This window comes from Croceibacterium mercuriale, from assembly GCF_000802385.1.
Lineage (GTDB): Bacteria > Pseudomonadota > Alphaproteobacteria > Sphingomonadales > Sphingomonadaceae > Croceibacterium > Croceibacterium mercuriale.
Genome location: NZ_JTDN01000003.1, coordinates 1 through 114,589 on the forward strand (window position 1 = coordinate 1; position 114,589 = coordinate 114,589).

Consider the following 114,589-nt stretch of genomic DNA (forward strand, 5'->3'; position numbering starts at 1 on the left):
CAGCCAGGTGCGGCGATCGCTCGACAGCGCCAGGACGTCGAAGGCCGGTGCTTTGCTGTTGTTGGAGCGGACCTCCTGCAGCGCGATCACGGCGCTGAAGTTCATGGTGGCGATGCGGCCGACGGGGGCGCTGGTCTGCGGGTCGAGCTTGAGGTTGCCGATGTTCATGGTGGAAGGCTCCTGATGCGTCCGAACCCATTGTCCGGATCATCCTCCTCCATCCCCCTCTCCTCCCGGGCCCTTCGGCCCGGCGCGCGCGAACTGCGCGCATCCGCGCCGCCCCTTCGGGCGAGCGCGTAAGCTTCAACGTGTTTTCTCTATGCTCGTCCGGCAGGCAGGCCGTGTATACGGCTATACCGGTCTACTCGGAGCGTCGTCGCTTCAGCTGCTCGAGGAAGGCCTTGGCTTGTGCCTGAGCAGGTCCGTCGCGGTTCGCGAGTGTCTTCATACGATCGATCTGCAGCGTGGCGCTCAGCCCTTCGGGGATGTCGCACCAGGGCGCCAGGAGGCGCAGTGCCTCGTCGGGCGTCTTGAGCTGGCCTGGGTCGGCGCCTTCCCAGAGGATCTCCTCCTCTTCGCCATCGTCTTCGGTGCTGCTGCGGAAGACTTGGACAAAGTAGGTCTGCAATGGCCGATCCCAGCCTACGAACGCTTCGCAGGCATCGATCCCGGCCTTGATCGGTACAGTGTGGCGGCTCATGGCGGCATCTTCCTCGAGACTGGGGCGGTGTGCAATTCGCTCAGTAATCGCTCACCAGCATGACGGTGACGACGCGCACGGTGACCGAGGCGTTGGCCGGATCGGGCGAAGCGAAGTCCATGCTCTCGTCGTAGCAATCGATCTTGAGCATCAGCTTGTGACCGTCGATCTCGAACCAGGCCATGTCCCGCTCGGGTGAGCTGGGGGTGAAGGTGCATTCGCGCAGCGCGCGCATGATGCGCGCCTGCGCCATGACGTTCTGTCGCGGATCGTTGGCCGGAGACAGCGTGGACAGAAGGCTTCTCGTCATGACGATCTTGGCCTGGCGATCGAAGCCTATGCGGGCACGATCGTTCAGTCGGGCGATCCGCTCGGTGACGGTATCGGCGGGGAGCGTGGGCAGCTGGCGGGTCATGCGGCCTCCGTCATGTGCTGGGCGTGGAACCGATCGAGCCAGCTTTCCAGCGTCGGCCGGGTCTCGATGGGGAGCGCAGCGGCGCGCTCCTGGAAGCGGATCAGGTCCGTCGGCGCCGCGGCGATGATCCGGTCGACCTCGGCTGCGGGCAGCAGCCCCTCTTCGCGGATGAAGTCGGTCATGCGGCCCGGCCTGGTCTTCGTGCCACGGCGCCACAGGCCTTCGACGGTGCGCAGCCGCGGCGCGGCGCGCGCCTCGATCAGGACGATGATGCGCAGCCAGTGCGCCGGCACCTGCCGCAATTCGTCCGGCTTCATCGCCAGGCAGAACACGCAGCTCGACTTCGCCGGCACCGGCAGGCCTTCGGCGACGATCCGCGCTTCGCAAGCTGCGCGGTCCCAGCCCCACACCCGCAGCGGGTACTGGTTATCGAACAGCGGATCGTCGATGCCCGCGGCGTGCGCGTAGCGCTGCCCGTCGCGGGTGCTGGCGTCGTAGCCGATGAACCGCACCACCTTTTGCCCTGCGGCCCATGCCGCCTGCGCCGGCGCCCACGCCTTGACGAACGCCTCCTGCGGCGCCGCCTTGTATTTCGCGCTGCAGCTGTGGCGGCCGAAGCTGATGCTGGGCAGGCAGCCATTGGTGAGGAGCGAGCCGGCGAGATCCTCGTAAGGTGGCCAATGCTTGAACCGCTTGGTGACGTAGCGGACCACCTCATGCCGGATGCCGCGTGCGGCCATCCACTCGCGCATCATGGCGAGATAGGCGTAGGTCTCTGGCTTCTCGGCGCCGGTGTCGGCGGTCAGGACCAGATCGGGCGGCTGACCGATGGCGACCAGCTCGACCAGCATTGCGGTGGAATCGACGCCGGCGCCGTAGCACAGGACAGAGGGCGCACGCATGTCACGCGGCCTCCGGGAGGTCGCCGAGTTCGACCGCCACGGCCTCCTGGCCGATGGCGATGGTCACCGTCCGGCCCTGTGGCAGGCGCCAGCGATTGGCGAAGATCAGGTCGCGGATGTTGGCCACGATCGCCTCGTCGGCGCTCAGCAGCAAGGTGTTGGCCCGGCTTCGCGCATCGCGCAGGAACGCCTCGTGCTGGGTGTCCCAGGAATCCGCGGCGCTGTCGTCGCTGGGAGAGAAGCAGACGCACTCCAGGAGGTTCACCAGCTCCTCCGGCTTCAGCGCACGCGTATCCGTCCACGCGATCCGCAGCGCCTCCAGGTTTTCCCACCAATAATCGTCGTCGACGAACAGGGCGATGTCGGTTGGGGTGGTTTCCTGCCGGAGCACGTCTCCCGCAGCCGTGGCAATGTTCCAACGGCAGGCGATCGCCTGTGCGCGCAGGTCGGCCTTGAACTGGTCCGCCGCCATTTCGGTCGCCGACAGGATCTGGCCATCAACGGTCGTCACGACGAACTCGACGTCCTGCAGCCGGGCAACCGCGTCGTACCAGGCGAAGCCGGCATAGCTGCTGTGCTCGGCTGCGAGGTACGGTCCCATCGGATGCGTCACCAGCGCGCGGTCGAACGGCTGTTCGACAAAGGCGTCGTCGCCGAGCACGATCACCGTGCCGGCATCAACCGGGATTTCCTCGCCGGAAGCGCCCTGGCGCGATAGCGACGGATTGCCGTACTCGCTGTGCGAGGTGGCAGGCGCCCAGCGCTTGAGCACCGGATCGGCCTCAGGCAGCGTCACACCCAGTTCCGCAGCGCGCTGCCAATCTTCGAACGACAGGCGGTGGCTCGGCTGCAGCGCTATGTGTTCGTAGATGGCGCGTTCGCAGGCGATCAGCAGCTCGGCATAGGCTTCGTTGACCACGAACTCCTTGCGCGCGGGCAACAACAGCTGCAGCCCGGCGGTGTCACCGATATCGACGCGCGCGTGGTAGTGCCGTGCAGTCAGGCTCTCCGAGACGGTCACCAGCTTGTGGTTGATGGTGAGGCCATGGAAGTTGACGCTCGGCTCCTTCCAGCTGTTGCTACCGGCATGGACACCGATCGTGGTGCCGCGCCAGCTTGTCCGGTGCAGCGCGCTGTCGAGAAAGCCCTCGCGCTTCGCCTCGATGCCGTTCACGATGACAGGCAACGGGAAGAACCTGGCGACAGCGGCGATGGCCTGCTCGGCCTTCGGCTGACTTGGGCTCTGCTCGATCGAGAAGCGGAGGCTGGTTCCGATCGGGTGCTCTGCGGGGTGCAGCACGAGGTCCGTTTCGCCCGTCCACCCATCGGCAGGGATCGTAACCCGCCATGCGCTGTCATGCGCTGCATGGCACGACGTGATCGTCACCTCGCGGCCTGCCAGACTGAACACGCCCATGCCGGCGGGATCCTCGCGCGCGATCGTGCTGCCGTCCCACCCCGACGATCCCAGCGTCAGCAGATTGGCCGGTTGTTCTACCCCGCTGCCGTCATCGGTGACGCAGATCGTCGCGATGTCGTCATCCGTGTGATGCGAGATCGCCACGCAACTGGCACCTGCGCGCCGGGCGTTCTGCAGCAGTTCGTTGAGGACGTCAGTGAGGGTGCCGTTGAACAGCCTGGTCACCTTGATGATGGTGTTCTCGGCAACGCTTGGGCGGATGGAGGAAGGCAGCATCGACAGATCTCCGTGAACAGGATCGTTCGACTCCACCCTCCCCCTCCCCTTTTCGGCCGTTCCAGCGCTGCAGAGCGCCGCGTCGACGGTGACCGGCTTGGCCTCAGCGCTGAGCGGCGGTATCGCGAGTGTGCCGGTACTCGGCGAGCCGGACATCTGCCGCTGCGATGATCCCCTCCAGGTGCGGCTGCAGGTCGGGGCACGGTCGCGATGCGCGCCGGTCCTGCGCCAGCAGCCATTGCGCATCGGCCTTGGTGAGATCCCCGCGGCGTTGCCGGGCATAGACCTCTTCGGTGTAGTCAGGCTCCTGTGCCAGGATCCGGATCGCCCGATCGCGGATGCTGTCGTCAGCGCCGTTCACCACTGTTTCGTCGGGCTTGCCGTTGCGGATTGTGGCGATGGCCGCGTCGGTCGGTTCAGCTTTGTACTGATATGCCTTGTCGTCGCTGCCGAGCGTGACGACGTGCTTGCGCAAGAGGCGCTTCAGCGCCTTGCCCGCCTCGTCCAGCGCCATCATCCGGCTGACCAGCAATTCCAGGTCGCACAGCGAGCCAGTGTCCCAAGGCTGCCGCTGAGCAGGGTCGGCCTGAAAAGGGCCGGACGGCGCCACGTTGTCGGCGAGCCAGCTATTGATCTCGGCCACGGTCGGACCGTCAGAGCCGCTGACCCGGTGAATGCGGTCGCATCCTCCTCGGCCCTCGTTACTGGTGTGGAACGCGGCCTTGCCGTCGACATAGATCGTGGCGCTGTAAGCGGTTGTCTCTTCCGACAGGTGGTTGGCGATCTTCAGGTTCTTGAGCTCGATCTTCATGGCACGTCTCCTCAGCTAGAGGCGTCCACCGCCCTCCCCCTTTTCTTTCAGCCGCACGTTCCCCCAGCGTGCAGCGGCACCAGGCTGCTCGATCACTGTGTTGGCGCCAGCTGGGTAGCGCCGCCGAATGAGCGCAGCGCGGCCGCCATTTCCTGCCGCATCCGGGTTTTGCTTCCAAAGCTGACGCGCGGATCAAGCGGGCGGCCATCGGCCGTCACATACCCGGTTGCCGGTGTTCCGGTGGTTGTCTCGACGACGATGATGTGACGCCGGTCCTCCACGGCCTTGCCGCCATACCGGACGGTGAACTCGCCGAGCTTGCCGCTGAGCCCCTGGGCAAGTTTGCTCCAGCGGATATGCCCGGCGCCGACATTGCCCGTCCCGGTGGCAGCGCGGTCGAGCCAGGTTTTGAGATGCTGGCGTTGCTGCAGGACGGTGTTGCGAGTGCGCTCCATGCTCCGGCAGAGCGGCAAGGCAGACGCATGGGCGTCGATCACGGCCAGGGCATCGCCCTGTGCCGCCACCAGTATGTCGTCGATCGTCAGACCGGCGGTCAGATGGCGGAGTGTCGCTGTCTGCTCGGGATCGGTCGCAAGTTCGTCGCACCGTTCGGTCGTAAGCGGTTCGCGACGTGGGATGCTCGACGGCGTGGTGAAGCCGCCGGCGGTCAGCAGTACAATGTTGAGCTGCTCGGCTTCTGGACGAGCAAGCACCTGATCTAGGATCGTGCTGGTAGAGCCCTCTTCGAAGGCGGGATCGTCAGCAAGGATCAGCAACCGCCGGTGCCATCGCGCTGGTCGCGCGTCGTCCGTCGGCCGTGGCCAGCTGCTTGGCAGGGGACGACCTGCCGGTGCGGCCGCACCGGTCTTCGTCTGTTCGCCTGTGCGATCGGCGGCGATCATGCTGCGGCGTGCGGCATCGAACAGATCCGCTGGATCTCCGCCGCCATCGGCAAAGCCGCGATCGTACGCGGCGCGGTGCGCGTCTAATTGACGTGTACAGCCCGGCTTCCCATAGGACCAACCTGCGTGGGCAGCGTACCAGCCCTGGCTGTAGCAGGTCGCCGTTTCCCAATCGTAGCCGTAGTCAGCACGGCCACGGAGGATGGCGCGGTCACTGTCGGTGATCGAACCGCTGACGTCCTTGCCTTCGACATGCGCGAAGTTGGTGCGCTGACGTTCGCCCTCGGCCGCCGCTGCGATGGCGTCGTTGACCGGGCGCATGGCGACCACGCGTGCCCGTGTTCGCGCCATCCTGTCCTCCAGAGGTGCTGTCGGCGCGAGATCGGGAAAGTCGCGCCACGCTTTTGCGAGAGCCTCGGCGTGAGGGGGTGATCGGCCTCGTGCAATCCACGTAGCTGCGTCTGCCGGGTCGAACCTTTCAGCGAGCTGCGATGTGACCAGGCGGTCGAGCACGATTGCGCCCGACGTCATGGTGCCGTGCATGTTGGGCTCCTTTCAGGTGATGTCAGGCGGCAGCGCGGTAGAGCTCGGCCGCCCACGCCTGGACCCATGGCTCGACCACCTCGTCATGACTGAGCGCGCCTTCTTCGATCAGCGTGTTCAGCTGATCTCGCGCCGTGGCGATCGCCTGTTCCCATGGGTCCAGCATCGGCCGCCTGAGGGGATGGCCGGCCTCCGCCTTCAGCTGCCGTGGTCGCAGACAGGCGGCGCGGCGCTGCTTGCGATACCAGCTGACCATATGGGTTGCGGCCAGAACGTCGGTCTTGCTGATCTGCTGCCGATGCGCCTCCCTGCGGGCCTGGATTCCCCAGGCTTGGCTATCGATACTTGCCACTCGGTCACCGAAATCGCTTAGAAACGGCAGGGCCGGGCCTTTCACCCCGAAGCAATGTAGAACCACATCTTTGGGCAAGATGCGGTCGAGCCGCTCCACGACCGAGATCACGCCTTCAGGCCCGCGGATCTCGCGCCGGCACATGCTGCCCACACCGATGGTCCGCCCGGGCTCGATGGACCAGCTCAGTGCGTCGGCACAGCGCTCGTAATCGTCAGGGGTGCGGCCCTGCAGCACCGGCATGAAGCGATGTTCGATGCCGGCAGCGCGTGCACGGCGCCGGGTCTCGCGGTTGGCGGCAATGGTGCGCGAGAGCCGCTCGTCGATCGCGGTGCGGTCGGCGGCGATCTCCTGTTCGACCGGATAGTCGAAGCTGGCGAAGTGGCGGAACTGGAAGCTCGCCGCCAGCTCCACATAGGCGTCGATGGTCCAAGGGAATCCGCCATAAACCATGTGGCTGGTAAAGCCGCCGCTATCGAGCGTCAGGTCGGTGCCGGCAGGCAGGCGCTGCAGGTCCGCCAGGTTCCATCCCGCCCATCGCCGGCGTTCGCCCTGCCCGCGCCAGCGGGACAGGGCATTGGCTGACACCAGCAACGGTGCACCGAGCGCGAGAGCGCGCGCGAGGATCGGGCCTTGCCGCAGATGCGGCAGACCGAGAATGATCTCGATCATGCCGCATTCCTGACCTTTTGGGCCGACGGGCTTGCCGGCTTGTCGACGATCGTCGCGCCGAGCGCCTCCACCAAGCGCGGCGTTTCCATGGCGTTCCACCGGCCTTTGTCGGCCAGCATCCACTGTTCGGCCTCCGCGTAGGAAGCGTGGCCCAGGTGATCGACCCCGGTGACTTCGCGCGCGACGAACCCGATCATGCCATCGGGCACCCACTGCGCCCAATCGCCCCACGCCGAGCAGGCAATGACCTGACCGATCACCTGCTGGTACTTGGCGCGCTCCTTCAGCACATAGGACTGGTTCTCGGGCACAGCCTCGCCGGTGAACGCCGTGTAGCGATCGGGATGCCAGCAGCGCACCGTATCGCGCGCGAGCTGCAGCTGATCCGGCGTGCCCATCGTGGTCCCGGCGAACTCGGGCTCGAAGGCGAGCACCGGCAGGGCCCAGTTGCAATCCTCCTCGTAGCTGCGGCTGTCGAGCCGAAGCTTTTCAGGCATTGCGGCCTGCCGCTCATCCGAGAGGATCATGCCGCCATGACTGGCGGTAGTGACGAACCACGCTCCGGGGATCACCTCGGTGGCGGTCTGGACGCGGCCCCAGATGGATTCAGCGGGGCGCGGTGTGTTGGCGAAATGCTGCATGACGGATCTCCTGTTCCGTCACGTTCCCTCCCCCTCCTCTTTGCCGCCCTGTCGCGGCTTTGCGGAACGAGCGGCTTCTGGCACGGCTTGTACCAGCAAGAGCAATCACAGGTCATTCAAGTGGACGAGACACCTCCGCCCCTCGCTGAGCGAATGCAGCGCGCGCTCATCGAGCATCTGGTCCGATCGGGATTGCTGGACGGCGATGATATCGCGGACATCTGCGAGCGACTGAAGCGCAGCGGCGATGATGCGGCCGCACGCGAGTTCGCCGCGTTGATGCTGCGCGGAATGAAGCCCGATCAATCGGAGCGGGCTGCTGATCGCGCTCGCGAGCGGTTTCATGCGATCGAGGGTGGCAAAACCTCCGATTGATCTACAGGGGGACATCGCAGATTTTGTGCGTAAACGTACGCTAAGCCGTGTGCGTCCGCGCATCGCCGTCCAGCGGCGCGGCCCGCGTTCAACGGCCGCTTTCGAGATGCACCGGAGACCGCTCCAATGGCGAGGTAGGGTGGAGAGCGGACAGGCGGCTTTGCGGCGCCAGGTAGTAGAAAGCGGCCGTTTGTTGGCCTAGCTGGGTCATGCACATTCCGGATAGAACCACCGCGCTCCGATTTATCGGGCACGGAGCGCAGCTGTATCGTAGCGCCGTCTCTCAAGATTTGAGCAGCTTGCACGCCTTGTTCGGCTCCCTGCCGAGGGAGCACGCAGGCATCCGCATCAGCGGCATGGAGGCATTGCGGCATTTCCTCAGAGCGGACGGATCGATCGGCTTGATCGCAGCGGGCGTGCTCGGCTCTGCAAGTCGTCCTGTCCGAGCAATCCTGTTCGACAAGACGGCCGAGACAAACTGGTCGCTGGCGTGGCATCAGGATCGCACGATCTGCGTTCAGAAGAAGGTCGATGTCCACGGCTTCGGGCCATGGACGATGAAGGCCGGCATGCAGCACGTCGCTCCGCCCTTCCATCTGTTGACCCGTATGGTCACGTTGCGGGTTCATCTGGACGACGTCCCGGCCACAAACGCTCCGCTCTTGATCGCACCCGGTTCTCACACATGCGGGCGTATCCCTGTCGATAAGATCGAGGAGGTGGTTAAACGATGCGGAACTGAGGTTTGCATCGCTGAAGCAGGCGACGTGTGGCTCTATGCGACCCCAATCCTGCATGCGTCGGAGGCGGCTGAGGCACCTACACACCGGCGCGTTCTACAACTCGACTTCGCGGCTGAAGACCTTCCAAATGGCTTGGAGTGGCTCGGGGTCTGACGGCTGCTTTCAGGCACGATGCGGGATCGCCTAAATGACTGAGTTGGGGCGAAAGCGGAACGGCTGCTTTTAGGTCGACGGAGCGGAAAGCGGACGCCAAGCCGGCGTCTAACGTAGTGTCCGCTTTACCAGGGCTTGGGCCAATAGCTGCCAGACAGCTAGCGCCCCATTGCCGACATTTCGATCACCCGGGGGTGACCGCGGCCTATGGGCCGGTTAGGTGAGAAGGCCAGTGGCGATCGGAAGTCGATCAGCCTCAAGGAGAGCTCGCATGCTTTTTCACACCATGGTCGGATCGAACGACATTGAACGGTCGAAGCGCTTCTACGACACGGTGCTCGCCACTTTGGGGGCAGGCGAGGGGGCGCGGAACATCGCCGACAGCGGTCATACGCGGCTGATCTATAATAATGGCAACGGAACCAACTTCATCGTCAGCCAGCCGATCAACGACGAGCCGGCAAGCGTCGCCAACGGCAGCACCGTCGCCTTTTCGTGCAACTCGCCTGAACAGGTGAAGCAGCTTCATGATACCGCGGTTGCCAACGGTGGCACCTCGATCGAAGCCCCGCCCGGCCCGCGCAATACGGCATCGCTGGGGACGGTTGAACTTGCCTATTTTCGCGACCCTGACGGCAACAAACTATGCGGAATCCATTTTCCGGCCTGATCTGTCCGACATGAGTCCGCTTCTGAGTCTAGCGGACCCGTATCATGCGATCGCGCGAATGTCCGCCTCCCACCCACTTCCAGCCATCCCAATCCTAGCGAAACCCGCTCAATAGCAGAAGAGCGGCTTTGCCCTCGGGCTGGACAGAACCTGCCAGGCGGCTAGCGCCCCATTGCGGACAATTAGAGTGCCCCTTTTGGCTCCTCACTCCCGCCATACGTTCATCACAGCCTTACTGCCGCTTTCTGACGCTCTGATTGAGGCGGTGGACGACGAGGCCATTGCGGCCCGGTAGCGTTCTACTAAGGGGGCGCAGAGAGCTGCATTGGTCAAGCTCAGGTTTACGCAGGGTTCCCAGCTGTTTAAGGTAAACGAAGCTGACAAGAACCCCCGCTACTTGAAGAGTAAGGAAGTGCGATGCAGCGCCGATTGCTATCAATGCTTGCTTTCGCCGCGGCCAGCGCCGTTGCGCTGCCAGTACAGGCACAGATGTGGTTCGACACGGCCGCCATCATGCAACCGGTCGTGCTGAATCCGTGTCCTGGCGCACGATGTCCGGGAGCAGGCAGCAACGGCGACACAGGCGACGCCGCGACCCTCGCCTCCGATCCAGCGGGCTCGGCGACGGCGGCTGTCGACCTGACCTACGCTCCGTCTATCGAGCGGCGCCGTGCCAATCTTGCGGAGTTTGTTGCCAGAACACGAGCCGACAATCCCGAGAGCGCGACGCAGATGGAAGAGCTTTTCGCCTCTACCGACGTGATCGGACAGGTCGGTTCCGCACTTGCACCCTATGGCTATTCGGTGGCTGACCTGGGCGACGCCTATGCCTTCTGGTGGATGACCGCATGGGAAGGAACACGAGGTTTCAACCGTGCTTTCAGCCAAAGTGAAATGCAGGCTGTTCAGGAGCAAGCTCATCACGCGCTCGCCAGCACCTCGCAGATTGCTCAATCTACGGATGCGCAGAAGCAGCAAATGGCTGAGGCCCTGTGGATCCAGGCATCCATGATCGATGGCCTAGTCGACATGGCCGAGCAACAGCCCGGGCTCATGTCGCAGCTGCAAGCGGCCATCAGGCAGGGCGCCTTGGCATCAGGCGTCAATCTGGATGCCATGCAGCTGACCCCTCGCGGGTTCACCAGCCGATAGACAGCGTAGCCTTCCTCCGGAGGAAAAAACGCGCGCAGCCTCGCAATGGGCTGCGAGGTGCAAGCCAAGGACGACTTCCGGCCGCGACAGGAATGGCCGCTCTCCGGCAGCAGCGACCCGGAAGCAGCCCTTCCGCTCCCCACCCACCTCCAGTCACGCTGGGGCAAGTGAAACTCGCCCGAAAGCTGAATTGCCACTTTGCTCCCTTCCAGGCAGGCACTGTCGATCGGGGAGCCTCCGAGTACGTCGAGACATCGCTGTTGCGGCTACCCTGAAAGCGAACGTAGGTTGACGCCAGCTCTGCTAAAGAGGTCGGTATGAATGATCGGGATGTTTGTGTCGGCAAGTGCCATTGCGGAGCGGTGCGCTTCGAAGCGACATTGACCGACGGCTTCAACACCATCCGCCGGTGCACCTGCTCATATTGCAGAATGCGAGGAGCCGTGGCCGTCTCCGCGGAAATGGGTGGGGTGAGGATTGTACAAGGTGAAGAGGTTCTGACCCGCTATCAGTTTAACACCGGCGCAGCGAACCACTTCTTTTGCTCACGCTGTGGTATCTACACGCATCATCAACGTCGCTCTAATCAAAACCAGTTTGGGGTGAACGTCGCATGCTTGGAGGGGATCAGCCCATTCGACTTCTTGGTTGTACCTGTCGAAGACGGTGTAGAGCATCCGAATGATAACGGCGGGCTGACCCGGCTAGCAGGTACGCTCCGGTTTATACCTGCTGAGTAGCACTTTGCTGACAAACTACAGCTTTTGGACGTACCAGGCCGAAAGCGGACCGGCAGCTTGCCACCCAAACTTCGCCATAAAGTCGGCTTCTGACGCGACCTGAAAGCGGTCGTTCCATACGCGGGGTGCTGCTTGAGGTCGTGGCGAAAGGCTTACCGTGAATCTGTGTCCGGGGCCGCTACGGTGCGTGAACTGCCGTTGCTTCGGTCGCTCCGCAAACGATGTGGCTTAGCGTACGTTTACGCACAGATTCTGCGATGTCCCCTACAGGGACCGGCGGGTTCAGCCGATCGTCGCCTTTTGCGAGAGAGACCAGGACCGGAGCCTTTCGCCCGGCCTCTCGTTAGTGGCGGGAAAGGTAAACACATGCTTATCAAGCTCGCCGCGCTCGCGGCCGCCGGTTACGCTGGCTATAAATACTTCTATGAGGACAAAGGGAGCAGTGCGCCTCGCGTGTCCTCTCGTCCCTCACCCAACCCGCGTGCTGTGGCTGGTGGCCCGATCAGTGGCGATGCGCAGCTGATCCATCCCGGTGAGGAACTGCCCAGCGGCTGACCGGGCGGGCTCGGCTATTCGGCGACGCGCTCCCGTATAGTCAGTCGATCATGGCCTCGAGCTTGTCGAGGATCGCGTCAGTGGCGATGTCATCTAGCGTTATGGTCAGAGCGGGGCGGATCTCGATGATGCGCTCCCGCTCGATCAGCTTGCGTTCGAGGTAATGACTGGTCGTTTCGCGCAATACCTGCACTGCAAAATCGGCCTCCTCGCCGGTGCGCCAATCCATATAGGCCACCACCAGGTCGGGCCTCACATTCCCTGACGGATGGAAGATGTCGAACAGCGGCTTCTTGATCGCGACCTGCACGCCCTTGGCGCGCATCCGGTACTGGAACCGGGTCAGGCGTTCGAGCAGCTGTCGATCGTCGGCGCGGTCCGACGGGATGAACTGATTGCCCTTGAACACGGGCTGCGCATAGGCGCGTAGCGGCAAGTAGCCCTCGCGCTTGCTGTGCTCACCGACGACGACCAGCGCAAGGAACGGCGGCTCGACCTGAGCGCGGACGATGCCGGTATGCTGGATGCGGTTGCGCACCGTAACCGTGCCGAGGCCGGTCTCGATATCGGTGCCGGTGATGGCGTTGGCCTCAAGCAGCATGAAGGCCTGCGGCGCAAACCCGACCGGCCACTTCTTCGCGGCCTCGCGCAGGCGGGCATGGACCCGCAGGCTCTCGTAGTCGGTCGCCTTGGTGTAGAGGTGATCGGCAAGGCAGATGCCAGGCGCGATCTCGAACCGCTGCGCGGCCTTCCAGACCTTGCGCATCTCGTCGCGGATCGAGAACTCGGGCCGGCCTTCCGATGGCAGCCCCTGGATGACGTTGGTGCGCGCGGCCTCCAGCAGCATCCACAGCAGACGGGCGAGGCGAGGGATGTCGACGCCGCGGCTACGATCGTCGGGCTCGCTATCGAGGGGGGCCTGCGCCAGCTTCTCCGGCGCTTCCTTGTGGGCGTTGAACAGACCCTTCGGGAACTCGATCTCGAACAGCGTGTCGTCAGCGCGCTCGCGGATGCGGTCGGGCGCCGGCGGTAAATAGAACGGGCAGCTGCGCTTGTGTGGCGGCCTGCTGGTGAGCCGGCGCAGGTAGTACGTTTCCTGGAAGCTCAGGTAAGCCGGGCTCATGATCGGTGGCCGTGCCTCGTCGCCCAGGCAGTCGCAGGCGATCCACTTGTGGTTCTCGCGCGCGGTCACGACCATCGACACCGACGCTGCATGATCGTCCTGCGAGCCGCTGCCGGTATACCAGCGGACGAGCGCTGCGCGCAGCGCTGGCGGCAGGGCGAAGCGCTTGCCCAAACCATTCGTGTCCCGTGTCACCAGCCACATGATGAATGCCTTGACGCCTCCGCGATGTTCACGTTACGTTCACGCCATCAAAGGAGCATACCATGGTTCAGTCAGTTGCCATTGGCCAGTTCGATCTCGACGTAACGCTACGTGATGCAGCCCTCGACCCTGCCATAAGCCCGACCCGTCGGATGATCGCCAACGCCTCGATCGGGGTGGAAACCTGCGACGCGTTCTACTCGACGTGCGAGCTGCTCGAAGCGTTGGAGGCGGTGCTCGAGGTCGGTGGCCCCAAGAACAAGGCGAAGCTCGCCACCGTGTTGTCGAACAACTGCGACGATTTCCAGCGCTGCCTGTATTACTGCCTCGCCGGTCGCGGCATCGTGCAGATGCTGGAGGATCTTGAGTGGCTCGCCGGGATCCTGAAGGCGCGCGGCCAGATCGAAGGCGAGGAGATCCGCAAGCACGGCCGTCAGCCGCTGCCGCTGGTAAACCCCTATGTCGCAGCGGCGCCGGATGCCCTGCTGGTGTCGGCCTCGGCCGACTTCCAGGAGGGCCCGTCCTGGTGGTTCGATCCCAAGCTGCCCGGGATCATCACCGAGGACTGAGGCTAGAGCATCACCACTTCAAGTTCGACGTCCTCGTCGGTGGTCTCGTCGCTGGGCATGACGCGGTAGGGCTGCAGCTCACACCGCGTCCTGACCACGGCCTGCGGGCCGAAGCCGTCTTCGCACATCCGCTCGGCAACTCGGTCGGCATTATCGCGGCCACACAGGCGCCGGCGGAGGGGTGACAGGGGCTCGGTGTCCATGGCTTCGGTCCTTCCCATCATCTCAGCCGAAGAACGTCTTCGGCGGTTTGCGCTCGGGCACGATCTCGAAGGCGAGCTTCATCAGATTGCCCACGCGGTAGCGACCATAGCCGTTCAGCGATGTCAGCACCATCCTGCGCCCTTCCTTCCGCACCCGGAACTCGCTAATTTTTGAGCCGTCGGTGAACTCGATCGGATCGGCAAAGCGGATCATCGCGCCATCATCCAGCTTGCGTCCGGCGAGCCGCAGATTGCGGTAGCAGCGGTTGCGCCAGTTGAGCTTGTATGGATTGTCGCTCGATGACAGCAAGGCCAGCACGCTGGCCGGACACTCGGCCTCGCATGGTCCCATGCTTTCCGACATATCCTTATACCCGAAAATGAAGCCGTCGGCCGCGTTGGGATTCCACCGCACCAGGCAGACAATCGCGGTCACTTCGAGCACCTCGCCGGCCCCGGTGTAGCTTTCCACAGCGGCGTAATAGGTCTTGCCCGACCAGACACTCTTGAGAACCCGCAGGCCATTGATCTCCTGATCGTCGGCCTGGCGCGGCTCATAGGTGAGCTGGGTATCCAGGTAGGCCTTCGGTGTCTTGTGTCCGCCCATCGAACTGGAAGGCATGGAGAGCCATCCCATTGTGTTGGTCCTTTCTAGAGGAGGTTGCCTTGCCCGGGAGCGGGCAGTTGCAGGTCGCGCATCAAGCGCTCGGCGAAGGCGGGGATGTCGCGCAGCGCGGTGATGTGCGCCTTCTTCAGCGTGTTGCCCGGCTGCGCCCAATCAGGGCGGCGCCAGGCTAGGCCAGGCTCACCAAGCCGCTGCGGCGACAGGCGCAGGTAGATGCCCTCGCTTTGCAGCGTGTGTTCGCCGGCGAACCTGGTGGAGGAGGTGAGGTAGTTCACCTGATAGTCGTTGCGGCTTAGCCCGACGGCGGTGGCGATCTGCCGCAGCGCCCGCTGGCCTTCACGCTGGTAGTGGCGCAGTTCGTCCGGCCGGTTGTCGCAGCCACGCAGCACCAGGCTGACGATCGCCGGTTTGTGCTTCAGCTCGGCGAGGCGCTCCAGGCACCGCTCGCGCAAGGGTGCATCTTCGGGGTGGTCGGCCGCTACCGTCCCGCAGGTCAGGCGCGACAGTCGGCGGCTGAGCAGCTGCACCGCCGGATCCTCGCCTGGGTCCAGACCGGCAAGCCGGCTATCAGCCACAGCGTCGGTCACCGCCTGCAGGCAGGTGTCGAACGTCACCAAGGCATCAGGGGCGAGTGCCCGGCGGTAGCGGTAGTCGATATCGGGGTTGCTCATCGATCGGCTCCATCATCAGGTCCGATCGTTCCCCTCCCCCTCCTCTTTGCTGGCGCCGCGGTCTCAGTTCAACGTGACCGGCTCCACCGCCACATAGGCCATGTCGCCAGCGAATGCCTCGGGCGCGGCGATCGCGATCGCGCGCAGCAGGATCAGCGGATCGGCGCCGCCCGGCACTGTCTCAATGGTGGCTTCCGTCCCTCCCGCAGGCTCGAAGTGCCATCGCGGCGGCTCGGCCCCGAACAGGTCGGCATAGGCTCTGGCCGCATCGACGCCGGGGGCAACGCTGTGCAGCGCCGCGGCGAGCTCGTCCGGAACGCGCAAACTGTCTGGTTTGGCCTGCGTCAGCTGCCAGCCATATTCACTGATCTGCAACAGCCGCAGGAGGCTGCGCGCCGGCGCGCTAAGCGTGAGCCGGAAGTGCGCTAGTAACATGACCCGCCTCCTCCTGATCCAGGCCGTAACCGGAAAATTGTGCCAGGAAGTTAAAGGCCTGCTCGGCCTTGGCGGCAGCGGTGATGATCGCCGTCTTGTCGGCCTTCATCAGCGAAACGAAGTGCTCGACATAGCTGGCGTGACTGTCGTGTAGTTCCGCCGGCAGGCCGAGTTCGTAGCAGACGCGCGCGGCCGTCAGTTCGGCGACGAGCTCTTCTGCCGAATAGGCCTTGTCGCCGAACCGCTTCCCGAACTCGCGATGCAGGCGGTCGGCTGCTCCGGTGGCGTGCCCAAGTTCATGGGCCAATGTGGCGGCGTGATGATCGCTCGACACGAATGAACGCAGCAGCGGCATCTGCACGTAGTCCCCGGCAGGTGAGTAGAACGCGCGGTTGCCGCCGTGTCGCACCTCGATCGGGATCGGTGCGAAGAAGGCGTCGATCTGTGCCTGCCGCTCCGATGGGCTCGGCGATGCCTCCGGGAGCGGATTCGGATAGAAATGTACCGGCAGGTTGTCGATCTGGGTTGCGTTGAAGACCCAGTATGAGCGCATGAAGCGGATGTGCCGGGTCGATTCCTCGCCGGTGCGGGCGTCCGTCTCGGTCTTGCTGGTGGTGTTAAAATAGATGCTCGGGTGCGCGGCCTCGCCGCGTCGGACCTGACCACCCAGCTCCTGCGCCTGCCGATAGGTCATCCAGTAGCGCGAGCCATAGCCCATGCCGTCGGCAACCGCCCACAGGTACAGCGCGTTGATGCCGGTGTAGCGCTGGCCGCCGGCGCGCAGCGGTGCACCGCCTGCGCCAGTGGTCATCCAAGGGCGGCGCCAGGGCAACACGCCCTGCTCGATCTTGGACAGGATCAGGTCGGTGATTTCCTGCGCGACGTCGCGCTTCGGGCCATTGCGCATGGCGCGTCTCCTTGGGTGGCGGGATGCACGAAAGAAGGCCCGGAGCGTCACCGCCCCGGGCCAAGGTTCATCAGGAGGAGCTTGGGGCCTTTCAGCCCATCATCGCCGCTTCCTCGTCGGCGATCTGGTCATTGGCGACGCCGGCACCGTCATCGTCGTCGTTGTCGGCACCACCGTTACCGTCATGGCCATCGATGGCGTCATCATCGTGCGGTCCGTCGAGCGCGTCGGCACCGAGATCATCGGTCGCCCCGCCCTCCTCGCCGTCGGCATCATCGGCATCGTCCACGTCCGCCGGCACCTCCGGAGCGGCGAGATCGAACCGCATCGCCGGCGGCACCCATTCGACCGCGCGGTCGCGCACCTCCGGCTCGACGATGCTCTCGCCGGCGAACAGCTTGCTGCAGGCCGCGGACAGGTCGGGCTTCTTGGAGGCGGCATAGCGGGCGGCCAGTTCGGCGCCGCCCACGTCGGTCAGCGCCGCGAGGCACTGCGTCTTGCTGATCCGGTCGAAGAAGTTCTCCGACGTCGGCCGCCACAACGCCGGCACATCGATCTCGAGCAGCGTGCCCAGCAGTGCGTGAACCGGATGGTAGGCGCTGCCGTAGCCCTTCTTGGCTTCGAGCGAAGTCGCCACGGTATAGGCGAGCCATGCGGCTTTGGCGTCATCGTCGAGCGCGCGGAAGGCGATGAACCGGTCGACCACCGACTTGGGTTCGCGCCAGCTGGCATCGAGCGCATCGCGGGCCTCGGCTAGCATGGTCTCGGCCGTCCCTTGCGGAATGTCGCCGCGCGCCGGATCCTGCGGCCGCCCGGCGCTGATCGACGTGCCCTTGTCGGACGCATACTCGCTGGCCGCGAGGCTGAAGATCGCGAAGTCGAGCGCCAAGCCCGGATCGCCCAGCAGCGAGGCCGCCAGGATGTTGCGCCGCTGAACCGCCAGCTGATCGAACAGCGACTGGCTGATCTTCTTGCCGTCGGGCGCCGCCGCCTCGGCCGATTCCGGCGTCTTGTCGCCGCCGCGCGGAGCCGGTTCGGAGAATGAGCCGCCGGTGATCGCCCCGCTGTCGTCGGTCTCGAGCCGCAGCACCTTCTCGCTGTAGTAGTCCGGCTCCAGCACCATCTCGCCCTGCTTGGACAAGATCAGGAAGCGGCCGACCTCTCCCTTCCACTCCTCCGGCAGCACGCGCACCGGGTTGCTCAGCTCGCTGAGTTCGGTCTCGAGCCCTTCGTACTCCTTCTCGGCGGCGAGCACCTCGGCGTCGCGCGCCTCGCTGTCCTCAGCCGTCTCGTCATCGATCAGTTCGACCAGGACCTCCATGCGCTCATGGATCTGATCGATCCGCAACGCCGCTTCCTCGCTGATCGGCGCGGGCGGCAACCGCACGGCGTTGAGCTTCAGCTCGGTCTTGACGTTGTAGCTGTAGGTGCTTGCCACCGGCCAGACACAGCCGATGCCGAGGTCCGCCATCAGCCGGGCGGCTTCAGCTTCCATCTTCTCGCCCACGAGCCGCTGGACGATCTCGACATCGAGCCAGGAATCGGCGGCCACGTCGCTGAACAGGTCGCGCTCGATCCGGCCACCGGCGGCGGTGTAGGCACCCTCGCCGATCAGCAGCGCTAGCGGATCGGTGCCGGCGACAGCCTGGCCGGCGATGGTCCGGCGGATGTTGTCGGGGGTCTGCGAGTAGCTGTGGCGCAGCTGCTCGAACACGCGCAGCTGCACGTCGTGCTGATCGGTGCTGGCATAGGCCTTGGCGAGCTCGAGCGTGATCTTGCCGCTCGCCAGCGCATCGAAGATCGGCTCGGCCAGCGCGGCAAGCCGCAGGCGCCCATCCACGAACCGCTGGGTCTGCCCGAACCGCTTGGCGACGGCGGCGGTATCGTCACCTTCCTTGATGAAGTGCTGGAACGCGCGGCACTCTTCCGCCGGCGTCATTGCGAGACGCTGGAAGTTCTCGGCCAGCGAAACCTCGGAAGCGCTCTCTTCGCTGCCTTCCAGCAGCTTGCATTCGATCTCGACCGTCGGCTCCCATGCACCGCGATCGACGATCATGCCGATCCCGCGCAGGCGCCGCCCACCGGCGATCACCGCGTAGAACCCGCGCTTCTTGGCCTTGGTGACCACAAGGTTCTGCAGCAGGCCATGGGCCTCGATGTCGAGCGACAGCTGCTCGTCGGCGTCGCTGTTATGGGTCTTGCGGACATTGCTGTCGCTGAGCACGAGCTTGTTGAAGGGAATGAGCATCATTTCGTCTCCTGATCTGCCCGCCCCATTCGACGGACACCCATTCCCCTCCCCCTCCTCTTTCCCGGGCCTCAGACCGCCGCCAGCACTGCGCCGATGATCTCGCGCGCGCGGTCGCCCCTGGGCACAAAGACGCGCGTCTTGTAAGCGATGATCTCGGTGAAGCAGCCGAGGCTCTTCAGCCATGGCAGACGTGCCCCCAACTCGCCGGCGAGCTCGACGCGGTATTCACCGGCAACCAGCGAGCGCTTGATGGTGACCGCGAAGGGCCGCGTCAGCGTGGTCGGGCGATGGCCTTCAAGGGCATCCATGATGCCATCGGCAGTGGGCGTGTAGCTGTCCTCGGCGCCGAACTTCGTCAGCACGCCGGCGACGTCGCTCTCGTGGACCAGGCGCCCGAGCCAGCTATTGCCGGTTTCGTCGACGATCCGGTTCACCGCCATCGTGTCGCGTGGCAACGCCGACCAGATCGGCAGCAGCAGGCCAGTGGCGAGATAGCGCGTCTCGCGACTGATCTTCGTCGCGGCCTCGTCCACTTCCGCCTGCCACAGTTCAGCAAAGCGGGCCTCGTCGCACGTCTCCCATGCGGTTTCGGCAAGATCGGCCAGGAACTTGTAGTCGCGGGTCAGGGGGCGGTGCAGGACGACACGCGGGAGCAGCTCGCCATTGTCCTCCATGAAGCTGCGGGCGCGCTCGCACAGCGCGACGCGCCGGCTCTTGCCATTGACCATCAGCCGGGCGTCGGTCGCCCATTCGCGCATCCCGAGGACCCGGTCGAGCGACATGGAGGTGTAGCGCTGCTGCAGCTCGATCGTCAGCAGGTGCGAGGTCGCGCCGGTCCGCTCGTCGGTGCGCAGCACCACGTCCTGGATCACGCTGGCCTGGTCGACCTGGATCGTCTCCACGCCGATATCGAGCTTGCCCGCTTCGCGCGCGGCCGCGACCCGCTTCTCGACCAGCGATAGGAACTCGTCGAAGATCGCGTTCTGGATCCCGATCGGCAGCGCCAGGATCCGGTTGAGCCAGCGCTGTATCGGCGGCAGGTCCTCGACCAGCACCCCGCCCTCACCCAGCAGCTTCAGCCCTGAGCGTTCCTGGAACTCGACCATGGTCGTGCTCTTGAGCTTGCCGCTGGCGAGAAGGTCGAACCAGGTCACCAGCGCCGCCTTGGCGTACTCGCTTTCGAGGTTGTCGGCCGGGTCGAACAGGTTCTGACCTCCGGTCTGCCGCTGCCCGCGGGTGAGCGCGCCCAGGCTGTCGAGACGGCGGGCGATCGTGCTGGTGAAGCGCAGCTCACCCTTGCAGTCGGTGGTCACCGGGCGGAACAGCGGGGTTGCGGCCTGATGCGTGCGATGGGTGCGGCCCAGACCCTGTATGGCGCGATCAGCGCGCCAACCCGGCTCGAGCAGGAAGTGAACCCGCTGCTGCTGGTTCTTCGCATCGAGGCTCGCGTGGTAGGAACGGCCGGTGCCGCCGGCATCCGAGAACACCAGCACGCGCTTGCCGCCGCCCATGAAGGCATCGGTCTCGGCCTGGTTGGTCCGGCCCGAGCGGGTCTCCAGCTTCTGCGAGCCGTCGGACTGCACCAGCAGCCGCTTGGTGCGTCCGGTCACCTCGGCCACGATGTCAGTGCCATAGTGCTCGATCAGCCCGTCGAGCGCCGGCTTGATCGGCGGCATCGCGCAGATCTGCTCGATCATCTCCGCCTTCCTGGCCTCGGCCTGCTGGTTGATGACCGGACGGCCGAAATCGTCGAACATCGGACGCGAGCGGATCTCGTTCGTGTCGTCCCGGTAGGTTTCCATCTGCTGGGTCGGGAAGGCGCGGTCGAGATAGTCGATCACGTTCTCTCGCGGTGACAGGTCCACTTCCAGCGCGGCACGCTCCTCCGGTGAGAGCGCGTTCAGCCGGCGATCGAGGATGCTTTCGGCCGTGGAGACCAGCTGCACCACCACGGATTGATCCGCATCCAGATGCGCGTCAACCGCAGCGATCAGGCTTGGGAGCTTCATGCTCAGCAGCACCTGGTTGAAGAACCGCTGCTTGGAGGACTCAAACCGCGATCGGGCGGCCGCCAGCGCGCCGCTGTTCTGCGTCCCGCCTTCGATGGGATCGACCACTTCGGTCAGCGCCAGCGCCGCTTCCAGGTTGGCATGGATCACGGCCCATGCGTCAGCATAGGCATCGTAGATGGCGATCTGATCGGGCGTGAGTTCGTGCTTCAGGATCTCGTACTCGACCCCGGCGAAGCTGAGTGCCCGGGCCTGGTAGAGCCCCATCGCCTTCAGGTCGCGGCTGACCAGTTCCATCGCCGCAATGCCGCCGGCGCGGATCTGGCTGATGAAGCTCTCCCGGTTCTCGAACGCGGTGCCGGGTCCCCACAGCGGCAGGCGCACCGCATAGGCCAGATTGTTCACGTCAGAGGCTCCGGTGGCGGAGGCGTAGAGCACCCGCGCGCGTGGCAGGTAGTTCTGTAGCAGTACGCCGGCGATGCCTTGCTGCGACCCCTTCTTGGCGCCGAGCATCCCCTCCCCGCCGGCGACGCCGCCCATCTCGTGGCTCTCGTCGAACGCGATCACGCCATCGAAGTCCGGTCCCGCCCATTCGAGCAGCTGCTGCAGCCGGGTCGCATCCTGGCGCCCACTGCGCAGCGTGGGATAGGTGGCGAAGATGATTCCTTCATTGTGCGGGATCGGCTGATCGATCTTCCACGCGGACAGGGGCTGGATGTCGGCCGCCATGCCGCCGAGCGCGCTCCAGTCGCGTCGGGCGTCCTCCAGCAGCGGCTCGTTCTTGCTGATCCAGATCGCCTTGCGCCGCCCGGCAAGCCAGTTGTCGAGAATGCAGCCGGCGACCTGCCGGCCCTTCCCCGCTCCGGTGCCGTCGCCCAGGAAGTAGCCCTTGCGATAGCTGGCGCCATTGGCGTCCGGGTCGAGCCCGACGCCCTCCTTCTGCGGCTTGAAGGTGCCCGGCAGAAACTGGTCCCACGCATTGCCGGCATAGATCACCGTCTCGAGCTGGGCTTCGGACAGGCCGGCGCCGGTGAGGATCCGTTCCGGGAGCGTCGGGGTATAGGCCGGGATCGGTGCTGGGATCGAGCCCATGGCGACGGACTCCACCAGCGGCGTGGGGTGCCCCGCGGCGCCGGCGATCTCGATCCGGCTCGGCCGATACGGCAGATAGACCCCCTTCTGCTCGCCAAGGGCGCGGGGCTGCTGCAAGGCTTCATAGCTGACTGCCGTGAGCGCATGGGTCCGCGCAACCCTCTTCGGCGCCGTCGCCGGGCGCGGAGCGGTACGCATGGCGCGGAACAGCGACGGTTTTGCCGGGGGCTTCGCGGCCGCTGCCGGCACAGGGCGGACAGGCGTCGCACGCAACGGTCGCCGCGCAGGGATGGTGACCACATAAGCGAGCTCCGCCACGCTGTCGCGCGCAATCACCGTCGGGCTGATGTTCCCCGGTGCCTTGTCGATCACATACAGCCGCACGGCCACGCTGGTGCCTTGCTTTTGGTAGCACTTCGACAGCCGGCAGGAGGTTGCCACCGTGCAGTCGGCCAGCGTCTCCTTGTACGCCACTTCCATGCGCGCGCTTGTGGTGAACCAGTCTGGCATGATCGCGACGATGCGGCCTCCAGGCGCGGTCTTGGCGATCGCCGAGCGCAGGTGCCGCACCGCGGCGAAGCTGTCGCTGCCCCGCCCTTCCGAGCGCGAGAATGGCGGGTTCATGATGGTGAGAGTGGGGCGCAGCTCCGCCGGCAGCAGCGAGGTCAGCATTGCGCCATCGACGCCGGTGATCGTGGCGCCGGCGAACAGGAGCTGCACCTTCTCGCGGCGCCGGGCATCGAGTTCGTTGAGGTGGAGCGCGGCTACCTGCGGCAGCATGACGGCCAGCATCCCGTGCCCGGCGCTGGGCTCGAGCACGATGTCGTCAGCCCGGGGCTGCGCCAGCACGGCCGCCAGCGCGGCGAGGTCCGCCGGCGTCGAGAACTGCTGGTAGCGGATCTGGTCTTCGCTGCGAACGGTCTGCGTCGGCAGGCTCTGCACCAGGTCGCTGTATCTGGCGACGGTGGCCAGGTCGGTCGGAGAGGATTGCGCCGCCAGGTGCTGCACGACACCCGCTTCCATCATCTCGAAAGCGTCGCGCTGGCTCCACCGGCCGTCGGCGGAGCCGCCACCGTGGAGATCGGTCATGGCCGCGAACAGCACCCGCTTGTTGAAGCTGGTACTGGCGATCGCGGACGCGATGGCGGTGATGGTGGCGCCCATCCGGGTCGCCTGGTGGTCGAAGAGGTCGGTCATTGCACGCTCCTGATGCTGATGCCCCCACCAGCATCCCCCTCCCCTTTCGCTTGTCCTGGGTCGGGGTTCAGGGCGTCAGGTGACGGGCGGAGCTGTCGCCTCGTTGACGGCTGACCAATCCTTGTGCGGTGCCGGAGGGGTGCGTCGCTCGATGGCCAGGCCGGCGCGCCGGTAGGCGGCGATTGCCTTCTCGGCCCCGCGCTCGCCCTCCGCGTCCCGGTCTTCGGCGATCAGCAGCTTCGTCAGTGTGTTCGGCAACTGGACCAGCGGCAGACGCCGGGCGCCGAGCGGCGACCAGCACACAATGCCGTGCAGCCGCGTGAATGCCGCGGCGTCCTCGAAAGATTCCGCCAGCGCCAACACCGTCCCGTGCAAGGCAGGTTGCCACGCACCCGTGCCTGGCCGTCCAAGCATGAACTTGCCCCGATGCCACGATGTTTCGGGATCGAGCAGGATCCGCTGGATGGCGGTCAGCTCCCGACCGTGCCGCACCGCCACAAGCAGTGCTGGCAGAAACACCGTCAGCGGCTTTGGTCGGAACGGGCAGCGTGGGTGGAACCGGATGTCGGGCAGGTCGTGAGGGAGGTGACGCTGTGCGAGATAGCGCTCGGCTAGGGTGCCGCCGACCTCGCGCGCCTGATCCCACAGCCTCTGGACATTCGCAGTCCCCTGCCCCGCCCTGATGTCCGGCATCGGGGCGCCGCGTTTAGGATCCAGGCGCCCGATTTCGCGCAGCACGGTCTCGCGATCGCAACCTGCAAAGCAGGTGACAAGCATGCCGCTGTCGCCCTGGCGGATCGATAAAGAAGGGGTGTTGTCGATGTGAGCCGGGCATCGGCACATGGCTTGGTTACCGCGCCACGTGCCGCCGAGCGCGGCCACGATGTCGACGGTTTTTTGAGTTGGTGGCTGGGCGATCAGCATCGAAATCCTCTCCTTTTCGTGCCGCCCTTCCCTCTCCCCTTCGACAAGCCCAGACCCTCACTTTTTCGGTTTGAATACGACCTTTGCAAGGGTGCTCACGACTTGATCGATCCATGCGCTTCGCCGAATCATCGTGGTTTGAACGCAACTGGTCAGCGACGTGCGACAAGCTCAGGATCGTCGTTTGTACTGCGGACGCTACCTACGATGACGATCTTGCACTGATTTCTCCGAACAGCGACGGTCCATGCCGTTGGTGCTTGCGTCTTACGAAGGCAGCAGCGCTGGTCGCTAATTTGATGTAGCGGATACGCTGTGATGCTGGCGTGAATCTGTCTCTATAAAAACGCCGCTGCTTGCAGCGGGAGATTCTTGATTCAGATGATTCAGATTCAGCTTCGAAAAACCCTCGAGTTTCAACAACGTAGACCGGTCTTCCTGACCGCGCGGGGGATTAAGCCTGACTTCCTGGGGGAAGTGAGCCTTACCTCTTGGGGGGGATGTCCTTACCTCCTGGGGGCATTCCTGACCTCTTGGGGGCTCGTGTTTGATCACTCGTTTGCGCCTTGCTGAAGGTGCGAGTTGAGCACCTCTTTCCGGTCACCGCTACACTCTCCTGGGTTCACTCTCTTATCCTGACCTGACTTGACGGAGAAGGACAGGTCAGCCAATCTTCTACCTTCAGCGATCACTCACCTACGGTAGAACATGGACGCGCAATCGGACTCGTTGGAGACAGAGGCCAACATCGACCTGCAGGCTTCGGCGCCACTTGGCCGAGCAATGCGGGTCGCCACGGCGTTGAAGGCAAAGGGGACCGATGAGTTCGCCAAGCCTGGCAGCATCATCGAGGTCAAGTTCGTAAAGGGAGAGTCCCTCAGTCTTACTGCCTCACGTTTGTTGGCTTTGATGATCCTTGCAGCCGGAGGGGATGCTTGGGCTGACCGGCCCCATCGGATGCGCAAGGCCGACATTCGGCGGGGCCACAAGGGCAACGAACGCATCAGCGATATGCTGGAAGAGCTTCATCGAACCCTCTTTGCCGTGGACGACCGGTCTTGGCGAGGAAAGAAGGCCACCCTTCGCTTTTCTCTGATCTCTCGATCAAGGGAAGAGACAGAGGAGGAGGGCGGGGAAGCTGGCTGGATCGAGTGGGAGTTCACGCCCGATGCGAGACGCCTGATCCAAGCATCAGAAACCTACGCTGTGCTGAATAGGCAGGCTGTCCTTGGGTTCAGATCGAGCTACGCGTTGAAGCTGTACGAACTTGGCGCCTTGCGGCTGCATCGACGTCAAGCCACCTGGCGGGGTGACATGCAGGCTTTGCGCGCGGCGCTTGGCATACCCCCTGATGTTTACGCCGACTTCGCTCAACTTCGTCGGAAGGTCTTAGAGAAGGCGAGGGCAGAGATCGATCAGCTAGCGCATTTCCGCGTTGACTGGCGTGAGATCCGGCAGGGCAGGAAAGTAACTGAGCTTGAATTTAGCTTTGAACCCAAGGGCGCGCCGGAGGTCATCGAAACGGTCGACGAGCTTGATCGGCACTCCGCTGGCCGCGCTCCGCGGCGCGAGAAGCAAGTGGAGGAGGTAGTCGCGCCGTTGTCGGCAATAGTGGCCCCTGGTCAAATTCGAGAGAGGGCGAAGGCGGAGGATGGCGAGTTCCCCGCTGGTACGTTGCGCTTTGGCGCGAACGACCTGCTTACGATCGCACAGGATCATGGGGGCGGTTGGGATATCGATCTTATTGCAGATGGCTTCCGCCAGCACATGGGCGATCGTCTCCAGAAGGTTCGCGGAGCCAAGTTGATTGCGGCCTGGAAAGGCTTCTGTGAAGGCTGGGTCAACCGCCGCGGTCGGCCTTAATGCCCCGAATTGCACGCGTGCAATTTTCGTGACACCCCCATTCGGTCAGGATACCTCACTCGATCACTCTCGCGCTTAAAACGATGGCGGTCAATTTTCGAAAGTCAGGCCGTTCTTGACGTAAAATCGCAAATCGGGTTAGCATAGCCTGAGTTGCGAAAGGACGTCTGTGGCAAACAGTCTTGATATTGAGGAAGCTGACAGGGTTCTCTCTGTCAGCACCTTGGCGAGCCGAACTTCCTCCGTCTTAGAGAGGCTGCGTGATTCTGCCCGGAGTGCCCGAGCCGACGAACGCCGCGAGCCGACGTTCACCATCGGGAAGGCTGCGGAACTTGTCGGACGAACTCCCGCCGCGATTAGGGAAGCGGAAAAGGACGGCCGGCTCCCGGAACCTGCTCGGACGGATAACAATCGACGGGAACGCTACACTCTCGCTCAATTGAACGATATGCGTGGGGTGTTTGGCACTCGGCCTTACAGGTCCAGTGATGATCCTTGTTGCGTTCTTGCGGTGCAGAACTTCAAGGGAGGCGTTGGAAAGTCGACGATCGCGGTTCATCTCGCTCAGTATCTCGCAATCAAAGGCTACCGGGTCGCGATCGTCGATTGCGATAGTCAGGCTTCAGCTACAACGCTGTTTGGATACGTGCCCGACCTTGATCTCGGCGAAGACGAGACCCTCTATCCGTTCTTGCGGGAAGGGGAGCGTTCTTCGCTCGATTACGCTTTGCGGAAGACGCACTTCGACGGTTTGGAGCTGATCCCGGCGAACTTGCGTCTTTTCAATTCCGAATATGAACTTGCGGCGCGTATGGCGCGGGGAAGCGAAAGCCTTCTGAACCGGCTTAAGGACGGCATCGACAGCATTGCCGACCGCTTTGATGTCATCGTGATGGACCCGCCGCCGGCACTCGGCGCTATCTCCCTTTCGGTGCTTCGCGCAGCCAATGCCTTGATCGTGCCTGTTCCGCCAACCGTGATGGATTTTTCTTCGACGGCGGCATTTCTGTCGATGCTTGATGAGACGATCGAGCAGCTGGCCGAGCGCGGCCTTGCGCCTGAGCTTCAGTTCCTCAGATTCGTCGCCTCAAAGGTCGACGAGAACAAGTCTATGCAGAAAGAGCTGCTGCATCTCATGCGAACATTGTTCGGCCATGGGATGATCCGAACGCCGCTCAAGGACTCTGCGGAAATCGACAATGCCACCGCGCGACTGATGACCGTCTATGAACTAGATGGTCCGGCGACCAGTTCGGCAGTGCGCAACAGGTGCCTGGGATATCTGGATGGCGTGAATTCAGAAATCGAGCTCGACGTTCGGTCGATGTGGCCTAGCCACCAAGCCGCTTTACGGAAGGCCGCTCTCGCGTGATCTGTGAAATTGCACGCGTGCAATTTGCTGAATGGAGGCTCAGATGAGCAGGAAGAATTCCGGTTTTGCAGCTGATCTGGCGGCAGGGATTGACCTGTCCGATGAAGCTCCCGCGCGACGTACAGGTCTGGCTGCGAACGTGCTGACCGGGCGAGCCAACAGGCTCGCCGATCTTGCGTCCGGAGCTCTGATCAGCCGGACGCATGAGCTTGTTGACCCTGCTCGGTGCCGCATGTGGGCTGGCCATAATCGCGATTATGGCTTGCTTACGGAGGAGCGTTGCGCAGACTTGATCGAGAGTATTAAGGCCCAAGGGCGGCAGGAGATGCCGGCCATTGTGCGGCGGGTGACTGGCGAGCCTGATTACGACTTTGAAGTTATCTGCGGTGCCCGGCGGCACTGGTCGATTACATGGCTTCGTTCTCACAACTATACCGAGTTCAAGTTCCTTGTCGATATTCGGGAGCTCGGAGATGAGGAGGCATTCCGGCTCGCCGACATCGAGAACCGCGCTCGTGACGATCTAACCGATCTTGAACGAGCAAGAGATTACCTGCGCGCTCTCGAGGCCTATTATGGCGGGCGACAGAAGACTATGGCGGAGCGCCTCAACGTCTCGGAGAGTTGGCTGACCCGCTACCTTGATCTTGCGCGCTTGCCGGCTGAACTGACCTGCGCGTTTGCAAACCCACAAGAGCTAGGCATTCGCAACGCCATTGCGCTCAAGGCATTGCTCAAGTCCGAGGAGCGGAAGGCGAGGGTGCTCAAGGAGGCCCGGCACTTGGCTGATCTTCAAGCCGACACGGGCATCTTTCTGCCCATTCTCGAGGTCATCAAGAGGCTGACAAACGTCATTGACGTCCCCCCCAAGAGGTCAGGAACGACATCCCCCAAGAAGTCAGGAAAGCTTAAGACGCACGCTACCGCTGAGGGAACATTGGTCCTGCGAGTTGAAGGCGCCGACCGAAAGGGCATACGCCTGACCCTCTTGCATCGAGGCGGCGCGACACGTGAGGATGCCGAGGCAGCAATCCGTGCTGTGTTAGACGAGCACTGGAGCTGAGGCGTCAATTGGGTGAACCGTCGGCAAACGGGGGGAGTCCGATGGCCGGGCGACGCGATCGGCACTGACACAAGGATCGCTTCATTCTTCCTCGTCGGATCCTCCGTTTGGCAATGGGCCGAAACGAGCCAGCATAGCGTCGATCGCCGCCAACTCGTCATCAAACGCCTGCAGCGTTGGCGTGAGTGGCAGGGGCCTCGGGGCAAGGGCGGGCGGTCTTCCCCGAGGCGCTTCGACATACCCGAACTCGATCGCCAGATGCGGGCTGAGGTAGGTACGCCACGACGCGCGCCCACTGACCTCGACCACGAGGCCGAGCCTGGCAGCGCGCGCCAACAGCTTGCCGGCGCCAGAGATCGACAGGCCATACTCGCGCGCGATGCCGCGCGGAGTAACGATGCCATGGCGCCCGACCAGGTCGATTAACGGTCTCAGCGCCCCGGCGCGCGGCTCTCCGTCGAGTACGCGGGCTGCATGGGTTGCGCCGGCCTCGATCCTGGCGAGCCGCTTGCGCGCGCGCAATGCGGCGCGAGTGAGCCGACGCAGGCTCCGGCGGACCGAGGCGGCGACCTTGCGCGGCCGATGGCGCCAGGCCGGGTCGATGATGACCAGCGACGGCAGCACCGCCTCGCTTAGGCCGAGCGCCTGCAACAGCCGCGGCATAATCGGTGGCGCCGTCGATGGCTGCTGCTGCGTGTGGTGTGCGGCGAGCGCGAGCAGCCGCAGCAGGGCAGGGGCGGCGTCCCATGCCTCGGGCAGATCGACAGCCACATGGACCAGCTCACGCCAGGGCGGCGCCGCACGCACCTGCAACGCCGATCGCCATTCCTCGAACACGGCGCAGTCTTCCTGCTTGAGTGTTGCCGGGAGCCGATGGGGCAGGGGAGTGCCGCGGAGATGGCTAAAAAGGTCGCTTTCCGCCGCACTACTATCGTGCGCCCGAAGGCTGGTCGCGAACCCGGCCATGGTCGCTTCCTCATGCCACCGCTCTTTGCAGAAACTGGCGGAAATCCGCGCATCCAGGCGCCCGATCGCCAGTGCGGCACCCTCCAGGTCCCGGACGAGCGGGGGTGTCAATGAAACCTGAGCCACGGCCAACCACGTTTTGTTCATGTGCAAGTACTAGCGTGAATGACATGCCTGCATCTACCACGGCTGACTTTTGGTATTGATAATGGCTGCTTATCACCACCATTGATCCCGTTTGCGGCCCGTGGCACACCGTCGACCATGCCCGAAAACGCCCTTGTTATGCCGGACCTACCTGACGACAGCTCGGTGCGCGACCTTGTCGCTGAAGTCCGGCTGCTGGCGGTCGGGACTGCAGCGATCGATCCGGCGTTGGTCGCCGCGGCCGCCCGAGGTTGGTCGGCCAACACCCAGCGGGCATTCCGCTCGGACTTGGCTTTGTGGGGCCGTTGGTGTCGGGCGCTCGGACTACGACCGGCCGACGCGGACGGCGCAACCGCGGCCGCCTGGGTCCGGGCGCTGGGCGGGGAAGGGGCGCCCAACAAGGCCGCCCGGGCGGCTGCGGGAAAGCCGCGCAAGCCCGCGACCATCGCCCGCTATCTGGTGCATGTGGCAACCGCTTACCGCTTGGGGGGCCTGAGCGACCCCACGGCCGCTCCGCTGGTCCGGCTCGAGCTCAAAGCCATACGCAAGCGCCTGGGTGTCCGCCAACGTCAGGCGCTGGCCTTGCGCTACAAGGGCGAGGTCGCCGATCTCGCCGAGCCGCCCAAGGGTCCGTGCGTCGCCACGCTGCTCAAGGCTACCCGCCGGGACTGGTTGGGCCTGCGCGACCGGGCGTTGTTGGGCATAGCCTATGACACCGGCTGCCGCCGCTCCGAACTGGTGGCGATCCGGGTCGAACATGTCTCGATTGAAGCCGACGGGTCCGGGCTGCTCGAAATCCCGAACAGCAAGACCGATCGGGAAGGGGAGGGTGACCTTGCCTACCTGTCCTCTCGCACGATGGAGGCGATCCGCGCCTGGCGCAAAGGAGCCGAGATCCGCTCAGGGGCGTTGTTGCGGCGAGTTGAGTGTCATGCCGACGGTTCGGTGCGGCAGGTGGGGGAGGGGGCGCTGCATGCCAATTCCATCTCGTTGATCTACCGCCGACTGATCCGCGCCGCTCACGAGAAGAAGCTGCTGGGACCGATCAGCGAGGCGGAGCTTGCACGCTACCTGCGGGAGGTGACCAGCCACTCGGTGCGGGTCGGGGTCGCCCAGGACAATTTTGCCGCTGGCGAAAGCCTACCGGCGATCATGCAGGCTTACCGGTGGCGCGACGCCCGGACGGTGATGCGCTATGGTGCGCGCCTCGCCGCCAGGAGCGGCGCCAGTGCGAGATTGGCGGAGCGGTTCAGTGACACCTGACGGTTCGGGGTTAGCACGCGGTTGAACCAAGCGAGAGCTAGCTAAAGACTAATTCCGCGCCTCGCCATTTCGCGCGCAGCAATCTCCTTCAAAATCGACGGCGGCGCAGCTTCGAAGATGTCTGCAAGATCGAGAAGGTCGTCGTCACTCAGGGCGACGACCGTCCCCTCAAGCTCCGTTAGGTGCTTCTTTGCACGCGTGTCCTGATTAGCACGCCAAGCGCCGCGGGGTTTCAACATCTTCGTAGCGTAGCACAGCGCGCTTAGATTAGGACCCGCAAAGGCGGGTATGAATGCCACGATCTTTAGGGCAGGTGATAGCCTTGAGTTGGGCCCTCTCGCAACGCCAGTCGCGGACCATTCGCTGGCACGGGTATGGTGGGACGAGCGGCTGTACGCCTGACCAACGGCTTCGGGTCGCTGGTGGGGCAGCGGGTCTTCTCCTTGGGGAATTTGGGTGTGACCCCGATCCGGTTGGAACACGGCCTGCCCTGCGTCACTTAACAGGGGCGGCCCTCCTGTCCGCGGGAGTTGGAATTGGCCAAGGACAATAAAGCGGCGACGGGCATCATCCAACGGTGGGTGGCGGCGTGGGATGGCCGGGTGTTGTTGCTGACCTGACGGATAAAGCGCGACAAGCCCGGCAGCATGGAATGGTGATGTTCGTCGTTCAGAGCAGCAATTGAAAGATACGTTGCCTTCGAGGCGCTTCTTCTCATCGCCGCGCCAACTAAATCTAATTATCGACATGTGGCGGCCGTAGCAGACTGCAATGGCAGTTGCGGGCACGACACCAAGGTACCGGCACCACGCTCAGGATTGATGCGCCAGGAACCGTGCTTGAATGCATAAGCGAGAAGTAGGGGGGCATCGCAGAATCTGTGCGTAAACGTACGCTCTCATGCCCGCCATCGGGGACGTTGGCCAAGTTCACTCCCTCGCCGGTTGCGAGACCAGCAGTTGTATGGAGCGTGGCGGGTGTGCTGCGGCCGCCTGATCGACGACGATTGATCACGCCTTCACCCGCGGGTTGGTTACCGCACTAGCCGTCGCTGGCCTGCCCTCCGTCTAAGTTTGGGCGTCGGACGAACCTGTCCGATCGTACGTCGTGGATTGCCCATCACAGTTGGGTGCCCGCGGCACGCCGGCCAAGGCTCTGCAGTTGATGCGCCCGCGCCTCCCTTGGTAACAACAGCCCATCAAATAGCAGACGAGTAGAGAGCTTCTCGGCAAGCGCATTGACGCTTCGAACCCTACAGGCCATTATCTCGCGATGACTTCTCTGACATCCGTCGAAACATCGGATCGGTTAATGACACGAGATACCTACACGAAAGTGCTTTGGTGGCTGCTGCCATTTGCCGTTTTGGTGGTGTCCACACTGATCCAAACTACTGGCGGCGTATATTTTCACATGTTCACTCATGACATGTTTATTCCGCTGGAAGGTGTCTTGCACCTGCACAACGGTCATCTTCCACATCGGGATTTCGTAACACCCATTGGAGCGCTTTATTATTTCGTCCACTACCTTCCCAGCCTGATAGTGCCAATTTCTGCTAAGACGCTGATCTACGCCAATCTGCTGGTCGCAACAGTGGTGGCGCTTGCGACCTTAGTATTCGGGCGTCAGCGGCTGCCGTTGTGGCTTGCATCCCTGGTCGCCTTGTATCTCGGCATCATAGCATCTTCGCCAAGGCAAATCGGCGAGCCGTTCACACTTATCAGTAACAACGCTTCCTATAATCGATTTGGTTGGGCGTTGATCGGTCTGCTGGCATTGGTTGCGGCGTGCCCGCGTCTGGTTCCGACCCGAAGATCATCATTGATTGACGGAGCGGTGGTCGGCAGCCTGCTGACTGGACTTTTCCTGATCAAATTGACCTATGCAGGGGCAGCCTTAGGAATTGTGCTGCTGACGATGGTCACCACCCGGAAGTTTTCTGATTGGCGCTATCCGTTGATGCTGTTCGGCCTATTTGCATCAGTCGCGTTGGCAATTGAACTGAGCACAGGATTAATCCACCTCTACCTCTCCGATGTGCAGATGACCGCCTCGGTTACGACGAACTTGTTGCGACCTGATTTCGCCGTCCGCTTGTTGTTCTACTGCGCTACAGGAGCAGTGGCAGTACTGATGGTCGGGCTAATCAATGAATGGGATCAGCGGCGCTTCCATGTTTGGGTTCCGCGCACGCTTCTCAGCTTGGCGATTGTCATGGCAGGCGTCGTGATCGGCATCCAAAATCATCCTGAACTCGAGAACCCGCTCTTAGCTGTCGCGGTACTTATCGCCGGCTATCCGAGCCTCCGGTTCTTGAACTCAAGAGCAGCGCAAGATGCGCCCGCGACGAAGACGACCTTCGATAACGGTGCAGCGAACGGTATAGCCAAACTCCTGGCTGGTCGCGCCTGTATAATTGGCTTTGTCGCGATGGCGGCCGGGCCGGTCGCACAGGACGTTGCGGCCATCGCATGGGTTGCTGTGGCTCCGCGTGCTAGCGGCAGCGAGGTAGCGTGGTTAGCCGAAACGCCGCTTTCGGATCTGACATTGTTTGCCACTGAACCGACGAAGCGAGGAACGGCTGTCCCTGGTACCTCCGTTAGAGACGATGTCGACCTGATTGGCGTCATCGGAGATGGGGTTGCCCTTATTCGTCCTCATGTGCGTGGCCGCGATGATGCCGTGGTTTTGCCGCTTACCTTCAGCAACCCATATCCGGTGCTCCTCGGATTGCTCCCCGTTCGACATGAACTTGCTTGGTGGCACGCGGACAGGACATTTTCCCGCTCAATCAAACCAAATGCTGACCTACTTCTGAGCGGCGTTGACTTCGTTATGTTGCCGAAGCGCTACACCAACTATTCCAATGTTGCTGCGTTTCGCGATGCCTATGCTCCGGAGATTGCGCGTGATTTTCGCGTCGCCGACGAGAACGCCACTTGGTTGTTATTCGCTCGGAACAGGTGCCAAATGAGATTGCGGTGCTAACCCGTTAGGCCACACTGTTGGAAAAGTTGACAGCGTTTGCGCTTCTAGGTTAATTATGGGGATGGGGATGGGGATGGGGATGGGGAGCCGTTCTCTCGACGACTTGCGTGAACCTGCAATTTGCTGTTCCGGTTAACTTAAAGGGAGCGGCAGCCACGGTTCTCTGGTTTTCGTGGCCCGGCGCTGTCTTATCCTCCGGACCATCTTCACACCTCTGCTCCGTGCAGTTGTCACTAGTTAGACTATATCATGGGCCGAAGTGCGATAGCGGAGGCGGAGATGGTCGGGCAGCCCGGTTTCTTCGATCTTTAGGGTCGATATGAGCAGATGAGCGCGGCGGGTGATCCGCTGGAGCGAATGGCGACGGTAGGCAATTGCGAGGTGTTCCGCGGTCCGCTGGTGGCAGCGCTACAGCGTAGTACCGGCGGCAAGGGCGGACTGGTGCCGCTCGACCCGGTGCTGATGTTCAACATCCTGGTGCTGCAGGCGCTTTACCGCTGGCGGACGAGGCAACCGAGCTCCAGATGAAGGATCGCCTGTCGTTCCAGCGCTTCCTAGGCCTTGGTCTGGACGGCACGGTGCCGGACGCGACGACTTTGTGGCTGTTCCGCGAGCGCTTGGTGAAGGCAAAGCCGATCGACAGGCTCTTCGCTCGCTTCGATGCGGCGCTGACCGATCGCGGCCATCTTGTGATGGGCGGTCAGATCATCGACGCCATTGTGGTGCCTGCGCCTAAACAGCGCAACACCGAGAATGAGAAGGCAGCGATAAAGGAAGGGCAGATCCACGAGCGCTGTCAGGACAAGCCAGCCAAGATCCGGCAGACGGACCGCGATGCGCGCTGGAAGATCCAGTACAGCAGGGCCAAGGTGAAGGATGACGTTGATCCCACAGCGTTCAAGCCGGTCGACCTCGCCATTCCAATATTCGGCCAAAAAAATCACATCGGCATCGACGGGGCTCATGGCCTGATCCGGACCAGGGAAGCCAACGCTCACTATTGCCGGTTCCGATCAGCCGAGACCACACCGCCTCGGGTGCCTGGGTTGACACGGGCTGACGTTCAAAGCAGAACTACGCCTTCCTGGCCGAGGGCATGTTCACCAGCAACATCCCCCGGCGACAGCCGCACGGCAAGGCGATGCCCGAGCGCATCGCTCGCGCGAACGACAAGCGGCCGGCGGTGCGCTCGGCCGTCGAGCAAATCTATGTCAGGCAGAAGCACCGCACGGGTCTGATGGTCCGCACTGTCCGCATCGCTCGTGGCCAGCTCAAGATCGGAATGGCCCACTTGGCCTATAAATCCCTGCGGCTCGCCTTGCTTCAGGGGCGAACTGCGCCTGCGTGATGGTGATGCGGCCCTGAACGGCCGCGCCAGCTAGCAGTGCCTTAGAAACCTAACAACTCACGTAGCCAACGCGAGCTGCTGCGCTCCTCACGTCGCTCTTGGGGCAGAAACCGCTGTTTTCGAGGTGTTCAACTGTTGGATGATCATTGCAATTCCGAAGTTTGCTATGAGAACAGCAACGCGAACTGCCATTGCCCGGGTTCATCCGCCACAGCAAAGTTATCGATTGAGCGCACTTAAATGGACGCATGTTCACCGGTGTAGTGACTAATGACAACAATAAGTAAGGGCTCTGCCTTGTCCGCCTACCGGAGCCAGTTCAAGGGGGCTCGCTAAGGGCGGGCGGCCGACTCAATCTAATTCGAAGCAATACGCAAGGGGCACGCCGATGCCGCATGTACTGCGTGCCGGCGCAGCCAACTCTACTCCGCTCGCCCGGGTGAAGGGCATGTACGCCCGCTATCAAGGAACAGACGGGAATATTGATCCGAGCCATCGGCATCGCACATGCCGAGGCGAAGACCGACCTTCCCAATCTCGCCTACAACGTTGACTGCCTGATCTTTCACGATCGTCGTGCCATCACCAGTCACCTTCGCCGGCCGAAGAGCCGTTCGGCCAGAAGAAGCCCTCGGCTTCCTCATGCCGGCGACGAGCCGGCCAGCGCTCTTGGCACGGTCCTGCCACTGTTAAGCACCACGTGATGTGGGTCCTCAACTAGCCACGGACAGCTTGCAGGACCTTCAGCTGAATCCAAACACTCTGCTAACGTGAGTTTAACAGCACATACCGGGGAAACAACTATAGAGGAAGCAATGAATTCTCAGCCAGATAATGAGAATTTGAATCTCGTAAAAATTACGAGGTTTGTTTATGAGCGTTCTAAGCTTGCGTACATCAAAACCTGATTACACGCTCTCGCCAATCACTGACAATCCAGGTCGGGAGTCGGACCTTGTTAATAGACGAAACTTCCTAATGGGCGGCACAGCTTTCTTTGTCGCGGCATGTGGCGGCGGAGACAGCGGCACGACGCCCAAGGTGCCCGCCGGGGCGTTGCCGCCCGCCCCCAGCCCAGTCCCGACGCCAAATCAGGTGTTTGGTCCAGAGATTGTGCCCGTCCAGCAATTTTACCGTGCCGAGCACGGCGATAACGTTCAACCAGCGTTCCAGGCAGCCATCAATGAGGCGCAAGGGACCGGCCGGAAAGTCGTTAACGACATGAGCGCCCTGGCCGCTCAGATGTGGGCTCCCGTGCGCTCAAGGGGTTTCGACGAGAAGACACCTGATGGTGTGCCCCTTGTGATTAGAGAACCTGTACATGTCGATTTTCGGGGCCTCTCGATAGACCTTCGTGGCCCGGGCGGTGGCACTCGAAAGCAAGCTCTAGCGGGATCGGCTGAGCCTTGGCTTGGTGGATGGCTTTATGCTTTTGGTCACAAAACGTTCGATCGGCTTACAATCGAGAACGTTACGGTTAATGGCGGCTTCGATGGTGATTACGCCAACAACGAACACAGGAACTTAAGCGATAAAGGTTTCCGGCTTCAGGATACCGATATAAAAGAAATCTATATGCGCAACATCGAGCTGAAGAACTTCGCGGCGGAGATCTATTATATCGGTGGATTGGGCCCTCTCTATCAAGAGATTGAGAACTGCCATTTTCACGGTAGTCCACAGGCGGCATGGAACCCGGGCGGCACTGGTAAGCTCGTTGCCAAAAATCTTCAGGCGGGTCGGGCTTGGCAAAGTGCCGAGGTTGTTTGCGGCCAAGGCCATACCTATGTGGACTGTCGCTTCTACCAATCAGGTCATGGAGGCGCGGCATTCTTGAGTGGTCCAAGTCCAGTCTTTACACCTGGACTACCCTATTGGTACACCACTTGGGATGGTATTGGTGATCCGCCTTATAACTACTTCAGAGATACTCGGTTTGAGAATCATCAACACGTACGGCTTGGATCATGGACGAAGGGGGATCTTGCCTTACTCGATACTGGTATTTCATTAGATCACGGGAACGGCCGATTGGAGGATATTGAACTGCGCATTAAAAGTATCTCGGCCAAGAGACGGTTTGATGCTGTCTCGATATCTGGGCCGGAGACAGCAGAGACCCAGGTCCGTGGCTGCCCAGAGGGAATATACTACCGGATTCCGTCTGATATCAATCTCGAGGTTGTTTGTGAACAAACAGAAGATGCGGTTAAAACAGGTGTGAGGCATACTTCGGCAGTCATTTTCGAAGGAGGACTGGTGGACGCCGGGTCAATTCGCATCAAAGCTTCTGGTAGTATGGAGAAGGCTCAGAACATTAGGGCGCCCGTTGTGGGCTTTGTGGCGCCATTAGTTCAGGCATCCTAAGGGTTAGAACTCATTGGTCACAGCCACGAGATGACGGCGGCGGCGGGGCAGATGGCCGCGAAGAAGGTGTGGACGCATCTGTCGTAACGAGTGTGGATGCGGCGCCGGTCCTTGAAGCGGCCGAATATGATGTCGGCTTGGTGGCGCTGGCGGTAAAGGGCGGGGTCAGGCGGGTTGGGCACCCGCTGGTTTGCTCTGGACGGAATGCGGGCAGCGATCTTGCGATTGGCCAAGACGACCCGGAACCGGTCAGCGTTATAAGCTCTGTCAACTAGCGGAGTTTTGGCCTTGGAGAGCGCATCGAGCGAAAGGGCAGCCCTTTGTAGTGGCTCATCTGTCCTCCGCTGAGCGTCATGATCGATGAGCGCTCCTTGCCATTGCAGACGGCATGAAGCTTTGAGTTTAGGTCGCCCTTGGTGCATCGGATACGGCGGGGAACAGCCCCTTTTTGAGCAGCCTGGCGGCCGTCCGAGGCGCCTTGAGGAGGGTCGCGTCGATCATCAGCTGGTCGGACGTGCCGCCCTTGACAGCGTTCGCGGCGAAGACGTTGTGAACCCGCCAAGCCGCCTCCAGCGGACGGACCGGTGTAGATTGTCTTTTTGACCCGTAGCCGGGCGATATTCCGGCAGTGCAGCCCATTGCGGATCTTGAAGATGATGCCGCTGACGATCCGTCGATCATCGACCCGGCAGGTGGCGTGAGCCAACAAATACGGCCGGATCCGGCGCATCTGCGGCTTAGAGTTGGTTCTAGAAATCGTAAGCGGTGTTCTCAGGCCACGCGAGCGGCATGCCTGCCACGGCATGAGGCCATCTAGGGCCGTTGCAGGATGGCCTGCTGCAAGGCGGGCAAGCGTGCTGGCGAGCCAGGCTTGAGGATCAACGCCGTTCAGCTTGGCGGTTTCGATGAGCGGGGCGATCACCGCCCAGTGCTGGCCACCTTCGTCCGAGCCGGCGAAGAGCGCATTCTTGCGGTTGAGTGCGAGCGGACGGATCGCTCGTTCGACTGTGTTGCTGTCGAGCTCGACCCGGCCGTCAGCAAGGAAGCGGGTCAGCCCGTCCCAGCGGGTGAGCGCATAGCGGATCGCCTCGGCAAGGGCGCTTTTGCGGCTCGCCTGGGTCAGCCTGGCTTCGAGCAGCGCATGCAGGCTGTCGACGATCGGGCGGCTCTGCTCCTGGCGCACGGCTTTGCGCTCCGCCGGAGACTGGCCCCGCAGCCCGGCCTCGATCGCGTAAAGCTGTGCGATGCGCGCCAGGACGTCATCAGCCACAGGTGACGCGCCACCCTTGGCCAGCTCGAAGAAGCGCCGACGCACATGTGCCCAGCAGAAGGCCAGCATGACGTCACCGCGTCTCGCCAGCGCAGCATAGCCGCCATAGCCGTCCACCTGCAGTACGCCGGTATAGCCGGTCAGGTGCTCGATCGGCCGCTCCGCCTTGCGATCGGGCGTATAGACGTAGGCCACCGCCGGCGGATCAGCGCCGCCCCATGGGCGATCGTCGCGAGCATAGGCCCATAGCTGCCCCGTCTTGGTGCGACCGCGCCCGGGGTCCAGCACCGGCGCGGTGGTCTCGTCCGCGAAGAGCTTCGGGCTATGCTTCAGCCTGCCGAGCAGATGATCGCGCAACGGGGTCAGCCACCATGCCGCCCGGCCGACCCAGTCGGCGAGGGTCGACCGATCAAGCGTGACGCCCTGGCGAGCATAGATCTGTGCCTGGCGGTAGAGCGGCAGGTGATTGGCATATTTGCTGACCAGCACATGCGCTATCAGCGCCTCGGTCGGCAGTCCGCCCTCAACGATGCGTGCCGGTGCCGGAGCCTGTACTGGCGCCGCCTCGCACGAGCGGCAGCCATAGCGCGGCCGGCGGGTCACCGGCACGCGGAACGTCGCCGGCACCACGTCGAGGCGCTCGGCCACGTCCTCGCCGATCACGTGCAGCGCACCGCCGCAGCAGGCGCAGCTCTTGTGCTCGATGTCGACGAGCTGCTCGACGCGCTCGAGGTGAGCCGGCAGCGCTCCGCGATTGCGCCTGACCGGACGTGGCTCACCCGGAACCGCCGCGGCCGCATCCAGCCCGGCCTTCACCCGGCTTACCGCTGTGTCGAGCTCCTCGAGCGCAAGCAGAAGCTGGTCGGGGTGCAGCTGCTCCGAACGCGCACCGAAGCGGTGCCGCTGCAGCGCCGCGATGATCGCCGCCAGCCTTGCCAGTTCGGCATCGGCCTGTGTCCTGGCATCGACCAGCGCCTCGATCTGGCGATCGCGCGTCGCCACCTGTGCCTGCAACGCCACCAGCATCGCGCGGAGCGCCTGGGGATCATCGGGCAAGGCAGCTTCGGCAAGCACAGCTGCATTGAGTCAGGCCTGGAGCATCACGTCAACCGGCGATCTGCGGCACCTGCGCTCGCCGGCCGCCATGCACCCGCCGCCAGTCCAGTCCCTCCAGCAGCGCGCCAAGCTGCGCAGCCGTCAGCCGCATCACGCCATCCTGGATCCCGGGCCAGCGGAAGGCACCCTGTTCCAGCTTCTTGGCCATCAGGCACAGCCCCGTGCCATCCCACCAGATCAGCTTGATGCGGTCAGCACGCTTGGCCCGGAACACATAGATGACCCCCGAGAACGGGTCGCCGCCGTACTCCTTGCCGACCAGCGCGGCGAGCGCATCGGGTCCCTTGCGGAAGTCCACCGGGCGGGTCGCCACCATCACCCGCGTGCCCGGTCCGATCCCGATCATCGCTGGCCCTGCAACGCCTGGAGCACCGCTGTCGCCAGATCAGCCCGCGCAGCCCGTCCGATCCGGACCACCGCGCCGCCAAGCTCGATCTCTATCGCACCATCGTCGGGCACCGCCTTGGGGGGCTCCGCCACCACAGGCACGAACATCGGCTCGGCGTGGTTCGTCGGCTGCCCCGCCTGCAGCGCGTAGCGCAGCTCGCGGCGCCAGGTGTAAAGCAGCGATGTGCGGATATCGTGCTCGCGCGCGAACGCGGTAATGTTGTCACACCGCGCCATCTCGCCGACGAACGCTAGCTTCTGCTCCAGCGTCCAGTTCCGCCGCCGCCCCGCCATGCTGCCCAGCACCTCAGGGCGGTGGATCTGCTTACGACCTACTCCAGTGTGGGTGTCCAGTGCGCTCGTACGGCTCTCGGCTTCCATGCAGCCCAGCATCTGCCGCAATCATGGCTCCGCGCAATGTGGGTCCGAAACACCGCTTACGTTTAACCACCCAGCGCCTTGGATAGGCGATGAAGCCGATCTGGCTGGCGATTTCCCGGACGATCTCGACGTCGATCACCGTGGCTTGGGCGTATCTGGCGAGGAGGCGTAACTTCAAGTTCGCGGACAGGCGCTCGCAGATACCAGCGCCCTAAACCTGCCCAGAACGGTGCCCGCGCGGCTGTTTCCGAGTACTCGTTGGCCGAGGATAGCGGACGCAATCCGCGCTCAAATCTCTGGTTCGTCGATGACGCAATACGACGTCTCGCGTCGGCAGCTGGTCCAAAACGAAGTGCACAATCTCATCATGACTGCAACCTCTCCGTGGTGCCACGAGGGTATCAATCGGTAAACCATAATCGGGTTAGCGCGTCGCGGGTAACTTGCCCGAATGCGGTAGCCCTCTGCCCTATGCAAGTGATGCTGCACCTGCTAAGCGTTACGGCGACACCTATGATGCACTTTCATGTTGTCATCGACCCGAGGCAGCGGCAAACGATTGGTAGGCTCGTGATGAGAATTTGGGCAGATCTGCAAGAGCGGTTGCGAGCTCGGTTGGACGAGTTGGCGGATGCGGAAGACTCTCTGAAGTCACTGTCTGCCGGTTCATCACAGGACAGGGCAACTATTGACACGTCCGAGTCGCGCGAGGAACTTTGACGGTTGCCATCAGCAATATGCATTAAGGCTTGGGGGTTCACCGCTGTTGTAATGGGCAGATTGCTGAACGGCTGGCGTAGCGGCAAGCGCGTCTTAAGCGGTTTGACCATGCTGCTCGTGCTTGGCTGAATTGCTAGCGACGCTGGCGCGGGACGTTGTTCGTGTGGTCGAGTGGAACGCGAGAGCGTCTGCGTTTCGAGTAGGTGAGCCCTCTATGTCGAAAGTAAGTAGCGAAGTACCTTCTAACTGAGATGCGATCGAAGCGCTGGCCTGTGGAGGACGATGACGTCAGCGGTTCGGGATCGTCGCGCAGAATCCCTGATGGGCGCTGATGCCGACTTGGTCGATCGTACTCCTATGGCGTTCCCGGCGAGCGAGCATACTCGCTGATGGACGGGTACGCAGCGCCTTCGATCTTCCAGGCGAGTACCGCTTTGGCATGATTCGCGATAGCTTTGCGGAAGTCAGCTTGACGCCAGCGGCGACCTTCCGCGGCGATCGCATCTCGATCGAACCCTCCTGACGCCACCTTTGCTATAGCAGTATCAATTGCAGTGCTGATCTCAGCAAGGTTTCCGGGACTTACGAGTGTCGCAGCTCCTTTACTGAGGTGAAGGTCAGGGAGGCCTGTATTCGGAGTTGCAATCACGTGGCATCCTGCAGCTAGCGCCTCGAGATAAACAAGACCGAATCCCTCGAGGAGTGACGGCATGATGAAAACGTCGCTGCGGGCAAAAAGAGTTTCGAGTTCATCCTTGGTCTGGTAGCCGGTGATGGTTACCGAAGGATCATCTGCTGCGATCGCTGCTACTGTTGGATCAAGGTCATAGCTGACGACCGTCAGCTTTGCGCCCTCACGAGCCTTCAAGCGCCAAGCTTTCAGGAGGTGGTGGATCCCCTTACGCTGCAAGCCATTTCCAACGAACAGGAACCTAGCATCTCGTCCAGTGGTGAAGGAGGATGCACAAGGGGATAACCCGGTAGGTAGGCCATATGGAATCACGGTGATGCGGTCAGGTGGTGCTCCGGCATAGATGAGAGACCGTGCTGTCACCCGGGATGCGCAGACGATTGCGTCAGCTCTACTCCAAGGAACAGGCATCTTGGGATCGCTTACGCTAGACTGTTGCTGAGAGAAGGCGGCGCGAACCTCTGGGTGGTCGTCCAAATCCGCCGCGAACAGCGCTTCAAACTGGCTTTCCAACGGATGAAAGACAAACACGATTAGGCAACAATCGTCTGCGACGTCGCTTGGAACGTAGTTATGGTAGCAGTAAAGATGCGCTCCTGCTTTTTGGGCCCGCTTTCCCGCGACGTGAGCTAATCGTCGATCAACCCATGAAAATACCCCGGTCATGGGCAGTTTTATTAGTTGTGCCGCATATTGGACTAGAAATGCCAGTCTGTCCGACTTCGTCAGCTCCGACGGAAGATCGATGTGATGCTTACTTGCAAGTGCTCGGGGTAAAAAGCTTCGAGCCGCGATAGAAGCGTAGAAATCTGTAACAAGAACGTCAAGAAGACCGCCTTCGAACAAGCCAAGTGGGACCTGATAGCTGTCGCGGGCTCTATTGAAGACGCACGTGAAAGCTTGAACATGCTTCTTCGATGCGAGAGCTTTATCTTGGTCCATAGATACTAACCATCCAAATCTCTAGGGAGGCGACAAGCCTTCCTAGAAGGTCGCATAGTTCTTAGCAAGTGTATGCTGCGCCGCGGCGAAAGACACAAGGTCTCGCTCACTCGTTGAAACGATCCTAAACCGAATTAGACTCACTAGCGTTCTAGTTGATGATTTGGGCAGTGCAGGTCAACGGTTCGGCAAAGGTAAGCCGCAGGGAGCAAAGTGGTCTGTCGCAAGCTGCCATCCAGGTGCCCTCGACCTGTGGATGCCTCTTGAACGATGCTATGAACAACGGGTGTCGTCACTGTCTCGTGTTGCCGGTATTCGCGGATCTGTTTGGTTTACTTGCGCGCCACCTTTAGACAGGTCTTTGTCAGACTGAATCATCAAGGAAGCAAATCGTGAGGCAGCTGCGCAATCGCCAAGCATGTATGAGGTTTAAGAATCGTTCGGGCATACCATTAGCTGACAGGTGTCCATCCCGTGGCGGCCGCCTTATCCGGCGGGTGAACGAGCGTTCTTAAACGTGCTCTTACGAGCATGCTTAGGAGCAATCCGTGGGTAAGGTGACGGCGTATCCAGGGCCAGAACGGCGGCGGCGGTGGGCTGACGCGGAGCTGCTTTTGATCCTGGAGGAGGCGTTTGCGCCAGGAGCCCGCGTGCCCGATGATGCACGGCGCCGAGGTGTTGCCACTATGCTGATCTATACCTGACGTCGCAAGGCCCTTGAGGCGAGTGCCATAGCGGCGCCGCAGGGGGTGCCTTGAGCCCGGGTTTTCGAGTCGGTATGCTCGATGGCGCAGCAAGGGTCGGTTCCGGCGGCGCTCCACGATGGTCATTGTTCTTGCGCGTGGACGGCGGGTCACCGTCTTCGCTGCTGCCTCATCGTTGCAGGTGGCGGCCGCGCTGAAGGCGCTGCAATGATCCCTTTCGGCACGCGGGTGTGGATCGGGCTGGGGCACACGGATAGGCGCAAGGGCATGCAGGGTCTGGCGCTGTCGGTGCAGCAGGGCTTGCAGCGCGATCCCCGCGGCGGCGATATGTTCGTGTTCCGGGTCCGGTCCGGGTCGTTGGTCAAGATCATCTGGCACGACGGCAACGGCATGGCGCCCTACGCCAAACGGTTGAGCGAGGACAGTTTGTCTGGCCGTCAGCGAAGGACGGCACAGTGTCGCTGACTGGCTTGCAGCTTGCTTGCCTGTTGGAGGGGGGCGACTGGCGTATCTCACAGTATAGCTGGCCACCGCAGAGCGCCGGATAAGCTGTTAGCGACTGCATTCTGGCCTTTGCAGGAAGGGGTACAGGTGATCCATTCATCTGCGGGTCACCGCCATTTCCGGCCTAACGATATATGGGCGCTGCTGGCGTTCACCGCCGCGGCCGTTCTGCGCACCGGCAAGGCGGAAGCGAAACGACCAATGCCAACGCCCGAAAAAGCGCCATTGGGGCGCTGATAGCCCGTCTCAAGCTGTAAATTGCCAAGCTGAAGGGCGAGCAGTATGGTGGCAGCGCCGAACGCACCCGCCGCCTGCTCGACCAGATGGAGCTGCAGCTTGAAGAGTTGGAGGCCAGCGCCAGCGAGGACGCTCTGGCCGCCGAGGGTCTCTGTGTGAAGACAGCGAGCGTCTGCGGCTTTGAACGCAAGGTTCCGGCAAGAAGGCCGTTCCACGAGCAATCGCCGCGTGAGCGCGTGGTGGTGCCAATGCCGTGCTCGTGCCCGGCTTGCGACCGCGGGCGCCTGGCGAAGCTCGGCGCGGACGTCCCCGAGACGCTCGAGGTGATGCCGCGCAACCGGAGGGTAGTCCAGACTGTTAGGGAGAAGTTCTCCTGCCGAGAGTGCGAGACGATCACGCAGCCGCCGGCGTCGTTCCATGTGGTGCCGTGAGGTTTGGCGGGTCCCAGCTTCCTCGCCATGCTGTTGTTCGGGACGTAAGGCCAGCATGCGCCGTAAAACCGCCGGGCCGAGCGCTTCGCCCGCGAGGGCGTGCCACTCAGCACCTCCACCCTGGCCACCAGGTCGGCGCCGCGTCGGCAGCGCTGCTGCCGCTCTACCGGCGTATCGAGGCGCAGGTGCTGGCGGCCGAACACCTGCACGGAGACGACACCACGACGCCTCCTACCTCAACCAGGCCGGAACGGTGAATGGCTCGGCAGATATGACGCCACCGAGCCCGACCATCGCCCTCAGATGCATCGCCCCCTGCCGAAGCGCCGCAGCGACGCGCATCATCAAACCGGCACCCGACTGACCAAGCATCAGCGCGGCTCTCACCGGATGGATACGCCGTAAACGCCGCTTGGCCGAAAACGTCAAACCAAGCCAGCTTCTCCACCAGGTCCTCCTTCTTGCAGCCGCCAGGACCCTAGTCAGGGCACCAGGCTAACAGGACGAGTTCTGAGATGCCTTTTGACCGAAGATTTCTGTCCACGGTACGGCTCTGCCCCGGGAGCTCATCTATGCGCATGCCGCGCATCAGATCGAATTTCGGCTTTGTACACCACCATAGAAAAGGGAGCCCGAAAAGGCAGCAGCAAGGACAAGGGCGCTGTGTTTATCGTCGCCAGATCCTCTTGCGAGGGCGGTCTGCCCGCAACAAGGGACTGCGATGGTCAGGATTGCACGGCGGCGACATAAGGCCGTTTCGGCCAAGTTGGAACAAAACACAGCCACACGAAACCCATCGTACATAGCTGTGCTTCTCGCAGCACGATGTACGCTGGGCTCTGAAGCGGCGCTCATGTTGAACTGATGCAGGAGGACTCTGTCCTTCATTGCCTTCAGAAATCTGGTGCAGCGAATGACCCTATTTGCTATCGAGAGTTTTGCCATGGGAGAGTGCTGGGTCTACTCTCAAGCTTAAACGACCAGATGGCCAGTCACAAGTTAGGAAACCCAATGTACGAGTTCATGCTGGTCACATCGGTTGTGATATTCTTCTGGATATCAGGCACCTATGCTATGCATCCAGCAGCATCTGTTCTTCACCCACAGACGTTCTATCTGCTATTCCACGGTGTAGTATTTGTGGTTAGGCCTATTTTTGCATGGTACTACAACTTCAATGGGTTGTATGCTGCAATCCAGTTTGATCCAACCCCATGGCAAAAAACTACGGTACTTATTTGCACGAACATAGCTTTAGTAGTTTTCTCGGGCGTCTGCATGGCCATTGCTCGAGATCCCATTCGATACGGTCAGTCATCCGCGGAGCTTGCTAAGCGGGGTCCCTTGCTTCGTAACTTCTGGATTTTTGCACTTATTATCGGTGCGCTTGGCATGTGGGCGGTTTTTTCGGGTTTGCAGTTTAAATCGACAGGCAATATCGATGATATCCGAAAAGTAGATGCGCGAACAGGCGCAACATACCTAACAGGAGCGAGCGGCTATTTCATTAGCTTGCCGTTCATGCTTTCCTCTCTTACTGCTATCATTGTTTACCTCGGACGGCACAGATGGTGGTCTTATTTGCCATTTGCTATCTTTGCGCTCCTAAAGTTAGGAACTGGCGGCCGAGGCGGGGTCGTTGCCGCTGCGGTCATGATTATAATGCTCTACCTCTTCGATAAGCGACGTCGGTGGCCCGGCGTGGGCTTGCTATTGGCTGTTGCTGCCGGCTGGATGATCTTCGATCAAGTAGGCACCGATCGCGGAGCGGGGATCCGTGAAGCTCTTGGTTATCAGTCAGGTGATCGCGCGTACATTCGCGAGCGTAGCCAAGAGTTACCGCTAGAAAGCATGGATCTCGCGAACATGGAGTTTTTCGAGTACCTTGTGTGGGCTATACCGCAACGCACCGGATCATATGACTACTTCGTCAGCAACTTACAGCTTTTTACAGAACCAATCCCACGAGCTTTGTGGCCAGAGAAACCGGTAGGCGCCCCTATTAAAATGTACGAGCTTTATCGCTATGCTATTCCGCTAGGAGCTACTGCGTCGGTACCAGGGGTCGGGTGGGCCTCCGCAGGTTACGTTGGAGTGGTGATCTGGTCAGCTTTTTTCGCATTTATATACGGTGGAGTATACCGGTGGTTCGTCCGCAGCGAGGGAAGCAATGTTGCGGTACTTGCCTATATTGTCTTCGTGTCGACCTCAGTCGTTGGGTTCCGTGACGGTGGCTTGATGACGATACTCAAGCAGCTACAATTCTTTTTCGTTCCAATTGGTGCCCTCTGGATCGTGTCTCACTTACTTAATAAAAGGCACCTTGATTTTCGTTCGTTTAAAGATGTGTCGGGACTACGCAGCAAAGTGCGTCCACTAAGAACGGGCAAAGAACGCAGGTTAGCAGCAATGTCCCAAGCACAGGTGGGTAGCTCAGATCGGCCGCCCACAAGTGCGGCATTTGCCGCTAGCCGGGATACTCCAAAGGACCGACGTATTGCGCGCATGCAACTAAGCAGCTCTACTTCGAAGTTGACGGAATAGAGCGGTTTCCGATCAGTCCGGGTCATAGCCGCAGGGTCGGACTTAGTTAGGGCATTCCTGCGGCTGGCACAGGTCTATCAGCTTGCCGATGAAGGACCATAAGCCGGATACAGTCCGCTCGCTGCCTTGGCGGAGCATGGCCTTGAGGCGGGCGAATGCCTCCTCAATTGGTTGGGGGCAGGGCTGTAGGGCGGGAGGGAACATGAGGCGGGCACCGGCTGCCTCGATCAGGTCGCGGATACTGGCGCGCTTGTGGCTGGACAGGTTGTCCATAATCACAACATCGCCGCGCCTGAGGTCGGGCACGAGCACCTGGTCGACATAAGGCTCGAACCAGCCGCCATTGATCGGTCCATCGAGCACCATGGGCGCGACCATGCCGCTCATGGCGGCGACGTTGCGCTGCTGCGGGATGGCAAAGTAGCACTGGCACTCGCGGCTACGACCGCCGCTTCGCGATCCGTGGCGAAAGGCTTTGTTGAAATGACCGTCGCAGCTGTCCGCTGGGCTCACCGGGGAAGCTGTAAGCGCCCTGGTAAGGTGAGCCGCCGCTGACCGTGGGCACGGTATCGCGCTCGTCGCCGCACTTCTCAATAATTGCCGTGGGCTACAGGCGGCATGCGATCGTGCCGGCGGCTTCAATCGACGTTGCTCGCAGTTGTTGGCACTGACCGCGATGCGGTGGACGGCCTGCGCTAGAGCGAGGTCGAGGCCCTAGGCGGCCCGGTGCCGCTGTGGCGAGTGCTACATGGGCGGCGGAGCTGAAACGGTTGAAGAAAGGAGGCGCGACTTGAGCATCTGCGTCGAACTCGGTGGCGGCCGTGCAGGTCGTGTGGGCAGGAGCGCGGGAATGGGTCAGACGCCCATTCTGATTAGAGTGCTCTAGCTCTTCCAGACCGTAGAGGCTCGAGTTTCATGGGCGGATGCGCGCGCGCCGAACTCTACCTCGGCGCTGGCTTCATCATTCTGCATGTATCGTATGGCTGGTGCGCCAGCTTCAACACGAACATTAACGAGCGCTTTAGGGAAAGGGTCACACATTGCAACAGACGCAATGCTGTGTCATGCGTAGATTGAGAACATCGAGTTTGGCTTACAATCAACCGCAGCTGCTCGGGCGTGGGGGCGACTGTTTGATTAAAGGGGCGCAGTGCTGGTGAAGAAAGAGACTGACCACTCCCGGCGTAGCTGCGCGTATCAGGTAATGCGTGATTTGCTACTTGCTGCCGCGAGCATCTTTGCGCTGCTTCTAATTATCGCAGGCGGTTACAACCTAGAAGTTTAGCGAGAGCTGCTCGGAGGGCGGCGCGTTCGATTACCGGCCGGCTCGTGAGGAAAGCAACAAGGCTATGGCGCCTTACACTCCGTCGCTGCAGCTTGGCCGCGGGCGGAAGTTGTTGAACGGTGAGGTAGGATGCTGTTAAGCCAGTCGTGCCTGGTAAATGCTGCTGTCGGTGTCATCCGGCATTTTAGTTCTGATCCTCGACGAGACATTAGGATATAGGATATCGGCGTCTTGTCTTCAGCGGTGCCTTGGCTCTCATCAAGTCAAAGGTCAGCTAGTTGCTTCAAATCAGCAGGCCCAGCAATGCCTAAATGCGAGGCCATAAGCTCACTCCGTTTCACTCCTGTCTTGTTTCTCGGGGCCGGGCTTAGCGGCAAATCGCACACAGCGGAGAAATGGCGACCGGTGCCGAAAGGGCCAATCGAGCGACGCACCGCGGGGCGCATCCTATCTCGCTGTATGCGTCCGGGCACCGCCGTCCAGCGGCGCGCCCCACGTTCAATGACCGCTTTCCGGTTGTGCCCAGACCAGGGAAATCCGACAGCGCTACGGGAGTGCTTGCAGCACTGCTCCAGCTTTGCGCCGCGACTCATCGGCGCTGCGTACCATATAGCGGCCTAACGTCCTTCGATCCGCTTCTGAGAGACGGAACGCTATGTCGATCAGCTGCTCTTGCTCAAGCCTCTCAAGCCGCTCCGCTTCAGCAACCTGCTCCGCAGCCAATTCCACCAGTATTCCACGGTCCGGGTTCTCGAGAGCGAGTTGTTCGCCGATTGCCCGATCGATCTCGGTCGAGCGCGTGTAACGGTCGTAGGAGCTGTTCTCGACAGAGTGTCCGGCCCAGAGGTCCAGACCTTCAGGCGAAAGTCCAATCATCGACCCAATGGTCCGGGCGGCTTGCAGCAGCCGATCTGAGGAGTCCTGACCAGCTGACACGGTGCTCGCAGAAGCGATCATTGCAAGCCCAATGAGAATATAGTTCCGGCGGCGCATGCCAAGATAGTACGACGCCGATGAACGCTGGCAAGAGGCGAGCGGGCATCGATCTTCAATGATCATTTAGGTGCATCACAAAGTGAACGCATGGCCACTTTCGGAAAAGGCAAAGCGGTCATCAAACGACCGCAATGGGGGCGTGAGCCGTCTTCAATCATCCCTCAACGACCTCAAACATGATGTCCTTAGCGGCATGTTCGCTGACGAACTCCAAGGCGATCCTCTCGGCAACTCCCGGCTCCTGCATCGGCGAAGAGAGGTCAAGAATGAGGTCCAATCGCCCTATGTAGCCTTCAGAAACTATCTGGAAGCCATCCACCCCGAGCAGCCTTTTTCCAGTGCTCTTGCAGGATGTAATCCGTTCAACGGCTTCGGCTGCGCTCAACATCTCAATCGCCATCTCAATTGCTCCTGGGCTCGGCCGCTCACCAGTATTTGCTCAGGTCCGTGTGGCTGCAAGTGGGTCCATGAAGCTGAGGCCTAATGACCGGAATGGGGCGCAAGCTGCCTGGCGGCTTTTGGGTCGAAGCCGCAGGATAGCGGACAATGCAGCCGGCGCCGGCTCAGTGTCTGCTTTCCCCCTCCGGCGATCTGGAAGCTGCCGTTCGGCTTCCGCCCCTTAGTCGCCGTTCGAACCGGCCCTCGCGCATCCTGGAAGCCGCCGTTCGTTCATAGACCAGCCTCCGGCGGGCGGCATGCACCCTTGGACACAATCGCGTCCGTGCATTCATCGCTCAGCGAAAAACAGTATGCGAGCGGGTTGCCCAAACGGGCGGCGGCGCCTAGATCGCGACTTCGCTCTTGGGGAGTAGCTACCCGCTTCAGGTGGGGCCATCGTCAACACGCTTGATCCTTCAGGATCGTGGCGGTGGCAGCAAACGGACGTTTGCCCAGCAAGACCAATGACGCTGCATTCCGCTTTGAGGCCGGGGGTGCGTGCGTTATTTGGTTATCGGCCCCCGAGATTACGACATGGCTGGAATATTGACGCTTGGCGCGTTGGGCGCGAGCTTGTCCGTCGACGCATTTGCCGCCTCACTGGGCAAAGGTGCTGCGGAGCGAGGAAGCCGCTGGCGCGACGCTGTGCGGGTCGGAGTGGTGTTTGGCTTCTTCGAGGCGATCACCCCGGCGATCGGGTACTTCCTGGGCTACATGCTCAACGACAGGATCGCTGCCTACGATCACTGGGTTGCCTTCGGCCTGTTGTTTGCAGTTGGCGCTTACATGGTCCGCGAAGCCATTGTGGGCACCGACGGGTCCGCAACAGAGCCGAGCGCCGACGCGAGTTACTGGCGCTTGGCGGCGACCGCGATCGCCACCAGTATTGACGCCGCGGCAGTGGGTATTTCGCTCGCGCTCATGGATGTGAACGTGTGGGTGGCGTGCCTGATTATCGGCGGCATCACCACGATTGTCGCTACCAGCGGTGTTATGCTCGGCAAGCACATCGGACCATATCTCGGGCGGTACGCTGGCATCCTCGGCGGCTTCGTGCTTGTGGCAATTGGTGGATCGATCCTGTTCCAGCATCTGACGGCGTAGACGGGCACAGAACACCCGGCCAACTTGGTCCAGGTAGCGCCCTTCCGATTGCAGCAAGAACAGAGTTACAACCCAAACCTGCATGATCGTCGGCGCCAAACCAGATACAGAAGCTTCCGGTCGGCAATTGCCATCTTTGTCATCTAGGGCTGATCCCGCACTCCTCGGGACCAGCCCTTGGTCCAGGTCGCCTCGCTACTCGGAACCGCCGAAACGGAAGCGCACGCCGCCGTTCAGCACAAAGCCTTCGAGTGGCGCCCAGGCGTCGACCGTCCAGCGTCCGTCGGCTGCTCGGGTAGGCCTTAGAAGCGGATCGTACTGCGTCTGCCGGGTGCCGAAGATGTTCTCGGCATTGAGGAAGAGGCGAGCGTTTCCGACGGCGATTTCGCCCATCAGTCCGACCTCGAAGTAGGGCCGCGAACGCGTCCTGTACGGATTGTCGTCCAAGGACTGGCGACCCGTATAGTAGATCTCCAGGCCGAGACGCCCCTTGTCGTGCTGCTCCCACATGGCGACCAGTCCGGCCGTATGCTTGGGCGTAAGTGGCACCCGCCTGCGGCCCGATCCATCCGGGCTCTCCTCGTCGGCATCGACGTAGACGTAGCTGCCGGTCAGAGCGAGGTCTTCCCAACGGTAGCGCAGCAGCAGCTCCGTGCCCCGTGTTCTAGTGGTGCCCGGAAGGTTGATCAGGCGCACCCGGCTTACTCCGCCGGGGACGTCGAGCGGCAGCAGTTCGGTTGTATTGCGCATGTTGGCACCAAAGAGGGTGACGTTCGCCTCCAGCGGCCCCCTCTTGTAGCCGAGGTCGACGGACGCGTTGGTGGCCGTCTCCACCTCCAGACCCTCTATCGGTGCGAGGCGCGACAGACCCGCCGCCTCGATCTCCTCCACGAACGGCGTGGGGGCGTAGAACCCACGCCCGCCAGAAAGTCGGACGGTCCAGAAGCCCGGCCTGTAGAGCAGCGATAATCCGGGACTGAACTGGGTGCCGAACTTGTTGTGGAAGTCGAGCCGGGCACTGCCGGCCATCGTGAGGTCCGGCGACAGATCCTGTTCCAACTGGCCGAAGACACTTGGCACCTCGTACGTGTAGTCAAAGATGGAAAAGGTCTGCGACCGGAAAGTGTCGCGCTGATACGCCACCCCGCCGATCCAGGAAGTGCTGCCCGCCGCACCCGACAAAGACGCTTCCGCAAAGGCTGTACCGTGACGGTCGTTCTCCACGACCTCTCCGAACTGGTGCCGGTGCCCCTGCGTCATGCCCGACCCGCGCAGATGCACGCTCAACGTGTCGCTGAGCGGAGCTTCGGCAACCAAGCCGATATCGAAGCGGTCTGTATCCTGCCCCTGGCGAAAGGCGGTGCCATCGGGCGTCGTCCGCCCCTCAAGCGTTCCGCCGACGCGGTTCTCGGTCATGGCGCCGGCGGTTAGGAAGACTTCGGCTCCGCTGTCGCTTTCCCAGAACAGACGCGGTCGCACTGTCCAGCGCTCAAAGCCCGGCATGTCCACCCAGCCATCGTCATCCAGATCCTGCCGGCTCTGGCGATGGTAACCGCCTGTGATCGAGCCGGCCAAGCCGCCGCCGAGGGGCGACGCTGCATAGGCGGTGGCGTCCTGACCATTGCGCGAGGTGGCATTGAGCAGGGTCTCCGCCTCGAACGTGTCGCCCGGCCGGCGCGATACAAGGTTGATCACCCCGGCGAGTGCCGACGGACCGTAGAGCGCGGAAGCGGCTCCCTTGATCACCTCGACCTGGCCGAGATCGGTCGGCGGGATTTGCAGGAGGCCGAGGGACGAGGCCTGACCGCCATAGAGGGGCAGTCCATCCGCCAGCAGCTGCGTGTAGCGGCCTTCCATGCCCTGTATGCGAATGTTGGCGGAGCCGAGCGCGGGCGAAGTAATCTGCACGCGCAGACCGCCGGTCTCGCTGAGGATTAGCGCGATGTTGCCGGGGCGCATGAGGATCTTCTCCTCGATCTCCTCGCGGCCGAGCACTTCGACCCGGACGGGTTCATCCTGAACCTGGCGACCAGAGCGGGTTGCCTGGACGATGATCTCGTCCTCGCCTTCTTCAATCTCGTGGCCGTCTGGCTGAACTTCCTGCGCGAAAGTGGAAGCGGGCATGAGCAATGCGACGCCCACAAGCAGGGCGTGACGTAACCTAATAGTCAATTTTCAGAACTCCTGAGCACAATGGTCAGCGAGCAGGCACAGGCCTGCAGCTTGCAGTGCTCAGGCGGCAGGCGGCTCGATCGGCGGCGCCTGCGCGGAAGGTGTCAGCGGCCAGCTCGGCAGCGCGAAAAGCACCGTCCGAACGGATGTTCGCGCGCCGAGGAGTGGCGACGGGTCGATGTCAGGCGCAACCGGGCAGTGATTGTGGCATCCATGCATGACATCGGCATTCGGGTGACCGTCGCGGCCATGCTCAGCAGAGCGGGCATGCGCGACGGCATCCGCGCCCGTCCACACACCGCCGTCAGCCTCCGCCGGTGACAGGTGAAGCCCGCACCAGAGCACCGCTATCGCAAGCAGGAGACGGAACATGCGCTGCATACGGCAGGCCTTAGCTTAGGCCATCGCAGAAGCCCAGCACCTCCCCGAGCTCAGGATTATACGCGACAAGTCAGTTGTCGGGGATTAACTTACATCCACCGACGAACCCGTTTCCTATAAGCGTCGAAACTGGCGCCGAAGCGGCGGCCTAGATATGCTTCCTCCCGTGCGATGACCAACCGATCGAGGACTGCGACCAGCGGAAGCAGAAGCAAGCCTGCCGTTGGGCTTTTCAACGCCAGCGCGATGCCGGAATAGACAATGGTCATCCCAAGATACATCGGGTTGCGCGTGAAGCGGTAGACGCCGGACTGAGCCAACTCTGACGAGGGCTGCCAAGGCTCCGGCCTTGTGCCGACTTTGCGAAACAACCTGAGGGCGAGTCCAATAAAAGTCAGGCCTCCAGCGATCAGCACCGCGCCAACAATCAGCAGGAGCGTGGGCGTCGTGGGCCAAACGTAGAGCAGCCCGTCGAGCCACAGCCCGGCAACCAAGGTTCCTGCCACGATCAGGGGTGGCGGGACGAAGATCCGGGGCGAGTCCATAGACGACACCATGCTCCTTTGCCGCGGTGATGGTGGCTACATGTCGAACAACCGGACCCTGGACACCATCGTTTTCGGGGGACCGCTATAAGCGTCTGCCCTCCCGAAAGCAGCCTGTCCGCTCACCACCCACTACCAGCCATGTGGAGCTGAGCGGAGCTCACCCGGAAGCGGAACAGCGGCTTTGCCCGGATCCTGACCAGGACCGGCCGTTCGGCTCCCGCCCCCATTGCGGACATGGAAGCTACCTGCCAAAATCTCGAGATGCGGTGGCGATACGATTATTCATGGGCGGCATTCTTCCTCGCTAACGCGTTCGTATCAGCCTTGATCGGTCAATCGTGGTCACAGCGGCTGCTGATATTCTTTCTCACCGCAGTGCCGGTGAGCATCTGGGCATGGGCGCAAGCGCGCAAGGCGAACGGCAGCTAACCACATGTAGCAATGTCGGGTCGAGCGAAGCGCGCCTGCAAGCCGAAGTGCGGCTTTGCCCCATCTTTGACCAGGACCTGCCGTTCTGCAACCCACCCAATCATCGCCGCAGAACCACCCTTTGGCACAGCCAAATAGCGGACCTGCGTTCATCCAACGCATAGCCATGACTGGATTGGTGGACGCGTTGATCCGCTACATCGTCGGCCCTTGTGTTTTCGGAAATAACCAGCCCAACTCGGCGCTCGCCGCTTTCAGCCCCAGTGCGACAACAAGGGGTGCAGCCATATCAAGGCTGAGAGACGCGAACTTAAACGCATCCCATGCCAGCGGGCGGCAGTATCGCCAGACAAGCTCAAATCCGACGAAAGCGCCTGCGACAACAGCTATGTCCAGCCATGGAAATGCTGCTGCCCTTAGCGAACGCCTAATTACGAGTGCCACGACGATGAGGAACCCAGCGAAGAGAGCGAGACTGAGAACATCCTGCACAACGGGAGCGAGTTGGCCCGCATAGAAACCTGACCCGCCGTAACCCGTTGCCGTCAACCACAATGCGAAGGCGACGTAGAAGGCGACGGTCGAGGGTTCCGGGCGAGAGCTCACAAGCGCAGCATCATCCAATCTGGGAATATTCGCAACGGCTAGAGCAGCATTCTTGGCTGTTTCCGAACGTCCGCTTCGGCGCCACTTCCGGAAAGCGGCCGTTCCGCTTTCCACCCAGACATCGCCACCGAACTGGCCTCTGGCGCATCCCGAAAGCGGTCGCTCGATCGGTGGGCGTGCCGCTGGACGGCCGTAGGCGGACGCTTACGGGCAGGCTGCTACTGCAGAACAGCTCACTTGGTCGAAGGGTTTGCTCTCGTCCGGTGAGGCTAAGGGCGGGATCGCAACGTTATTCGAGTCAGTTCGGAAGGCCGTCCAAAGGCGTAAGGCAAAGCCCGGCCATAGGGCGGTGCCGTTGCTGACGTAGAGTGTCATTCCACCAACCTCGTACCGGCCGGACACGAACCCGTTATTGGCCGGCGCGACGAGCCGGTCCAGTCCGACGACCATGCCGCCATGCGTATGCCGGACAATTGGAGCGCCACCCCGCTGGCGGCGGCTCTCCGTGCCGCCCTGGGCTGGTGATCGAGGAGGAGGGCCGGCACGCCCCGCGGGGCGCCGGCCAGGGCACCGGCAAGATCCGGACCCGGGCGCCCGTGCTGCGGCGCCGAGAGATCGGTCACGCCGGCAAGGACCAGCCGGCCCTCGCCCCGCGCCAGCACCACATGCGCATTGGGCAGCATGCGAATGCCCATGCCCGACAGGTGTCGCATCCAGTCGTCATGGCTGAAGAAGTATTCGTGGTTTCCCGGGATCGCGAAGACCCCGTCCGGAGCGCGCAGGTCGCGCAATGGCTCCACATCGTCGCGCCGCATGGTCACGGAGCCATCGATGAAATCGCCGGTGATCACGATCAGGTCGACCCCGGTCGCGTTTGCGCGCGCGACCGTCGCCCTTGCCCAGCTTGCAGGAAACAGGCGACTGATATGCAGATCGGTTAGTTGCAGCAGGCGTTAGCCGTCGAATTGCGGCGGCAGCCCGCGGACAGCGATCTCACATCCTTCAGCGGTGGCACGCGCGTGGCATTGGCCACGCCGATCGAGGCGATGATCGTGGCCAGCCCGGCCGCCGCGTAGCGCAAGCCGTCCGGAATGGTGACGCTGTGCCACCGCACCGCCGCCGCTACCAAGGCACCCGGATCGAGCAGGATCTGCACGACGGCGAGCAGCAGGATCGCGCCCAGCGCCCAGTTGAATAAGATGATTACTGCGCGCGGGAACTCGGGCGCGAACACCGAACCGGAGGAAAGCCGGCTCCACAGATGGTACTGCGAAGCGACCAGCAGCAGCACGGCAACGGCACCCTTGACGGGCAGAGGCAAACTCAGCGGCCAGAGTGTGCGGACCAGCAGATAGAGGACCGGCGTCGCAAAGATGAGGTGCAAGATCGTCTGAATCTTTGTGGAAAGGTGCGGAGGCGCCGGCACCCACCTGCATGCTGTAGCGTGCGGGCCCGGCACGCGCATCCTGCTGATCCCAACCTTTTTTCCGCATTGCACAAGGGCGGTAGTTGGGCAGCGCGGAAGCAGCGATGACGTCCGCAAGCGGGCGCTCACCAGCACCTACAGCCCAGAAGGCCAGGTCTCGTCCGCGCCGGGTTTCCGGCTCATGCCGGTGGCAATCACTGCGCTGGTCCTGTCGAACCAGACAAAGGCATCGTACTCGTCCACCAGTGTCGCTGCCGAATAGTGGCTCCAACGTTCGGTTTCCGGCCGGTAGATCACCCCGATATAGCGCTCCAGTCGTTCGTCGCCGAGGACAAGCCTCAGCTCCTCCGCTGCCACGCCGTCGCGAAGATCGAGCAGGAAGCGGTCTATCCCGCTATCGTGCATGATCCGTTCGTAGCTGTCCGCGCGTGACGGATTGATCGTCTTGACCTGCATCGGCTCGTCCCAGTCATCGGCGGCGGCAACAGTGCCGCCGTGCGTTCCGAAACCGATCAGGCACGCAGCGCTGCCATACCGTTCCCGGAGAAGCTGCCCCAGGTTGAGTTCGTCGCGGCTGCGGCCCATGTCGGTACGGCGGGCATCGCCAACATGGCTGTTATGCGCCCAGACCACCGCCTTCGCGTCCGGTCCCCTGCGCTGCAGCAGCACCTCCAGCGTGTCGGCCATGTGCTCGTCCCGCAAGTTCCAGCTGGCGGCCGATCCGTGATACATGGCGCGGTAATAAGCCTCCGCGTTGGCGACCAGCCGCGCATTCTGGGCGGCATCCAGGAACGAGTCAGGATCATCCGGCGCATAGTCGCCTTCCCGCGCGAACAGGTCGCGCAGCAACTTCACGACGCCCGCCTCGCACCGGCCGTGCCCCTCGCTCAACGCCATGCGACCATAGATGGCGGGCTGCTCCTTCCACGGCTTCAGGCAACCGTACAGCTTGCGTGCCTCTGCTGCCGCTTCGAGATCGGTCCGCTCGAGATAGCCGATCACCGCCGCGATGGATGCGCTCATATTGTACAGGTCGAGGCCATGAAAGCTGACCTGCCCGGCAGGCGCCTGCGCCGCATTGTGGGTGCTGAGCCAGTCGACGAAGCCCTGGAACTCGGCATTGCGCCACATCCAGGTGGGAAAGCGTGTAAATGGCGCCTCCGCTTCCGGCAACGCCGGCTTGCCCCGAACCATCCGGTCGACCGTCGCGGCATCGGGCCAATCAGCTTCCATCGCGACCATGGTGAAGCCATGTTTCTCGATTAGGCGGCGCGTGATCGCTGCCCGGGCGCGGTAGAACTCGGAGGTGCCGTGGCTTGCCTCGCCCAGGCAAACCACGCGGGCACCGGCGAACCGGTCGAATGCAGCGCCGAAGGACGGGTCGTCGAAGTCAGGCAGCGGCTCGGCCGCCGTCGCGACCAAGTCAGCCGCCAGGCGAGTGTCGCTTTCTGTCACCATGCGCTTGCTCCTCTCAAGGTCAGAATGCCTGGAGGAGCATCATGGGTCTCGCTAAGTTGCCGGCTTTCGCGTCGATCAAGCGGCGGCAGCGGATTGGGCCTGCCGATCGCCCATTCGCTCCTCGCGGCAAGTTCGAGTGACCGCATCTGGCAGAAGCATCGAATGGCACGACCTTCCGGATCACCCTGCCCTTGCGGCCTTAAACGTCTTGCCGGTGGCTCCTAGTTGTAGCTTGGCGCTCGGCTGTATAGGCAGCTTTCGCCTCACGATGGCGGTCTTATCGGCTCGGAACGCAGGTGAGCGAGCGGCCTGTTTCGAAAACAAGTGGCGGTTGCCTGAATCCGTTTCGAAGGACACTCGTCCGGCAGTCCTCAGTGCCCTTGCAGCCAAGGCGGAATGACCATATCGGCCCGCAGCCGTTAAGTCGCGCATTCCCTGGCAACCTCCGCCCGCCCTCCTAGTTGGCTTGCCTCGTAGCGCTATCCTCGGGCGTGACCCCAGAAGCCGCTTGGCAGCTCACGCCCCATTGCGGACATGCCAGCGACCGGCATAATGTGGCTGCCGTGCTTTCGTTCACCCAACTGGAAACGAGCGTCCTTGACGCAATCTCTGCTGAGAACCGCGAGGCTCTGCCACCTCTGTCGGCGTTCCTCGCGTCCGCTGTCGTCGTGCGCCGAGAGAACACAGGGCATGGCTTCTATACCTATTTCGAGTCGGACCCCGCCAACGGCAGTCTCGTGTGGCCAAGGCCCATATACGGGCCTCATGCTTACATGGTTGGCATGGGTGAGGAGGCCCTCATGGGCTTCCTACTGTGGTGCTCTGGCGACGAGCCGAGCGCCCTAGAGGGTTACCAGTATGGAGACTCGACGGGCGAAACGGTTGACCTCAAGACCATCGACCTCGCGGACCTGCGCTTTTGCCGCTTGGAGTGGGATCGAGAAGTGAAGTGTACGAAGCCCGCGCTCTAGCGAACGTCCTCTTTCCGCCGTTGAGCCCACCCCCCATTGTGGACGCCTAGCTCCGAAGGCATCTTCGCCGCATGCGTACCATTCGCTTCACCTTCCTATCGTTGCTTTCGTCTTTGCTGGCCGGATGTGCAGCTGCCGGTGACGATAGAGGGAGATTGATCGAGACGATCGAGGACGCTCTTGTGCTGCCTTCGGAAGCGGCGCCGCTAGCTAGCTATGAGCGATATTACGCTGATCGTGACGGCGTTATCTTGGCTGTGCTAATCAACCACTCCGATGAACATCGCCAAGCGGTAGCGCAGCATTGCCGAACACTGAGCGAGGCACCATTCCCCTGTCCGCTAAATAGCGGCGAGCTGCGTCTGGTGGATGCCGGCGAAAGCACGTGGGTCGAGGACTGGAAGGAGCTCCCTGGCATGAGCGGTGGCGGATGTGCTCAGGTTGAGATCGAGTACCTACCTAACGAGCGGACGTTCTTTCGGGCGGAATGCAACGGCCCTTACTAAGAGCTGACAGACAACTATCCACCCACACCTCGCCATAGAACTAGCCTCCGGCGCCACCCAGGAGCGGACATTCATGCGCTTCCGGATCAACTAGGCCGCGGTACTCCAGCACCACGGCGCAAGATCGCCGATGCGATTGGCAGGGTGGCCATCGGCGATGCGGGTGAGCACGTCGCGCAGCCAGGCTTCAGGGTCGATATGATTGAGCTTGGCAGTTTGGAGAAGCGTGTAGATCGCGGCTGCCCGCTCGCCGCCCTTGTCGGAGCCGGCAAAAAGGTAATTCTTGCGGCCAAGGGCGATCGGCCGAAGGCAGTTCTCGGCGCGGTTGTTGTCCGCTTCGAGCCGTGCGTCTTCGCAGAACCGGGTCAGCGCTTCGCGCCGCTTCACGGCATAGCGGATCGCGTCCGCCAGTGCGCCCTTGTTGGAGATCCGGCGTAGTGTGTCCTCCGCCCAGTTGAAGAAGCCGTCCGCCCCGACCCTGACCACTGTCCGCCGTTCAAGCCTGTCTTCCAGCGGCAGTCCGCGGCCGAGCTCCTCCGCCTCGTACATCAGGTCGATCAAGCTGACACCGGTGCGCGCCGTGGTTGAGCCGGTCGCCTTCCATACATCGTAGATCTTGCGTCGAACGTGCGCCCAGCACGCTACCTCATAGATGGGACCGGGTTGCCGGCGTCCATCGTACAGCTGGTCGTAGCCCGCATAGCCGTCCGCCTGCAGAAAGCCGGTAAAGCTCGCGAGATGCGATCGGGGTCGCTCGCCTTTGCGGTCGGGCGTGTAGAAGTAGGCCGCTGCCGGTGGACCGATGCCCTGCCATCCCCGGTCATCCCGGGCATAGACCCAAAGCCTGCCGGTCTTGGTCTTGCCGCTGCCGGGCGCCAGCACCGGCACAGGCGTGTCGTCGGTGTGGATCTTGTCGGCCGTGAAGACGTGCTGGCGGATGTGCTCCACCAGTGGCTGCAACAGCCAGCTGACCTGGCCCACCCAGTCCGCCATGGTCGAGCGGTCGAGATCGACACCTTCGCGGGCATAGATCTCCGCCTGCCGATAGAGCGGCAGATGGTCGGCATACTTGGACACCAGCACATGCGCGAGCAGGCCGGGTCCCGCCTTGCCGCGCGGGATCGGCAGCGCCGGTGCCGGCGCCTGGTTGATGACGTCGCAGCGCTGGCAGGCAAGCTTGGGACGGACATGACGCATGACCTGGAAGCGGCCGGGCACATACTCGAGCACCTCGGTTACGTCCTCGCCCAGCGCAGACATCGTACCACCGCACGCGCCGCAGCCATCAGCGTGCGGAGCGGCATGCACGATCTCCTGACGGGGCAGGTGGTCTGGCAGCGGCAGGCGCTTGGGCTGACGCTTCTCGCGGGCAGGTGGAGCGACACCCGTGTCAGCGGATGCGCTGATCGCCTCGGCCTCAACCGTCTCGAGATCTTCAAGCCTGAGCTCCAGCTGCTCGATCTCGCGGGAGAGCCGCTCGGAGGACTGACCGAACTGCATACGCCGGAGCCTAGCCAGCTGGACCTTGAGCTTCTCGATCTCCAGCGCGGTCAGCTGAATGGCGGCCTTGGCCGCGCGGAGCTCGGCAGCGGTGCTGGCCAGTTCGTCAGCGGTGCTTGCCAGCGCTGCTGCTGTGCTGACACGGGCTTGCTCAACGGTCGCCAACTGCTGCTGCAACGCCTGTGCGAAGGCGCGCAGCTCGTCCGATCAGAGGGGAGATCGGTCGGGACCAGCGACATGGCCCATCCTACCACCGGCGCGACTCAGGCCAAGCAAAAAGGACGGAAAAGCGCCATTTAGATGAGGGTTGGCGCGGTCGTCGGAGCCGGCGCTACAGTGCGCCGCCAGTCAATGCCTTCGATCAGTAGTGCAAGCTGCGCAGGGCTGAGCACGATGCCGCCGTCGACCAGCGGTGGCCACACAAACCGGCCCTGCTCCAGGCGCTTAGCAAACAGGCACATGCCCGAGCCATCCCAGTAGAGCGCCTTTAGATAGTCGCCGCGCTTGCCCCGGAAAAGGAACAGGTGACCCGAATATGGATCAGCCTCAAGGACCTGTTGGGCCAGTGCGGTGAGCCCGTCGAAGCCCTTCTGCATGCTTACCGGCTTGCAGGCGAGATAGACCTTGGTGCCTGGCGCCAGCGCAATCATGCGACATCCCTCAGCGCCCGCAGCACTCGGGCAAGTGCCTTCTCATTGACGTAGCTGTCGACCGACAGGCGAACGCCGCTTGCCAGGTCGATATCGATGCCGCCGGGTCGCGCACCCGGGTGCGGGCGGATCAAGTCCTCCGCCAGTGCGGCAGGTGACGACGGCTTGGCTGGTGTCGCCTGCGCTGATGTCATGTCCGGCTCGGTCGATGTGGCGTGCGTCACCACGCCATATGGGATGAACTGCAAGGGCTCGCTGGCGATGCGCTGCGCCTCGCGCCTCGTCTTGCGCCAGCCATGAATGAGGCTGGCCGAGACGCCGACAATCGTGGCACCCGGCTCATCACACTGCGCCAGCACCGCCTCGCGCTCCTCGTCCGAGTACCGCCGGCGACGTTCGACCCGTGTGATGACTTCCATGTGGCTCATCCGCACTCTCCTTACGGAGTGCGAAAGGACACTCCCGAGAGCTCACCGCCTCGCGCAGCTGGGCCGCGCCAGCAACACGCGTCAGGCCGGACGCTTACATCTCGCTCGCACATACGAACCGTTTGTCGGGATATGCGTAACCGCTCCTCTAAGTTCGCGCAAACTACCTCGCGCCTCGCCGGACTATCGGCCGAGCCAAGCCGTTTTGCTCGTTGATCCAATCCTCGCGTTGGGGTCGGTTTCGTATGTCATTTGAGCCGAGGCGAACTACAAAGCGACATTAGGAACCTCTCAGGAATCCCTTCTCTTATCAGGATCAGGATACCCTTGGTATCGTCGCCGCTCAAGAATTTGCCCTGCTTCGCTTCGTGTGCGTCAATGCTCTTGTTCTCCCTCAGCGTGGGCCCGGACAACCCCTCGCGGATGAAAGGCTGTCGCTGGCACTCGCTTGCCGTAACGCACGCGACCCGCAGCAAATACCGGGAAGTATCAAATTGCCTTTACAACCCTTGCGTGCTCTCGCGACTGACCCGACCAGCCATTCAGCAACTGTCGAGTTCCACGATCGCCTCCTAAGGCCAGCTTGCCGGCTCCCGCACGCAACCGGCCACATAGCCCGTCGTGAAAAGCGCATCTATATGATGGTACCGGAACATTCATGCTATCAGGCTAATAGCGACATAGCCGCTAACGCATCCCAGACGGCCCTTCGGCCGCGTTCTGCAACGGGGTAAGGTCAAGGCCAGCGTAAGGCTCGAGGTTGCCCGCGTGCGTCGATTTCCGGCGTTTGCAGCATGATCCGGCGGTGGTAAGATTTCGAAGAGGATGGTACTAGTGACTACTGACACGAGTGGCGGCAATCCTACCGCCGTGCGCGACCTGTTCGCAGCTGGGCCGTTGCCGACCACCGCTAAGGGGCGGATGCTGTGGTACGTGCGGCAACCATTTATTTTGCCGTCCCGTTCGCTCTTAGGATCTCGCAGAATCCGTAGTCATGTGGATCGCAACACTACTCCAGCATCATGGCGTGAAGATTTTTCCTGTCGATCCACACTGGTAGTAGGCACCGGACCGAGCCTCGATAGGGTAGACCAAAGTTTTTTTGCTCGGTTTCAAACCATCATCTACATCAACTTTGCACTGCAACGAGCAACCTATCAAAGGCCAGAGTATTACTTTACTACCGATATTATGCCCACCCGTGATATCGTGGTTAAAATGGGCCCCGCTTGTCTGACACAACTTGGGCGCGATCGATGTATTTTTGCGCCGTTCTTCCTTGACCAGTGGTATTTATTGACACCTGAGGGACGGGAATTGTTTACATGGCTGAGTAGTGACTCTTCGTGTTGGACCGGCCAGACCTTCAAAACTTTGCCGCTTCCGCTTATATGGCGATACTCCCCTCGACAGCCAGTCTGGACCAGCTTGAAGCTACCTACTGCAGAGCGCACTATTCCGATATTGCGTCATACTTCTGCATTGACTGCGGTATTGTTTGCGGCGCTTCAAGGTTCACGCGAGATTGGCTTGATCGGCTGCGATTTCTCTGCCGGACGAGCTCACTCGATTGCCGCTGCGCAGCCTGGAGCGACAACGAACATTTTCTCTGAAGCAATTGGTGAGTTAAGTGCCATGACTGAGGCGCTCAGCTGGCGGGGAGTGACAGTTACCAACCATTCTTGGCTTGTCTGACAATGTGCGCTGGCTGGCAGGTATGCTTCGGTCACGTGATATACCGGATTAAGCACGCGGTACTGCATTCTAGCCATGTGTCAAATGGCTAGCTCAAGGTAGTACTGCGAGTTCGTCAGGTCAGTACCTGAGACGGTTGCTTGGACCCGGGTCGGCAGTGAGCCGAGATCCGCGTCGGGTTCTCAACTCGTCCGCGCGATGAAGTTTCTATTCTATTCTGGGTTGATCAAACGGCTTCGACTGAAAGGTGCAGGTGGCTGCTGTCATAGTGACTTAAGTTCGCTAGCTTGCGCAGCGAGCGTGTGAATGGCGAAGCGGATCACCACGGATTGTTTTATCTTCTTCGAGGTCACACTGTAAGGTATGATACCATAGCTGGGTACGAGTACTATTTTTCCAAGCAGGTGCGCTCGGGTGTGAATAAGTAACCTGCTGATCTTGTAATAAAACCTCCATCTCTCTTGGTAACTCAACTTTAAGAAGCGATCTGATCGCAAGTACTAAATCTGCGCAGCCAACGTGTCATAGACCGCTCTCGACGAGCGGAGTTGCAAAGTGACTGAAGCACATGAGTAGAACGTCTTCCTAGCTTGTGTTGTTCTTATGATGAAAGCAGAGGGCTGCAGCGCAGATGGCGCCTGTTGCCGGTCGCTTATTACCCACTGTCACAGCTCCGACCTGTTTTATGCACGGCTTGCGAATGTCCTGCCGGACATTGGAAGATAAGCTCTCGTTTCGCACACATGGTGATCTCGGTTTTTACGTCGCGGCAGGCGCTGGCGATGACCGGCGCAAAGGAGGAGGCATCGGCCTCAGTCTATAGCGCAATGGCAATATACCCGCAGGCGATAATTTGCCTCTCGCCACTAATTAGATCAAACCCTCGCCCGCCTGCCGTTTTAAAAGCGCCAGTTTTTCGAGGGTTACGAATTGCGGTTCCCAGTCTATGTCCGCAGCATCGTGTTCGTCGATGTCGTAAAAGTAAGGCTGGCGTCCAATTCGATCGCCTACCTCTCGCATCGATTTGAAAGGCATTACATATAGGGCGTGATTGATCTCCAGCAGCGGCGTCAAGTCTTGGCTGCGTGGCCACTTCTCAACAGTGTTATCGTAGTTAACAGGCCCCTGCTCGGTCCAAAAAAAACGCTGCGTTCTTGTCACGGACACAAGGCAGTCATGACCATCTGATAGAGCCTGCTCGTAAGTGGCTAGACCATCACGGTAGATCGAACTGGTGATAAATGGCGATGTCACATGCGACCAGAAAATCGTGCCGGTTGCGCGCAGCTGTGCGATATAGAGGATGAAATCGTCCATTGAAGTAGATGAACGGCCATACTCGTCGGGTCGCTCTAGCGGAACAATGCGATCATCCACTTCGTGTGCATAGCGCTCGGTCGCGTCAAGCACTATCGGGTCGTTTGACGAGACAAGGATACTTTCAAGCTCAGGTATCTCAGCCATCTGTCGCAGCTTTAACTCTAACAGACCTCCAGTGAACCCGGCGAAGGGTCTCGTGTTTTTATTAGGAACTCGCTCGCTGCCGCTACGGCAAGGTATGAAACCGATGTACTGCATGGTGTAACTCTCGCTAATGTTAAATCTTCGGGTTATGGTTGTATTTGGAGGCGCATCGTGTGCTAACGTGCGACAGTCAACTCAGGAACACCAATGCGATAAGCTGATGCTCAAAGTGTATCTGCAATGCAAGAAGATTGGCCTTAGAGTTGGTTCTAGAAATCATGCTGACCGCGATGCGTCTGACGACCATGGTAGCGGTTGCGTAAAGCCTGGGCGGCGAGGCCGATAGTGGCCGAGAAGTCCTTGGCCAAGAGGCGATTGCGATCCATCCATCCAAAGGTTCGTTCAACCACCCAGCGCCTTGGATGGACGGTGAAGCCGATCTGGCTGGCGACTTTCCGGACGATCTCGATGTCGATCACTGTGGCTTCGGCGCCGCGATCCGAGTTGTAGGCGCTATCGGCAAAGGCGCGTTCAAAAAGGGGTGACGGTTGCGAGATTGCTTGAGGAGCAGGAGCGCTCCGTCGCGCTCCTGCATATCGCCAGGATGGACCAGAAGCTCCAGGGCACGACCATCAATATCGACGATTGCGTGCCGCTTACGCGCCATGACTTTCTTGCCGGCGTCGTAGCCACGTGGCCCGGCGGCTTTGGTGGTCTTGACCGACTGGCTTTCAATGATCGCTGGCTAAGGCGTCGCTTCCCCGGCTTTGCCGGTCGGTCGGTGAGCACCAGCGCGTGGTTCAGGCTTTGAAAGAAGCCTTGATCTCGCGACCCGCGAACCAGCGGCAGGCCATCTGCCACGGCGGAAAGCAAGGCGGCAGGCACCGCCAGGGCGCCTCCGTGCGCAATACGAAAGGGATTGCGTTGAACAGGTCTCATCAAGGCAAGCGCCATGGCCAGCCTTTCGCCCGCTCCGCCGGCAGGTACGGCGCTACCGCCCGCCATTCGGCGTCCGTGAGGCTGCTTGGGCATTGGCGATGATAGCGTCTATGCTGTCGTGGAGTGTCGCGGGTCCACATGGCGTTCTTCGAGCTGGCGTCAGATACCTCCTGGAACTACGCCGTGCCGCGATGCTCAACTTTCTGCAGGGACCTACAAAGCGGGCTCTAACTCAACAAACATCGATCATCCACCAGCAGCGCCTCCTCGCGCGACCATTGAGCCGACCCATTGCTGCTCCCGCAACCACTATTGAGCGTGTCCGATCAGTCTGGGTCATAGCCACAGGAGCTGAAGTAGGTGGCGCATTCGTTGGGCTGGAACAGGTCGTCCAGCTTGCCGATTAGGCTCCTCCAGCCGGAGACAATCCGTTCGGCAGCCTTGCGCAGCATGGCATTGAGGCGGAAATACGCTTTCTCGATTGGGTTGAAGTCGGGGCTGAAGGGCGGGAGAAACGTAAGGCTTGTGCCAGCCGCCTCGATCCGCTCGCGGACAACGCTCCGCGTGTGGCTCGACAGATTGTCCATATTGACGATGTCGCCGTGCCGAAGCTCGGGCACAAGAAATCTGAGCGACGTAAGCTTCGAACCGGTCGCCATTTATCGGTCGGTCGAGCACCATGGGGCTAGCATGCCGCTCAACCTGAGGCCCGGGACCGGCGTAGTCGTCGTGCGATGGCCAGGCGGGCATCCCATTCGAAGCCGCTCGCCCGTGACGAAGCGGCAATGACTGCGTGTCATGTTGGTCCTGTCCACGTCTCATCGATCAAGACCAGGCGCTCCGGACCGACCTCCGGTTGCCCATCGAACCAGGCCTGCCGCTGCTTCAGGGACCTCGGGACGGTCCTGCTCGATTGCGTGGCCGGTCATTCTTTGCGCGTAATCTCGGGACGCACGAAGAACCGCTGCAGCGTGGCGCTCGAGAGCGTCAGCCCCGGCTGGGCGAGTTCCACCCACGATTCATCAAAAGTGATGTCCTTCGGATGTCTGCCGGATAGCCAGCACCGCATTGCAATCCGCCTCGAGCCGCCGCGCGCGTGTTTCACCGCCTTGCGGCCTTGGTGCATAACTGCCACTTGCACGACGTTGCGTGTGCCTTCGGATTGGCTTTACCGGTGCCATACCGAACCGCACGGCCGCGGCGCGGCAGCTGGCTTCCTCATCCACCGCATCGTTGCTGCGAAATCGAGGTTCGGTGGACCGGCCTTGCTCATAAACTTGGGCCTGAGCTGGGATTGCGGTATCAGCGGCTGCGGCGCAGATGCGGCTAATTGTGAGTCGGTGGGGACGGGAACAGACTTTATGTTTAACTGGAGCGAAGGGAGAGTTAGCGCATTCGCCTTGGCCGTCTTGTTGCTAGCGGCCTGCGGTGGTGAGGACGATGCACGGCCCGCGCCCACTCCACCTGGTGTGCCGACGACCCCCGATCCCACTCCGCCATCTTCGGTTGGACCATTGCCCGCGGGTGCCACAAACGACAGCCTCGTCGCTGAACCCCCGGTGCTCAGCTTTGACACGGCAACTTACGGCGTTCAGCGACGCACCTTCCAAGCGATCCCAACGATCACTTTCACAGGTAACCGCCTTTGGCTGGCATATTTCGGTTTCAATGGACTACCCACGGGCGAGGTGACCGGTACATATCAGATTCTGGTCTACAGCGATGATGGTGGACGGACTTGGTCGCGGGAGCATTATTTTGTCCCTGCCGATCCACGCGTAGATCGGGTGGGTGATGCGCGTTTGTGGACGGCACCCGACGGCAAGCTGTGGATGTTCTATTTTCAGTCGGGAGATGGACAAACCATAGATCAGCAAAATGGAGCATGGGTGACCATCATTGATAGCCCGGAAGCTTCTGAGCCGCAGTTCGGCCGCGGCTTTTGGTTTGGGGATGGCATCGTCAATCGGCCATTCCGCTACCAGGGCGATTGGTTGGTCCCCCTTGATTATGTGTTCTACAACAAGCCACGACAGCCACAGCGTGCCGGGCAGCATCTATACCGCATTGACTGGATGAACCGGCGATTCACTTACGTGACAACTCTACCCAGAAACCTTCGGGCCGACTTCAACGAACCAGCATTGGTGGAACTGCGCGACGGGTCGTTGCTGCTGTCTAACCGATCTCACGCTGGTAATCTGATAAGCCGGACAATCCCAGGAACCTGGCGCTGGAGCACGGCGGAACCGTTCAACGGCTTTCCGACCGATCAGACCCGCACCGCGTTGCAGCGCAGTCCTAGCGGACGGCTGGTGTTGGTGACTAACAAGAGCAACGTTACGCGCGAGAACATGACGATCGCGCTTAGCAACGATGAGGGTCAGACTTGGCCCCACCAATACACATTTGATATACGACCGGGAACGTCATATCCTGATATCGCATTTGCTCCTAACGGCGACATCTTGGTTGCATACGACTTCGGGCGATACTGGGGGGCCATTCTTCTAGCGCGGTTTAATGAAGAGTCTTTGGTGCGCGGTGAGCCGCAGCCAGCGCCTGTTTTGGTCAGCTTCGGCCAGGGGAAACGTAGCTAAGCATCTAGTCCATTCCTGTTCCGAGTCGCTCGGCCATGCGCTGACGCCGACGTCGTGCAGAGAAGGCTTTTTACATGGACCGGTGTCTCGCCCTAGATGAAGCTTGCTAAATAGCGGTCAGGTCAGCACCGATGTCCTTAGCTGATCTGAACCGACTGAGATCAATCAATATGAGAAAGTGAGTATGCCGCCGCCAGATGCTGTTTGTACGCGCAGCACAACATGACTGTATGTGGCAGCGACCTTAAAAGGATGCCATCTCTCGTCTTCCGCGCAGCAAGCGGGCAGAATCGGGTTTACCCGACCAAGTTCTTTCGAGACAGGCCACAAAGGTTACGGCGAGACGCAGCGCTTCTTCTAGTATGGCTCTAGTGGGATGGCAGGCCTGCCAAGGCCACTCTGACAACTATCGGTATCTTAGGTCGACTATCGGCTGCGATAGCTTGCGCTGCCACGTTGATAGTAGCGGCAGGCTGCTGGAGCGTGTCGGGGAGCGGTTGGCAGGTGCAATCATTTGCCCAGCTACGACACATTTCCGGCATGGGAGTTGCTGCAGGAGATTGGAGGGCTAATACCGATTTAATGTGTGATGCGCTGATGGCCAAACATGACTACAGGCGCGGCAGCGCGGCAGCGCGGGAGTGGCAGGCAAGGCATGACTAATCTAGTGAGTTTCTGTGTTCTGGCGCATAGCGACGCCGCGATGCTGAAGCGGTTGTGCGGTCGCCTTGCGCCGCATCCAATCCATGTTCATATCGACAAAAAGTCCACTACCCTGTCGCTGGCCGAGGTTGAGGCTATTCCTAACGTTGTTACCGCTCTCCAAGAAGTCGAGGTTCACTGGGCCGATTTCAGCATGGTGCGGGCTGCCTTCTTGCTGCTGGAGAGGGCGCAGCAAGAGACGCCAGACGGGCACACACTGTTGCTGTCGGGCAGCTGCTACCCGCTAGTGCCGGTCGAGTGGCTGGTGCGCTACCTAGCGCAGCACCGAGACCGGGATATTATCCAATTGATTCGCGTAGGACCCCGCAGCGAGCTGCACCGGCTGGTCGCTCGCCGCTGGCGGATGAGGCCGTTTTTAACTACCGCGACGCGTGTCAGGGTCCCGCTGGTAGCAAAAGCCGACGATTTCGCCCGCCGGTTGTACAATGCTCTGACCCGCCGGTTGGGTCGAGACTTCTTGCGAGAGATCGGAGGTCGTACACCGCATCACGGTAGCTCTTGGTGGGCGATATCTCCTGCCTCGCGCGACTACCTGCTTGAGCTATGGCGTCAACATCCGCAATGGTTCACAGCATTCGAAAGCGTCTATGCGGTGGACGAGATTTTTATCCACACTCTACTGGCGAATGGGGAGCGGCGCGGGCACCAGATCGGGCCGACTACGGACCTAGGTACCGAGACAATCTATGACGCACCATTACACTTCGTATTCCAAGGCAATGCTAGGTCGGTCGAGGACACGCCGGAAACGCGGGTGGCTGTCGAACGAACAGAGAAGTTCTTCTTGCGGAAGCTCTCCTCATGTAACACGGATCTGCTTGATTGGATAGACACGCGTGCAGACAACCTACATAGGACCGGTGCCTGATTTGCCTTACGACTTGGTCGGCAAGCGCGGCTGTACGGCAGCGCAGACGAGCATGGCAGGATCGGCCATCGCCTGCGAACCGGGACAGGTAGCTCTCGGTCGCTTGTCGCGGAATGCAGTGATGAACCAACTGGTGGCTCGCATCAGCGAAGTCGTGGCGGAAACACGACCGTGAGTTTACGACGATTGTCGTTGGGGATCGGATCCGGCCTGTTCGACAAAGTTGTAGTCGCTTTGGTTCAGCTGATCATGGTGCCGCTTCTTTCTAATGCTTGGGGGTTGCACCTCTATGGCACCTGGGCGATGATGATCACGATACCTTCGATGTTGGTGCTGAGCGATTTCGGCATAGTCAGTTCCGCTTGGGCGCGCATGACGATGTTTATTTCGCGTGGTGAGATGGGCGAGGCTCGGAGTGTTCTCCATACCGCCTGGCTATCTGCTTCACTTAGTTGTTGCGTAGTAATCGTCGTCACCGTGGCGACTAGCATGCTGCTGTCAGACGAAATGATTACGGGGGGTGAGCAGATGAATGCTTTTCAAACCCGCATAATCATAGTTCTTTTAGCTTTGTATGGCTTGGGCGTGATCATGTTTCGCCTCAACACCGCGATATTTCGGGCTGCTGGTAATTTCACATTAGCGACATGGTGCAGCACTGCCTCGTTCACACTTGAGAATATGGCGCTCCTGGCTTGCGTCCTTTCAGGCGGGCGACCGCTTGCCGCAGCTATTACTCTGCTTATAGCGCGCTTGGTTGCGATAGGCTTCGTGTTTTGGCTCTCCCATCGTAGATTTCGCGAGGTGAGCCCCGGCTTCTCTCATGCTAGCCGCTTGCAATGGCGAGAGATGTGGCGTCCGGCGCTATCCTCCTCCCTGCTTGGCTTCGGTTCATTGGCTTTCCTGCAGACGAGCGTGCTTGCACTCGGATTTGTGGCTGGAAGCGCAGCGGTGCCCGCGTTCATGGCAGTACGGACTCTGTCACGTGTGGGCCTGCAAGTGGCAATGATGATCGCCAATCCAGCTGCACAGGAATTCGCGCAGGAGATGTCCTTGGGGCACTCATTCCGCGCTGGGCGCTATTTCGGGCTAGTAGGTGCGACCTCCATCATAATGGGACTTGGCATGGCCATCGGCTTGACGGTTCTAGGCTTGCCATTCATCGATCTGTGGACAGGCGGTGCAATCGACGTGTCATTCTTGCTGATCGTGTTCATGGCGACGTCGTCGGCAGCGGCCGTCTTGTGGAATGCTCTGGCAGCACTGATAAGTGCGCTGAACCGGCAAGGCTCCATCGCACCCATCAATTTCGTGGTATGTGTCGTTGGGGTGGCGGTGATCCTGCTGCTTGGAGACAGAATAGGGGCGGACGCAGCGGGGCTGGCCTATGCAGTTACGGACGCGGTAACCGTATTTTCTCTAGCGCTGTTCGTGCGGCGAAGCTGGTGGCGGGATGCCGAGTTTCGGCGCGGCACTTACGCGGCGCTATCTCAATTGCGGGCGCCTCGATCTGCTTTGAACGCGCTGCGGCGCGGCATCTAGTGAAGCTTCACGCCGAAAAGTTAACTGACTCCTTGCACCGTCAATACTTGAGTGTCCTGTGCTGCTTGCTCGTGTAGTAGCGCCAAGCAGCGGATGCTAGCGGTTGATGGCTTGATGGCTTGATGGCGGACGCGGGCGACCTGTTCGGCCAGGCGTTGCGCCAGCCGGTCGTCGATCTCCGGCGCGTCGATCCGCTGCATGCCGGGCTGCGCGGCCTCCTCCACCCGCACATCGCCGGGGCGGTTGACCATGTTGTTGCCCCCTAATTGCCTGACGGGGCCTCGCGGGTTTGGGTGATGTACTCACGGGGTGATCGGTAGCCCAGAGCCTTGTGCGGGTGGACCTCGTTGTAATGGGTGAGCCAGCGGGGCAGCTGCTCGAGGACCGTACGTGCATCGGGCGTGGGGTTCACGCGGACGTAGTCGCGCTTCAGGGTGCGGACGAAGGCTTCTGCTATCCCGTTCGATTGTGGCGAGCTGACCGGCGTCGTTCGCGGTACCAGGCCGATGTCGCGGGCGAACCGGCGGGTGTCCCCAGCAACGTAGGGGCTGCCATTGTCGGTGAGCCACTCGATGGGCACGGCCAGGCGGTTCACCGGGCCGAAGCGGTGCTCGACGGTGGCGACTATCAAATCGCGGATGTCCTCGGCAGTGATGCCGCCTGTACTAGCGACGTGCCCCATGGCCTCCCGGTCACAGCAGTCGAGCGCGAAGGCCACGCGCACCTTCTCGCCGTTGTCGCAGGCGATCTCCAGCGCATCAGAGCACCAGCGGGTGTTACGCTGGTCCACTGCTACGCGGCCCTCATGGCGCCGCTCCTCCCGGCCTGAGTTGTGGCGCTGGAGCAGCAGGCCATGGATCTTCATGACCCGGTAGACCCGTTTAGGATTGGGCGCGGTGCGCCCGGTCCTGGCGGCATGGCGGCGCAGCAAGGCATGGACCCGGCGATAGCCGTAGGTGGGCAGGTCGGCGATCAACGCCCGGATGTCGCCGACCAGCTCGGCATCGGGCAGTGGCGGTCGCCCGCGCCGACGTGGCGGTGGCCGATAGTGCATGGCAGACAGGTGCTGCCGGCTGATGCCCAGGGCCTCGGCCACGGCACTCACCGGTAGTCCCTCGGCAACGAGATCGATCGCAAGAGCAGTTTTTTTGGGCCTGTGGCCCGGGACACGGCCTCCCGCAGGATCTCGGCTTCCATGGTCTTCCTGCCCAGCAGCCGCTGCAGCTCGGCGATCTGGCCCTACAGCGCGCGGTACTCGGAAGCGGGTACCACCTCCTCCCCCGCACCGGCGGAGGTCAGCGCACCTTGGGCCATCAGCCTGCGCCAGGTGAAGATCTGGCTGCCGCTGATGCCATGCTGGCGGGCCACGAGCGACACGCTCATGCCCGGCAAGTACGTCTCCTCGACGATCCGAACCTTCTCTTCCGGGGTCCAGCGCCTCCGGCGCTGAACCCCGGAGAGGACCTCGCCATCGTGGTACCGCCTGGTCGTATGCTCGGTCATATGCCTCACTCTTATCTAAGAGCGAGACCCTGTCAGGTCATTTTAGGGGCCAGCTCAGACCATGACCTCAGTCACCATGTCCCATTCCAGCCACTGCCTTACGGGGCGAGATAGGCGTCAAGATAGACGCTGCGGCTGAGGATGCGCAGCGTATCTGATTTGGCCTTGCTCGGCAGCCTTAGTCGATTTTCTGATCGACACGGACCAGCGCTGCGGCGGCAGGTGGCGGCGCGTCGCAGAAACCCTCCACCTGGTCCGGCGTGCCCAGCATGCCGACATCCTCCAGCGCCAGCGTGCCCATGGTAACCAGCGCGCCCTCGGCGATCAGCTGGTTGTACATCGGCGCGATATACCGCTCGCCCTTTTCCGCGCCTCGCCCGTCGGAGAAGAAGCGCCGGTAAAGCGCGATATATTCGCCGGCCGAGGCGAACCAGTATAGTCCCACCGTGGCATGCGGCGAGATGCGGACCTTCTCGCGCAGTTCCACCACACGGCCATCGGCATCCGTGCGGCAGAACGACCACCCGTCGCCAGGTCCGGGGAAGCACGGCACCCAGCCGGCGGAACCCGCGGGGATCTGCGCCGGGGCCATGGCGCGGGGGGCAACGAATGTGTCGATGTTGAACACGGCAAAGGGCGCGTCAGCGGCACTGCGTTCCGCCAGCAGCAGGGCGGTGGTCGCCTGCCCGTCCGTCACGCCATCCAGTTCGATGATCTCGCCCATGGTGATGCCCAGCGCTTGGCAGCGGGCGGTCAGGAACGGACGCGCATCCTCCTCCCGCCGGGTGGCGAAGGTGAAGCGCCAGCCGGCCTCCCGGAACGCCTCCAGCGCCAGCATGGACCAGTCGAACAATGGCCGACCCAGCACCTCGATCTCGTATTTCGGGCGGGTGTAACCGGCCTTGGAGAAGCGGCTGCCCAGCCCGGCCATGGTGACGGCGATCGTGCCGGGCACGGTCACAGCAAGCGGTCCCGGTCACAGATCGCGGCAAGTTCCTCCAGCGAGTTGTTGAGGAATTCGCGCGGGCGGACCGTGCGGTCATCGACATAGAACCCATCGCGGCCCGGCCAAGGTTTACCCATCCAGATCTCGTCATAAGGCACGCCATGCTCGTCCAGCCAGGCGGTTACGACCGGCAGCACATGGCGCAGGATCTCGCCCAGATTGCCGTCATAAGTCCGCATTCCGCGGGACGAGGACAGGATGATGCGCCACCCCTGATCGTGGAGATCTATCAGCCGGGCCTTCATCTGCTGATCGCAGGCGAGGGTGGCGTAGTCCTCTTCCGGCCCCTTGATCTTGCACAAGGTGCCGTCGATATCGACGACGAGCACGCGTTCCTTGGCTATCAAGCGCTCTTTCCTTCCAGTTCGTCCATGATGGCGCAGGCGATCAGGCAGAAGCCCGGCAGCTTGCGCGGCGTATCCAGATGCAGCGGCAGCATCGACAGGAACAGCGACAGTTCGTAGGCGCGGATGATCGCCTGGTCATGGCCTGCCGCCGCCAGCCGATCGGCCAGAGCTTTCTTCATCCAGCCCGGCGGGCCTTGTCCGTCAAGCTCCAGCACCAGCCGCAGATCGTCGCCCACGCGGCATTCGAACAGGCCGTTATTGACGAAGTCGTAGCCGCCCATGATCGAATGGCTGAACTTGGCCAGATCATACAGCGGGTGCATCCATGCCTCGTCCAGGCTGATCGCGCCCCGGGGGTCGATCAGGCGGAACAGGCCGATATTGCGGCTGAACAGGATGTTGGACAGGCACGGGTCGCCATGTCCGACGGCGAGCGTGGTGCTGCGATCGGTTGCGATCGCCCGCTCTATCAAGGCACTCGCCTGCCGTCGCATGTCCGCGATGCCGCCCCGCGGGCCGCTGCTGGCCAGCAGCGCGTCCAGCCGGCGGCCGGCATCGGTGGTCAGCAGTTGGTCCAGCCGACCGTGCATCTTGGCGAGGATCGTGTCGCGCGCCACGGCCCGGACCTGATCGGCACCGCTTTCCTGCCTGCCGCGCGCGTCCAGGAATTCGAAGAACCGGTCGAGCAGCCGGCCGAAGCTGGCCTCGTCGAAGCTGTGATGGACGATCTGCAAGGCCGCATCGGGCACCGACAGGTTCTCCATGGCGTAGCTCGCCCGGCCGCCGTCCTCGCGATAGTCGAAAGTCGGCAGCATGAACCGCTTCATGGCGTCAGGCACGACGTGGAAGAAGGCATGTTCGCCCCGCATCTTGGCGATGTCGGTCGAAGATTTGCGGAACACGTCGCCCGAGACGTGGCCGGCATTGAAGAAGCGTACTTCCGTCGCGCCGATCATGTACCCCAGGAAACTGCTGACGCTGCGCAGGTCGAGCAGCTTCATGGCATTGTCCACCGCCAGGCTGGTCTCGGCGACGCCATCTAGGAAGCTGTGCCGCTGCCGCGGCTCACGGATGTTCAGCAGCGTGATGGTGTCGACACGGGTCAGCAGTGTGACCGCCTCGTCATCGAAGCGCCCGCCGAACATGGCCGGACCTGGGGCATAGGGCAGCTTGCGCAGAGTGCGGGCGAACATGTCGAGGTCGGCGGGGATCAAGCTGCTCGGCAGGCGGATCACCCGGTCATCGTCCCGTCGCCGGGCCAGCCGATCCGCCAACGCCTCGCGCGATGCCGCATCGCTGATGCGCACGAAGTCGAACTGCCGTTCCTTCGTAACGGCACGCTCGACCATGTCGGCCAGTCGCTGCTTGCGCTTCAGCACCGCACCGAACCGTTCCACGCCGATGATCTCGCGGATCGCAGCCGGAGCCGGGTCACTGTCGTCATACACGAACAGCATGGGTCAGACCTTTCCGGGGCCGGTCAGGACGATACCGGCGGCAGCCGGCAGTCGCACGCGTTGCGGCTCACCCGCCTGCCGCTTGCCATAGGGCAGCGGCACCCACAACCAGACCAGCAGCAGGGCATCGAAGAACACGAAGGTCGCCAGCGTGATCGCGGGGGAGGGTTGCTCCCCCAGCAGCATGATGCGCCAGCTGGCATCCGCCCGGCCGAGTGTCACCTCCACCACGCCGTGCAGCGACAGCATGCCGGGATCGATCGCCATGAGGATGGCCGCAATCGCGACCAGTTCCATGCTCCAGATGCCCAGGGTCGCCAGGATCAGGAACGCAGGCGCGGCACTGATGGTCCGCCGGCTGATGTCCAGCATCCCCCGCGCCTTGCTCACCAGCGCCAGCACATGCAGCGCACGATCCTGGTAGTGATTGACGAAGATGTGCCGCTGCACCTGTTCCAGCAGCACCGGCAGCAGGAAGAATGCCAGCACCAGCAGCGACAGGCAGGTGCCCAGCACAGCCACCGGCGCGGCGACGTTCCAGCCCCCCTCGGCCAGCAGCAGCAACGCCATGCCGATCAGCACCACGCCATCCATCGAGCGGTCGATCAGCAGGACGATGATCGGCCGCGACCACGATTTTGCCGTGCGGGCCAGCTCCCCCAGGCGGATCAGCTCGTCCGTTTTCAGCGGCAGGATCAGAGACCAGGGCGCGACGAACAGGTGCAGCAGCACCACCGTGCGGAAGCTGGCGCCCAGCAGTGGCATGGCGATGACCGCCAGCCGGAAGGCCCGCATCAGGTGCGCGATGATGTACAGGACAGCCGCAGCGATGCAGGCGACCAGCAGCCGGCCGGTCGCTTCCCAGCCACCCGCCGCCAGAGTGCGGTTGGCATGAACCAGCAGGACGGCGAAGATCACGGCCGAAACAGCCGTCACCAACCACCGTCCGCCGCGCGCAGATGGCTGCCTCTGGCGGGTCACGCCAGATCTTGCTGTGCGGACGCGGGCCAGCTGCGGACCAGCGTGGCCGGGTAGCTGGCGCGGGGCACATCGCGATGCTCCGCTTCATGGAACCTGCGGGCCGAGAGCAGGCGCTGACGCAGCAGTTTCAGCATCCGGAGGCCTTGGCTGAACAGTTTGGCGTTGGAAACCTGGTCATCTTCCCGCCAGTTGATCGGGAAGAAGCGTAGGCGGTGGCCGTGATCGGCCAGGCCGAACACAAGGTAATAGTTGAAGGTCAGGTTGTCGGCGTATTTCAGGTGGAAGCCGTCGGCGAAGATGCTTGTGCGGAACAGGTTCAGGCCCGACCCCAGATCGCTGAACCAGTGTCTGCCGATGATCGAGAAGATCGCATTGAACACGTGGTTCGCCGCGGTGCGCAGCGTCGAATACCCCTGCAGCGTGGCGCCGCGCATGAAGCGTGCGCCCAGCAGGGCATCCACCGTGCGATGCGTGCCAGCGGCGAGATGCGGCTGCAAATCGGCGATGGAGCCTTGATCGTCGCCATGCAGCACCACCAGATAGTCGAAGCCCTGCGCCTGCGCGAATGCGATGGCGACCTTGTGCGATCCGCCGAGACCGTAATTGTCGTCATTGCGCAGCAGGTATTTCTCCTGCACCGGGCTGGCGGCGAGTGCCGCCTCGGCAGCCGCCAGGGTCCCATCGGGTGACTGGTTGTCAATGCATAGCACCGCCAGGTCGGCGGACAGGCCGGGCACGCGCGCGAACTGCTCGATCACCCGCGGTATCTGCGGCGCGCAGCGGTACATCGGCACGAAGACGAGGATCCGCTCGCTGCCGGGCCTTGCGGTGTTCACCTCACCGGAAGCGGATGCGTTGTTCAATGATGATCCCCATGGCTAGATAGTTCAGGTACATGGTGACGGGCGTCACCGCGACCTTGGCGAGTGGCGGCACGAGGTACAAAGGATCGAGCGGCAGGCCAAGGCTGCTGAACGCATTGCCGGCGGGTATCATGATTGCCGGATCGGCCAGCAGCAGACCCAGCATCGCCACGGCCTGAGACGCGAGCAGGATCGCCGCGGCGTTCCACGCGATGTAGGCCGCGATGGCGAGGGGCAGCGCGGTGCGGCTGTCGCGGAAGATGAAGCGCCTTCCGGCCACAAAGACCAGCGACACCGCCACCCCGGCGCCGACCAGATTGGCGAGGAACAGCGACACGCCCGCGGCGGCGAGCAGGTTGAACAGGGTGAAGTCGATCAGCCAGCCGATGCCCGATATCAGGGCAAAGGCATGAACCCTGACCGGCGCGCGCGCGGCTGTCAGCACAACGCTCTTGCCCGGCAGTCGCGCCGGCCAGCAGCTGCCATGATCCATTCTCGTCCACCAGGTGGAAATCGCGGGCGATCTGGGGTGCATAGGTCACCGTTGCCATCAACTTGATTGCCTGACGGCAGTTCAGGATCGAGCTCGATCCTCGGAGGGAATGTCCGGTTCGCATGCCTCGCTACGAGGAAGCCAGTTAAATTAGCCACAATGACACGCTCCGACGCCCGAGTGCCAGCGCGGCAGTCGCAACCAAGACTATGATCAACAGCTTGAGGTAAGTCAGTATCTCGGCAGAAACTAGCGACGCTAGCTCCAGAATGGAGTAATGGACGAGGTGGAGGAGACCAATAAGAGAGAGCAAGGATGCTGGCATGCAGACTCCAAGGTGTCGATGCAGTTAACTGTGCGTTGCATCATAGCAAGGAGAAGATCGGGATGTCGAAAAGCTAGCGCCCATAAGGAGTGTCAGACATGCCGTTCATGAGAAATGCGTTGCTGAAGCGGCATGTTAGGTGATCCGAACCAAAGAAAGTTTATTTTAGAGTGAACTCCATGAAAGACCTTCCCACGGCAGGTGCATGGACCCACGCGCTTTACATGCCATAACCTGATTGCAGCAGATTGTATGTTTCCCAACGTCGGGCAAAACCTTACGCCGATGCTGGCCACGCTCAAGCCATCAGGCCGCGTCGGCTCTGGAATATTTGTGGTGCTCGCTTTCGTTCACTCGTTTTTGGTCTGTGCCGACGATTAGCTCCGCCTCCCGCACATGATCCACGAACTCACGGAAGGCGCCGGTTTCTAAGTCCACTGCAACCGCATCGAAATGCGCCCACTCCGTGTTGCCCAGCTTTACATGTTTTTCGATCATCCGGGCGCCTGCCGCAACCGCCAACTGGCTAGCTAACCAGCCAAAATCGTGGCTGGAATAGCCGGGTACAATGCGCGGATCGTGCTGCGACAGATCGTGATAATGGCGCACCACGCCGACGTCACAATCATGCAACGGAGTAGGATAAGCGCTATTGCACTGCAGCATGTAGAAGGTCGACATGCCTGCAAAGTTTTCCAGCACCCAACGCTCGTAGCGTTCATCTGTCATTCCGGTCGAGAGAATCAATCCTTTAGAATAGTTGCGCCCGACGAACTCAAGATAGTTCCGGTGCTCGGAGATTGTTGAAGGTAGTTTGATCATACAAGGATCGAACTGAAGCATGAACTGAAAGCTTTGCTGATCCAGCAATGAGGCAAACCAACCGATCTCCAACTCTTGACACAGGCCGTCCAGAAAGTTGAAGTCATCAGCGCTCAATTCCAGCGCGTGACGATAGTCGCGGAAGGTTGGACCAAACGGTGAGCGGTAGGGACTGGCGAGCTGCTCGGGCGTGTAGAATGTCTCTACGTCGCGCTTCTGCACCTTTACGAAATCGGCGCCGCCAGCCTTGGCCGAACGGACCATGCGCTCCAGACGGCCGCGATCGCCGAAATGATTGGTGGTAAGTTCCGCAATTATGTCGACGTGCAAGCCTTCGCGCTTGCGATTGCCTTCAGCCTTGGCAACGCGGCGGCTCAATCGTTCATTCAACTGGTCAGGGCTTAGTGCACTGAAGGGACGATGGCCGACATGCTCAATCTCGATCTCGCTGCCGCGTGCAAAGTAGAGTGCATTTAGCAGGAAGAACTCTTGAATGGAGATCTTGGCGCTCTTCTCGGCCTCGCTGCTGGAGGAGAAGTCATGTGTGATCGCACTGGAATAGCCGGTTTCGGTCGAGAAATCGAACCCGACCATGTAAACCTTCTGCGTCCTACCGCGCTGGCGGGCCATCAACCGTGCGATCTTCAACGCGGTAAGGAACATCACATCCTCAACCACCAGATCATCCGAGAGGAAGCGCTGCATCACCAAGTCGCTGCTCTCTTGCGTCTGCGGGACGTAGGGCACGCGTACCTGTGGCGTTGCCACCGGCACTAGGTCGCTGGACGTGATATACAGGCGCGAGCGCCATCCATTGACCTTCAGCGCATCTGCCACCCAATCGGCATGGAACACTGTTATGTCGGCTGGCGCAATAGCTTCCGCATCGTTGATTGCGATCACCGTGCCGCGATCGAACACGTCGCCTTCAATCTGATCGGCTGAGGCGCCCTTACCCAGGATGAAGATCGTATCGGTGCCGTATGTCGACGCGATGTCGCCGAGCCGGGTCGAGATATCCGCCATTAAAAGCTTCTCCATTGATCTCGATGTCGCAGCCATGTTCCGCCGCGAGCATAATACCAGGCAGCAGGTCCCATACGTAAGCCCCACGAGGGTTCAGGAACCTGGTGTAGGCGCCGCGCACCACGTTGTAGAGGTTGTACACGGCACAGCCGATTATCCGGAACTCGCCATCAGCTTCAAGCGCCTCACGGACGTTGTCATCGATAGTGGAGGAAAGACCGGTGATGCGGCTGTGCAGCTTGGGAATGCCATCCCCCGTTACTAGCCGCTCACTTAGTTCAGGCATCAGGAGCATCGAGCCCAAATGGGTGCCATGGTCCCACACGCTAATGCCGGTGCCCCATTCCTTGAGGCCAGCGGCGAAGTTCTCCGTCCCATCAATCGGATCAACAATGACGAACAGTCCATCGTCCAGACGCTGAGCGGGCAGGATGCGCTCTTCAGACAGCAGGATGGCATCAGGTAGATGCTCGGCCATCGCCTCTTCCACCAGAGACTCGACATAGAGGTCACCCGCGGTCACCAACGAGCCGTCGGGCTTCTCGACGACGTCAGTACGCCCGGCAAGGATTTTAGGGAGCGCACCTTCGATAATGTCACCAAGCTGGTGAAGCCATTGCGGAATCAAATGACACTCCTGTCAGCTCTGCTACGTAACCTCCTGTAGCTGGCTACGCTGCATCGCACAATGGCATGCCACATTTTAGTGAGCAACTTTTGTGAGGCGCGCGTTGCGTGCCCGCTTGTCCTTCTGGGTTTCAGCAGCCGGCCATGCTGTGTACAAACCCGCCTGCGGGGCTCGAAGGTGCAGAAACAGCGCGTAGTATCTTCCGCAATCTTCCGGAAGACGATGTATCTCACGGGCGGCTTTACGCTCCCATCGGCAAACATTCGGGTCAGAGAAAGTTCCTTGCATATCGGTTGATCGCCATCGGTTGCCTTCAAGGTTTGGCTTTGGAGCTCATAATAGTGCCTGCTCATAAGTTATGCTTGGAGAAAGACATTGTTGCCAGCTATCACGTCGGTCAGTGACCGACTAAGTCTGGTCCAAAGAAGGGTGCGGGTAGGGCGATCGACCTTATAAGGACCACCGAGTTCGTCTGCCGCCTGACCTACCAGCCGGCTAATCGTTCGGCGCCCCCGCCCAAGGCATCGAAGCAGCTGATTAGAGGCTCCTGAGCTCAGCACACCAACATGCACACGCACAACGCTCGTTGGCACGTGCGCGGTACCTCGACGTAGCTACGTTCGAGACTGGAACCATTGCGCTCAGCGTAGGGCGTATCCATCCACAACCTCATGGCGTCAGCGGTGGTCAGCAGCAAGCTTAGTCATCATGATAAGCTTCGTATCTTTCAAAGCGCGAAAAGATGTCGAGGGCGCGGGCAATAAGCTTATTTGCCTCGCCTGCGGCGAGCCTCTCAAGCCCCTCGCGTCCGCCGGAAGAGCCAGTCAATCGTCTTAAAGAAGAATGACTGTCGGTGCCGAGCCGCTATATAACGCACAAAGAGATTTGCACGTTAAGCGATAATCCGCAAATAAGATCACCCGCACTGGCAGCCTGATCATCCTTGACCTGCCGAGGATTGGTGACCCTTCCCCCCTTGGTGCATCATCCTAATCAGTAGCGGTGAATGGCAGACGGCGTATGCGCCGCAGCCTTTCGGGCGGCGAGCACAGCAAGGTGCTTCGATCTTCTTTCGGCCGGGCCGCTGGGGCGACATCACAAAGTGGCTTGTCACCCCACCTCCGGATTGCCGGCAAGTGGACAATCTGACCGCGCCAGCTATGGAGCGAACTCCTGCCGCGATCGTGCATTGCCGACCGCCGCATGTCGCGGCCGGATAGTACGCAAAAGAATTTGATGCGAAGACTATGCCGACCTACCCTGTCCCGTTCACATAACGGGAGCCCGCTGATTGGTAGATCGTGCCACCATGGAGATAGTAGACTTTGAGGCGCTGGATCATTGCAGTTGCGGTGGCGACTTGTGCATTTCTCGGAACGGAAGGCTTAGCGCGCCTTGCCTTCGATTTCCCGCTTTACGCGGCGGATCAACGGCTCGGCTATTGGCCGCGCCCGAATCAACGGGGTACCTTTCTGTTCGTCAATGATTGGGCCTTCAACGAACATAGCCTCGGCGTGGCACAGCCGTTTGCGCCGTCCAATCGTATGGATATCCTGCTCGTCGGCGATAGTCTGGTCTATGGTGGCAACGAACTTAAGCAGGCCGAAAAGTTGGGGCCGCTGATCGCCGAGCAGAGCGGCTGGTCTGTCTGGCCGGCGGCAGCCGGCAGCTGGGGACTGCAGAACGAGCTTGAGTTCCTGCGTCGCCATCCGGACTTGGTCAAGGGCAGCGATGCCATCGTGGTCGTAGTCAATTCAGGTGACCTCACGGCACCTTCGGCGTGGAAGTCGCCGCATTCTCATCCGCTAGAGCGCCCGCGCTTGTACCTACCCTATCTCTTTAATCGTTACGTTCGGAAGGTACGAGCGCCGTCGACATCGCCCTTGCCCGTTCCGGAGCTAGACGTATTTGACGAGTGGGCCCGGTTCGTGGCCCACACGGACGTTCCAATCCTACTGGTGGCCTACTCTTCCTCCTCGGAAAGGCACCAGGAATGTCGCTGGTTGCCGCTCAAGTATCGCAAGACCACGCCGACGTTCTGTTACGACGCGGGTAAGCGCGGCGGCGATGGGCTGTTCCGGGACGCTATTCACCCCAGCGTGTTAGGCAATCGCTTGTTTGCCCGCTGGATCGTTCGGCGGCTGAGCGGTGCCGTCTAGTCAGAATTGTCTGCCGTCGCGCAGTGCCGCAAGAACCACGCCGGTAGAGCGAGTGCATCCTCCAAGTTGCAGGCGCGGAGGCATCGGACGTACGGTTCTGCTGCGGGGTTGATCGTTGGCTACCCATTTTCACGCATAAAGTGCCGCCCGCTCGCAGAGGAAGCCCTTTTCAGCGGGCGTCAGCGGTCTGAATTGCAGGGAAGGGGACGACAACGAGGCCTATAATAAGCCGGTCGTTTCCCTCAGTTAATCGTGCGGTGGATTCATCAGCACAAAGGAAGCAGGTTTGAGGCCGGCGGCTGAATGCCTCATTGGGGGCAAAGCAGAATCGGTTCGTGAACGTACGTTCTCGTGACTGCCATCTGGGACGCTGGCCGAGTTTACTCCTTCGCCGGTCGCGAGGCCAGCGGTTGTATTGCCTTGGCGGGTGTGCCGCGGACGCCTGATCGACGACGATTGATCACGCTCTCATCCGCGGGTTGGTTACCGCACTACCCGTATCCGTCGCTGGGCCTATCCCCCCGTCTAAGCTCGGGCGCCGGACGAACCTGCCCCACCGTACGCCGTGGATTGCCCATCACAGTCGGGTGCCCGCGGCACGCCGGCCAAGGCTATGCAGTTGGTGCGCTGGCGCCTCCTTTCGTAGCCGCTGCCGAGGGGATTAACCCGCCACCGCAGGCGACACCCGCCTGGCGATATCCCATGCATAGCCCATCAGTTCGCGAGCGATCGCTGTCGTCACCTTCGGCTGAGGTTTGCCGGCAGCCGACAGGCGGCGAAAGCGCTGGCATAATCGCACCTGGGCCTTCCAGCCTATCGCCTGAATCTCGTCCGGCAAGTCTGCGATCCGTTCACGCTATCGCCGCTTCTCGCGTGCTGGCAATCGATACGACCATCCCGCCTCGATCAGCGTGGTGCGCGCCTGAGCATTTCCCGCACACGTGATGCGGCCGCGCTGGGGCCGGGCACCGCTGGAGTGCTCCGACGGCACCAAACCGACATACGCCATCAACTGCTTGGGATTGTCGAAACGGGTAAGATCGCCAACCTCGGCGATCAGCGTCGCCGCACAGCGGTAACGACGTCAGATTGAGGGCACCAGCCGAATGGTAGCTGCAGATCGTCGGATGAGGGAAGGGACGTCGAGCCGCTGATGAGCGCAACGTCTGCTATCCTGCAGGTGCAACTCACGCCGTTCCAGCAATTCATGATCGCTGCTAGCCGTGCCCAAAAGCTGCAACCCAGTTTCGCCCGTTAAACGGCGTTTTAGCGCAACCTCTCGCTGCCGATGGTAGAACAATGGCAAGCTCAATCAGTCGACGTGTTCAACCACGGGTCTACGCACTTCAAGTCAACGTCTGCATAGGAGCGACGCACGTAGGTGACAGTCTCACAGCGATATAAAGCAGAATACAAAAAGCGAAAAGAATCGATGGTATGTTATGCTTAAACAAAGGTCATAGCTACAGTGCACGACTTCGAAGTTTTGCGCTGCCAGAAAGTCTCAATCTTCACGGGGTGAAGTAATTCCTGCGAAGTCAGAAGACTCCCGGCCTAAAACCGCGACTCGTGCGAACACTTCCTGCACTTTCTCCTGTAGCTCATGTTAGAAACTCGTTCGAATAGATGGTGCTTGGAATGAAATAAGTAACAAAACGTTCCCCTAATGATCTTAGTCATGCTTCACCTTCTTTCTTATCATCTACGGCGTTTGATAGCCTTGCTATACCAACGCAAGGTTGTTCCGATTGCTAGCGTTCTGCGATCTTAGTCGATCGCAGAACTCAACCGGAAACGCGATTAGCTTTTTCTACTATGGCGCACTGCGAACGTCCAAAAAGAAAAAAATCGGTTAGAATAGAGAGATTGGACCAGATCTCCATGCTTGCAGCAAGGAGGCATCAGCGCCGGTGCAAAGGATTGATAAGGGACCGGGATACCTGCTCGGCTAGCTAGAGATCGTCATGATCGCGGGCCGGCATTTCGCAATGTTCAAATCACCCCTCAGGTCATGACGGCTAGGTTAACCGCACTAGCCCGAGGGCTTTGCAAGAAGCAAGATTGATCTACCCAGCGGTCACTACAACAGCACCTCGGGAATTAGCGGCTCCTCTGAATGGCCGCGGGCGCCCGCGCAGGCGAGGAGGCGATCCCTGCATGCGAGTGCGGTGGGCTGCAGAGCCGGATTGCCGAGCGTCAGCGCCTAGTCGGCAACAAGACGATAGAAGCCAAGATCCTGCGGGAGGCTGTGTCCCGAGTCGAAGGCCAAAAACTCCTCTTTCGCTGAAATTTATTGCTAGGGGACTACCGGTGAGTGCCGTGGCCGAGGCCCCGGGCATCTGTCGGCAGCACCTGTCCGCCTTGCACGACCTGCCACCTCCACGCGGGCGACCGTCACTGCCTGATGGCGAGCTGGTCTGCGACATCCGCATCCTGATCGCCGATCGGCCCATCTATGGCTATCGCAGCGCCCATGCCCTGCTGTGCGGCAGGCGCCCACGACCAAATGCACAGCGCCCGATCCCAGCGGGTCTACCGGGTTATGAAGGTGCATTGCCTCTGGTGCATTGCCTCAGCGCAAACAGGGCAGCGGCGCAATGAAGGTCGTGTCGCCGTGGATCGCCATAACACTCGCTGGTGCTCTGACGCTCTGGAGATCGCCTGCGACAATGGCGAGAAGGTGCGCACCGCCTCCACGCTCGAATCTTGTGATCTCAAAGCGATGGCACACGTTGCGATCACTGACGGCATCACTGCCAAAGAAATTCGCGGTCTGATAGTCGCCACCATCGAGCAACGCTCCGCCGCTGGGGAGCGGCTAGCTGGGCCTATCAAATGGCTCACCAACGATGGCAGGCCTTACGTCACCGATGACACCCGCCGCTTCGCTCGCGGCATCGGCCTGGTACCGGAGATGACGCCGGTCAGCTCACCCCCATCGAGCGGCATGGCGGACGCCTTCTCGGCATCGTCAAGCGCGACTATGTCCGCGTGAACTTCGGGCGCAGTGCGTGCACCGTCCGCAAACAGCTGCCTCTCTGGCTCACCCATCACACCGAGGTCCCCCCGCAAAAGGCTCCGGGCCCCCGGGGCACACCGCGAGTACATCATTCGGCCCCACGAGACCTCGTCAGGCGATTAGGGCGCAACAACACCTTCTGCCTACCAGATGCACGATCTCAGGAGTTCATCACATTAGAGAAAAGGCTTGCCTCATCTGATGCCGTCCGGCCTTTCCTGTCGAACTTCCAGCATCTAAGAGCCGCTTGAAAGGCAGCATGGTCAGTGCACTCATGCGCCATTGCAGCTCTGACAGCAGCGTGGAGAGAACGATGTCGCAACTCTTGAATGCACGGCAAAGGGCCAAGGCGATGCTCCAACAAGTTAAAGGGTCTGCTCCGGTTACGGCGATCAAGCGAGCGCCGCAATATTGTGCCTGGAAGCTGGCGCCCCTGCAGGCAGGAGACTCATTTACGGTGGATTTATCTTTGCGCGTCGGCATGGGCGCGCTAATGGCCTATGCATTGCGAGTGGCACACTGGGCAGCGGAAAACCGGATGGCTCTTAAAGTTCGTGCTAGCTCCCCGCTTTACGGAGAGAGGCAGGATATCTTTCCACTTTATTTCCTCTCGCGATTCGAGAGCGACGGCCGTGCGATCGGTACGCAACGACGAGAGTGGCTGCTCACCCGCGAGATTGCTTCGCACATCCCGCATGAAGCGGCCAAAGATTTATTCGCGACCCACTTCACACCAAACCAACGGCTAGCAGCGGAGATCGATGCAGCTTCTGGTGGGCGTGATTTCGATCTCTCAATTCACTTTCGTGGCACCGATAAATTCATGGAGACGGGGCTTACTGATGCACAGCTTATGCTAACTGCTCTGAAGCCGCACATGCCGAGCGCGCGAAACGTGTTCCTTGCGACAGATGACGCTAACTTCTCGGTGCTCGTGCGGCAAGCTTGGCCTGAAGTGACGTTCACGTCGTACGACCGGGGTGTCGTTATGCCTGGCAAGGCAAGGCATTTTTCTGCCATGTCACCCGAAGACAAGGCGTTGGAGGCATTGGTAAACATGTATGCTCTAGCGCGTGCGCCTCATTGCGTACGAACTATGTCTTATATGTCGTCTTTCGTTGGACTTATCAGGCCGTCAGTTGGAACCACAACGATCAACGGCAAGATCGATGAAAACACCCCGTTTCCGGAACGTGACCTGCTGCTCCGCGAACGGGCCGCTGGCGGTGAAGGCGGCTGACTACACCGAAGTTGAACCAATAGGTGCAGACTTGGTGTTGCTGACCCCTCCGGACTGGTGACTAGAGCGATTGAGCGCGACCAGGAAGGACGATGAGCCGGCGGGTGAACAGCCTCACACCGTTATCAATGTATGATAGCGTAGTGTAGGGACCAACTCTGCGCCTTAACAACCCAAGAGTTCATCACCTTCTCTCCGTCGACCTGCAGCCGAAAGGTAGTTTCCCCGATGTGACGTCATCACCTTAACGGCTGCGGCTCACAAACGCCGCGCAACGTTGCCTCGAGGATTGCTGTGACTGCACGCTCCCCCTAGTTCGCACCACGAGGATTGGCCGGTAGGATGGCAGATATCAAAATGAGGCGACAATGATAATTGTCCTATTGGGCGACCTGATCAGCAAGTTGGCAGCTAAGCGAAGCGAGAATAAGCATGCTCTTGAGGCCGCATCAAGGGCCGCAGAGGCAGATGTCGCTCGGACGAAACGGATAGAGAACTTGTGGCTCCTTGGAGTGGATGTGTTCACGGAGATCTTGGAAGAGACTAACTCTGCTCTTCAGGCTGCGAATAACGAAGCCTCCATCGTGGCAGCACTCGGCAAAAACCCGATTGGAGCCACCTGGCTTGGCAACCTGATCATCTATGATCCAGACGAAGATGCACGCCCTGAGATGCTTACTGGAAAAGTGATCCTTACGGCAAAGGGGAAGGTGATCTTCATCCTCAGCCGAGCCGGGAAGCATATCAACCGCACAATGATGGACCTCGACCAGGTCGACGCTGCCACTTGGCGCGCTTGGATCGCGGAGTTCCTCGCAGCCCACCTCCAGCAGTAGCTCCGGAGTATTGTTGACCCGTATAGATGTGGAGCGCCGTAAAGCCGAGCGTTCATAGGCGTAAGTGTTCATTCGCTCGGAGCCGCTCGAACGTCCCCTATGATCGTCGATTTGTCCGGATGCTGCGGTATTCTAAAGACGCCCGCGACCTGATCGGCGGTTCATCGTTTATCCCGCGTGAGGAACTAGTGTTTGTCACCTATGCTGCACAGCGGCTCGCGCAACCGAACCAAGAGCGGAGCACCGACCGCGGCTAACGCTAAGAGGAGGGAAGGTAGCTCTTGAATCTGCAGCACCAAGCTGGAGTTGCGCGCATGGACATATTGGCTGCCGGTATCGTGTTGTGCGCGGCTCATAAAGGTTGTCGCGACGCGTAGCGCCTGCATCGCGGAGCTTTGCTGCACGGTCGTGACGACCGCCTCCATGGTAAGCGGTGTTCTCAGGCCACGCGAGCGGCATGCCTGCCACGGCATGAGGCCATCCAGGGCCGTTGCAGGATGGCCTGCTGCAAGGCGGGCCAGCGTGCTGGCGAGCCAGGCTTGAGGATCAACGCCGTTCAGCTTGGCGGTTTCGATGAGCGAGGCGATCACCGCCCAGTGCTGGCCACCTTCGTCCGAGCCGGCGAAGAGCGCGTTCTTGCGGCCCAGCGCGAGCGGACGGATCGCTCGTTCGACCGTGTTTCTGTCGAGCTCGACCCGGCCGTCATCGAGGAAGCGGGTCAGCCCCTCCCAGCGGGTGAGCGCATAGCGGATCGCCTCGGCAAGGACGCTTTTGCGGCTCGCCTGGACAAAGACTCCTTCAGATCAGCCAGAGCGGTACCGGAAGAACAAGGGTGACTGAGTACAGGGAAGAGTCGGGCGACGTGACGAGAGTCGTTTATATCGGGACTGACCTCTCGGACTCTACATTTCGCGTTTCCACCAAGGCCGGGATGACCCAAATTTTCGACGGGCTCCGTAACAGTCGCGTGGCGATCTCTGACGGGACAGTGCTGATGCTCCTCCAGTCGTCAGCGGAAGATACGGCAGGGAACTACTTTGATTTTTTTATCGCGTCGGGCCAAACGGTGACTACACGATTGAAGAAGTTCAATATACTGGCAATAGGTCGGCGAATGGCGTAGAATCTCAAGCCGTATGCATCGATCTTTTTCGAGTTCGCGCCGGCGGCCAGATCGGTGCCGTTTTACCTGTCGGGCCGCTTGCTTGAACGCAAGCAGCGGCTGGTATCAATCACATCGCACGTCGCTACGTCCAGGATCGGCCCGAATCCGAGTTGGCAACGCTTCCGCAAATACACATTCGACTACGAGGATAGGCCGACCTTTGCCCGCCATGTGCTAACTCAGGTGCGTCAGTTTGGACGCGTCGATGCCGCAGAGTTCATGCCGACGCGCTTCTCCTATTCCGAGGCCGAGACTGGGTGGCATTCCTCGCTGAACGCGTTGCCAGCGATCGTGCTCGCAATTACAGGTCCAACGAGCCCGGACCCGATGTGCACGGGTGCGGGAACGGCCAATCGGCCGATTGCGTCGTGACGAGTTCGCGCTCATCGGCGGCCGGGTAGCCGCCTGGTCACCCCCGCTTTTCGCGCCGGGTACCGCCCGGTAGCCGAGCGCCGCCGCGGCCCTCAGCCCCCTTTTTGTTACCGACAAGATTCACCAGCTCAAGGTGCCGGGCTGGCTTGACCAGACCTGCGCGAGCGACCATCGGCTAACGAGCAACCCCGGAATCGCACGACATGGATCTAAGGCTCTGGTACATATGCATCGGTGCGTTGCTGCTCATATGTGGCACTTGGGTGATATGCGGTATCTTCAAGCGCCCAGGTTCTGATTGAAGACAGGCCCAGCTCTTCTGTCCTGATGGGGAGCCGACTTCAGCGGCCTGCTCAGGGGACGATCACCGCCGTAGGCATCAACCCGCGAGCATCTGTCCCCAGCGGTCGAACAGCCCGCGCCGGCGTCCTAGCAGCGTGGACCGGTTGTACGCCGCCTCGACCTTGTCGCTCTTCGCATGGCCCAACGCCGCGTCGATTGAGGTCGACCAGCCTTCGCCCAGCTGCTCGTTGAGGATCGTGCTGAAGCTCGCGCGCCAGCCATGCGGCACATGCCGGCCGGCGAACCCGGCGCGCTGGTAGAGCTCGCCGATCGCGCCCTCGCCGATCGGTGTGGCACCGCTCCTGCCGGAGAAGACAAGCGCGTCGCCGGCGTGCAGATTTGCATCTTCGTTTTGCGAAATAGCGCGATCGTGCAAACTCGCTGCCTCCCGGAGGACATGCACGGCCGCGGCCGACAGCGGCACCAAGTGCTCGAATCGCGCTTCGTCCTTCTTCGACCGCTTCAGCTTCAGCCGCTCCGGCGGCACGCGCCACAACGGCGCCGGTCCGTCCAGGTATTCGACCTCGCTCCAGCGCATGCAGCGCACGGAATCGCGCCGCTTCGCGGTCAGCGCCGGGAAGCGAGGCGAGCAACGTCGATGCGCGGCCGCCAGCGCGATCGCACGTCGCCAGCAGTTCGCGGCAATCCTCGATCGCGGCAAGGGAAGGGTGGGGCACCGCCGGCGGTGCTTGCTTCATGGCGGCGCCGAGGTCGGCCGCCGGGTTGGTCGCACACAGGCCCTCGGCGATGCCGAACGCGAAGATCTCGGCCAGATGCTGTCGGATGCGCTGTGCTGTCGTCACCCGGCCGCGCCGCTCGACTGAACGCAAGGAATTCAGCAGCGCGGGCGCGTCGATGTCGGCCGGTGCCGTCGCGCCAATATCGGGCAGGATGTCCCGCTCCAGGCTGGTCAGCACATCGATTGCGTGCGCCGGCGACCAGGTCGGCTGATTGTGCCGGTGCGAGGCGCGGGCGAGCTGCTCGAAAGTTCCGGGGCCAAGTTTTACGAGTAATCTTCAGGTCACGCTGCTATTGGCGTGCTGTTGCCATCCAAGCGACAAGCGGTCGGCGGCTGCAAATGCGATTCGGCCAGTGCTGGGTAACGCGGCTCGTATAACCCTACGAGCCGCGCCGTTTTAGCAAGCTGAGCGTTACCGAGGCGGAGGACCCCTCCGCCCCGATCGCCATTTACGGGTAGGCTGGCGGTGATTGGCCTCGCCTATACCCCGCCGATACCCGGCATCATCGGTTCAGATCGACAGCCGCTTGGCGTTCGACCCAGTTGATCACCTCGTCTAGCTGGATGGCCTGCTCGGTGGCAGTCAGCCGCCATGCGAGCTCGCCGGCGTCGAAACGAAGTCGACGATCGCTGGCCGACGCAGCAGCTCCGCCGGCGGTACTGCCGGTGCGGGCAGACCGACTGCTGCGGCCGCACCGCCAGCACCGGCTCCGACCTGTGCGAGCTGCTTGCGCAGGCGCTCGGCAGTACCGCGAGCAGCAGCAAGGCGGGCGCGATAATCCTGTGTGACGTCATCGGTGATGGTCTCCTGTTCGGCTGCGACGCGCGCAAGCCGCTTCTCTTCAAGCTCATGCGCGGCGAGCTGCGCCGCGACGTATTCCCGCTTGGTCTGCTGGTGAGCGGCCCTCTCGCGATCGCGCTCGGCCGTGCGGGTCTCGATCGTTGCGATCTGGTCGGCGATCGTCGCCTGGTGGCTCGGAAGCGTCACGAGCAGCACCCAGGCGAGCGCCGCCAGTGCGGACACCAGCGCTTCTTCGCGGATCCATTGCGCATGCCGAAGCGCCGCTCCGCCTGCCGGCAGGCAACGTCCTCGACCACGATCGCCAGCACGACGTCGGCGCGCTTCAGTGATGCGCGCTACATCGTATAGGCAACCTCGGCGCGCACCAGGCCGAGCTTCTCGAAGAAGGTGCCGTCGCCGCCGCGACCGCCATTGTCGACGCGCGCCTCGATGCTCATGCTGCCGACCTTCACGTCGGCCGAGATACGATCGTGCACCCGGACGATCTCGGCCGCGAAGGCGAGCTGGTCCGCGTCGATCTGGCCGCTCAGGTACATCCTGGACAGCGTGCCCTCGCTGACCAGGCTTAGCTTCTGCAGCGTCTCCGGCGTGGCGACCGGGCGGTACCGGCCGTGATCGCGATGGAGGTTGGCCTGCTCCATGCGCAGGGAGCGCTGCTCGGCCGCGCGCTCCGGATGACGCTCGCAATAGCCGCGGTGGATCTTCTCACGCAGCGGGTTGGATGGTGCTGCCTTGGTCTTCGCTGCTGCCCGCTTTGCCATGGAGGTCCTTCGTCGAGCCTCCGGATGGCGGCGTCGCCTCAGGCAGATAGTCGAGCGCCGCGGCCGTCAGCAGACCCCTTTTTTGTTACCGGCAGCAAGTGGGCCGCGTACCGCTCGAACCAGCTCTCGGGCGGCACCGGCGCAGCAATCTTCAGATCCTCGTCGATGAAGAAGCCGGCATCCCGCAGCTGGCGGATCGCCGCGTCCCGCAAACTTGGCAGGCGCAGACCGCGCGGCCCCGCAGCACGGATCAGCAGGCCATCACGCTCCAGCGATCGCACCGCCTTCATCACCCGCTTGCGACTGGAGTCCAGCTCAGCGGCGATCTCGCCGTAGCTGGGGCTCGCGTGCATCAGGCCGATGTAATCGCGGACGAAGCCGAGCACGAGAAGCCGGAAGCTTGCCATGTCTGGCGCCAGGCTGGTGATCCGTGTCGGCGTGCCTGAAGTCGCCGGCGACGGGTGTGCTGCAGTCATTCCCACGGCGTCTTCCTGCCATGGAACATAGCGGAAATGTCGATGGATTGCCAGATATGATGGATGAATGGAGCCGAAGCGATGCTACGATCGCGTTGGTATCCGCGGCGTGAGGACAGCAATGCTTTGGTGGGTGATTATCATAGCCGGTGCTCTGGCGTTAAGCATCTCGGCGGCGAAAGGGGCGAACGCAGTCTGGGGCACGGCCACGCTTGGTGTCGTGGTCGGCCTGGTGCTCTCGGCCTTCTACCCGGGGCAGTTCTGGCGGACGGTGATCCGGTCGATCGCGGTCGCCGCGCTGGTCGGCGCGGCCTTCGAAGCGCTCGCGAAACTGTCACCGAGGTCGTGATCGCAGCGGAGGCTCCCTCCGCCCCGATTGGCGCGGCCTTCGATTTACGCTCTGGCATCAAGCGGCCCCGCGCGTCGATACCCCAAGGCGAGGGCTTGGTACCCCGACCTGGGACGGACAGAAGCAGGAAGGTCATCAAGCAGTAGCGCTGGTAGAGGCGATCACGGCGAATTGCACACCCGTTCGAAACGTTGCAGCACACTGTGCGCTGCGGCATTGAGGCGCCAATGCAAAGCGTAGCGCCCCTTATGCCATCACGATTCGCAACGCTTGATGGCATGCGGGGCATAGCTGCTTTGATCGTCGTGATGTTCCACTTCGACGGGATCTTTCCGATCTCAGCTAAGGGCGGCTACTTGGCGGTCGACCTGTTCTTCATGTTGAGCGGTTTCGTTCTGGCAGCCGTCTACGTGCCTCGGTTCCAGCGAGGAATGGGGTGCGCGCCTTCATGATCAGCCGGGCTCGACGCCTCTACCCGTTCTACTTCGTCGGGCTGATGCTGGGGCTCGCGGTGCGGTCCTATCAGGATCCTACAGGCGCTTTCGTGGCCCTACCGATGGGTCTCCTAGGGTTGCCGACGCCCGGTAGCCCGGCGGACTATCTCTACCCGCTGAACTCGTCGTACTGGTCGCTTTTCGCAGAGTGGCTGGCGAACGTTGCCCTGGTGTTATTTTTCTGGCGCCTTCGTTCGCAGGCGCTGCTGATAGTAACTGTGGCAGGTGCTGGCGCCTTGCTCTGGGTCTGGCGAGAGACTGGCACGCTTCACGGCGGTTTTCACTGGGCCGACATTGGCGTCGGGTTGGCCCGCGTCGCTTTTGCGTTCCCGCTCGGAATGCTGCTTTACCAAGCGTTCGTACGTTTCGATCTCGGCCGGTTTCGAGCTCAGCCAAGTTGGCTTGGAGCGGCCCTACCGATCCTCATCCTGCCCTGCTTCTTCGGTTTGCCGGACCTGCTGATTGTACTGATCGTATTCCCCGTTCTGGTACTTGCAGGCGCCGCCTTTGAGCCGCACTGGCCTAGCCTACCGCTCTGGTTAGGTGAGGTTTCCTACCCTCTGTACTGCTTGCACGCGCCACTTCAGGTTGCTGTTCGCTTCGTCGCTGTCCGGTCACCATGGCCGGAAGTGGTCGGCCTACTTGGATTTTGCGCTGTGCTTATGGTGACGGCCGTCGCTGTCTATGTTGTGCAGCGGCAACGACGCTATACCTCCCCAATCCCTGCCACAACTTGACGCACGCTTTGCGATGGAGAGCCTCTCGGACATGCAATTGACGATCGCTCTTCCAACGTCTACGCAGCGTGAAGATCATTCTCGCCGAACCTTCTTGCTGGGTGGCGGATCCGTGCTGTTGCTGGCAGCCTGTGGCGGTGATGATGGTGGCTCGGCTCCAACACCCACGCCGCCGCCGTCGGCTGCGCTGCCACCGGCTCCTGAGCCTATCAGCTTCCCCCCCGCACGTCGCAATTTGGCTGTGGCTACGCAGAATTGGGCCAGCCAAGCTTATCTCCCATTTGGTGGAGCTACTATCGGTGCTGGTGTGCCCGCAACGGCAGAGGACGGGACCGCGCTGCGGCTTTTCACCGTCAACCTGGCAAGCGCCGAAGCCTCCATCCGTTATGCGCCGACAGTTTCGCCCTTTGTGGCCGGCCGCACATACATGATCAGCTTCTACGTGCGTTCAGCTGGTAACAGCGAAGGCTTCGTTTGGAGCCGCTTGGTAGAGCGCGGCGGAGAGGGCCATGAGCCCAAATGGCATACGCCCAACCTGCGCCGGGTTTTCACGATGGTTTATGCACTTACCGCTAGAGATCTGGCGCCGCTTAGCCGAGCTGGTTTAGCTACCGCCTCGAACCCGGGACAGGGCATGCCGGTGTTGCTGTACCGGGGCGAGCACGCAGGCGGAGCGCCGATCACCTTGCAAGCGGGCGGGCTGCAGATTGAGGAGGTTGCCCCTGATCGACGCTGCATCGCGCTCATCGGGGACTCGACACAAAATTTCGACAGCAATCAACGTGACGCGCAAGAAGCGCTCACGCCTGCCAAGTGGCTAGCGGGCAGGCTCGATATGCCAGTCTTCAATCGGGCAATTTCGGGTCAGGCGACCGCCACTATGGTTTCGCGCTGGTCGAGCGACATGACGCCGCTCGCCGTGAACGCGAGCTGGGCGCTGATCCAAGGCGGGATCAATGATGTCCACCGAGGCCAGCCGCTCGCAACGATCCAAGCCAATCTCAGGCTGATGGCAACTCGCGCCGAACGTGACGGGATGCGCCCTGTGGTCTGCACTGCCACACCCACCCACTTTGCGAATTCCGCGGGCCGGATCGTCCGCGATCAGCTGAACACATGGATCCGTACGAACTTTCCCCGCGTGATCGATCTTGATGCAGCACTTTGCGATCCGGCCAATCCACAGCTGATGGCGGCCGCTTACACCACCGATGGCACACACTACACCGATGCTGGGAACCGAGCAGCCGGCCTGGTCATGGCTGATCAGCCATTCTGGTCTCGACCGACGCCGAGCGTGTACGAGCCAGTCGCCTGAAGATCTAAGTCAATTTGAGCGCAAATGGCGTTACCGGGGCGGAAGATACATCCGCCCCGCTCGCCAGATCGGACTACTTTACGCCTGCTGATGGTGCCAGCTGACCGGGCGATACCCCAACCGGGCGCTGCTCATACCCCGGCTCAAGAGAAGTTGTCCTGGGCGTCCAGTCGGCATTGATCGCACTCGTCCCGGGCGGTGCAGCGGCAATCCCATGCGGGCACTGGTGCGGCCCGATCGGATTGAGTCCGCCGCGCAGCAGCTTGGTTAGGGCCCGGAGGAAATCGGAAATCATGGTTGTGTTACCTGCTATGTATTGGGTTTGGTTCAGCCGTCCGACCTCCCGAAGTCGGGGCACCGGGACGGACGCTCGGGTGAGTGCCTCCACAACCCGGAGCACGGCCGGCCGGTCAAACGCAGTCAGGCTGCGGATCGTCGCCAGGTGCAAGACGCAGCATCAATCGTCGTCGCCCAACAGCGGCAGTGCCGCCTCCACCGCTTCCAGCGCCTCCGGCAGGTAGCTCGCCCACATGGGCATTCCCTCCACCTCAAGATCTTCCCGCATGCCGGCGTAACGGCACAGAGCGCGTGCAGCAGCCTCAAGCGCCTTTTTCGGTATAGGGGTCATCCCGCCATGTCCTTGCTGACGACGGCCGTCGAGAGCGCCTCCAAGCTTTCCGCGCGGACGGAAAGGAGGACATCGAGGCAATCGAAGTAACTCCAGCCTGTGAGCTCGTTCTCCGTCATGATCGTCTTGACGTCATCACCGGCCCAGCGCGCTTCTTCGGCCTCAAGCTGATTGGTAGCGAGGACGTAGCCGTCTCTGCTGACCCGCTCGTATAGGTCGCCCTCGATGCCGCAGCTGTACCCATTGAAAGCGTGCACCACCGGAGAGACCATTTGTGGCAGCGACCTTTCCCATGCGCTCGTCACCGTCACGGACTCAAGCGAAGCGGATCGCCCTGCTTTGAGGCAGCGGTAACCACCTCCATCCAGCCAGCAGCGGATTGCGACCAGGTTATCGCCGCCGGGACTGCTGACCACGGCAAACCGGCTGCCATCGTCGAGCTTGCGCCATTGCGGCCTGAGGTCGCTGTCGCCGAGAACGGGGTCGATTGGGTCCCCGCCTGCGGTGAGAGCCAATAGGACGACGGCAGCGATCACCCAACGCATAAGCATCAGCCTTTGGCCTGAACCGGGAACACTTCCCATTCGCCGATCTGGGGGACCGCGAAGCTCTTGTCCTGCTTTCGGTTCAGGCAGTAGCCCGTGAGTTGCCCGCCTTCGCAGCGCCAGTTGCCGACTGGGCGCTCGCAGATCAGGCCATGCTCGTCGGTGTAAGTGAACTGGATTAGGTCGCCCGATTGACCATCGCGGAAGCCCATGCGGCGCTCGATACCTGCGCGCCATCCTGGACGCTGCTTCGGCACCGGTGCTTCTGTTACGGCGCCAGATTGCAAGCCGGGCACCTCCGCTGGTGCGGCCCTGTCGTTTTGCCGTTTACCCCATGCTTCCACGCCGTTGTCCCATAACGACTTTGCGGCGCGCTGCGCGCGCTCGTCCTGGGCGATCTTCGTGGCCGCCGCGATCAGCATAGCTACCGGAATAGCCATCTAAGTCCGTGGATCTTCTGCATGCGTGTCACCCGCCATGCGCAAGCTCGGAAGAAGCGGCGCGCTGCTGTAATCCGACCGCCTCAGCCGAAACCCGGGCGAGCGTGCGCGCCAGCTGCATCATCGCCTTGCGATCCTTCGGCGTGATCGCGCGGAGAAGATCCAGCCAATCGCGTTCCTCGGCGGTGATCTCCGGCGCATTGCCTTCACTTTCCGGATCATCGCTATCTCCGGTCAGGTATCCGGCGGTGGTCTGAAGCTCTCGTGCGATTTTCACCAAGTGAGGAGATGACCGTCGGCCGCGACGGATCATGCTGTTCATGGTCGATTGTGGGATATCAGCCCGACGAGCCAACTCCGCTTGGGTCATGCCCAAAGCTTGTAGCCGCTCTTCGATTCGGTCGCTCAGTTGCACTTCATCAACCTACCGGAACGGCGTTAGGACGAACACAACGGAAGGGCGGTTGATGGAGCTAACGCCAAGACGTTAGAACATGACTCCGACTCACCATTAGCTCTCGCGCTCCGAGCTGCGGGCTCGCAGCCGGCGTTCGGGAAGCTGATCGGCAAGCGTCAGTCCGTCGTTCATGACTGGCAGGTTCGTCCGACGCCCGAGCTTAGACGGGGGATAGGCCCAACGACGGATACGGGTAGTGCGGTAACCAACTCGCGGATGAGAGCGTGATCAATCGTCGTCGATCAGGCGTCCGCGGCACACCCGCTAAGGTCAATACAACCGCTGGTCTCGCGACCGGCGAAGGAGTAAACTCGGCCAGCGTCCCAGATGGCAGTCATGAGAACGTACGTTTTCGACCATCCTCTCACCGGTCCCCTAACCGCACGGGCATGTTCGGGGTGGCGCTTCATGCAGGTGTCTTCGAGCTCGAAAAGGTGGCGGAAGCTGCGGCCGATCCCAAAAGTGGCCTTCAGCATCGAGAGCCCTTCGCGATAACTGCGGAGGAGATCGAGGGGGGCGGGCGGAAATGGTACGCAGGTGCCTGGCCGATGCTGGGAACTCGAACACCATGGGCGCCTGTGTCAGTGCTGAGTTGGACAGGCAGGATGACAAATTGTTCCGTGCTGTCATGAGGCAGCTGGTGATGCGGGCAGGGTCCGCCTTCGCTATGAAGAACTCGCTTAGATCCGCGAGCGCGATGCCGGCTGTAAGAGCCCGTTTCGTAAGTGGCTGCAGGGGGTTGAGCATCGCGGGTCGGCGTGGTTCGGGAAGGTATCTGGCGCTATCTCGGAAACGCCATGTGGACCCGCGACACTCGACGGCAGCATAGTTGCAATCCTCTCCAATATCCAAGCAGCCTCACGGACGCCGAATGGCGGGTGGTAGCCTCGTATCTGCCTGCAGGGCCGGCTAGAGGTCGGCCACGGCGCTGGCCTTGGCGAGGCCTGTTTGATGCCATCCTGTTCGTATTGCGGACCGGCGCGCCGTGGCGGTGCCTGCTGCCTGGCTTTCCGCCTTGGCAGACGGTCTATTGTTGGTTCGCCCGGTTGCGAGATCAAGACTTCTTCCAAAGCCTGAACCATGCGCTGGTGCTCGCCGACCGCAACCGGCAACGCCGGGACGCGGCGCCTTCAGCAGCCGTCATCGACAGCCAGTCGGTCAAGACCACCGAAGCCGGCGGGCCGCGCGGCTACGACGCTGGCAAGAAAGTCATGGGGCGTAAGCGGCACGCGATGGTCGATACCGATGGTCGTGCCTTGGAGCTTTTGGTCCATCCTGGCGACGTCCAAGACCGCGACGGAGCGGTCCCGCTGCTTAGGCAATCTCGCAGCCGTCACCCCTTTGTCGAACGCGCCTTTGCCGATAGCGCCACAACTCGGATCGCGTCGCCGAAGCCACAGTGATCGACATCCAGATCGTCCGAGATCGGCTTCACCGTCCATCCAAGGCGCTGGGTGGTCGAACGAACCTTTGCATGGATGGGCCGCAATCTCCGCTTGGCCAATGACTTCGAGGCAACCATCGGCTCCGCCACCGCATTCCTCTACGCAGCCGCCGCCATGGTCCTCGTCAGGCGCATCGCACGATCAGCATGACTTATGAAATGGACCCTTAGAACGCTCGTTCACCTCCCGAACAAAGCGGCCTCTACAGGCTTGCTACAATACAACTGCTTGCAATACATTTGACTACGAACTGTGGACCACATCCAACTGTGAAATCAGGTATCTTCCAGCGCATCTTGAAAGACCTAAGTGAATCACGTAGTATGGTGGAGGATTACGCCGAGCGGCCTCTGACATTCCTCTTACGGCGTGACCTTCAATAGTAACGCTCGTCCTCACAATCAGGGCAGGGTCCCACAGGATTACAGTGTGCGCGCCCATAGTGGCAGCCCCCAACTGAGGTACCTGGATTGGTATCGTTGGAGTGACCACCAAGGATACCACGAACCCAAAATAGAATCTTGCTCATTGATGCTCCATAAGCTGCTTTGTCTCGGCTCGCAATCGCGGTGCCGCCAATCTCGCTGCAGCCGGCGCTTCTAACTAGTTGATTTACCTCATTTCGATCCGCTGAGCAGCTCTTGCCGGGTATGATCCTTGGCAATACGCACCGGAATGGCATCTCATATCTCATGATCGCCAGACGCGGTGGCAGCGACAAATGTGGCCGCTAATTAGAAAGGACACTTTCGCCGCCAATTAGAGATGATGTCACCATCGGTGGCAGCGGGGGCAGCGTGGAGCATTCCACATAGCGCAGCGCTTATTCTGCTGCGGCGCAACGTTTGCGGTGAGGTGTCTTGGACCCGCTGCGCCAGCAGTGGGCTTGGCCAACGCTTGAATGAACGCCGCGATGCGCAAACACACCGAAGTTCAATCTTCGTGGTCGAGAAATGATTCGGGAGTGATGTGACATGGTAAACACGATCGGGACGGTTGACGCTCCTCCGTTATATCGAGCGCGAGTGCCAGCGGGCGCTCGTGGCTATCCAGAGCAGTGCGAATGTCGACGGCATTGCGGGCGGTCGCGACCACATTGTGGCCCCGTGCCAGTGCCAGCCGCGCGACCCGCAAGCCGGACCCACGCGATGCGCCGGTGGTACCAGATTGTCATCAGCCCATTCCTCACTCCATCTCCAGCCTGTCCCGTGTCATTAAGATGAGCGGCAAGACAGGGGGTTGGTGGCCGAAGCAGGGAGGGGCCTTGGTTGGCTGGCATCCGTGTCCAACTGCTATCAAGGCTGATCCGGTGGTGGACGGACCGGCTGCTTTTCAGGCTAAACGGGTGGAGAGCGGTCCGACCGCTTTCGGGCAGCCGATCGTATCCTGATCGCCCACGGTGCCGAGAAGCTGGAAACCCGCACCGATCCCGCCATGACGCGAGAGTGGATGGCCGGCAGAGCTTTCCCGACTTGGACTATGTCGTTCAGTGATCACAGAGCCGAGCCGTTGGACACACAGTTGCTCTTCTCGCAAAGAAGAATGCAGTCTTGTTAGCGCCAGCTCAATAAGTTCGCTTGAAATATTTTCTGAGGGTTAGTGATATCGGCTTCCGACCCGCTGATGCGTCCTGACTACTGAACTAGGATGCCTCAAGGAAGCCGAGGGGCCTCATGAACAATCGACCGGAGTTGGGAACGGCGAGGAAGCGTTGAACGTCCACAATGGGGTCTTGGAGTTTGGGTCTGTCGGCTGAACTAAGGTCAACTTACCCGCGATCGACGCTTGGAACCTGGTTGTCCGCTGACGGGCCCAAGACTGGTGTTTGTCACAAGGAAAGACACCGAAGCATCGCCAAGTAGGTTGATCCGTGTACACGCATGTCCTACATCGTGTCACAGATTGGAGTCGAGGCAATGGCGACGAACAGCAAGATAGCGGACGACGCAGACGATGGGGTGACGCTCGGCACCTTGATCGACCGGCTTGGCAAAGGGGCCGCGGAGGAGTTCTTCGGGCGGATCGACGGCTCTTTGCGAACGGGCGATGTCGTTCACGGGACCAACGTGCGAGAATCCCGCGTCGCGTTTAGCAAGGCGCGGCTCGACGGGCATGCGCAACTCGTCGTGCCCGGCCGGGCGTCCGATGGACGTCGTGGGGCTGCTGACATCGGCGACAGCGTTGTGGTCATCAAGATGGACGACTTCCAAGCTGTCGTGCGTGCCGGTCGCGACGAGTTCGATTGGGGCAGCGCCTTCGCTCCGCGCAGCGGGCTTGAGGCCGCAACGTCTGGCGCTTCTATCGTGCGTGGCGCGCGCGGCGCACGCCTTCTGCGCGCCTGATGTACCTGCTGGATTCTCAGCAGGCCATGGACTTGCTGAGCAGGGATACGGGCCGGCCGATCTTCCGGTGGGTCGAAGCAACCAAGCCGGGGCGCAATGACCTCTTCGTCAGTGTGCTCTCCCTAGGGCAAATCGCTGACACCATCGAGCACATGGCGCCGGGACAGCGCAATCACTGGCGCCGCCTACTGCAAGAGGGACGCCGCGAACTCGAGGAAGCTGGGAGCTTGATCGACATCGACTTGCCGATCGTCGACGCCTGGCAGACAAACCTGCGCGGTGACCTGCTCGCCGATATCGATGGCGCGCATGAGGACCTCCCCGAGGATGATCGGCTGATTGTCGCCACCGCGATCGCTCGCAACTACACGCTTGTCACGGCAAGCGCGGAGGTCATCGACAGAATCGCCGAGCGAACGTCTTTGACGATCATGGAGCCGTGAGCGGACGCCAACTGATCGCTGGCACCCTGCCAAGAGCGGAGCGGCGAGGGCGCGTCGAACGCCATCTGCTGGCCCTGTCGGGCGGCGGCTATCGCGGACTGTTCACCGCAACCGTTCTGGCGCGGCTGGAGGACGAGATAGGCGGCGTTTCCGTTGCTCGCCGCTTCGACATGGTGGCAGGCACATCCATCGGCGGCATCCTTGCCATCGGATTGGCGTGCGGCGTTCCTGGCGCAAGCCTGGCTGCAGTACTACGCGGTCATGCGCCGGCGATCTTTCGGCCAAGGCCGGTCACCTTCGGAGGATTGGTAGGCGCTCGCTACGGGAGTGCCGGACTGGCAAAGGCAATCACGACTGCGCTGACGCCATCGATGGCCCAGCGGCCATTCCGCGAGATCCCCGCTCCGTTGATCATCTGCGCCATAGACGAGCTGACCAGCGCACCGCGGATCTTCCGCACTGACGCCGCAAGCGGCGGCCAGGGTGATGACGTCCCTACCATCGACGTGGCACTCGCGACCTCCGCCGCACCGACTTACTTTCCGCCGCACAGGATAGACGGGCGAAACCATGTGGACGGCGGGCTGATCGCAAACGCTCCTGATATGCTCCTGCTCACAGAAGCCATCCGCCTGTACGGCTCGTCTGTCGAGGAGTGCCACCTGCTGAGCGTCGGCACGGCAGGCAGCCCCCGGCTAGGACGGGTGACAGGTTCACCGGGCAAGTTCGGCTGGGCCGCGCGGCACGGACTTATCGACCTCATCATGTCAGCGCAGGAGGTCCTTGCACTTCGTCAGGCCGAAGCGCTTGGCCCCGGTACCTTCATGCGCATCGACGCAGAGCCACCGCAGCCGATAGCGCTCGACACCGTGGACACACCCACAACCGAGCTTCTCGTGACTCTGGCCCATCAAGCGGTCGACAAGGTGAAGGGAACGCGGGCGGAGAAAGTGCGCAGGTTCCTTGCGCATGTTCCGGCCCGGGAAGCACGGTAACTCGTGAGACTGTCACGCTGATCGAGGATGACGGAAGACTGCCCTTGAAGGTCACATGTGCAAGCGTAGCAGAGCCTCAAAGGTGACCTCTGCGGCCATCATGCCATCAGCGGCACTTTACCCGCCGGTAAAGTGCCGCTGATGGTTAAACGGTGGGTCGGCGCAATTTGGGGATTCACGGCCGAGTCCGGCTGTGCTTGATATGTTCCATGATCCAGCCCGATCTCTTCCAGCTTGATGAGCCCGGCCAGGCAACTAAGCCCGACGCACAGCCTCATCCGACCACCCCTCCAAACCTGCCCGCAATTCTCGAGCGACTAGCAACAACCTGTGAGCGGCCACGTTACAGCTTCATGGTGCTGAACCTGATTGCTCAGGCGAGCGCTGTCTCCGGCAAGGCCGGCCCCTACATCGAGCACGAGGATCAGCGCCTGCCAGTGCGGGACTGGTTGTGGGCGGCGCTTTCACCAGTCGGCCGGCGCGAGCACCATCGCCTCGCGATGGTCGAGCGCGCCCGACGCGATCTCGCCGGGGCGGGACGACTGCCGGCCGATCCAGCTCCACGCGAGGCCGCCGTCACGGCCGAGGTGCAACGCCGACTCCAGCACTCGGGACGGACCAATGTTAGCCGCGCCGTCTCTGAACTTGTACGGGCAGGCCTGGTACAGCGCCATTATCAGGGCTTCCGCGTCGACCATGTCAATCGCGGGGCGCAACGGCACGCCGTATACACCATCGCCCGGGAGGTACGTCTCGCCTTGGCCAACGCACGGCAAGCGTAACGATGATCTCTGGTTTGCAGGAGCACCTGCGTGCCACCGGCTTGCTGCTCATACACAAACGGCGACGATCCTGCTTGAACTGGATCTCACCAACGCGCTAAGCTCGCGGTGCGATATCCGAGCCATGCCCCAAGGAGGGCATGCTTGATGAAAAGATCTCTGTTCTGCATCGCGTTGCTTTTGGCGTCCTCGAAGGCCGTCGCCCGCGACGTCGAAGTTCACGTATTTAAGCGTTCGCCGTCCTCCGAGTTTCAGCTGATTGAACCCGGCCGCGATCCCGACGCGATTGCACGGGGTGAACCGCCTGCAATTCTTAAGCGCGAAGCCTCCGCCGTCCAATCCGGTCCGGTACCCTCGAAACTGGACATCGTGCCACAGCGGCTTGCCATTCCAGTGCCAGCCTGGATGCGCGGCGGGCGCCAGAGTGCAGCTGTCGACCGCACATACGAAGTAACAGCGCGCAATTCCGCGGGTTGCAGCTTCGCTCCGTATCGGCCCTATGTAGGGCTTTCACCAAGCGGCGAGACGCGACGGCAGCTCTACTACCGAGATATGGTGCAAGCCGCCTGCACAGCGGGCGTTCCCGTCGCCCTCTTTGACAGCCTGATCGTGCAAGAGAGCCGCTACAGTCCTCGTGCAATAAGCTCGGCCGGCGCGATCGGCATCGCTCAACTTATGCCTGGCACCGCACGTGGGCTTCGGGTCGCCAATCCTTGGGACGTTCGCGAGAACCTCTCGGGAGGCGCGCGCTACCTCCGTCAGCAGCTTGATGAGTTCGGCCAATGGCATCTGGCGCTTAGCGCCTACAACGCCGGCCCCGGGAATGTGCGCCGGCATGGTGGGGTACCCCCCTTTCGCGAAACAACCCGCTACGTACGCGCTATCCTGTCCGGCACCCGACTGAACCACGTGATGGCGCAGCGCTCCGAGTTCAATGCAGGCCGCCGAATAGCGCACATCTCCTATCCGGGATCATAGATCCCAAAATACGTGCAAGCCAACGCTCCAGGCATAGTAGAGCGCGACGGCTAGGATGACCGGCGCACCGCGCAGATAATTGAGTTGCCAACGGATCCAAAGTTTCGGCAGCAGCAGGGCCGCATCCAAGTGGGTCGCAACCGAGGGGCGCCAGCGTCCGCTACGCCAATCCACAAACGTTGCCGCCGCCGCGAGGCAGGCACACAGCAAAGCCATCAGGCCGACGCCGACGTAAAGGGAGGTCCAGGCGTTGAGGGCGTCGTGCTTTACAACAAGATCATGGTTCCGCAAGAGCTTCAAACTGGTTAATCAACCCGCTGTGCTCGAGTTCCGGAAGGCTGCGTACTCAGTCGAGGCTAAGGTCCCGTGCCTGCAGTTCACTGAGGCGACGCTGGTGCTCGATCAGGTTGCTGGCATGTCGCTCTCCGATAGACGCACACAAGGCTTGCTTTAGCGGATTGAAGTTTCCGTCCAGCAAAGTCACTTGCTGCGTAAGCGAGACTATCAAGGCTTGTGCCAGCAACGCTGCCGTCTCGCATGTCGGCTCGAAGTATTCATCCGCGTTGCCAAGACAGACCAAAGCGAGCGATGCCTGAACGAGATTGATGTCAAGATATCGGAGGATACGCTCCATCTCGGCTGCGCTAATGTCGCCCCTGTCCAATCGATCATCGAAGCAGCGCCATGTGCATTTGCGGATGATCTTCGCATCCTTGAGCTGCGTCTTGGTGACGCGCTTGTCACGCATCACTGCGCGTATCAGGCCTGGATAGTTGAGCCGGATCTCTAAAAAGGAACCATAGTCGTTCGACGGCAGCATCTGCATGAGAACCCCCCAGGTATCTCGTGAGCGCGACATCCTCATGCATTTGCATGAACGTAATGTCACCGTGGACCGAGATTAACCAAGCTCGTGAGCAATTTGCAAGCAACAAAAGCAGACAAGATCTCGCGTCTTCACTTCTCTCTGCAGGTGCTTGGCCAGCTCCGCCTTCATCGGCTCCACTCGACCGATTTGCCGCTGACCAAGCCGCAGGTAAATTCGGATATGCCCCTCCAGGGGAGCCAAGTCCTTCATCGTGGAGAGCACAAGCGGGTGGGCCGACGGCGAGCCCTCCATGCATTGGACCATGACGTCGCGGAGGGTGACGAAGGTGCCTCGCTTGAGGCTGAGCTTGGCGATCGCTTCAACCATCGCACCGAATACCCGATCATTGACGAGGATCGGGTACACACCAGAGCGCGGCGCTACGCTACTCCCATCCTCGGTCAATACTGCGGTCCTTGTTCGGCCAGGCACACTACCTGGTTAACGGCATACCGTAGCACGAGGCGCAGCTGAGGTATCGAGTGCCGCTGCGTGCTCCACAGGAACGGTGACGGCCTGATCCGGGATATGACGGGTCCTGGCTTGAGCGCCGTAGCCACCGGAACCGGCCCAAGCGGGAGACGAACAGAGGCTGTGCGGCAGCCTGTTTTGGGCCGGCCCATAGCCCAGTCTGGGCCACTGGCCAGCTCAGTCCGGGCCAACACGACTCTAAACAGCAGCGAATGGTTATAACCATTCGCGCAGTTGGTTGAGAAATCGTTCCGAGGATCCCCTGATTGTCGTGGCGCTGCTGTTAGCGCTGCAATCCCAGAGGGGGGATCACATGAAGGCACTGAACCTGAATGGTGGGGTGACGGGCAATCTCGCCGTCGCCGCCGCAACCGTCGCTGCTGTGGCGATCGTGGGCAGCGAAGCTGCGCTGGCCGGGACCGACGCAACCTTCAACACCGCGCTGGATGCCTTTACCGGCTTCCTGGAAGGCTCGGGCGGCAAGATCATCACCGTGCTGTCGCTGGCCGGCGGTGTGGTCGGTCTGGCCTCCGGCCGGTTCTCGCTCGGCCAGGTGGCGATCCCGGTCGGCGTCGGCGTGGGCGCCGGCACCGGTATCCCGATCGTGACCTCCACCGTCACCGGGACCGTCTGACCGGACTCGTTCACCCCTGATGAACGACGGCCGTGTCCAGCAGCAACTCGGATGCGGCCGTCGCCCTACCTAGCGGAGTGACCGGTGGACCAGTTCATCATCCCCAAACATCTCGATGACCCAGAGCTTATCGGCTTCTGGACCCTCGACGAGTTCCTCGTGATGCTCATCCCTTTTGCTTGGGGGATTGTCGCGCAACACATCGTCGTCGGCCTCATCATCTCTATAGTGGCTTGGCTCGGTTATCGCAAAATACGCGCTGGACGCTCGATGTATTGGGTTCTCCACTATGCCTACTGGCATCTGCCTGGGGAGTTCTTCGGTCTCAAGGTCGCTCCGCCTTCCTCTTATCGGGTGATGGCGGGCTGACATGGACCATTCTTTCGCTCACGAAACCTCCCAGCGGACGCTCAAGCAGCGCAACGCGCTGGGCATCGCCGTACTGGCACTCGGCGGCGGACTGCTGATTACGCTGTTCGCCGCCGGCAGCCGCGATCGCGAGATCGTGCTGCAACCTATCCTGCCCAACACCATGACGCTTTCGAGCGCCGGCGTGTCGGCGGACTACCTGGAAGCGGTTACCCGCGACACGGCGCAGCTGGCGCTGAACCGTTCGCCCGAGACCCTGCAATACTGGGTCGACAGCCTCATCGAAATCGCCGCGCCCGAGGCGCAGGGCAAGCTCAAGACAGATCTGATGGGCGTGCTGAAGGAACAGCAGGGCTCGCAGATCACGCAGTTCGTGACGATCGACTGGATCAAGGTCGATCCCGAAGCCCTGACCAGTCAGGTGGGCGGGGTGGTGCATACCATCGTCGGCTCACGCGACGTGCGCCGCGAGCACCGGGTCTTCCAGTTCAACTGGAAGTACACCGGCGTGTCGCTGCGCCTGCTCAGCTTCGGCCTGGTCGTGCCCGTCGAAGAAGGAGAGGAAGCGTGATGCGCCGTTCGCTGCAGCGGCTCGCCGCCTGCTCTGTTATGTCGGTCGCAGCTTTGCTCGCTGTTCCGGCATTCGCCGATCAGTCGATCATGGTCGCCGACAATGGTGAGGTGCAGTGCGAGGTGTCTGAACAGGACCTCACCCGCATTTCGCTGAAGGACGATGCCTTCGCCGCGGTGTCCAAGATCGAGGCCGGCAGTCCGCTGGAAGACTTTTCGGTCGTGCACGAGCCGACCCGCGGCGATCTCTATATCTCGGTGCCGGAAGGCTACACCCGCCCGAGCGTGTCGTTCTTCGGGACGACGCAGAAGGGGTTCGTCTACAAGTTCAGCTGCCAGGTGGGCGGCGCCGATGCGCGGCAGGTGTTCGTCACCAATGCCGACCTCGAGAACCCGCAACCGCCGGCCACCGAGCTTGCCAGCGCGGCGCCGTTGAACGATCAGGCGCTTGGCCTGGTCGGCGCGATGTTCGAGCAGCGCACCGTGCGCGGGTTCGAGATCCGCGACGAACCGCGCGCGCCGGTCAATGTCGGCGACCTCAAGGTCCAGCTGGTCAGCGAGTATCTGAGCCCCACGCTCGCCGGCAAGGTCCTGCGGATCGAGAACACCGGCGGCGCCCCCATGACGCTGGCCGAGGAGCTGGTCGCCGCCGACGGCGCGATCGCGGTCAGCATCGCCAATCGTGAACTGCAGCCCGGACAGGTGACGGCGGCCTACGTCGTCACGCCGGCACAAGGATTTTGAGCCATGGAATTCCTTAAGCGTAAGCCCAAGGACCTCGACGCCTCCGAAGCTGACGGCGAGCGCGACGAGCATGACGAGGTTGAGGCCGATGGCGCCATCGCCGAGAACGCCGCCACCGCCCGCAAGCAGAAGCTGGTGATGATCGGCGTGTGCAGCGTGCTGGCCCTCGCTGCCATGTGGTACGTCATGGACGACACCACCGAGACGATCGAGCAGGCGACCGGCACCGGCTCCGCCGTCAAGACCACGGTCTCCACCGATGCGATGGTCAATCGTCAGGTCGCTGATCGCGAGTGGATGAGCGTCTACGAGCACCAGCAGAACGATCAGGGCAAGCGCCTGGCCGGTATCGAAGGTGGCGGGGGCGACCAGTTCGCCACTCTGGAGGCCCAGATCGAGGCGCTGCGCGGCGAAAACGCCGCGATGGCGGCTGACGGCACGCGCGTGCTCGATGCCTACGAGCGCGAGAACCAGCAGTTGCAGCAGCAGCTATCGCAGTCGCAATCGCGCCCCAGCGCGCCCGGGCCGATGGCCGCCGCTGCTGCGATGGGCGTGCCGTCGGCACCGGGACCGGGTGCAGCAGCTGCACCGGGCCCGCGCTCCAGTAATGTCCGGCTGACCAGCTTCGCCGCTGCATCCGGAACCGCTTCACGGATCGATTCCGCAAACGGTGTCACCACCTACACCGACAGCGCCAATTACCTGCCGCCAAACTCGATGGCGCGGGCAACGGTGATCGTCGGTGCGGACGCCACCACCAACACTCGCAGCCAGAGCGATCCGCTGCCGGTGGTGATGCGTATCACCGGGCCGGCGCGCTCGGTGTTCCACGATGGACGGCTGCTGGCCACGCGAGTGCAGGGCTGTGTCGTCAACGGCGCCGCTTACGGTGATCTCTCGAGTGAGAAGGTCTACGTGAAGCTGCTGCGCATGACCTGTCCGCAACCGGGCGGTCGCTACGCTGTAACGGAGGTCAAAGGCTTCCTCGCCTATGGCGGCAAGGTCGGCATCCGTGGCCGGGTCGTCAGCCGGGAGGGCGGGCTCACCACGCAAGCGTTCCTCGCGGGCCTTGTGAGCGGCGCCGGCAATGCGTTCACCACTGCCAACCAGATCCCGCGGATCACGCAGGGCAACCCTGTGCTGCCTGATGCTGAAAGCGTCGGGATCGCCGCGGTCGGTGGTGGCGCAGCGCAGGCCGGGACCACGCTGTCTGATTATCTGATCGAGCGAGCCGAGCAGTACCAGCCCGTCGTCGAGATGCCGACCGGCGCCCAGGTCGAGGTCGTGTTCCTCGACGGCACCTTCATCCGCAACTGAGGAGCCAACGATGCTCAAGCGTTTCAAGCACGGCAACAAGCTCCTTCCGTTGCTCGCGATCGCCGGCTCCGGTCTTGTGGCAGGTTTCGGCGTCCAGGCAGTCGCGCAGAGCGTGATGGGCGGCAGCACCGTCCAGGCCGCCCTTGCGGAGCGTTTGCCCAAGACGCCGTTGACCGCAGTCGACTGCGACAAGATCAACGGCATCTGCGAAATCCAGGCCGGGCAGAACCTGTTCTACACCGATGCCAGCGGCCGCTACCTCATCATCGGCCGGGTGTATGACATGGAGACGCGGCAGGACCTGACCGCCGCGCGCCTGCTCGACATCAATCCCGACATGCTGGTGGGTGCGGCCGCGAGCGGTGGCGCCAGCGCCGGTGGAGCTGGCGAGGCGGAGACAGAGGCCGCGCCGATCGCCGCAGCCGGACAGCAGAACGCCGCCAAGGTCGATCCGTCTGCGCTTGCCGCATTGCCGGCGAGTGGCGCGATCAGCTGGGGCAGGGCGGGGCCGGCGGTCACCGTCTTCTCCGACATGCGCTGCGGCTACTGTCAGCGCCTCCACGACGTGCTCGCCGACATGAACGTACGAGTCAGCGAGCGGCCGATCTCCATCCTCGGCACCCGCGCGATCTCGGATGCGGTAATCTGCTCCAGCAATCGCCGCCGGGCGCTCGACCAGGCCTATGCCGGCGAGCCCGTGTCGGGGACCGGCGAGTGCGACACCGCCGGCCTCGATGCCAACGAGGCATTCGCCCGGCAGCACGGCTTCACCGGCACCCCGGTGATCGTGCGCGCCGATGGCGCTGTGATCCAGGGTTACCGCCCGCGCGAGTTCCTCGAAGCCTGGCTCAAGGGAGACGCCTCATGATCCGCCTATCCGCTCTCTTCCTGTTCGGCTGCGCCACGCTCGCCGTCGGGGGCTGCACCACGCTCGGCACGAACGTGTCCGGATCCTTTGTCTGTGAAGGCCCGCAAGGGGTGTGCGCTCCCTCCAGCTCGATTGACGATGGCGCACTGGCCGAGATTGCCCGGTCTGAAGGCCCTGATCAGCTCACGCCTGCAGGTCCCTATCCGATCGACGAGGGCATGGGCCGCTCGGTCGGGCCGGTTCTCGCCGCGGCGGCGCCAGCAACCTCCGCTCCGGTTCAAACCGCCGACAGCCGCTACACGCTCAAGGTCGTGTTCCCGGCCTACGTCGATGCGGCCGGGCAGCTGCATGAGCGCGCCAGCGTCGACACCAGCGTCCAATTGCCGGGCTATGGCGATGCGGTGACCTCGCTTGCTCAGCGCGGCAGCGGGTCAGGGCGCCAGGGATTGCTTGCAGCAGCGGAGCGCGCGCCATCGCTGCTGGCGCTGGCAGCACCTTCAGCTGCTCCGGCCGCAGTTGCGGCTGAAAGTGCAGCTGCGCAGCCGACTGGCGAGACCGTTGCGACGGCCGATCCGGTGAGCCGCATTCGTGAGCAGGTGCAGACCGCGCTCAACGCGCAAGCGCCCCGTCGCCAGGCGGCCTCCTTCCCCGCGACACCGGAGTAATCGGCCATGGGCGCTCTCACCAACATCCTCGAGTTCGTCCGCGGCGACGCGCGCAAGCCCGAGAAGAAGCAGCGTGCTGCGGCAGCGCCGATGCTGTCCGAGTTCCTGTCCTATCGCTCCTACGACGAGGGCAAGCAGGTCTTCTATCAGACCCGCTCCAAGGGCTTCATCATGGAGCTGGCGCCGCTGGTCGGCGCGGATGAGCGGATCTCTGACATCCTCGGGACCATCTTCGCCGACATCCTGCTGCCCGGCGCGAAGTTCTCCGTTACCAGCTATGCCTCTCCGCGGGTTTCCGAGAAGCTGCTGGAATGGGTGCTGCCGCGCTACAAGGCCGGCGGCGTTTTCAAGACGCTGGCGCGTCATCGGCTCGACAAGCTGCGGAACGGCGCCTGGTCGACGCTGGCCAGTGACGGCCCGTTCTTCGTGCGCAACTTCCGCTGCATCCTGTCGGTCGGCATCACCGATGGCAGCGGGCTGAAGCTTACCGATCTCATCAGTATGCGCGACGGCATCGTCTCGGCGCTGGAATCGATCAACGTCCCGGTGCGGCTCTATGAGCCGGTCGATCTGATCCGCCTGTTCGACGAGATCCTTTCGCCGTCCACCGGCGCCGGCGACGAGGTGCCCGGCTATAATCGGTTCGACCCGATCAACGAGCAGTGCGTTCGCCGTGACCTGGTGCTGCATGTCGAGCGCGACCGGCTGCTCCTGCACGCACAATCGCTGCGACCGACCGGCGACACCACCGATGGTGTGCCCGACCTCGCCGACTTCGTGCCCGAGCGGTTCGACGTGCGGACCATGGCGGTGCGCAACTTCCCCGATCGCTGGGCGCCATGGGACACGCAGAAGACCATCGGCGATGTGTTCAACACCAAGCTCAACTTGCCATGCCCGACCGTGCAGACGATCTGCGGGATCATCCCGGGACAGGAGGTCTCCGAGGGCAAGGCCGGCTACAAGTTCGCTCGTACCCGCTCACTGGCCGACGGGCAGGGCGCCAAGCTGGTCCCCAAGATCAAGGCGCAGGCCGCCGAGTGGGAGCACATCCAGACCCTCGTCAAAGCCGGCGAGAAGCTGATCCCCTGCTATTACGCCGTCTCGATCCTGGCCCCCAAGGGCCGCGGCGAGTCCTGCGAGCGGACCATGAAGGCGCTCTACAAGGCGGCCGGATGGGACCTGATCGACGAGACGCACATCCAGCTGATGGCGTTCATGAGCCACTTCCCGCTGCTGCTGGCTGACGGGCTCGACAGCGACCTGAAGCGCATGAAGCGCCTGCGCACCATGCGCTCGGCCAACGTCGCGGCAATTGCGCCGCTGCAGGGTGAGTATGTCGGCGGCCATCAGCCGCACCTCATGTTCATCGGTCGGCGCGGTCAGCCGCAGTTCTGGTCACCGTTCCAGAACACCGCCGGCAACCACAACGTGGCGATCGCCGGCAAGTCCGGCTCTGGCAAGTCGGTGATGCTGCAGGACCTGACCGCGAGCCTTGCCGGCGTCGGGGCCAAGATCATCGTGATCGATGACGGCCGCTCGTTCGAGCATATGGCCAAGGCGCTCGGCGGCACCTTCACCGAGTTCAAGCTGTCCTCCGGCATCTCGATCAATCCGTTCGGCATGATCGACGACAGCGTGGCGGACGGCGATGAGGATTACCTCGTCGATTGCCTCGCGATGCTGAAGGCGATCATCTCACAGATGGCGCGGCACGAAACCCGGCTCAACGACACCGAGCGCGGGCTGATCGACAAGGCGGTCAACGATGTCTGGAACGCCCATGGCAGCGCCGGGACGATCGATGCGATCATCGCCGCGCTGAAGGAAGACGGTCACCCGCTCGGGCACGATCTGGCGACCTCACTGCTGTCCTACTCGTCCTCCGGCACGTTCGGCCGCTTCTTCACTGGCGCCGCCAACCTCGATTTGTCGGCCGATCTGACAGTGTTCGAGCTGTCGGATCTCGCCACGCGCGAGGAACTGCGCGGCGTGGTGCTGACCTCGATCATGTTCGTGGCATCGCAGACCATGCGGCGGATGGATCGCTCGATCTCCAAGGCGTTGCTGATCGATGAAGCCTGGCAGATGCTCAAGGGCGGCGCGATGGCCGATTTCGTCGAGACCTACTCGCGCACCTGCCGCAAGTATGGCGCGTCGCTCATCACCGCCACGCAGTCGATCAACGACTACTACAAGTCCGATGGCAGCCGCGCGGCGCTGGAGAACTCCGACTGGATGCTGATCCTGCAGCAGAAGGCCGAGACCATCGCCGACTTCCGCAAGAGCGACCGGTTCGAGATGGACAGCCATACCGAGGCGCTGCTCCGGTCGCTGAAGCGCAACGGCATCGACTATTCCGACGTGCTGATCCGTGGGCCGGAAATGCAGAGCGTCTGTCGCCTGGTCCTCGATGCATTTTCCGGCACGCTGTACTCGTCCTCGCCAAAGACGTTCGCGGCGATCGAGGAGTACGTTCACGCCGGCCTGCCAATGGCCC

General features: G+C 61.8%; 99 protein-coding genes, 12 pseudogenes and 1 riboswitch (1 of these 112 cut by a window edge). Of the genes and pseudogenes, 48 read left to right on the plus strand and 63 right to left on the minus strand.

The window, feature by feature from the left end; all coding sequences use genetic code 11:
* Nucleotides 1-361 precede the first annotated feature (361 nt).
* From PK98_RS14425 to PK98_RS14460, 8 genes are all read right to left on the minus strand, one after another.
* Entirely contained in the window at nt 362-700 is a 339-nt protein-coding gene (locus PK98_RS14425; protein ID WP_039097774.1) for a hypothetical protein, read from the minus strand.
* Between the two features lie 40 nt (nt 701-740).
* Complete coding sequence (locus PK98_RS14430) at nt 741-1,115, minus strand: DUF3768 domain-containing protein (protein ID WP_039097775.1); 375 nt, start codon at nt 1,113-1,115, stop codon at nt 741-743.
* Complete coding sequence (locus PK98_RS14435) at nt 1,112-2,017, minus strand: adenine nucleotide alpha hydrolase family protein (RefSeq protein ID WP_039097776.1); 906 nt, start codon at nt 2,015-2,017, stop codon at nt 1,112-1,114. The genes PK98_RS14430 and PK98_RS14435 overlap by 4 nt, the downstream gene beginning before the upstream one ends.
* A gap of 1 nt (nt 2,018) precedes the next feature.
* Nucleotides 2,019-3,869 (minus strand): ATP-binding protein, encoded by a 1,851-nt coding sequence (locus PK98_RS14440; RefSeq protein WP_152608714.1) that lies wholly within the window; start codon nt 3,867-3,869, stop codon nt 2,019-2,021.
* Complete coding sequence (locus PK98_RS16125; protein WP_052208859.1) at nt 3,817-4,524, minus strand: hypothetical protein; 708 nt, start codon at nt 4,522-4,524, stop codon at nt 3,817-3,819. Before PK98_RS16125 ends, PK98_RS14440 begins: the two co-directional genes overlap by 53 nt.
* Nucleotides 4,525-4,616: 92 nt before the next feature.
* A complete protein-coding gene (locus PK98_RS14450; protein WP_235425542.1) occupies nt 4,617-5,969 on the minus strand; it encodes a hypothetical protein in 1,353 nt (450 codons plus the stop codon).
* Nucleotides 5,970-5,991: 22 nt separating this feature from the next.
* Nucleotides 5,992-6,993 carry a deazapurine DNA modification protein DpdA family protein gene (locus PK98_RS14455; protein ID WP_039097778.1) on the minus strand — a complete coding sequence of 334 codons (1,002 nt, stop codon included), beginning with the start codon at nt 6,991-6,993 and terminating at the stop codon, nt 5,992-5,994.
* Complete coding sequence (locus tag PK98_RS14460) at nt 6,990-7,634, minus strand: DUF7007 domain-containing protein (protein ID WP_039097779.1); 645 nt, start codon at nt 7,632-7,634, stop codon at nt 6,990-6,992. Before PK98_RS14460 ends, PK98_RS14455 begins: the two co-directional genes overlap by 4 nt.
* Here PK98_RS14460 and PK98_RS17435 point away from each other — a divergent pair.
* From PK98_RS17435 to PK98_RS16810, 6 genes are all read left to right on the plus strand, one after another.
* Nucleotides 7,626-8,009, plus strand: coding sequence for a hypothetical protein (locus tag PK98_RS17435; RefSeq protein ID WP_235425543.1), 384 nt, complete (start codon nt 7,626-7,628; stop codon nt 8,007-8,009). The genes PK98_RS14460 and PK98_RS17435 overlap by 9 nt on opposite strands.
* Nucleotides 8,010-8,317: 308 nt before the next feature.
* On the plus strand, nt 8,318-8,905 hold the full coding sequence (locus PK98_RS14470; RefSeq protein ID WP_235425544.1) for a phytanoyl-CoA dioxygenase family protein: 588 nt from the start codon (nt 8,318-8,320) through the stop codon (nt 8,903-8,905).
* 271 nt (nt 8,906-9,176) lie between these two features.
* Nucleotides 9,177-9,575 (plus strand): VOC family protein, encoded by a 399-nt coding sequence (locus PK98_RS14475; RefSeq protein ID WP_039097455.1) that lies wholly within the window; start codon nt 9,177-9,179, stop codon nt 9,573-9,575.
* Between the two features lie 417 nt (nt 9,576-9,992).
* On the plus strand, nt 9,993-10,727 hold the full coding sequence (locus tag PK98_RS14480; RefSeq protein ID WP_152608715.1) for a DUF6683 family protein: 735 nt from the start codon (nt 9,993-9,995) through the stop codon (nt 10,725-10,727).
* A 317-nt stretch (nt 10,728-11,044) separates the two neighbouring features.
* Complete coding sequence (locus tag PK98_RS16450; RefSeq protein ID WP_081996297.1) at nt 11,045-11,467, plus strand: GFA family protein; 423 nt, start codon at nt 11,045-11,047, stop codon at nt 11,465-11,467.
* Nucleotides 11,468-11,833: 366 nt separating this feature from the next.
* Nucleotides 11,834-12,022 (plus strand): hypothetical protein, encoded by a 189-nt coding sequence (locus PK98_RS16810; protein ID WP_152608716.1) that lies wholly within the window; start codon nt 11,834-11,836, stop codon nt 12,020-12,022.
* A 40-nt stretch (nt 12,023-12,062) separates the two neighbouring features.
* On the opposite strand, the gene PK98_RS14485 is transcribed toward PK98_RS16810, so the two are convergent.
* The gene (locus tag PK98_RS14485) at nt 12,063-13,349 is read right to left on the minus strand and encodes a hypothetical protein (RefSeq protein ID WP_039097782.1); all 1,287 of its coding nucleotides are present in this window, start codon (nt 13,347-13,349) and stop codon (nt 12,063-12,065) included.
* A gap of 152 nt (nt 13,350-13,501) precedes the next feature.
* Here PK98_RS14485 and PK98_RS14490 point away from each other — a divergent pair, with 152 nt between their 5' ends.
* The gene (locus PK98_RS14490; RefSeq protein ID WP_326998669.1) at nt 13,502-13,918 is read left to right on the plus strand and encodes a hypothetical protein; all 417 of its coding nucleotides are present in this window, start codon (nt 13,502-13,504) and stop codon (nt 13,916-13,918) included.
* Between the two features lie 2 nt (nt 13,919-13,920).
* Here PK98_RS14490 and PK98_RS14495 read toward each other — a convergent pair whose 3' ends face one another.
* The 8 genes from PK98_RS14495 to PK98_RS14530 all read right to left on the minus strand — a co-directional run bounded on the left by PK98_RS14495 (nt 13,921) and on the right by PK98_RS14530 (nt 24,232).
* Nucleotides 13,921-14,121 (minus strand): hypothetical protein, encoded by a 201-nt coding sequence (locus PK98_RS14495; protein ID WP_039097893.1) that lies wholly within the window; start codon nt 14,119-14,121, stop codon nt 13,921-13,923.
* A 22-nt stretch (nt 14,122-14,143) separates the two neighbouring features.
* Nucleotides 14,144-14,758, minus strand: a complete 615-nt coding sequence (locus tag PK98_RS14500) for a DUF6927 domain-containing protein (RefSeq protein ID WP_039097784.1) — start codon at nt 14,756-14,758, stop codon at nt 14,144-14,146.
* 14 nt (nt 14,759-14,772) lie between these two features.
* The gene (locus PK98_RS14505) at nt 14,773-15,417 is read right to left on the minus strand and encodes a hypothetical protein (RefSeq protein WP_052208867.1); all 645 of its coding nucleotides are present in this window, start codon (nt 15,415-15,417) and stop codon (nt 14,773-14,775) included.
* Nucleotides 15,418-15,480: 63 nt separating this feature from the next.
* Entirely contained in the window at nt 15,481-15,852 is a 372-nt protein-coding gene (locus PK98_RS14510; RefSeq protein WP_152608717.1) for a hypothetical protein, read from the minus strand.
* Nucleotides 15,821-16,759, minus strand: a complete 939-nt coding sequence (locus tag PK98_RS14515) for an ArdC family protein (protein WP_039097786.1) — start codon at nt 16,757-16,759, stop codon at nt 15,821-15,823. The genes PK98_RS14510 and PK98_RS14515 overlap by 32 nt, the downstream gene beginning before the upstream one ends.
* Nucleotides 16,760-16,850: 91 nt before the next feature.
* Complete coding sequence (locus PK98_RS14520) at nt 16,851-19,010, minus strand: ParB/RepB/Spo0J family partition protein (RefSeq protein WP_052208869.1); 2,160 nt, start codon at nt 19,008-19,010, stop codon at nt 16,851-16,853.
* 68 nt (nt 19,011-19,078) lie between these two features.
* Nucleotides 19,079-23,308, minus strand: coding sequence for a strawberry notch family protein (locus PK98_RS14525; RefSeq protein ID WP_039097787.1), 4,230 nt, complete (start codon nt 23,306-23,308; stop codon nt 19,079-19,081).
* A 75-nt stretch (nt 23,309-23,383) separates the two neighbouring features.
* Nucleotides 23,384-24,232 (minus strand): DUF7146 domain-containing protein, encoded by an 849-nt coding sequence (locus tag PK98_RS14530; protein ID WP_039097788.1) that lies wholly within the window; start codon nt 24,230-24,232, stop codon nt 23,384-23,386.
* 783 nt (nt 24,233-25,015) lie between these two features.
* Here PK98_RS14530 and PK98_RS14535 point away from each other — a divergent pair.
* The 3 genes from PK98_RS14535 to PK98_RS14545 all read left to right on the plus strand — a co-directional run bounded on the left by PK98_RS14535 (nt 25,016) and on the right by PK98_RS14545 (nt 28,530).
* Nucleotides 25,016-26,095, plus strand: coding sequence for a replication initiation protein (locus PK98_RS14535; RefSeq protein WP_039097896.1), 1,080 nt, complete (start codon nt 25,016-25,018; stop codon nt 26,093-26,095).
* Nucleotides 26,096-26,264: 169 nt separating this feature from the next.
* Nucleotides 26,265-27,467: an AAA family ATPase gene (locus tag PK98_RS14540; RefSeq protein ID WP_039097789.1), complete on the plus strand. Its 1,203-nt coding sequence runs from the start codon at nt 26,265-26,267 to the stop codon at nt 27,465-27,467.
* A gap of 43 nt (nt 27,468-27,510) precedes the next feature.
* Nucleotides 27,511-28,530, plus strand: coding sequence for a ParB/RepB/Spo0J family partition protein (locus PK98_RS14545; protein WP_039097897.1), 1,020 nt, complete (start codon nt 27,511-27,513; stop codon nt 28,528-28,530).
* An 81-nt stretch (nt 28,531-28,611) separates the two neighbouring features.
* Here PK98_RS14545 and PK98_RS14550 read toward each other — a convergent pair whose 3' ends face one another.
* On the minus strand, nt 28,612-29,643 hold the full coding sequence (locus PK98_RS14550; protein ID WP_039097790.1) for a hypothetical protein: 1,032 nt from the start codon (nt 29,641-29,643) through the stop codon (nt 28,612-28,614).
* A gap of 117 nt (nt 29,644-29,760) precedes the next feature.
* Here PK98_RS14550 and PK98_RS14555 point away from each other — a divergent pair, with 117 nt between their 5' ends.
* From PK98_RS14555 to PK98_RS16820, 5 genes and pseudogenes are all read left to right on the plus strand, one after another.
* Nucleotides 29,761-30,906: a tyrosine-type recombinase/integrase gene (locus PK98_RS14555; protein ID WP_052208871.1), complete on the plus strand. Its 1,146-nt coding sequence runs from the start codon at nt 29,761-29,763 to the stop codon at nt 30,904-30,906.
* Nucleotides 30,907-32,178: 1,272 nt separating this feature from the next.
* Nucleotides 32,179-33,897, plus strand: coding sequence for a hypothetical protein (locus PK98_RS14565; RefSeq protein WP_152608718.1), 1,719 nt, complete (start codon nt 32,179-32,181; stop codon nt 33,895-33,897).
* A gap of 327 nt (nt 33,898-34,224) precedes the next feature.
* A pseudogene (locus PK98_RS14570) lies at nt 34,225-35,245 on the plus strand (transposase).
* A 482-nt stretch (nt 35,246-35,727) separates the two neighbouring features.
* Complete coding sequence (locus PK98_RS16815; protein WP_152608719.1) at nt 35,728-35,949, plus strand: hypothetical protein; 222 nt, start codon at nt 35,728-35,730, stop codon at nt 35,947-35,949.
* Nucleotides 35,950-36,118: 169 nt separating this feature from the next.
* Nucleotides 36,119-37,612, plus strand: a complete 1,494-nt coding sequence (locus tag PK98_RS16820; RefSeq protein ID WP_152608720.1) for a hypothetical protein — start codon at nt 36,119-36,121, stop codon at nt 37,610-37,612.
* 17 nt (nt 37,613-37,629) lie between these two features.
* Here the strand turns inward: PK98_RS16820 and PK98_RS17520 are convergent, their stop codons facing one another.
* The 5 genes and pseudogenes from PK98_RS17520 to PK98_RS16455 all read right to left on the minus strand — a co-directional run bounded on the left by PK98_RS17520 (nt 37,630) and on the right by PK98_RS16455 (nt 43,119).
* Nucleotides 37,630-38,034, minus strand: coding sequence for a transposase (locus PK98_RS17520; protein WP_081996299.1), 405 nt, complete (start codon nt 38,032-38,034; stop codon nt 37,630-37,632).
* 374 nt (nt 38,035-38,408) lie between these two features.
* Nucleotides 38,409-39,908, minus strand: a pseudogene (tnpC, locus tag PK98_RS14585) (IS66 family transposase); the annotation flags it as partial.
* 79 nt (nt 39,909-39,987) lie between these two features.
* Nucleotides 39,988-40,344, minus strand: a complete 357-nt coding sequence (gene tnpB, locus PK98_RS14590) for an IS66 family insertion sequence element accessory protein TnpB (RefSeq protein ID WP_039097794.1) — start codon at nt 40,342-40,344, stop codon at nt 39,988-39,990.
* Nucleotides 40,341-40,766: a transposase gene (locus tag PK98_RS14595; RefSeq protein ID WP_039097900.1), complete on the minus strand. Its 426-nt coding sequence runs from the start codon at nt 40,764-40,766 to the stop codon at nt 40,341-40,343. Before PK98_RS14595 ends, tnpB (PK98_RS14590) begins: the two co-directional genes overlap by 4 nt.
* 1,075 nt (nt 40,767-41,841) lie before the next feature.
* Nucleotides 41,842-43,119 (minus strand): glycosyltransferase family 4 protein, encoded by a 1,278-nt coding sequence (locus tag PK98_RS16455; protein ID WP_081996300.1) that lies wholly within the window; start codon nt 43,117-43,119, stop codon nt 41,842-41,844.
* Between the two features lie 911 nt (nt 43,120-44,030).
* Here PK98_RS16455 and tnpB (PK98_RS14605) point away from each other — a divergent pair.
* From tnpB (PK98_RS14605) to PK98_RS16830, 3 genes and pseudogenes are all read left to right on the plus strand, one after another.
* The gene (gene tnpB, locus PK98_RS14605) at nt 44,031-44,288 is read left to right on the plus strand and encodes an IS66 family insertion sequence element accessory protein TnpB (RefSeq protein WP_235425546.1); all 258 of its coding nucleotides are present in this window, start codon (nt 44,031-44,033) and stop codon (nt 44,286-44,288) included.
* Between the two features lie 129 nt (nt 44,289-44,417).
* Nucleotides 44,418-45,225 (plus strand): annotated as a pseudogene (locus PK98_RS16460) (IS66 family transposase); the annotation flags it as partial.
* Between the two features lie 781 nt (nt 45,226-46,006).
* Nucleotides 46,007-47,539: an O-antigen polymerase gene (locus tag PK98_RS16830; RefSeq protein WP_152608722.1), complete on the plus strand. Its 1,533-nt coding sequence runs from the start codon at nt 46,007-46,009 to the stop codon at nt 47,537-47,539.
* Between the two features lie 42 nt (nt 47,540-47,581).
* Here the strand turns inward: PK98_RS16830 and PK98_RS14615 are convergent.
* The 3 genes and pseudogenes from PK98_RS14615 to PK98_RS14625 form a co-directional block, all read right to left on the minus strand.
* A pseudogene (locus PK98_RS14615) lies at nt 47,582-47,926 on the minus strand (transposase); the annotation flags it as partial.
* Between the two features lie 1,444 nt (nt 47,927-49,370).
* Entirely contained in the window at nt 49,371-49,883 is a 513-nt protein-coding gene (locus PK98_RS14620) for a hypothetical protein (protein ID WP_152608723.1), read from the minus strand.
* Between the two features lie 91 nt (nt 49,884-49,974).
* Nucleotides 49,975-50,220, minus strand: a complete 246-nt coding sequence (locus PK98_RS14625) for a hypothetical protein (protein ID WP_039097797.1) — start codon at nt 50,218-50,220, stop codon at nt 49,975-49,977.
* Nucleotides 50,221-50,621: 401 nt separating this feature from the next.
* Nucleotides 50,622-50,787: riboswitch (yybP-ykoY riboswitch) on the plus strand.
* Between PK98_RS14625 and PK98_RS14630 the strand changes: the two genes are divergently transcribed.
* Nucleotides 50,757-51,362 carry a manganese efflux pump MntP gene (locus tag PK98_RS14630; protein ID WP_235425547.1) on the plus strand — a complete coding sequence of 202 codons (606 nt, stop codon included), beginning with the start codon at nt 50,757-50,759 and terminating at the stop codon, nt 51,360-51,362. It overlaps the preceding riboswitch by 31 nt.
* Nucleotides 51,363-51,557: 195 nt before the next feature.
* Here PK98_RS14630 and PK98_RS14635 read toward each other — a convergent pair whose 3' ends face one another.
* From PK98_RS14635 to PK98_RS14660, 6 genes are all read right to left on the minus strand, one after another.
* Nucleotides 51,558-53,486 (minus strand): TonB-dependent receptor plug domain-containing protein, encoded by a 1,929-nt coding sequence (locus tag PK98_RS14635; RefSeq protein ID WP_081996301.1) that lies wholly within the window; start codon nt 53,484-53,486, stop codon nt 51,558-51,560.
* Between the two features lie 108 nt (nt 53,487-53,594).
* The gene (locus tag PK98_RS16835; RefSeq protein WP_152608724.1) at nt 53,595-53,915 is read right to left on the minus strand and encodes a hypothetical protein; all 321 of its coding nucleotides are present in this window, start codon (nt 53,913-53,915) and stop codon (nt 53,595-53,597) included.
* Nucleotides 53,916-54,004: 89 nt separating this feature from the next.
* Nucleotides 54,005-54,460: a methyltransferase family protein gene (locus tag PK98_RS14640; RefSeq protein ID WP_081996317.1), complete on the minus strand. Its 456-nt coding sequence runs from the start codon at nt 54,458-54,460 to the stop codon at nt 54,005-54,007.
* 1,409 nt (nt 54,461-55,869) lie between these two features.
* The gene (locus PK98_RS17440) at nt 55,870-56,448 is read right to left on the minus strand and encodes a metallophosphoesterase (protein WP_326998671.1); all 579 of its coding nucleotides are present in this window, start codon (nt 56,446-56,448) and stop codon (nt 55,870-55,872) included.
* Complete coding sequence (locus PK98_RS17445; RefSeq protein WP_235425548.1) at nt 56,436-56,924, minus strand: hypothetical protein; 489 nt, start codon at nt 56,922-56,924, stop codon at nt 56,436-56,438. The genes PK98_RS17440 and PK98_RS17445 overlap by 13 nt, the downstream gene beginning before the upstream one ends.
* A gap of 135 nt (nt 56,925-57,059) precedes the next feature.
* Nucleotides 57,060-58,382: an erythromycin esterase family protein gene (locus PK98_RS14660; protein WP_052208877.1), complete on the minus strand. Its 1,323-nt coding sequence runs from the start codon at nt 58,380-58,382 to the stop codon at nt 57,060-57,062.
* Nucleotides 58,383-58,945: 563 nt separating this feature from the next.
* On the opposite strand from PK98_RS14660, the gene PK98_RS14665 reads away from it, so the two are divergent.
* Nucleotides 58,946-59,353: a hypothetical protein gene (locus PK98_RS14665; RefSeq protein ID WP_039097803.1), complete on the plus strand. Its 408-nt coding sequence runs from the start codon at nt 58,946-58,948 to the stop codon at nt 59,351-59,353.
* Between the two features lie 71 nt (nt 59,354-59,424).
* Nucleotides 59,425-59,859 carry a hypothetical protein gene (locus PK98_RS14670; RefSeq protein ID WP_039097804.1) on the plus strand — a complete coding sequence of 145 codons (435 nt, stop codon included), beginning with the start codon at nt 59,425-59,427 and terminating at the stop codon, nt 59,857-59,859.
* Between the two features lie 90 nt (nt 59,860-59,949).
* On the opposite strand, the gene tnpC (PK98_RS14675) is transcribed toward PK98_RS14670, so the two are convergent.
* The 3 genes from tnpC (PK98_RS14675) to PK98_RS14685 form a co-directional block, all read right to left on the minus strand.
* On the minus strand, nt 59,950-61,557 hold the full coding sequence (tnpC, locus tag PK98_RS14675) for an IS66 family transposase (protein WP_081996302.1): 1,608 nt from the start codon (nt 61,555-61,557) through the stop codon (nt 59,950-59,952).
* Between the two features lie 98 nt (nt 61,558-61,655).
* Nucleotides 61,656-62,009, minus strand: coding sequence for an IS66 family insertion sequence element accessory protein TnpB (gene tnpB, locus PK98_RS14680; protein WP_039097453.1), 354 nt, complete (start codon nt 62,007-62,009; stop codon nt 61,656-61,658).
* Entirely contained in the window at nt 62,006-62,437 is a 432-nt protein-coding gene (locus tag PK98_RS14685; protein WP_039097806.1) for a transposase, read from the minus strand. Before PK98_RS14685 ends, tnpB (PK98_RS14680) begins: the two co-directional genes overlap by 4 nt.
* Nucleotides 62,438-63,262: 825 nt before the next feature.
* Here PK98_RS14685 and PK98_RS16840 point away from each other — a divergent pair.
* Nucleotides 63,263-64,132 (plus strand): hypothetical protein, encoded by an 870-nt coding sequence (locus PK98_RS16840; RefSeq protein ID WP_152608725.1) that lies wholly within the window; start codon nt 63,263-63,265, stop codon nt 64,130-64,132.
* Nucleotides 64,133-65,002: 870 nt separating this feature from the next.
* On the opposite strand, the gene PK98_RS16465 is transcribed toward PK98_RS16840, so the two are convergent.
* The 3 genes and pseudogenes from PK98_RS16465 to PK98_RS16475 all read right to left on the minus strand — a co-directional run bounded on the left by PK98_RS16465 (nt 65,003) and on the right by PK98_RS16475 (nt 67,761).
* Nucleotides 65,003-65,710, minus strand: coding sequence for an acylneuraminate cytidylyltransferase family protein (locus PK98_RS16465; RefSeq protein WP_039097808.1), 708 nt, complete (start codon nt 65,708-65,710; stop codon nt 65,003-65,005).
* 172 nt (nt 65,711-65,882) lie between these two features.
* Nucleotides 65,883-66,675, minus strand: a pseudogene (locus PK98_RS16470) (IS5 family transposase); the annotation flags it as partial.
* A gap of 186 nt (nt 66,676-66,861) precedes the next feature.
* A pseudogene (locus PK98_RS16475) lies at nt 66,862-67,761 on the minus strand (IS630 family transposase).
* Nucleotides 67,762-67,896: 135 nt separating this feature from the next.
* On the opposite strand from PK98_RS16475, the gene PK98_RS16480 reads away from it, so the two are divergent.
* From PK98_RS16480 to PK98_RS14715, 3 genes are all read left to right on the plus strand, one after another.
* On the plus strand, nt 67,897-69,135 hold the full coding sequence (locus PK98_RS16480) for a sialidase family protein (protein WP_152608726.1): 1,239 nt from the start codon (nt 67,897-67,899) through the stop codon (nt 69,133-69,135).
* A gap of 655 nt (nt 69,136-69,790) precedes the next feature.
* The gene (locus tag PK98_RS14710; protein ID WP_161792451.1) at nt 69,791-70,726 is read left to right on the plus strand and encodes a beta-1,6-N-acetylglucosaminyltransferase; all 936 of its coding nucleotides are present in this window, start codon (nt 69,791-69,793) and stop codon (nt 70,724-70,726) included.
* Nucleotides 70,727-70,897: 171 nt separating this feature from the next.
* Nucleotides 70,898-72,268: a lipopolysaccharide biosynthesis protein gene (locus tag PK98_RS14715; protein WP_152608727.1), complete on the plus strand. Its 1,371-nt coding sequence runs from the start codon at nt 70,898-70,900 to the stop codon at nt 72,266-72,268.
* A 24-nt stretch (nt 72,269-72,292) separates the two neighbouring features.
* On the opposite strand, the pseudogene PK98_RS16845 reads toward PK98_RS14715, so the two are convergent.
* The 10 genes and pseudogenes from PK98_RS16845 to PK98_RS14765 form a co-directional block, all read right to left on the minus strand.
* Nucleotides 72,293-72,519: pseudogene (locus PK98_RS16845) on the minus strand (P-type DNA transfer ATPase VirB11); the annotation flags it as partial.
* Nucleotides 72,520-72,530: 11 nt separating this feature from the next.
* Nucleotides 72,531-73,771 (minus strand): annotated as a pseudogene (locus tag PK98_RS16485) (IS3 family transposase).
* Nucleotides 73,772-73,949: 178 nt separating this feature from the next.
* Nucleotides 73,950-74,726: a glycosyltransferase family 2 protein gene (locus PK98_RS14730; RefSeq protein ID WP_200885069.1), complete on the minus strand. Its 777-nt coding sequence runs from the start codon at nt 74,724-74,726 to the stop codon at nt 73,950-73,952.
* A 2-nt stretch (nt 74,727-74,728) separates the two neighbouring features.
* Nucleotides 74,729-75,124, minus strand: a complete 396-nt coding sequence (locus PK98_RS14735; RefSeq protein WP_052208881.1) for an HAD family hydrolase — start codon at nt 75,122-75,124, stop codon at nt 74,729-74,731.
* A complete protein-coding gene (locus PK98_RS14740) occupies nt 75,121-76,581 on the minus strand; it encodes a hypothetical protein (RefSeq protein WP_039097812.1) in 1,461 nt (486 codons plus the stop codon). The genes PK98_RS14735 and PK98_RS14740 overlap by 4 nt, the downstream gene beginning before the upstream one ends.
* A gap of 3 nt (nt 76,582-76,584) precedes the next feature.
* Nucleotides 76,585-77,517 carry a hypothetical protein gene (locus PK98_RS14745; RefSeq protein ID WP_152608728.1) on the minus strand — a complete coding sequence of 311 codons (933 nt, stop codon included), beginning with the start codon at nt 77,515-77,517 and terminating at the stop codon, nt 76,585-76,587.
* A gap of 41 nt (nt 77,518-77,558) precedes the next feature.
* Nucleotides 77,559-78,398 carry a glycosyltransferase family 2 protein gene (locus tag PK98_RS14750; RefSeq protein ID WP_200885070.1) on the minus strand — a complete coding sequence of 280 codons (840 nt, stop codon included), beginning with the start codon at nt 78,396-78,398 and terminating at the stop codon, nt 77,559-77,561.
* 1 nt (nt 78,399) lies between these two features.
* The gene (locus PK98_RS14755) at nt 78,400-78,918 is read right to left on the minus strand and encodes a GtrA family protein (RefSeq protein WP_039097814.1); all 519 of its coding nucleotides are present in this window, start codon (nt 78,916-78,918) and stop codon (nt 78,400-78,402) included.
* A 631-nt stretch (nt 78,919-79,549) separates the two neighbouring features.
* Nucleotides 79,550-81,091 (minus strand): N-acetylneuraminate synthase family protein, encoded by a 1,542-nt coding sequence (locus PK98_RS14760; protein ID WP_161792453.1) that lies wholly within the window; start codon nt 81,089-81,091, stop codon nt 79,550-79,552.
* Entirely contained in the window at nt 81,018-81,719 is a 702-nt protein-coding gene (locus PK98_RS14765) for an inositol monophosphatase family protein (RefSeq protein ID WP_052208884.1), read from the minus strand. The genes PK98_RS14760 and PK98_RS14765 overlap by 74 nt, the downstream gene beginning before the upstream one ends.
* A gap of 1,325 nt (nt 81,720-83,044) precedes the next feature.
* On the opposite strand from PK98_RS14765, the gene PK98_RS14770 reads away from it, so the two are divergent.
* Nucleotides 83,045-83,878 carry a hypothetical protein gene (locus PK98_RS14770; RefSeq protein WP_152608729.1) on the plus strand — a complete coding sequence of 278 codons (834 nt, stop codon included), beginning with the start codon at nt 83,045-83,047 and terminating at the stop codon, nt 83,876-83,878.
* 661 nt (nt 83,879-84,539) lie between these two features.
* Here PK98_RS14770 and PK98_RS16490 read toward each other — a convergent pair.
* A pseudogene (locus PK98_RS16490) lies at nt 84,540-84,947 on the minus strand (transposase); the annotation flags it as partial.
* 1,545 nt (nt 84,948-86,492) lie between these two features.
* On the opposite strand from PK98_RS16490, the gene PK98_RS16850 reads away from it, so the two are divergent.
* The 3 genes from PK98_RS16850 to PK98_RS14780 all read left to right on the plus strand — a co-directional run bounded on the left by PK98_RS16850 (nt 86,493) and on the right by PK98_RS14780 (nt 88,973).
* Nucleotides 86,493-86,873 (plus strand): hypothetical protein, encoded by a 381-nt coding sequence (locus PK98_RS16850; protein WP_152608730.1) that lies wholly within the window; start codon nt 86,493-86,495, stop codon nt 86,871-86,873.
* Nucleotides 86,874-87,156: 283 nt separating this feature from the next.
* Entirely contained in the window at nt 87,157-88,137 is a 981-nt protein-coding gene (locus PK98_RS16855; protein WP_152608731.1) for an O-fucosyltransferase family protein, read from the plus strand.
* Between the two features lie 383 nt (nt 88,138-88,520).
* On the plus strand, nt 88,521-88,973 hold the full coding sequence (locus tag PK98_RS14780) for a hypothetical protein (protein WP_152608732.1): 453 nt from the start codon (nt 88,521-88,523) through the stop codon (nt 88,971-88,973).
* A gap of 464 nt (nt 88,974-89,437) precedes the next feature.
* Here the strand turns inward: PK98_RS14780 and PK98_RS16495 are convergent.
* Nucleotides 89,438-89,752 (minus strand): annotated as a pseudogene (locus PK98_RS16495) (IS66 family transposase); the annotation flags it as partial.
* A gap of 422 nt (nt 89,753-90,174) precedes the next feature.
* Between PK98_RS16495 and PK98_RS16860 the strand changes: the two are divergent.
* Nucleotides 90,175-90,510 carry a hypothetical protein gene (locus tag PK98_RS16860; protein WP_161792455.1) on the plus strand — a complete coding sequence of 112 codons (336 nt, stop codon included), beginning with the start codon at nt 90,175-90,177 and terminating at the stop codon, nt 90,508-90,510.
* Nucleotides 90,511-90,889: 379 nt separating this feature from the next.
* Here PK98_RS16860 and PK98_RS16140 read toward each other — a convergent pair whose 3' ends face one another.
* Nucleotides 90,890-91,390, minus strand: a complete 501-nt coding sequence (locus PK98_RS16140; RefSeq protein ID WP_052208886.1) for a tyrosine-type recombinase/integrase — start codon at nt 91,388-91,390, stop codon at nt 90,890-90,892.
* Between PK98_RS16140 and PK98_RS17105 the strand changes: the two genes are divergently transcribed.
* The gene (locus PK98_RS17105) at nt 91,389-91,676 is read left to right on the plus strand and encodes a hypothetical protein (protein ID WP_052208888.1); all 288 of its coding nucleotides are present in this window, start codon (nt 91,389-91,391) and stop codon (nt 91,674-91,676) included. The genes PK98_RS16140 and PK98_RS17105 overlap by 2 nt on opposite strands.
* Here the strand turns inward: PK98_RS17105 and PK98_RS17570 are convergent.
* The 4 genes and pseudogenes from PK98_RS17570 to PK98_RS14815 form a co-directional block, all read right to left on the minus strand.
* A pseudogene (locus PK98_RS17570) lies at nt 91,614-91,778 on the minus strand (phage integrase central domain-containing protein); the annotation flags it as partial. The gene PK98_RS17105 and the pseudogene PK98_RS17570 sit on opposite strands and share 63 nt — an antisense overlap.
* Before the next feature lie 396 nt (nt 91,779-92,174).
* Nucleotides 92,175-92,615 carry a hypothetical protein gene (locus PK98_RS14805; RefSeq protein WP_039097821.1) on the minus strand — a complete coding sequence of 147 codons (441 nt, stop codon included), beginning with the start codon at nt 92,613-92,615 and terminating at the stop codon, nt 92,175-92,177.
* Nucleotides 92,616-92,728: 113 nt separating this feature from the next.
* Nucleotides 92,729-93,154 (minus strand): hypothetical protein, encoded by a 426-nt coding sequence (locus PK98_RS14810; protein ID WP_052208889.1) that lies wholly within the window; start codon nt 93,152-93,154, stop codon nt 92,729-92,731.
* 38 nt (nt 93,155-93,192) lie between these two features.
* Nucleotides 93,193-93,630, minus strand: a complete 438-nt coding sequence (locus tag PK98_RS14815; protein ID WP_152608735.1) for a LexA family transcriptional regulator — start codon at nt 93,628-93,630, stop codon at nt 93,193-93,195.
* 121 nt (nt 93,631-93,751) lie between these two features.
* Between PK98_RS14815 and PK98_RS14820 the strand changes: the two genes are divergently transcribed.
* The 4 genes from PK98_RS14820 to PK98_RS16500 all read left to right on the plus strand — a co-directional run bounded on the left by PK98_RS14820 (nt 93,752) and on the right by PK98_RS16500 (nt 96,528).
* Nucleotides 93,752-93,979 carry a hypothetical protein gene (locus PK98_RS14820; protein WP_039097823.1) on the plus strand — a complete coding sequence of 76 codons (228 nt, stop codon included), beginning with the start codon at nt 93,752-93,754 and terminating at the stop codon, nt 93,977-93,979.
* A 278-nt stretch (nt 93,980-94,257) separates the two neighbouring features.
* Entirely contained in the window at nt 94,258-94,431 is a 174-nt protein-coding gene (locus PK98_RS17575) for a hypothetical protein (protein ID WP_407637636.1), read from the plus strand.
* The gene (locus PK98_RS14825; RefSeq protein ID WP_268745949.1) at nt 94,416-95,210 is read left to right on the plus strand and encodes an acyltransferase family protein; all 795 of its coding nucleotides are present in this window, start codon (nt 94,416-94,418) and stop codon (nt 95,208-95,210) included. The genes PK98_RS17575 and PK98_RS14825 overlap by 16 nt, the downstream gene beginning before the upstream one ends.
* Nucleotides 95,211-95,241: 31 nt before the next feature.
* Nucleotides 95,242-96,528 (plus strand): GDSL-type esterase/lipase family protein, encoded by a 1,287-nt coding sequence (locus PK98_RS16500; RefSeq protein ID WP_161792456.1) that lies wholly within the window; start codon nt 95,242-95,244, stop codon nt 96,526-96,528.
* A gap of 624 nt (nt 96,529-97,152) precedes the next feature.
* Here the strand turns inward: PK98_RS16500 and PK98_RS14835 are convergent.
* Genes PK98_RS14835 through PK98_RS14845 form a run of 3 tightly spaced genes read right to left on the minus strand, consistent with a single transcriptional unit; the run spans nt 97,153 to nt 98,556 of the window.
* Nucleotides 97,153-97,701, minus strand: a complete 549-nt coding sequence (locus PK98_RS14835; RefSeq protein ID WP_152608738.1) for a hypothetical protein — start codon at nt 97,699-97,701, stop codon at nt 97,153-97,155.
* Nucleotides 97,702-97,706: 5 nt separating this feature from the next.
* On the minus strand, nt 97,707-98,141 hold the full coding sequence (locus tag PK98_RS14840; RefSeq protein ID WP_152608739.1) for a hypothetical protein: 435 nt from the start codon (nt 98,139-98,141) through the stop codon (nt 97,707-97,709).
* A gap of 28 nt (nt 98,142-98,169) precedes the next feature.
* On the minus strand, nt 98,170-98,556 hold the full coding sequence (locus tag PK98_RS14845) for a helix-turn-helix domain-containing protein (RefSeq protein WP_081996308.1): 387 nt from the start codon (nt 98,554-98,556) through the stop codon (nt 98,170-98,172).
* Between the two features lie 839 nt (nt 98,557-99,395).
* Here PK98_RS14845 and PK98_RS14855 point away from each other — a divergent pair.
* The 4 genes and pseudogenes from PK98_RS14855 (at nt 99,396) to PK98_RS14870 (ending at nt 103,823) form a co-directional block, all read left to right on the plus strand.
* A pseudogene (locus PK98_RS14855) lies at nt 99,396-100,193 on the plus strand (IS5 family transposase).
* A gap of 1,730 nt (nt 100,194-101,923) precedes the next feature.
* Nucleotides 101,924-102,385, plus strand: coding sequence for a hypothetical protein (locus tag PK98_RS14860; RefSeq protein WP_039097830.1), 462 nt, complete (start codon nt 101,924-101,926; stop codon nt 102,383-102,385).
* Nucleotides 102,385-102,828 (plus strand): PIN domain-containing protein, encoded by a 444-nt coding sequence (locus PK98_RS14865; protein WP_039097831.1) that lies wholly within the window; start codon nt 102,385-102,387, stop codon nt 102,826-102,828. Before PK98_RS14860 ends, PK98_RS14865 begins: the two co-directional genes overlap by 1 nt.
* Nucleotides 102,825-103,823: a CBASS cGAMP-activated phospholipase gene (locus PK98_RS14870; protein ID WP_052208891.1), complete on the plus strand. Its 999-nt coding sequence runs from the start codon at nt 102,825-102,827 to the stop codon at nt 103,821-103,823. Before PK98_RS14865 ends, PK98_RS14870 begins: the two co-directional genes overlap by 4 nt.
* A gap of 98 nt (nt 103,824-103,921) precedes the next feature.
* On the opposite strand, the gene PK98_RS17110 is transcribed toward PK98_RS14870, so the two are convergent.
* Nucleotides 103,922-104,101: a hypothetical protein gene (locus PK98_RS17110; RefSeq protein WP_161792457.1), complete on the minus strand. Its 180-nt coding sequence runs from the start codon at nt 104,099-104,101 to the stop codon at nt 103,922-103,924.
* A gap of 186 nt (nt 104,102-104,287) precedes the next feature.
* Nucleotides 104,288-104,521, minus strand: coding sequence for a hypothetical protein (locus tag PK98_RS17525; RefSeq protein WP_039097832.1), 234 nt, complete (start codon nt 104,519-104,521; stop codon nt 104,288-104,290).
* Between the two features lie 231 nt (nt 104,522-104,752).
* Between PK98_RS17525 and PK98_RS16510 the strand changes: the two genes are divergently transcribed.
* Nucleotides 104,753-105,583 carry a lytic transglycosylase domain-containing protein gene (locus PK98_RS16510; protein WP_152608740.1) on the plus strand — a complete coding sequence of 277 codons (831 nt, stop codon included), beginning with the start codon at nt 104,753-104,755 and terminating at the stop codon, nt 105,581-105,583.
* Here PK98_RS16510 and PK98_RS17455 read toward each other — a convergent pair.
* The 3 genes from PK98_RS17455 to PK98_RS14895 all read right to left on the minus strand — a co-directional run bounded on the left by PK98_RS17455 (nt 105,578) and on the right by PK98_RS14895 (nt 106,856).
* The gene (locus PK98_RS17455) at nt 105,578-105,883 is read right to left on the minus strand and encodes a hypothetical protein (protein WP_235425550.1); all 306 of its coding nucleotides are present in this window, start codon (nt 105,881-105,883) and stop codon (nt 105,578-105,580) included. The two genes, PK98_RS16510 and PK98_RS17455, sit on opposite strands and share 6 nt — an antisense overlap.
* A gap of 46 nt (nt 105,884-105,929) precedes the next feature.
* Entirely contained in the window at nt 105,930-106,409 is a 480-nt protein-coding gene (locus PK98_RS14890) for a hypothetical protein (RefSeq protein WP_039097834.1), read from the minus strand.
* Nucleotides 106,410-106,484: 75 nt separating this feature from the next.
* Nucleotides 106,485-106,856 (minus strand): hypothetical protein, encoded by a 372-nt coding sequence (locus tag PK98_RS14895; RefSeq protein WP_152608741.1) that lies wholly within the window; start codon nt 106,854-106,856, stop codon nt 106,485-106,487.
* Between the two features lie 379 nt (nt 106,857-107,235).
* On the opposite strand from PK98_RS14895, the gene PK98_RS14900 reads away from it, so the two are divergent.
* The 8 genes from PK98_RS14900 to traC all read left to right on the plus strand — a co-directional run.
* Nucleotides 107,236-107,556, plus strand: a complete 321-nt coding sequence (locus PK98_RS14900) for a hypothetical protein (protein WP_039097836.1) — start codon at nt 107,236-107,238, stop codon at nt 107,554-107,556.
* Between the two features lie 84 nt (nt 107,557-107,640).
* Nucleotides 107,641-107,925 carry a type IV conjugative transfer system protein TraL gene (gene traL, locus PK98_RS14905; protein ID WP_039097837.1) on the plus strand — a complete coding sequence of 95 codons (285 nt, stop codon included), beginning with the start codon at nt 107,641-107,643 and terminating at the stop codon, nt 107,923-107,925.
* Nucleotide 107,926: 1 nt separating this feature from the next.
* Nucleotides 107,927-108,496 carry a type IV conjugative transfer system protein TraE gene (locus PK98_RS14910; RefSeq protein WP_039097838.1) on the plus strand — a complete coding sequence of 190 codons (570 nt, stop codon included), beginning with the start codon at nt 107,927-107,929 and terminating at the stop codon, nt 108,494-108,496.
* Complete coding sequence (locus PK98_RS14915; RefSeq protein ID WP_081996311.1) at nt 108,496-109,239, plus strand: type-F conjugative transfer system secretin TraK; 744 nt, start codon at nt 108,496-108,498, stop codon at nt 109,237-109,239. The genes PK98_RS14910 and PK98_RS14915 overlap by 1 nt, the downstream gene beginning before the upstream one ends.
* A 3-nt stretch (nt 109,240-109,242) precedes the next feature.
* The gene (locus PK98_RS14920; RefSeq protein WP_039097839.1) at nt 109,243-110,556 is read left to right on the plus strand and encodes a TraB/VirB10 family protein; all 1,314 of its coding nucleotides are present in this window, start codon (nt 109,243-109,245) and stop codon (nt 110,554-110,556) included.
* Nucleotides 110,557-110,566: 10 nt separating this feature from the next.
* Nucleotides 110,567-111,424: a DsbC family protein gene (locus PK98_RS14925; RefSeq protein ID WP_039097840.1), complete on the plus strand. Its 858-nt coding sequence runs from the start codon at nt 110,567-110,569 to the stop codon at nt 111,422-111,424.
* Nucleotides 111,421-112,089, plus strand: a complete 669-nt coding sequence (locus PK98_RS14930) for a hypothetical protein (RefSeq protein ID WP_052208896.1) — start codon at nt 111,421-111,423, stop codon at nt 112,087-112,089. Before PK98_RS14925 ends, PK98_RS14930 begins: the two co-directional genes overlap by 4 nt.
* Nucleotides 112,090-112,095: 6 nt before the next feature.
* Nucleotides 112,096-114,589, plus strand: partial view of a type IV secretion system protein TraC gene (traC, locus tag PK98_RS14935; protein WP_039097841.1) — the 5' portion only. It continues 65 nt past the right edge of the window; only the first 2,494 of its 2,559 coding nucleotides appear in the window; its start codon is at nt 112,096-112,098; the stop codon falls past the right edge of the window.

What these genes read in the sequence shown, in the direction of transcription:
- PK98_RS14425 (WP_039097774.1), bottom strand. Translation starts at nt 700, where the DNA reads ATGAGCCGCCACACTGTACCGATCAAGGCCGGGATCGATGCCTGCGAA.
- PK98_RS14430 (WP_039097775.1), bottom strand. Translation starts at nt 1,115, where the DNA reads ATGACCCGCCAGCTGCCCACGCTCCCCGCCGATACCGTCACCGAGCGG.
- PK98_RS14435 (WP_039097776.1), bottom strand. Translation starts at nt 2,017, where the DNA reads ATGCGTGCGCCCTCTGTCCTGTGCTACGGCGCCGGCGTCGATTCCACC.
- PK98_RS14440 (WP_152608714.1), bottom strand. Translation starts at nt 3,869, where the DNA reads ATGTCCGGCTCGCCGAGTACCGGCACACTCGCGATACCGCCGCTCAGC.
- PK98_RS16125 (WP_052208859.1), bottom strand. Translation starts at nt 4,524, where the DNA reads ATGAAGATCGAGCTCAAGAACCTGAAGATCGCCAACCACCTGTCGGAA.
- PK98_RS14450 (WP_235425542.1), bottom strand. Translation starts at nt 5,969, where the DNA reads ATGCACGGCACCATGACGTCGGGCGCAATCGTGCTCGACCGCCTGGTC.
- PK98_RS14455 (WP_039097778.1), bottom strand. Translation starts at nt 6,993, where the DNA reads ATGATCGAGATCATTCTCGGTCTGCCGCATCTGCGGCAAGGCCCGATC.
- PK98_RS17435 (WP_235425543.1), top strand. Translation starts at nt 7,626, where the DNA reads ATGCTGCATGACGGATCTCCTGTTCCGTCACGTTCCCTCCCCCTCCTC.
- PK98_RS14460 (WP_039097779.1), bottom strand. Translation starts at nt 7,634, where the DNA reads ATGCAGCATTTCGCCAACACACCGCGCCCCGCTGAATCCATCTGGGGC.
- PK98_RS14475 (WP_039097455.1), top strand. Translation starts at nt 9,177, where the DNA reads ATGCTTTTTCACACCATGGTCGGATCGAACGACATTGAACGGTCGAAG.
- PK98_RS14480 (WP_152608715.1), top strand. Translation starts at nt 9,993, where the DNA reads ATGCAGCGCCGATTGCTATCAATGCTTGCTTTCGCCGCGGCCAGCGCC.
- PK98_RS16450 (WP_081996297.1), top strand. Translation starts at nt 11,045, where the DNA reads ATGAATGATCGGGATGTTTGTGTCGGCAAGTGCCATTGCGGAGCGGTG.
- PK98_RS16810 (WP_152608716.1), top strand. Translation starts at nt 11,834, where the DNA reads ATGCTTATCAAGCTCGCCGCGCTCGCGGCCGCCGGTTACGCTGGCTAT.
- PK98_RS14485 (WP_039097782.1), bottom strand. Translation starts at nt 13,349, where the DNA reads ATGTGGCTGGTGACACGGGACACGAATGGTTTGGGCAAGCGCTTCGCC.
- PK98_RS14490 (WP_326998669.1), top strand. Translation starts at nt 13,502, where the DNA reads ATGATCGCCAACGCCTCGATCGGGGTGGAAACCTGCGACGCGTTCTAC.
- PK98_RS14495 (WP_039097893.1), bottom strand. Translation starts at nt 14,121, where the DNA reads ATGGACACCGAGCCCCTGTCACCCCTCCGCCGGCGCCTGTGTGGCCGC.
- PK98_RS14500 (WP_039097784.1), bottom strand. Translation starts at nt 14,758, where the DNA reads ATGGGATGGCTCTCCATGCCTTCCAGTTCGATGGGCGGACACAAGACA.
- PK98_RS14505 (WP_052208867.1), bottom strand. Translation starts at nt 15,417, where the DNA reads ATGAGCAACCCCGATATCGACTACCGCTACCGCCGGGCACTCGCCCCT.
- PK98_RS14510 (WP_152608717.1), bottom strand. Translation starts at nt 15,852, where the DNA reads ATGTTACTAGCGCACTTCCGGCTCACGCTTAGCGCGCCGGCGCGCAGC.
- PK98_RS14515 (WP_039097786.1), bottom strand. Translation starts at nt 16,759, where the DNA reads ATGCGCAATGGCCCGAAGCGCGACGTCGCGCAGGAAATCACCGACCTG.
- PK98_RS14520 (WP_052208869.1), bottom strand. Translation starts at nt 19,010, where the DNA reads ATGATGCTCATTCCCTTCAACAAGCTCGTGCTCAGCGACAGCAATGTC.
- PK98_RS14525 (WP_039097787.1), bottom strand. Translation starts at nt 23,308, where the DNA reads ATGACCGACCTCTTCGACCACCAGGCGACCCGGATGGGCGCCACCATC.
- PK98_RS14530 (WP_039097788.1), bottom strand. Translation starts at nt 24,232, where the DNA reads ATGCTGATCGCCCAGCCACCAACTCAAAAAACCGTCGACATCGTGGCC.
- PK98_RS14535 (WP_039097896.1), top strand. Translation starts at nt 25,016, where the DNA reads ATGCGGGTCGCCACGGCGTTGAAGGCAAAGGGGACCGATGAGTTCGCC.
- PK98_RS14545 (WP_039097897.1), top strand. Translation starts at nt 27,511, where the DNA reads ATGAGCAGGAAGAATTCCGGTTTTGCAGCTGATCTGGCGGCAGGGATT.
- PK98_RS14550 (WP_039097790.1), bottom strand. Translation starts at nt 29,643, where the DNA reads ATGAACAAAACGTGGTTGGCCGTGGCTCAGGTTTCATTGACACCCCCG.
- PK98_RS14555 (WP_052208871.1), top strand. Translation starts at nt 29,761, where the DNA reads ATGCCCGAAAACGCCCTTGTTATGCCGGACCTACCTGACGACAGCTCG.
- PK98_RS14565 (WP_152608718.1), top strand. Translation starts at nt 32,179, where the DNA reads ATGACTTCTCTGACATCCGTCGAAACATCGGATCGGTTAATGACACGA.
- PK98_RS16820 (WP_152608720.1), top strand. Translation starts at nt 36,119, where the DNA reads ATGAGCGTTCTAAGCTTGCGTACATCAAAACCTGATTACACGCTCTCG.
- PK98_RS17520 (WP_081996299.1), bottom strand. Translation starts at nt 38,034, where the DNA reads ATGCACCAAGGGCGACCTAAACTCAAAGCTTCATGCCGTCTGCAATGG.
- tnpB (WP_039097794.1), bottom strand. Translation starts at nt 40,344, where the DNA reads ATGATCGGGATCGGACCGGGCACGCGGGTGATGGTGGCGACCCGCCCG.
- PK98_RS14595 (WP_039097900.1), bottom strand. Translation starts at nt 40,766, where the DNA reads ATGGAAGCCGAGAGCCGTACGAGCGCACTGGACACCCACACTGGAGTA.
- PK98_RS16455 (WP_081996300.1), bottom strand. Translation starts at nt 43,119, where the DNA reads ATGGACCAAGATAAAGCTCTCGCATCGAAGAAGCATGTTCAAGCTTTC.
- tnpB (WP_235425546.1), top strand. Translation starts at nt 44,031, where the DNA reads ATGATCCCTTTCGGCACGCGGGTGTGGATCGGGCTGGGGCACACGGAT.
- PK98_RS16830 (WP_152608722.1), top strand. Translation starts at nt 46,007, where the DNA reads ATGTACGAGTTCATGCTGGTCACATCGGTTGTGATATTCTTCTGGATA.
- PK98_RS14620 (WP_152608723.1), bottom strand. Translation starts at nt 49,883, where the DNA reads ATGATCATTGAAGATCGATGCCCGCTCGCCTCTTGCCAGCGTTCATCG.
- PK98_RS14625 (WP_039097797.1), bottom strand. Translation starts at nt 50,220, where the DNA reads ATGGCGATTGAGATGTTGAGCGCAGCCGAAGCCGTTGAACGGATTACA.
- PK98_RS14635 (WP_081996301.1), bottom strand. Translation starts at nt 53,486, where the DNA reads ATGCCCGCTTCCACTTTCGCGCAGGAAGTTCAGCCAGACGGCCACGAG.
- PK98_RS16835 (WP_152608724.1), bottom strand. Translation starts at nt 53,915, where the DNA reads ATGCAGCGCATGTTCCGTCTCCTGCTTGCGATAGCGGTGCTCTGGTGC.
- PK98_RS14640 (WP_081996317.1), bottom strand. Translation starts at nt 54,460, where the DNA reads ATGGACTCGCCCCGGATCTTCGTCCCGCCACCCCTGATCGTGGCAGGA.
- PK98_RS14660 (WP_052208877.1), bottom strand. Translation starts at nt 58,382, where the DNA reads ATGGTGACAGAAAGCGACACTCGCCTGGCGGCTGACTTGGTCGCGACG.
- PK98_RS14670 (WP_039097804.1), top strand. Translation starts at nt 59,425, where the DNA reads ATGCGTACCATTCGCTTCACCTTCCTATCGTTGCTTTCGTCTTTGCTG.
- tnpB (WP_039097453.1), bottom strand. Translation starts at nt 62,009, where the DNA reads ATGATTGCGCTGGCGCCAGGCACCAAGGTCTATCTCGCCTGCAAGCCG.
- PK98_RS14685 (WP_039097806.1), bottom strand. Translation starts at nt 62,437, where the DNA reads ATGAGCCACATGGAAGTCATCACACGGGTCGAACGTCGCCGGCGGTAC.
- PK98_RS16840 (WP_152608725.1), top strand. Translation starts at nt 63,263, where the DNA reads ATGGTACTAGTGACTACTGACACGAGTGGCGGCAATCCTACCGCCGTG.
- PK98_RS16465 (WP_039097808.1), bottom strand. Translation starts at nt 65,710, where the DNA reads ATGCAGTACATCGGTTTCATACCTTGCCGTAGCGGCAGCGAGCGAGTT.
- PK98_RS16480 (WP_152608726.1), top strand. Translation starts at nt 67,897, where the DNA reads ATGTTTAACTGGAGCGAAGGGAGAGTTAGCGCATTCGCCTTGGCCGTC.
- PK98_RS14710 (WP_161792451.1), top strand. Translation starts at nt 69,791, where the DNA reads ATGACTAATCTAGTGAGTTTCTGTGTTCTGGCGCATAGCGACGCCGCG.
- PK98_RS14740 (WP_039097812.1), bottom strand. Translation starts at nt 76,581, where the DNA reads ATGCTGTTCGTGTATGACGACAGTGACCCGGCTCCGGCTGCGATCCGC.
- PK98_RS14755 (WP_039097814.1), bottom strand. Translation starts at nt 78,918, where the DNA reads ATGGATCATGGCAGCTGCTGGCCGGCGCGACTGCCGGGCAAGAGCGTT.
- PK98_RS14760 (WP_161792453.1), bottom strand. Translation starts at nt 81,091, where the DNA reads ATGGCGGATATCTCGACCCGGCTCGGCGACATCGCGTCGACATACGGC.
- PK98_RS16855 (WP_152608731.1), top strand. Translation starts at nt 87,157, where the DNA reads ATGGTCAGTGCACTCATGCGCCATTGCAGCTCTGACAGCAGCGTGGAG.
- PK98_RS17105 (WP_052208888.1), top strand. Translation starts at nt 91,389, where the DNA reads ATGCAGCGCACGGAATCGCGCCGCTTCGCGGTCAGCGCCGGGAAGCGA.
- PK98_RS16140 (WP_052208886.1), bottom strand. Translation starts at nt 91,390, where the DNA reads ATGCGCTGGAGCGAGGTCGAATACCTGGACGGACCGGCGCCGTTGTGG.
- PK98_RS14810 (WP_052208889.1), bottom strand. Translation starts at nt 93,154, where the DNA reads ATGGCAAAGCGGGCAGCAGCGAAGACCAAGGCAGCACCATCCAACCCG.
- PK98_RS14815 (WP_152608735.1), bottom strand. Translation starts at nt 93,630, where the DNA reads ATGACTGCAGCACACCCGTCGCCGGCGACTTCAGGCACGCCGACACGG.
- PK98_RS14820 (WP_039097823.1), top strand. Translation starts at nt 93,752, where the DNA reads ATGCTTTGGTGGGTGATTATCATAGCCGGTGCTCTGGCGTTAAGCATC.
- PK98_RS17575 (WP_407637636.1), top strand. Translation starts at nt 94,258, where the DNA reads ATGCGGGGCATAGCTGCTTTGATCGTCGTGATGTTCCACTTCGACGGG.
- PK98_RS16500 (WP_161792456.1), top strand. Translation starts at nt 95,242, where the DNA reads ATGCAATTGACGATCGCTCTTCCAACGTCTACGCAGCGTGAAGATCAT.
- PK98_RS14835 (WP_152608738.1), bottom strand. Translation starts at nt 97,701, where the DNA reads ATGCGTTGGGTGATCGCTGCCGTCGTCCTATTGGCTCTCACCGCAGGC.
- PK98_RS14840 (WP_152608739.1), bottom strand. Translation starts at nt 98,141, where the DNA reads ATGGCTATTCCGGTAGCTATGCTGATCGCGGCGGCCACGAAGATCGCC.
- PK98_RS14860 (WP_039097830.1), top strand. Translation starts at nt 101,924, where the DNA reads ATGTCCTACATCGTGTCACAGATTGGAGTCGAGGCAATGGCGACGAAC.
- PK98_RS14865 (WP_039097831.1), top strand. Translation starts at nt 102,385, where the DNA reads ATGTACCTGCTGGATTCTCAGCAGGCCATGGACTTGCTGAGCAGGGAT.
- PK98_RS17110 (WP_161792457.1), bottom strand. Translation starts at nt 104,101, where the DNA reads ATGAGGCTGTGCGTCGGGCTTAGTTGCCTGGCCGGGCTCATCAAGCTG.
- PK98_RS17525 (WP_039097832.1), bottom strand. Translation starts at nt 104,521, where the DNA reads ATGGTCGACGCGGAAGCCCTGATAATGGCGCTGTACCAGGCCTGCCCG.
- PK98_RS16510 (WP_152608740.1), top strand. Translation starts at nt 104,753, where the DNA reads ATGAAAAGATCTCTGTTCTGCATCGCGTTGCTTTTGGCGTCCTCGAAG.
- PK98_RS14890 (WP_039097834.1), bottom strand. Translation starts at nt 106,409, where the DNA reads ATGCAGATGCTGCCGTCGAACGACTATGGTTCCTTTTTAGAGATCCGG.
- PK98_RS14900 (WP_039097836.1), top strand. Translation starts at nt 107,236, where the DNA reads ATGAAGGCACTGAACCTGAATGGTGGGGTGACGGGCAATCTCGCCGTC.
- PK98_RS14910 (WP_039097838.1), top strand. Translation starts at nt 107,927, where the DNA reads ATGGACCATTCTTTCGCTCACGAAACCTCCCAGCGGACGCTCAAGCAG.
- PK98_RS14915 (WP_081996311.1), top strand. Translation starts at nt 108,496, where the DNA reads ATGCGCCGTTCGCTGCAGCGGCTCGCCGCCTGCTCTGTTATGTCGGTC.
- PK98_RS14920 (WP_039097839.1), top strand. Translation starts at nt 109,243, where the DNA reads ATGGAATTCCTTAAGCGTAAGCCCAAGGACCTCGACGCCTCCGAAGCT.
- PK98_RS14925 (WP_039097840.1), top strand. Translation starts at nt 110,567, where the DNA reads ATGCTCAAGCGTTTCAAGCACGGCAACAAGCTCCTTCCGTTGCTCGCG.
- PK98_RS14930 (WP_052208896.1), top strand. Translation starts at nt 111,421, where the DNA reads ATGATCCGCCTATCCGCTCTCTTCCTGTTCGGCTGCGCCACGCTCGCC.